109 protein-coding genes and 1 rRNA gene are annotated in these 112,006 nt (G+C 32.2%); 39 read left to right on the top strand and 71 right to left on the bottom strand.

The window, feature by feature from the left end; genetic code table 11:
• Nucleotides 1-879 precede the first annotated feature (879 nt).
• The 3 genes from perR to bcp form a co-directional block, all read right to left on the bottom strand.
• On the bottom strand, nucleotides 880-1,332 hold the full coding sequence (gene perR, locus ACSUE0_RS12190; RefSeq protein ID WP_017722825.1) for a peroxide-responsive transcriptional repressor PerR: 453 nt from the start codon (nucleotides 1,330-1,332) through the stop codon (nucleotides 880-882).
• A gap of 94 nt (nucleotides 1,333-1,426) precedes the next feature.
• The gene (locus ACSUE0_RS12185; RefSeq protein ID WP_119614320.1) at nucleotides 1,427-2,377 is read right to left on the bottom strand and encodes a phosphoglycerate dehydrogenase; all 951 of its coding nucleotides are present in this window, start codon (nucleotides 2,375-2,377) and stop codon (nucleotides 1,427-1,429) included.
• A gap of 6 nt (nucleotides 2,378-2,383) precedes the next feature.
• On the bottom strand, nucleotides 2,384-2,839 hold the full coding sequence (gene bcp / locus ACSUE0_RS12180) for a thioredoxin-dependent thiol peroxidase (protein ID WP_017722823.1): 456 nt from the start codon (nucleotides 2,837-2,839) through the stop codon (nucleotides 2,384-2,386).
• A gap of 82 nt (nucleotides 2,840-2,921) precedes the next feature.
• On the opposite strand from bcp, the gene ACSUE0_RS12175 reads away from it, so the two are divergent.
• Complete coding sequence (locus ACSUE0_RS12175; protein WP_119614319.1) at nucleotides 2,922-4,211, top strand: glutamate-1-semialdehyde 2,1-aminomutase; 1,290 nt, start codon at nucleotides 2,922-2,924, stop codon at nucleotides 4,209-4,211.
• A 64-nt stretch (nucleotides 4,212-4,275) separates the two neighbouring features.
• Complete coding sequence (locus ACSUE0_RS12170; protein WP_119614318.1) at nucleotides 4,276-5,370, top strand: FUSC family protein; 1,095 nt, start codon at nucleotides 4,276-4,278, stop codon at nucleotides 5,368-5,370.
• 82 nt (nucleotides 5,371-5,452) lie between these two features.
• Here ACSUE0_RS12170 and ACSUE0_RS12165 read toward each other — a convergent pair whose 3' ends face one another.
• From ACSUE0_RS12165 to mutY, 3 genes are all read right to left on the bottom strand, one after another.
• Nucleotides 5,453-7,189: an ABC transporter ATP-binding protein gene (locus ACSUE0_RS12165; protein WP_119614317.1), complete on the bottom strand. Its 1,737-nt coding sequence runs from the start codon at nucleotides 7,187-7,189 to the stop codon at nucleotides 5,453-5,455.
• Between the two features lie 207 nt (nucleotides 7,190-7,396).
• Nucleotides 7,397-7,939 (bottom strand): nucleoside tri-diphosphate phosphatase, encoded by a 543-nt coding sequence (gene ntdP / locus ACSUE0_RS12160; RefSeq protein ID WP_017722819.1) that lies wholly within the window; start codon nucleotides 7,937-7,939, stop codon nucleotides 7,397-7,399.
• 67 nt (nucleotides 7,940-8,006) lie between these two features.
• Nucleotides 8,007-9,053: an A/G-specific adenine glycosylase gene (gene mutY, locus ACSUE0_RS12155; RefSeq protein WP_436957553.1), complete on the bottom strand. Its 1,047-nt coding sequence runs from the start codon at nucleotides 9,051-9,053 to the stop codon at nucleotides 8,007-8,009.
• 122 nt (nucleotides 9,054-9,175) lie between these two features.
• Here mutY and ACSUE0_RS12150 point away from each other — a divergent pair, with 122 nt between their 5' ends.
• Nucleotides 9,176-10,153, top strand: coding sequence for a metal-dependent hydrolase (locus ACSUE0_RS12150; protein ID WP_119614315.1), 978 nt, complete (start codon nucleotides 9,176-9,178; stop codon nucleotides 10,151-10,153).
• Nucleotides 10,154-10,317: 164 nt separating this feature from the next.
• Here the strand turns inward: ACSUE0_RS12150 and ACSUE0_RS12145 are convergent, their stop codons facing one another.
• The 7 genes from ACSUE0_RS12145 to ACSUE0_RS12115 form a co-directional block, all read right to left on the bottom strand.
• Nucleotides 10,318-11,157 carry a sugar ABC transporter permease gene (locus ACSUE0_RS12145; RefSeq protein WP_119614314.1) on the bottom strand — a complete coding sequence of 280 codons (840 nt, stop codon included), beginning with the start codon at nucleotides 11,155-11,157 and terminating at the stop codon, nucleotides 10,318-10,320.
• Nucleotides 11,158-11,166: 9 nt separating this feature from the next.
• Nucleotides 11,167-12,699, bottom strand: coding sequence for an ATP-binding cassette domain-containing protein (locus ACSUE0_RS12140; RefSeq protein WP_436957551.1), 1,533 nt, complete (start codon nucleotides 12,697-12,699; stop codon nucleotides 11,167-11,169).
• Between the two features lie 15 nt (nucleotides 12,700-12,714).
• The gene (locus ACSUE0_RS12135) at nucleotides 12,715-13,029 is read right to left on the bottom strand and encodes a YfhH family protein (RefSeq protein WP_119614312.1); all 315 of its coding nucleotides are present in this window, start codon (nucleotides 13,027-13,029) and stop codon (nucleotides 12,715-12,717) included.
• Nucleotides 13,007-13,825 (bottom strand): recombination regulator RecX, encoded by an 819-nt coding sequence (recX, locus tag ACSUE0_RS12130; protein ID WP_119614311.1) that lies wholly within the window; start codon nucleotides 13,823-13,825, stop codon nucleotides 13,007-13,009. The genes ACSUE0_RS12135 and recX overlap by 23 nt, the downstream gene beginning before the upstream one ends.
• A gap of 267 nt (nucleotides 13,826-14,092) precedes the next feature.
• Nucleotides 14,093-14,902 (bottom strand): monofunctional peptidoglycan glycosyltransferase SgtB, encoded by an 810-nt coding sequence (sgtB, locus tag ACSUE0_RS12125; RefSeq protein WP_119614310.1) that lies wholly within the window; start codon nucleotides 14,900-14,902, stop codon nucleotides 14,093-14,095.
• Between the two features lie 300 nt (nucleotides 14,903-15,202).
• A complete protein-coding gene (locus ACSUE0_RS12120; RefSeq protein ID WP_017722811.1) occupies nucleotides 15,203-15,721 on the bottom strand; it encodes a type 1 glutamine amidotransferase domain-containing protein in 519 nt (172 codons plus the stop codon).
• An 86-nt stretch (nucleotides 15,722-15,807) separates the two neighbouring features.
• On the bottom strand, nucleotides 15,808-15,990 hold the full coding sequence (locus ACSUE0_RS12115) for an SE1561 family protein (protein WP_119614309.1): 183 nt from the start codon (nucleotides 15,988-15,990) through the stop codon (nucleotides 15,808-15,810).
• A 259-nt stretch (nucleotides 15,991-16,249) separates the two neighbouring features.
• On the opposite strand from ACSUE0_RS12115, the gene yfkAB reads away from it, so the two are divergent.
• Nucleotides 16,250-17,404: a radical SAM/CxCxxxxC motif protein YfkAB gene (gene yfkAB / locus ACSUE0_RS12110; RefSeq protein WP_436957547.1), complete on the top strand. Its 1,155-nt coding sequence runs from the start codon at nucleotides 16,250-16,252 to the stop codon at nucleotides 17,402-17,404.
• Between the two features lie 147 nt (nucleotides 17,405-17,551).
• Here yfkAB and ACSUE0_RS12105 read toward each other — a convergent pair whose 3' ends face one another.
• The 3 genes from ACSUE0_RS12105 to ACSUE0_RS12095 form a co-directional block, all read right to left on the bottom strand.
• Nucleotides 17,552-18,073, bottom strand: coding sequence for an acyl-CoA thioesterase (locus tag ACSUE0_RS12105; protein ID WP_017723500.1), 522 nt, complete (start codon nucleotides 18,071-18,073; stop codon nucleotides 17,552-17,554).
• A gap of 92 nt (nucleotides 18,074-18,165) precedes the next feature.
• Nucleotides 18,166-19,404, bottom strand: a complete 1,239-nt coding sequence (locus ACSUE0_RS12100) for an aminopeptidase (RefSeq protein WP_119614307.1) — start codon at nucleotides 19,402-19,404, stop codon at nucleotides 18,166-18,168.
• Nucleotides 19,405-19,421: 17 nt separating this feature from the next.
• Nucleotides 19,422-19,625 carry a DUF1128 family protein gene (locus ACSUE0_RS12095; RefSeq protein ID WP_017723498.1) on the bottom strand — a complete coding sequence of 68 codons (204 nt, stop codon included), beginning with the start codon at nucleotides 19,623-19,625 and terminating at the stop codon, nucleotides 19,422-19,424.
• Between the two features lie 134 nt (nucleotides 19,626-19,759).
• On the opposite strand from ACSUE0_RS12095, the gene ACSUE0_RS12090 reads away from it, so the two are divergent.
• The 3 genes from ACSUE0_RS12090 to ACSUE0_RS12080 all read left to right on the top strand — a co-directional run bounded on the left by ACSUE0_RS12090 (nucleotide 19,760) and on the right by ACSUE0_RS12080 (nucleotide 22,002).
• Complete coding sequence (locus ACSUE0_RS12090; protein ID WP_119614306.1) at nucleotides 19,760-20,224, top strand: low molecular weight protein-tyrosine-phosphatase; 465 nt, start codon at nucleotides 19,760-19,762, stop codon at nucleotides 20,222-20,224.
• Between the two features lie 6 nt (nucleotides 20,225-20,230).
• Nucleotides 20,231-20,515, top strand: a complete 285-nt coding sequence (locus ACSUE0_RS12085; RefSeq protein WP_017723496.1) for a hypothetical protein — start codon at nucleotides 20,231-20,233, stop codon at nucleotides 20,513-20,515.
• 344 nt (nucleotides 20,516-20,859) lie between these two features.
• Nucleotides 20,860-22,002 carry a YihY/virulence factor BrkB family protein gene (locus tag ACSUE0_RS12080; RefSeq protein WP_119613952.1) on the top strand — a complete coding sequence of 381 codons (1,143 nt, stop codon included), beginning with the start codon at nucleotides 20,860-20,862 and terminating at the stop codon, nucleotides 22,000-22,002.
• 271 nt (nucleotides 22,003-22,273) lie between these two features.
• On the opposite strand, the gene vraR is transcribed toward ACSUE0_RS12080, so the two are convergent.
• The 5 genes from vraR to map all read right to left on the bottom strand — a co-directional run bounded on the left by vraR (nucleotide 22,274) and on the right by map (nucleotide 25,894).
• Nucleotides 22,274-22,903, bottom strand: coding sequence for a response regulator transcription factor VraR (vraR, locus tag ACSUE0_RS12075; protein WP_119613953.1), 630 nt, complete (start codon nucleotides 22,901-22,903; stop codon nucleotides 22,274-22,276).
• The gene (vraS, locus tag ACSUE0_RS12070) at nucleotides 22,893-23,936 is read right to left on the bottom strand and encodes a sensor histidine kinase VraS (protein WP_017723493.1); all 1,044 of its coding nucleotides are present in this window, start codon (nucleotides 23,934-23,936) and stop codon (nucleotides 22,893-22,895) included. Before vraS ends, vraR begins: the two co-directional genes overlap by 11 nt.
• Entirely contained in the window at nucleotides 23,933-24,634 is a 702-nt protein-coding gene (gene vraT, locus ACSUE0_RS12065; RefSeq protein WP_017723492.1) for a cell wall-active antibiotics response protein VraT, read from the bottom strand. Before vraT ends, vraS begins: the two co-directional genes overlap by 4 nt.
• Before the next feature lie 16 nt (nucleotides 24,635-24,650).
• On the bottom strand, nucleotides 24,651-25,037 hold the full coding sequence (locus tag ACSUE0_RS12060) for a hypothetical protein (RefSeq protein ID WP_119613955.1): 387 nt from the start codon (nucleotides 25,035-25,037) through the stop codon (nucleotides 24,651-24,653).
• A gap of 104 nt (nucleotides 25,038-25,141) precedes the next feature.
• Nucleotides 25,142-25,894: a type I methionyl aminopeptidase gene (gene map, locus ACSUE0_RS12055; protein WP_039069016.1), complete on the bottom strand. Its 753-nt coding sequence runs from the start codon at nucleotides 25,892-25,894 to the stop codon at nucleotides 25,142-25,144.
• A 176-nt stretch (nucleotides 25,895-26,070) separates the two neighbouring features.
• Between map and ACSUE0_RS12050 the strand changes: the two genes are divergently transcribed.
• Complete coding sequence (locus tag ACSUE0_RS12050) at nucleotides 26,071-27,057, top strand: FUSC family protein (RefSeq protein WP_436957542.1); 987 nt, start codon at nucleotides 26,071-26,073, stop codon at nucleotides 27,055-27,057.
• A 196-nt stretch (nucleotides 27,058-27,253) separates the two neighbouring features.
• Here the strand turns inward: ACSUE0_RS12050 and ACSUE0_RS12045 are convergent, their stop codons facing one another.
• Entirely contained in the window at nucleotides 27,254-27,976 is a 723-nt protein-coding gene (locus ACSUE0_RS12045) for a type 1 glutamine amidotransferase (protein ID WP_436957540.1), read from the bottom strand.
• Complete coding sequence (locus ACSUE0_RS12040; protein WP_119613958.1) at nucleotides 27,973-29,292, bottom strand: Mur ligase family protein; 1,320 nt, start codon at nucleotides 29,290-29,292, stop codon at nucleotides 27,973-27,975. The genes ACSUE0_RS12045 and ACSUE0_RS12040 overlap by 4 nt, the downstream gene beginning before the upstream one ends.
• Before the next feature lie 168 nt (nucleotides 29,293-29,460).
• On the opposite strand from ACSUE0_RS12040, the gene ACSUE0_RS12035 reads away from it, so the two are divergent.
• The gene (locus ACSUE0_RS12035; RefSeq protein ID WP_119613959.1) at nucleotides 29,461-29,964 is read left to right on the top strand and encodes a ferritin; all 504 of its coding nucleotides are present in this window, start codon (nucleotides 29,461-29,463) and stop codon (nucleotides 29,962-29,964) included.
• A gap of 302 nt (nucleotides 29,965-30,266) precedes the next feature.
• Entirely contained in the window at nucleotides 30,267-30,821 is a 555-nt protein-coding gene (locus tag ACSUE0_RS12030) for a 3'-5' exonuclease (protein WP_017723485.1), read from the top strand.
• A gap of 48 nt (nucleotides 30,822-30,869) precedes the next feature.
• Here the strand turns inward: ACSUE0_RS12030 and dinB are convergent, their stop codons facing one another.
• From dinB to gatC, 7 genes are all read right to left on the bottom strand, one after another.
• Nucleotides 30,870-31,940: a DNA polymerase IV gene (gene dinB, locus ACSUE0_RS12025; protein ID WP_119613960.1), complete on the bottom strand. Its 1,071-nt coding sequence runs from the start codon at nucleotides 31,938-31,940 to the stop codon at nucleotides 30,870-30,872.
• Nucleotides 31,941-32,142: 202 nt separating this feature from the next.
• A complete protein-coding gene (locus ACSUE0_RS12020; protein WP_017723483.1) occupies nucleotides 32,143-32,694 on the bottom strand; it encodes a DUF3267 domain-containing protein in 552 nt (183 codons plus the stop codon).
• Between the two features lie 212 nt (nucleotides 32,695-32,906).
• Complete coding sequence (gene rlmD, locus ACSUE0_RS12015) at nucleotides 32,907-34,268, bottom strand: 23S rRNA (uracil(1939)-C(5))-methyltransferase RlmD (protein ID WP_436957536.1); 1,362 nt, start codon at nucleotides 34,266-34,268, stop codon at nucleotides 32,907-32,909.
• Between the two features lie 72 nt (nucleotides 34,269-34,340).
• Nucleotides 34,341-35,258, bottom strand: a complete 918-nt coding sequence (locus ACSUE0_RS12010; RefSeq protein ID WP_119613962.1) for a diacylglycerol kinase — start codon at nucleotides 35,256-35,258, stop codon at nucleotides 34,341-34,343.
• Nucleotides 35,259-35,649: 391 nt separating this feature from the next.
• Complete coding sequence (gatB, locus tag ACSUE0_RS12005) at nucleotides 35,650-37,077, bottom strand: Asp-tRNA(Asn)/Glu-tRNA(Gln) amidotransferase subunit GatB (RefSeq protein ID WP_017723480.1); 1,428 nt, start codon at nucleotides 37,075-37,077, stop codon at nucleotides 35,650-35,652.
• A gap of 12 nt (nucleotides 37,078-37,089) precedes the next feature.
• Complete coding sequence (gene gatA, locus ACSUE0_RS12000; RefSeq protein WP_436957533.1) at nucleotides 37,090-38,547, bottom strand: Asp-tRNA(Asn)/Glu-tRNA(Gln) amidotransferase subunit GatA; 1,458 nt, start codon at nucleotides 38,545-38,547, stop codon at nucleotides 37,090-37,092.
• A gap of 1 nt (nucleotide 38,548) precedes the next feature.
• Complete coding sequence (gene gatC / locus ACSUE0_RS11995; RefSeq protein WP_029378965.1) at nucleotides 38,549-38,851, bottom strand: Asp-tRNA(Asn)/Glu-tRNA(Gln) amidotransferase subunit GatC; 303 nt, start codon at nucleotides 38,849-38,851, stop codon at nucleotides 38,549-38,551.
• A 369-nt stretch (nucleotides 38,852-39,220) separates the two neighbouring features.
• Here gatC and putP point away from each other — a divergent pair, with 369 nt between their 5' ends.
• On the top strand, nucleotides 39,221-40,756 hold the full coding sequence (putP, locus tag ACSUE0_RS11990; protein ID WP_119613964.1) for a sodium/proline symporter PutP: 1,536 nt from the start codon (nucleotides 39,221-39,223) through the stop codon (nucleotides 40,754-40,756).
• 94 nt (nucleotides 40,757-40,850) lie between these two features.
• Here putP and ACSUE0_RS11985 read toward each other — a convergent pair whose 3' ends face one another.
• The 11 genes from ACSUE0_RS11985 to ACSUE0_RS11935 form a co-directional block, all read right to left on the bottom strand.
• The gene (locus ACSUE0_RS11985; RefSeq protein ID WP_119613965.1) at nucleotides 40,851-42,059 is read right to left on the bottom strand and encodes a CamS family sex pheromone protein; all 1,209 of its coding nucleotides are present in this window, start codon (nucleotides 42,057-42,059) and stop codon (nucleotides 40,851-40,853) included.
• Nucleotides 42,060-42,071: 12 nt separating this feature from the next.
• Complete coding sequence (gene ligA, locus ACSUE0_RS11980) at nucleotides 42,072-44,075, bottom strand: NAD-dependent DNA ligase LigA (RefSeq protein WP_119613966.1); 2,004 nt, start codon at nucleotides 44,073-44,075, stop codon at nucleotides 42,072-42,074.
• Nucleotides 44,076-44,078: 3 nt separating this feature from the next.
• A complete protein-coding gene (gene pcrA / locus ACSUE0_RS11975; protein WP_119613967.1) occupies nucleotides 44,079-46,289 on the bottom strand; it encodes a DNA helicase PcrA in 2,211 nt (736 codons plus the stop codon).
• Nucleotides 46,286-46,978 carry a heptaprenylglyceryl phosphate synthase gene (locus tag ACSUE0_RS11970; RefSeq protein ID WP_436957531.1) on the bottom strand — a complete coding sequence of 231 codons (693 nt, stop codon included), beginning with the start codon at nucleotides 46,976-46,978 and terminating at the stop codon, nucleotides 46,286-46,288. Before ACSUE0_RS11970 ends, pcrA begins: the two co-directional genes overlap by 4 nt.
• Nucleotides 46,979-47,094: 116 nt before the next feature.
• Nucleotides 47,095-47,772 carry a M15 family metallopeptidase gene (locus ACSUE0_RS11965; protein WP_436957529.1) on the bottom strand — a complete coding sequence of 226 codons (678 nt, stop codon included), beginning with the start codon at nucleotides 47,770-47,772 and terminating at the stop codon, nucleotides 47,095-47,097.
• A 257-nt stretch (nucleotides 47,773-48,029) separates the two neighbouring features.
• A complete protein-coding gene (locus ACSUE0_RS11960) occupies nucleotides 48,030-48,332 on the bottom strand; it encodes a YerC/YecD family TrpR-related protein (RefSeq protein WP_017723471.1) in 303 nt (100 codons plus the stop codon).
• 86 nt (nucleotides 48,333-48,418) lie between these two features.
• Nucleotides 48,419-49,714 (bottom strand): adenylosuccinate lyase, encoded by a 1,296-nt coding sequence (purB, locus tag ACSUE0_RS11955; RefSeq protein ID WP_436957527.1) that lies wholly within the window; start codon nucleotides 49,712-49,714, stop codon nucleotides 48,419-48,421.
• Nucleotides 49,715-49,936: 222 nt separating this feature from the next.
• On the bottom strand, nucleotides 49,937-50,122 hold the full coding sequence (locus tag ACSUE0_RS11950) for an NETI motif-containing protein (RefSeq protein WP_119613971.1): 186 nt from the start codon (nucleotides 50,120-50,122) through the stop codon (nucleotides 49,937-49,939).
• Nucleotides 50,119-50,697, bottom strand: coding sequence for a DUF2179 domain-containing protein (locus ACSUE0_RS11945; RefSeq protein ID WP_119613972.1), 579 nt, complete (start codon nucleotides 50,695-50,697; stop codon nucleotides 50,119-50,121). Before ACSUE0_RS11945 ends, ACSUE0_RS11950 begins: the two co-directional genes overlap by 4 nt.
• A gap of 82 nt (nucleotides 50,698-50,779) precedes the next feature.
• Complete coding sequence (gene nadE / locus ACSUE0_RS11940; RefSeq protein ID WP_436957525.1) at nucleotides 50,780-51,601, bottom strand: ammonia-dependent NAD(+) synthetase; 822 nt, start codon at nucleotides 51,599-51,601, stop codon at nucleotides 50,780-50,782.
• Nucleotides 51,594-53,063 (bottom strand): nicotinate phosphoribosyltransferase, encoded by a 1,470-nt coding sequence (locus ACSUE0_RS11935; RefSeq protein WP_119613974.1) that lies wholly within the window; start codon nucleotides 53,061-53,063, stop codon nucleotides 51,594-51,596. The genes nadE and ACSUE0_RS11935 overlap by 8 nt, the downstream gene beginning before the upstream one ends.
• 241 nt (nucleotides 53,064-53,304) lie before the next feature.
• Between ACSUE0_RS11935 and ACSUE0_RS11930 the strand changes: the two genes are divergently transcribed.
• Together ACSUE0_RS11930 and ACSUE0_RS11925 are read left to right on the top strand one after the other, a co-directional pair.
• Complete coding sequence (locus tag ACSUE0_RS11930; protein ID WP_119614886.1) at nucleotides 53,305-54,369, top strand: nitric oxide synthase oxygenase; 1,065 nt, start codon at nucleotides 53,305-53,307, stop codon at nucleotides 54,367-54,369.
• 39 nt (nucleotides 54,370-54,408) lie between these two features.
• Nucleotides 54,409-55,212, top strand: a complete 804-nt coding sequence (locus ACSUE0_RS11925) for a prephenate dehydratase (RefSeq protein ID WP_119614885.1) — start codon at nucleotides 54,409-54,411, stop codon at nucleotides 55,210-55,212.
• Nucleotides 55,213-55,523: 311 nt separating this feature from the next.
• Here the strand turns inward: ACSUE0_RS11925 and ACSUE0_RS11920 are convergent, their stop codons facing one another.
• Together ACSUE0_RS11920 and ACSUE0_RS11915 are read right to left on the bottom strand one after the other, a co-directional pair.
• Nucleotides 55,524-57,083 carry an SLC13 family permease gene (locus tag ACSUE0_RS11920; RefSeq protein WP_119614884.1) on the bottom strand — a complete coding sequence of 520 codons (1,560 nt, stop codon included), beginning with the start codon at nucleotides 57,081-57,083 and terminating at the stop codon, nucleotides 55,524-55,526.
• A 136-nt stretch (nucleotides 57,084-57,219) separates the two neighbouring features.
• Complete coding sequence (locus ACSUE0_RS11915) at nucleotides 57,220-58,308, bottom strand: glycosyl hydrolase family 28-related protein (protein WP_119614883.1); 1,089 nt, start codon at nucleotides 58,306-58,308, stop codon at nucleotides 57,220-57,222.
• Nucleotides 58,309-58,445: 137 nt separating this feature from the next.
• On the opposite strand from ACSUE0_RS11915, the gene ACSUE0_RS11910 reads away from it, so the two are divergent.
• The 3 genes from ACSUE0_RS11910 (at nucleotide 58,446) to ACSUE0_RS11900 (ending at nucleotide 61,508) form a co-directional block, all read left to right on the top strand.
• Nucleotides 58,446-58,997: a cysteine hydrolase family protein gene (locus tag ACSUE0_RS11910; RefSeq protein WP_119614882.1), complete on the top strand. Its 552-nt coding sequence runs from the start codon at nucleotides 58,446-58,448 to the stop codon at nucleotides 58,995-58,997.
• A gap of 55 nt (nucleotides 58,998-59,052) precedes the next feature.
• Nucleotides 59,053-59,979, top strand: coding sequence for a manganese-dependent inorganic pyrophosphatase (locus ACSUE0_RS11905; protein WP_017723460.1), 927 nt, complete (start codon nucleotides 59,053-59,055; stop codon nucleotides 59,977-59,979).
• A 149-nt stretch (nucleotides 59,980-60,128) separates the two neighbouring features.
• A complete protein-coding gene (locus ACSUE0_RS11900; protein WP_119614881.1) occupies nucleotides 60,129-61,508 on the top strand; it encodes an aldehyde dehydrogenase in 1,380 nt (459 codons plus the stop codon).
• A 112-nt stretch (nucleotides 61,509-61,620) separates the two neighbouring features.
• Here ACSUE0_RS11900 and pglS read toward each other — a convergent pair whose 3' ends face one another.
• The gene (gene pglS, locus ACSUE0_RS11895; protein ID WP_119614880.1) at nucleotides 61,621-62,664 is read right to left on the bottom strand and encodes a 6-phosphogluconolactonase; all 1,044 of its coding nucleotides are present in this window, start codon (nucleotides 62,662-62,664) and stop codon (nucleotides 61,621-61,623) included.
• Nucleotides 62,665-62,783: 119 nt separating this feature from the next.
• On the opposite strand from pglS, the gene ACSUE0_RS11890 reads away from it, so the two are divergent.
• Nucleotides 62,784-63,194 (top strand): YolD-like family protein, encoded by a 411-nt coding sequence (locus ACSUE0_RS11890; protein ID WP_119614879.1) that lies wholly within the window; start codon nucleotides 62,784-62,786, stop codon nucleotides 63,192-63,194.
• 173 nt (nucleotides 63,195-63,367) lie between these two features.
• On the opposite strand, the gene ACSUE0_RS11885 is transcribed toward ACSUE0_RS11890, so the two are convergent.
• On the bottom strand, nucleotides 63,368-63,538 hold the full coding sequence (locus tag ACSUE0_RS11885) for a hypothetical protein (RefSeq protein ID WP_017723456.1): 171 nt from the start codon (nucleotides 63,536-63,538) through the stop codon (nucleotides 63,368-63,370).
• Between the two features lie 623 nt (nucleotides 63,539-64,161).
• Between ACSUE0_RS11885 and ACSUE0_RS11880 the strand changes: the two genes are divergently transcribed.
• On the top strand, nucleotides 64,162-65,202 hold the full coding sequence (locus tag ACSUE0_RS11880) for a C45 family autoproteolytic acyltransferase/hydolase (protein WP_119614700.1): 1,041 nt from the start codon (nucleotides 64,162-64,164) through the stop codon (nucleotides 65,200-65,202).
• Between the two features lie 92 nt (nucleotides 65,203-65,294).
• Here ACSUE0_RS11880 and ACSUE0_RS11875 read toward each other — a convergent pair whose 3' ends face one another.
• The 3 genes from ACSUE0_RS11875 to ACSUE0_RS11865 all read right to left on the bottom strand — a co-directional run bounded on the left by ACSUE0_RS11875 (nucleotide 65,295) and on the right by ACSUE0_RS11865 (nucleotide 67,300).
• Entirely contained in the window at nucleotides 65,295-66,146 is an 852-nt protein-coding gene (locus ACSUE0_RS11875; RefSeq protein WP_119614699.1) for a DUF4097 family beta strand repeat-containing protein, read from the bottom strand.
• Nucleotides 66,143-66,703 carry an HAAS signaling domain-containing protein gene (locus ACSUE0_RS11870; protein ID WP_119614698.1) on the bottom strand — a complete coding sequence of 187 codons (561 nt, stop codon included), beginning with the start codon at nucleotides 66,701-66,703 and terminating at the stop codon, nucleotides 66,143-66,145. Before ACSUE0_RS11870 ends, ACSUE0_RS11875 begins: the two co-directional genes overlap by 4 nt.
• Nucleotides 66,704-66,808: 105 nt before the next feature.
• Nucleotides 66,809-67,300: a hypothetical protein gene (locus ACSUE0_RS11865; RefSeq protein WP_119614697.1), complete on the bottom strand. Its 492-nt coding sequence runs from the start codon at nucleotides 67,298-67,300 to the stop codon at nucleotides 66,809-66,811.
• 159 nt (nucleotides 67,301-67,459) lie between these two features.
• On the opposite strand from ACSUE0_RS11865, the gene ACSUE0_RS11860 reads away from it, so the two are divergent.
• Nucleotides 67,460-68,020, top strand: a complete 561-nt coding sequence (locus ACSUE0_RS11860; protein WP_107531860.1) for a thioredoxin family protein — start codon at nucleotides 67,460-67,462, stop codon at nucleotides 68,018-68,020.
• Between the two features lie 75 nt (nucleotides 68,021-68,095).
• On the opposite strand, the gene pmtD is transcribed toward ACSUE0_RS11860, so the two are convergent.
• The 7 genes from pmtD to ACSUE0_RS11825 all read right to left on the bottom strand — a co-directional run bounded on the left by pmtD (nucleotide 68,096) and on the right by ACSUE0_RS11825 (nucleotide 72,391).
• A complete protein-coding gene (gene pmtD / locus ACSUE0_RS11855) occupies nucleotides 68,096-68,824 on the bottom strand; it encodes a phenol-soluble modulin export ABC transporter permease subunit PmtD (RefSeq protein WP_107551526.1) in 729 nt (242 codons plus the stop codon).
• Nucleotides 68,824-69,696, bottom strand: a complete 873-nt coding sequence (pmtC, locus tag ACSUE0_RS11850; RefSeq protein WP_436957519.1) for a phenol-soluble modulin export ABC transporter ATP-binding protein PmtC — start codon at nucleotides 69,694-69,696, stop codon at nucleotides 68,824-68,826. Before pmtC ends, pmtD begins: the two co-directional genes overlap by 1 nt.
• A gap of 20 nt (nucleotides 69,697-69,716) precedes the next feature.
• Entirely contained in the window at nucleotides 69,717-70,379 is a 663-nt protein-coding gene (pmtB, locus tag ACSUE0_RS11845; protein WP_436957517.1) for a phenol-soluble modulin export ABC transporter permease subunit PmtB, read from the bottom strand.
• Between the two features lie 16 nt (nucleotides 70,380-70,395).
• Complete coding sequence (pmtA, locus tag ACSUE0_RS11840) at nucleotides 70,396-71,283, bottom strand: phenol-soluble modulin export ABC transporter ATP-binding protein PmtA (RefSeq protein WP_436957515.1); 888 nt, start codon at nucleotides 71,281-71,283, stop codon at nucleotides 70,396-70,398.
• Nucleotides 71,280-71,660 carry a PSM export ABC transporter transcriptional regulator PmtR gene (pmtR, locus tag ACSUE0_RS11835; protein ID WP_119614693.1) on the bottom strand — a complete coding sequence of 127 codons (381 nt, stop codon included), beginning with the start codon at nucleotides 71,658-71,660 and terminating at the stop codon, nucleotides 71,280-71,282. The genes pmtA and pmtR overlap by 4 nt, the downstream gene beginning before the upstream one ends.
• A gap of 219 nt (nucleotides 71,661-71,879) precedes the next feature.
• On the bottom strand, nucleotides 71,880-72,059 hold the full coding sequence (locus tag ACSUE0_RS11830) for an SE1626 family protein (protein WP_119614692.1): 180 nt from the start codon (nucleotides 72,057-72,059) through the stop codon (nucleotides 71,880-71,882).
• A gap of 236 nt (nucleotides 72,060-72,295) precedes the next feature.
• Nucleotides 72,296-72,391 (bottom strand): Trp-rich small protein, encoded by a 96-nt coding sequence (locus ACSUE0_RS11825; protein ID WP_230454283.1) that lies wholly within the window; start codon nucleotides 72,389-72,391, stop codon nucleotides 72,296-72,298.
• A 201-nt stretch (nucleotides 72,392-72,592) separates the two neighbouring features.
• Here ACSUE0_RS11825 and ACSUE0_RS11820 point away from each other — a divergent pair, with 201 nt between their 5' ends.
• On the top strand, nucleotides 72,593-73,882 hold the full coding sequence (locus tag ACSUE0_RS11820) for an aminotransferase class I/II-fold pyridoxal phosphate-dependent enzyme (protein ID WP_119614691.1): 1,290 nt from the start codon (nucleotides 72,593-72,595) through the stop codon (nucleotides 73,880-73,882).
• A gap of 270 nt (nucleotides 73,883-74,152) precedes the next feature.
• On the opposite strand, the gene ACSUE0_RS11815 is transcribed toward ACSUE0_RS11820, so the two are convergent.
• The 3 genes from ACSUE0_RS11815 to groES all read right to left on the bottom strand — a co-directional run bounded on the left by ACSUE0_RS11815 (nucleotide 74,153) and on the right by groES (nucleotide 76,926).
• Nucleotides 74,153-74,620: a DinB family protein gene (locus tag ACSUE0_RS11815; protein WP_017723442.1), complete on the bottom strand. Its 468-nt coding sequence runs from the start codon at nucleotides 74,618-74,620 to the stop codon at nucleotides 74,153-74,155.
• A gap of 330 nt (nucleotides 74,621-74,950) precedes the next feature.
• Nucleotides 74,951-76,573, bottom strand: coding sequence for a chaperonin GroEL (gene groL, locus ACSUE0_RS11810; protein ID WP_017723441.1), 1,623 nt, complete (start codon nucleotides 76,571-76,573; stop codon nucleotides 74,951-74,953).
• Between the two features lie 65 nt (nucleotides 76,574-76,638).
• Entirely contained in the window at nucleotides 76,639-76,926 is a 288-nt protein-coding gene (gene groES, locus ACSUE0_RS11805; RefSeq protein ID WP_436957512.1) for a co-chaperone GroES, read from the bottom strand.
• A gap of 178 nt (nucleotides 76,927-77,104) precedes the next feature.
• On the opposite strand from groES, the gene mroQ reads away from it, so the two are divergent.
• Entirely contained in the window at nucleotides 77,105-77,848 is a 744-nt protein-coding gene (gene mroQ / locus ACSUE0_RS11800; protein ID WP_436957510.1) for an intramembrane glutamic endopeptidase MroQ, read from the top strand.
• 79 nt (nucleotides 77,849-77,927) lie between these two features.
• On the opposite strand, the gene ACSUE0_RS11795 is transcribed toward mroQ, so the two are convergent.
• A complete protein-coding gene (locus tag ACSUE0_RS11795) occupies nucleotides 77,928-80,372 on the bottom strand; it encodes an SdrH family protein (RefSeq protein ID WP_436957508.1) in 2,445 nt (814 codons plus the stop codon).
• A 194-nt stretch (nucleotides 80,373-80,566) separates the two neighbouring features.
• On the opposite strand from ACSUE0_RS11795, the gene ACSUE0_RS11790 reads away from it, so the two are divergent.
• The 6 genes from ACSUE0_RS11790 (at nucleotide 80,567) to agrA (ending at nucleotide 85,872) form a co-directional block, all read left to right on the top strand.
• On the top strand, nucleotides 80,567-81,196 hold the full coding sequence (locus ACSUE0_RS11790) for a nitroreductase family protein (RefSeq protein ID WP_119615177.1): 630 nt from the start codon (nucleotides 80,567-80,569) through the stop codon (nucleotides 81,194-81,196).
• 364 nt (nucleotides 81,197-81,560) lie between these two features.
• Complete coding sequence (locus ACSUE0_RS11785; protein ID WP_436957506.1) at nucleotides 81,561-82,346, top strand: carbon-nitrogen family hydrolase; 786 nt, start codon at nucleotides 81,561-81,563, stop codon at nucleotides 82,344-82,346.
• 766 nt (nucleotides 82,347-83,112) lie between these two features.
• Nucleotides 83,113-83,682 carry an accessory gene regulator AgrB gene (locus ACSUE0_RS11780; protein ID WP_119615180.1) on the top strand — a complete coding sequence of 190 codons (570 nt, stop codon included), beginning with the start codon at nucleotides 83,113-83,115 and terminating at the stop codon, nucleotides 83,680-83,682.
• Nucleotides 83,682-83,822 (top strand): cyclic lactone autoinducer peptide AgrD, encoded by a 141-nt coding sequence (gene agrD, locus ACSUE0_RS11775; protein ID WP_430459430.1) that lies wholly within the window; start codon nucleotides 83,682-83,684, stop codon nucleotides 83,820-83,822. Before ACSUE0_RS11780 ends, agrD begins: the two co-directional genes overlap by 1 nt.
• 25 nt (nucleotides 83,823-83,847) lie before the next feature.
• On the top strand, nucleotides 83,848-85,143 hold the full coding sequence (gene agrC, locus ACSUE0_RS11770) for a quorum-sensing sensor histidine kinase AgrC (protein ID WP_436957504.1): 1,296 nt from the start codon (nucleotides 83,848-83,850) through the stop codon (nucleotides 85,141-85,143).
• 12 nt (nucleotides 85,144-85,155) lie between these two features.
• Nucleotides 85,156-85,872, top strand: coding sequence for a quorum-sensing response regulator AgrA (gene agrA, locus ACSUE0_RS11765; protein ID WP_017723432.1), 717 nt, complete (start codon nucleotides 85,156-85,158; stop codon nucleotides 85,870-85,872).
• Nucleotides 85,873-85,907: 35 nt separating this feature from the next.
• Here the strand turns inward: agrA and ACSUE0_RS11760 are convergent, their stop codons facing one another.
• From ACSUE0_RS11760 to ACSUE0_RS11750, 3 genes are all read right to left on the bottom strand, one after another.
• On the bottom strand, nucleotides 85,908-86,873 hold the full coding sequence (locus ACSUE0_RS11760; RefSeq protein WP_119615058.1) for a carbohydrate kinase family protein: 966 nt from the start codon (nucleotides 86,871-86,873) through the stop codon (nucleotides 85,908-85,910).
• The gene (locus tag ACSUE0_RS11755; RefSeq protein ID WP_119615057.1) at nucleotides 86,870-88,354 is read right to left on the bottom strand and encodes a sucrose-6-phosphate hydrolase; all 1,485 of its coding nucleotides are present in this window, start codon (nucleotides 88,352-88,354) and stop codon (nucleotides 86,870-86,872) included. The genes ACSUE0_RS11760 and ACSUE0_RS11755 overlap by 4 nt, the downstream gene beginning before the upstream one ends.
• Nucleotides 88,355-88,438: 84 nt before the next feature.
• Nucleotides 88,439-89,401 (bottom strand): LacI family DNA-binding transcriptional regulator, encoded by a 963-nt coding sequence (locus ACSUE0_RS11750; protein WP_119615056.1) that lies wholly within the window; start codon nucleotides 89,399-89,401, stop codon nucleotides 88,439-88,441.
• 195 nt (nucleotides 89,402-89,596) lie between these two features.
• On the opposite strand from ACSUE0_RS11750, the gene ACSUE0_RS11745 reads away from it, so the two are divergent.
• Nucleotides 89,597-89,782: a hypothetical protein gene (locus tag ACSUE0_RS11745; protein WP_119615055.1), complete on the top strand. Its 186-nt coding sequence runs from the start codon at nucleotides 89,597-89,599 to the stop codon at nucleotides 89,780-89,782.
• 378 nt (nucleotides 89,783-90,160) lie between these two features.
• On the opposite strand, the gene ACSUE0_RS11740 is transcribed toward ACSUE0_RS11745, so the two are convergent.
• From ACSUE0_RS11740 to ACSUE0_RS11730, 3 genes are all read right to left on the bottom strand, one after another.
• Nucleotides 90,161-90,385, bottom strand: a complete 225-nt coding sequence (locus tag ACSUE0_RS11740) for a sulfurtransferase TusA family protein (protein WP_017723427.1) — start codon at nucleotides 90,383-90,385, stop codon at nucleotides 90,161-90,163.
• Between the two features lie 21 nt (nucleotides 90,386-90,406).
• Nucleotides 90,407-91,495: a YeeE/YedE family protein gene (locus ACSUE0_RS11735; protein WP_436957500.1), complete on the bottom strand. Its 1,089-nt coding sequence runs from the start codon at nucleotides 91,493-91,495 to the stop codon at nucleotides 90,407-90,409.
• Between the two features lie 216 nt (nucleotides 91,496-91,711).
• Nucleotides 91,712-92,359 carry a redox-sensing transcriptional repressor Rex gene (locus tag ACSUE0_RS11730; protein WP_153671981.1) on the bottom strand — a complete coding sequence of 216 codons (648 nt, stop codon included), beginning with the start codon at nucleotides 92,357-92,359 and terminating at the stop codon, nucleotides 91,712-91,714.
• A gap of 145 nt (nucleotides 92,360-92,504) precedes the next feature.
• Between ACSUE0_RS11730 and ACSUE0_RS11725 the strand changes: the two genes are divergently transcribed.
• Together ACSUE0_RS11725 and ACSUE0_RS11720 are read left to right on the top strand one after the other, a co-directional pair.
• Nucleotides 92,505-94,433, top strand: a complete 1,929-nt coding sequence (locus ACSUE0_RS11725; protein WP_436957557.1) for an ABC-F family ATP-binding cassette domain-containing protein — start codon at nucleotides 92,505-92,507, stop codon at nucleotides 94,431-94,433.
• Nucleotides 94,434-94,799: 366 nt separating this feature from the next.
• Complete coding sequence (locus ACSUE0_RS11720; RefSeq protein ID WP_436957497.1) at nucleotides 94,800-96,401, top strand: MutS-related protein; 1,602 nt, start codon at nucleotides 94,800-94,802, stop codon at nucleotides 96,399-96,401.
• Between the two features lie 132 nt (nucleotides 96,402-96,533).
• On the opposite strand, the gene ACSUE0_RS11715 is transcribed toward ACSUE0_RS11720, so the two are convergent.
• From ACSUE0_RS11715 to tsaE, 5 genes are all read right to left on the bottom strand, one after another.
• Complete coding sequence (locus tag ACSUE0_RS11715) at nucleotides 96,534-96,956, bottom strand: VOC family protein (RefSeq protein WP_436957495.1); 423 nt, start codon at nucleotides 96,954-96,956, stop codon at nucleotides 96,534-96,536.
• A 273-nt stretch (nucleotides 96,957-97,229) separates the two neighbouring features.
• Nucleotides 97,230-98,255 carry a tRNA (adenosine(37)-N6)-threonylcarbamoyltransferase complex transferase subunit TsaD gene (gene tsaD, locus ACSUE0_RS11710; RefSeq protein ID WP_436957493.1) on the bottom strand — a complete coding sequence of 342 codons (1,026 nt, stop codon included), beginning with the start codon at nucleotides 98,253-98,255 and terminating at the stop codon, nucleotides 97,230-97,232.
• Nucleotides 98,248-98,712: a ribosomal protein S18-alanine N-acetyltransferase gene (gene rimI, locus ACSUE0_RS11705; RefSeq protein ID WP_017723420.1), complete on the bottom strand. Its 465-nt coding sequence runs from the start codon at nucleotides 98,710-98,712 to the stop codon at nucleotides 98,248-98,250. The genes tsaD and rimI overlap by 8 nt, the downstream gene beginning before the upstream one ends.
• Nucleotides 98,685-99,347: a tRNA (adenosine(37)-N6)-threonylcarbamoyltransferase complex dimerization subunit type 1 TsaB gene (gene tsaB, locus ACSUE0_RS11700; protein WP_119614223.1), complete on the bottom strand. Its 663-nt coding sequence runs from the start codon at nucleotides 99,345-99,347 to the stop codon at nucleotides 98,685-98,687. Before tsaB ends, rimI begins: the two co-directional genes overlap by 28 nt.
• Nucleotides 99,328-99,789 carry a tRNA (adenosine(37)-N6)-threonylcarbamoyltransferase complex ATPase subunit type 1 TsaE gene (gene tsaE, locus ACSUE0_RS11695; RefSeq protein ID WP_436957490.1) on the bottom strand — a complete coding sequence of 154 codons (462 nt, stop codon included), beginning with the start codon at nucleotides 99,787-99,789 and terminating at the stop codon, nucleotides 99,328-99,330. The genes tsaB and tsaE overlap by 20 nt, the downstream gene beginning before the upstream one ends.
• An 810-nt stretch (nucleotides 99,790-100,599) precedes the next feature.
• Here tsaE and ilvD point away from each other — a divergent pair.
• The 9 genes from ilvD to ilvA all read left to right on the top strand — a co-directional run bounded on the left by ilvD (nucleotide 100,600) and on the right by ilvA (nucleotide 111,599).
• Nucleotides 100,600-102,288, top strand: coding sequence for a dihydroxy-acid dehydratase (gene ilvD, locus ACSUE0_RS11690; protein WP_119614221.1), 1,689 nt, complete (start codon nucleotides 100,600-100,602; stop codon nucleotides 102,286-102,288).
• A 12-nt stretch (nucleotides 102,289-102,300) separates the two neighbouring features.
• Nucleotides 102,301-104,091: a biosynthetic-type acetolactate synthase large subunit gene (ilvB, locus tag ACSUE0_RS11685; protein ID WP_436957488.1), complete on the top strand. Its 1,791-nt coding sequence runs from the start codon at nucleotides 102,301-102,303 to the stop codon at nucleotides 104,089-104,091.
• Nucleotides 104,088-104,561 (top strand): acetolactate synthase small subunit, encoded by a 474-nt coding sequence (gene ilvN, locus ACSUE0_RS11680; RefSeq protein ID WP_119614219.1) that lies wholly within the window; start codon nucleotides 104,088-104,090, stop codon nucleotides 104,559-104,561. The genes ilvB and ilvN overlap by 4 nt, the downstream gene beginning before the upstream one ends.
• Nucleotides 104,562-104,609: 48 nt before the next feature.
• Nucleotides 104,610-105,614 carry a ketol-acid reductoisomerase gene (ilvC, locus tag ACSUE0_RS11675; RefSeq protein ID WP_119614218.1) on the top strand — a complete coding sequence of 335 codons (1,005 nt, stop codon included), beginning with the start codon at nucleotides 104,610-104,612 and terminating at the stop codon, nucleotides 105,612-105,614.
• A 140-nt stretch (nucleotides 105,615-105,754) separates the two neighbouring features.
• A complete protein-coding gene (locus ACSUE0_RS11670; protein ID WP_436957485.1) occupies nucleotides 105,755-107,290 on the top strand; it encodes a 2-isopropylmalate synthase in 1,536 nt (511 codons plus the stop codon).
• The gene (gene leuB, locus ACSUE0_RS11665; RefSeq protein WP_436957483.1) at nucleotides 107,287-108,327 is read left to right on the top strand and encodes a 3-isopropylmalate dehydrogenase; all 1,041 of its coding nucleotides are present in this window, start codon (nucleotides 107,287-107,289) and stop codon (nucleotides 108,325-108,327) included. The genes ACSUE0_RS11670 and leuB overlap by 4 nt, the downstream gene beginning before the upstream one ends.
• An 18-nt stretch (nucleotides 108,328-108,345) precedes the next feature.
• Nucleotides 108,346-109,716, top strand: coding sequence for a 3-isopropylmalate dehydratase large subunit (gene leuC / locus ACSUE0_RS11660; protein ID WP_107541734.1), 1,371 nt, complete (start codon nucleotides 108,346-108,348; stop codon nucleotides 109,714-109,716).
• 1 nt (nucleotide 109,717) lies between these two features.
• Nucleotides 109,718-110,293 carry a 3-isopropylmalate dehydratase small subunit gene (gene leuD, locus ACSUE0_RS11655; RefSeq protein WP_017723410.1) on the top strand — a complete coding sequence of 192 codons (576 nt, stop codon included), beginning with the start codon at nucleotides 109,718-109,720 and terminating at the stop codon, nucleotides 110,291-110,293.
• Between the two features lie 37 nt (nucleotides 110,294-110,330).
• On the top strand, nucleotides 110,331-111,599 hold the full coding sequence (ilvA, locus tag ACSUE0_RS11650) for a threonine ammonia-lyase IlvA (protein ID WP_017723409.1): 1,269 nt from the start codon (nucleotides 110,331-110,333) through the stop codon (nucleotides 111,597-111,599).
• Nucleotides 111,600-111,916: 317 nt separating this feature from the next.
• Here ilvA and rrf read toward each other — a convergent pair.
• Nucleotides 111,917-112,006: ribosomal RNA gene (gene rrf, locus ACSUE0_RS11645) — 5S ribosomal RNA — on the bottom strand; the annotation flags it as partial.

Below are 112,006 nucleotides of genomic sequence, written 5' to 3'. Positions count from 1 at the left end.
ATCAAACTCTCCATAAATGAATTATGATGTTTGATTAGCTCATAAAATACTAATTTGTGTTATCTCTAACACTTGTTTTGAACCAACAATTTAATGTTGTGTTCGGAATTAACGTTGACATATTGCAATTCAGTTTTCAATGTTCATTAATGTGTTACAAGAAATTATTTTATCATTAAGTTTTTGTTAAGTCAATGATAATTTTTTTATTTTTTATTAAGTTTGTTTCGTTTTTCTCAACTCAACATTTACTATTATATAACTTACAAATGAGATTCACAAGCGTTAATTTTACACTTTTTAAAATTCATTTTGTTTCAATTGATGTTGCAATGCGTCTTGTTTTGACGACTTTTATATAGTATCAAGATTATTCCATATCGTCAATAATTATTGAGAATCTTTTTAGTTGAATTTTACCTTTATATTCACTATTTAGTAAATAGATGTACATGTTTTTAAAATGGTGTAATAACATTGTATAACTAATTACTCATTTTACTATAATTTCTCATTTTCGCTGGTCAGTAAATGTATTTTCTATATACAATCTATCTCCTATATTTTAAATAATCATATATTTTTAATAATACCTGTTTCTACTTATAGAAAGAATTGAAAACAAAAAGAAACCGAGATATCTAATATCTCGGTTTCTAACTTTGTACAAGACAACAACTAACTGGTACAAGTTGAACTTATTTAACAGTCCATTTAATTGATAATCAATTATAAGCTTAAAGATGCTAAATATCCATTTCAAACATAATTGGTTTTTCTGTGCATAAAAAGTAAATTATTTCCATAATATGTTTACTCACTTTCAATTTAGTTCCTTCATAGCTATTAAATTAATCATTACTTCAACTATGGTTACGATTATTCTTTTTTATCTTGGCAATCTTTGCATAAACCATAAATTTCCATACGATGATGCGTTACATTAAAGTCTGTTACGTGTTGAGCTAATTGTTCTACCTCATCTAGTTGTGGATAATGAAAGTCTACGATTTTACCACAATCTTCACATATAACATGGTAATGATTGTGTGTACTGAAATCAAAACGACTTGATGAATCTCCATACGGTAATTCTTTAACTATCCCTATTTCTTTGAAGACACGTAAATTATTATATATAGTAGCAACACTTATATTTGGAAAATCAGGTGAAAGTGCTTGATAAATTTCATCGGCTGTAGGATGTGACTCTGAAGCAATTAAGAATTTAAGAATTGCTTGTCTTTGTGGGGTTATTCTCACGCCATTATTTCTTAAAGATGCAATTGAATCTTCTAGTTGATGTTCAACTGTTTCCATCTCTGCACTCATTTCCCTCACCATCTTTCTATTTAAGAATTATTATTACTTAATATTAATATAACTGTTAAATTAGGGAAATGTCAATATTCTTAGTTTAAACTCGTTAATATCCACTCTTTGGATCAACTAAATTCTCAATTAGCTTATTATTATTGAGAATAGATGTTAGGTTTTCAATAAAAATCTCTGTTACTTCTGCTTTGTTTTCTGAGTTATTACCAGTAATATGAGCTGTAATCGTAACATTCTCTAATTCATATAGTGGGTTTTCTGAAGTTAATGGTTCATTTTCAAATACATCTAAATATGCATGTCTAATCAATTTTTCATTTAAAACTTCAACTAAAACTTCTTCTTTTACAATAGTTCCCCTACCTACATTAATAAATAATGCTTCGTTTTTCATCAATTCAAAATGATTTTTTGTGAGTAGATGTATTGTTTCATTTGTTTCGGGGAGTGTGTTAACAATAATATCCGCTTCAGATATAACTTTCTTTAAATCTTTAATAGCGTATGTTTTACTAAAGCCATCTACATCATGAGCACTTGTATTTATTCCAAGTACTTCCATATTCATAGTATTAGCTATTTTAGCGGTATTTTGTGCGATACTGCCTGTACCTAGAAATAATAAACGTTGGCCACTTAATCTTTTACCACTCATTTTTGAATCATAATGCTTATTAATTTGATTTAAATAGGAAGTTCTCATTTTTTTATAATCATCTAAGATATATGCAAAGATAAACTCTGACATCTGTTTTGCATGTACACCTTTACCATTTGTAAGTTTTATATTATTTTCGTCAATAAATTTTAACGGAAGTTTATTGACTCCTGTAGAGTACCAGGCTATCCATTTTAAATTTGGACAATCACTTAAAAATGCAGCATCTAAGTCACTATCGTAACCAAACAATATATCTAAAGTTTGTTTATCTTCAGTATTGATACTAGAAACACCCGTTGTAAATACAAAGTCGACATTGGGAAAGCGTTCAATTAAATCAGTTTCTAGATCATCCATCCTCATTAAACTTACAGCTTTCATTTTAAATCACCCCAATATATCTTTTAGTTCTTCTATTTGAGTTTTCACTTTAACTTTATTAATTACATCTATAATAATTCCATTTTCATCTAAAACAAAAGTAGTTCTTACAATACCCATAGACTCTTTACCAAAAGATTTTTTCAATTGGTATACACCAACTTCTTCAGAAAGTTTATAATCTTCGTCTACCAATAAATCAAAATTCAACTCTAACTTATTGCTAAAATTTTGGTGTTTCTTTTTACTATCTCCACTAATTCCATAAACATTTACATTTAATTCATTGAACATTTCAAGGTTGTCTCTAAAATCACAAGCTTCTGTTGTACATGTCGGTGTATTATCCCTCGGGTAAAAATAAAGCACAGCCTTTTTGCCTTTAATACTTTCATTTGATATTAACTCACCATTCTGATTTTCTAATTCAAATTTTGGAAACTGACTTCCTTTTTTTAACATTTCATTCACCCTATTTCTTTTTATTCTTTAATTTATGATACGATAATAGTCGCAAATATTAAATAAAAAGAGGTTGATAACTATGAAATTTACTGAAAGTGAAAATCTTCAGAAATTATCTGATGAATATATTTTAGGTGGTGTTAATTCACCTTCACGTTCATATAAAGCAGTTGGTGGTGGCGCACCAGTAATGATGCGTTCTGGACAAGGCGCATATCTTTATGATGTAGATGGAAACAAATATATTGATTACTTACAAGCATATGGTCCTATTATCACTGGGCATGCTCACCCACATATTACTAAAGCGATTCAAGAACAAGCAGCATTAGGCGTGTTATATGGGACGCCTACTGAATTAGAAATTGAATTTGCCAAGAAATTACGTGGAGCAATTCCTTCATTAGAGAAAATTAGGTTTGTTAACTCTGGTACCGAAGCTGTAATGACTACTATACGTGTTGCACGTGCTTATACAAATCGAACAAAAATCATCAAGTTTGCCGGACAATATCACGGACACTCAGATTTAGTATTAGTAGCTGCTGGTAGCGGCCCATCACAATTAGGCTCTCCTGATTCTGCTGGTGTACCTTTAAGTGTTGCTCAAGAGGTTATTACTGTGCCTTACAATGATATTGACGCTTACAAAGAAGCTATAGATTATTGGGGCGACGAAATTGCTGCAGTTCTTGTTGAACCGATTGTCGGAAATTTTGGTATGGTGAAACCACAACCCAACTTCTTAGAACAAGTGAATGAAATATCACATAACAATGGTAGTTTAGTAATATATGATGAGGTGATAACTGCATTTAGATTCCATTTTGGTGGAGCTCAAGATTTGTATAATGTTTATCCTGATTTAACTGCATTTGGCAAAATTATCGGAGGCGGTCTACCAATTGGTGGATACGGCGGTAAACAAGACATCATGGAACAAGTTGCCCCATTAGGACCTGCATATCAAGCTGGTACGATGGCTGGAAATCCTTTATCTATGAAAGCAGGTATTGCGTTATTAGAAGTACTAGAACAAGAAGGTGTTTATGAAAAATTAGATAACTTAGGTAAACGTTTAGAAGATGGTCTACTTTCATTAATAGAAAAGCATAATATCACAGCGACAGTTAATAGAGTATATGGTGCTTTGACACTCTATTTTACAGAAGAAACTGTAGTCCACTATGATCAGGCGGAAAATTCTGACGGAGAGGCATTCGCTAAATTCTTTAAATTGATGCTAAATCAAGGTATAAACCTAGCACCTTCTAAATTCGAAGCTTGGTTCTTAACAACGGAACATACTGAAGAAGAAATAGATGTAACATTAAAAGCAGCTGATTACGCTTTTAGTCAAATGAAATAAACTTGAATTTTAGCTCCAATCATTGTATAACAAGTATAAATACATTTATTAAGGAGCGGTACATTTGAAATTAGGAGCCCGTATTCTCAAGACAGGTATAGCCATTATACTTGCTTTGTTTATCGCTTCTCTATTACCTGATGAAGCTGGTTTAAAAGCAATCGCTGGAGTCAGTGCAGTCGTTGCTATGCAACCAAGCGTTTTTCGATCTATAAAAACTGTTTCTGACCAAGCGCTTGGTAATGTCGTTGGAGCATTACTTGCTGTAGCAATGGTTACGGTATTTGGAGATAACGTCATAATTATGGGTGTTACTGTCATACTTTTAATTGCTATACTTTTCCGTTTCAATTTAGCACATGTTGCTACATTAGCGAGTGTTACAGCGTTAATTATTATGGGACAGCACTCAGGAGATTTTTATGTTTCTGCATTTTATAGATTTGTACTAGTTATGATTGGTGTAATTAGTTCTTCAACAGTTAATCTATTATTCTTACCACCAAAATTTGAGTCGAAAATTTATTACAACTCCTTGAATATATGTTCTGATATTTTTGTATGGTTTAAACTCGTATTGAACGATACATCAGAATATCACCATATTAAGGAAGATAGAGGTGTAATAAGCGGTCGTATTAAGAGACTTGAACAAACATTTAGTTATTATGAAGAAGAACGACCATTTACTAAAAAACAAGTATATGCGCAAAATCGTAAAAAGATTCTTTTTAAAGAAGTCGTCCGCAGTACTCGTCATGCATATGAGGTACTAAAAAAAATGAATCGCTATCAAAACGATTTACACAATTTAAATCATGAGTTATTACTACAAATTAAATTAGAACTAGATACACTAATTGCATATCATGAACAAATATTTATAAGTCTATCTAAAAAAGCTAAATATGATGTCAGTCAATTTGATAGTCAAATAGAGAATCCACAGAAAAAAGAACTTATGAATGCTTTCCAAAAAGAAATAATTAAAAACCCATATCAAACGGTATACTCCTATGCTAATATTATGCAAATTATATCTGCTATAGAAGAATATCGCTATACACTAGAACACTTAGACAGATTACGCATCAGTTTCTTCTCATATCATAATAACGATAATGAAATTGATATTTTAGATGAAGATTTCGACTTATAAAAAAAGCCCGAGGTTGTGTCATTACAACAGCCTCGGGCTTTTTTATATCATTTATTTAAATCAGCAGCAGAAAAGTAGCATTTTATAGATTTTGTATACTATAAAGATGTTCATAAACACCTTTTTTAGCTAATAACGCTTCATGTGTACCTGTTTCGACAATCTCTCCGTTTTCAACTACCACAATTTTATCAGCATGTGTAATAGTTGAAAGTCTATGTGCAACTATCAATGTCGTACGATTTTCACTTAAAATATTTAATGCATCCTGTATAATAGATTCACTCTCTAAATCTAATGCACTTGTAGCTTCATCTAAAATAATAATAGGTGGGTTGTTTAAGAAAATACGAGCAATAGATACGCGTTGCTTCTGTCCGCCGGAAAGTTTTACGCCTCTTTCTCCAACTTCTGTATCATAGCCTTCAGATAATTCCATGATAAAGTCATGAGCGTTTGCCATTTTGGCAGCTTTTATTACTTCTTCATCTGTGGCATCAGGACGACCTAATAAGATATTCTCTTTTATTGTATCTGAAAACAAGATGTTATCTTGTTGGACTAAACCTATTTGATTTCTTAAACTTCCAGTTAAATATGATTTGATGTTAGTACCATCAATTTTTATTTCACCATCTGTTACATCGTAGAACCTTGGAATCAAATTGATTAAAGTAGATTTTCCTCCACCACTCATACCAACAAATGCCACAGTTTCACCTTGGTTAATTTCTAAATTTATATTATTTAAAATTGTTGATTCTTCTGAGTTATATTTAAAACTTACATCATTTAACTCAATATGCCCTTTATTAATTTCAAGTGGTAATGCACCTTTTTTATTTTTAATGTCATAACCTTCATCCATTAATTGGAAAACACGGTCCATTGAAGCAAAACTTTGTGTCAACGTCGTAAATGAAGATACAAGTCGACGTAACGGACCAAATAATTGCTCTAAATAGCCGACAAATGCAGCCAAAGTCCCAACAGTTATTGAGCCATTGATAGCTAAAAATGCACCTGATCCAATAACAATTAATGGTCCTATATCAGTTACTGTATTAATCGCTGAGAAGGAATAAGCATTCCAACGTGTGTGATTAAATGCTCTTTGCAAGAAATTACGGTTATGTTTATCAAAATTTTGGGCTTCATTATCTTCAATGGCAAAACTTTTAATAACGGACATACCTTGTACACGTTCATGTAAAAAACCTTGAACTTCCGCTAATGCTTGTGATCTCTTTCTAGTTAAACTTCTTAGACGACCGAAGAAAAAGTAAACAGTTAGTATATACACTGGGAAAATCACAAGTGCTGCTAGTGTTAATTTAACATCTAAGAAAAACATAATGGAAAGTGCAATCACAATTGTGATACAGTCCAGCCAGATATTCATCAACCCTGTTAAAATAAAATCTTTTGTTTGCTCGACATCATTGATAACTCTAGATATAACCTGTCCTGCTTGGTTGTTTGCATAAAATCTGGAACTTAATGCTTGTAAATGGTTATAAAGTCTTCTACGTATATCATATAAAATCTTATTGCTTGTCCACTGTGCTAAATATTGTCTTAAAAATTCAATTGGTGGTCGTACAATTACAAAAATAAATACTGCAATTCCCAAAGCAATAGCTAATCTTGTAAATTTCTCTTCTACCGAAATTGAATTATTATTAATAATATCGTCAATAACATATTTTATTAATAATGGAATCAACATCGGAATCCCAAATTTTAAAATACCAACAAGTATCGTAGCAATGATTCGCCATTTATATGGTTTTACAAATTGTAAATATCTACGAATCATATATTTCATTCCTCCCCCAAACTATATAGCAAATGAAACAGCCTACGTTGAGCTATCAACGAGGCTGTAGTAAACGCGTTATCTTAGTTTGCTTATCATTTCATTTGCGCGCATACGATTATTTATATTAAACATGTTTTGCCATGCCTAATTAGCTCATACGCATATCACTATAAATGATAATGTAATTAAAAACATTAAAAGTGCTTAATAATTTCTAATTTTTTTATATCGTTCACGCCAAACTTTTATAAAATCGGGAGCAAACGGACCTTTCTTCTGTTCAATCCATTGTTGTAAAATATCAACATTACGTCTTAAAATCACATCGATATCTGAAGAATAATTCATTTGTCTCATATGCTGTTCATACTCATCTTCATCTAATAAATGATACTTACCGTTTGGATAAACTTTAATATCTAAATCATAGTCAATGTATTTTAACGCCTCTTCATCACAAACAAACGGTGATGACAAGTTACAATAATAATACACACCATCTTCTCTAAACATACATATAACATTAAACCAATATTCAGAATGGAAATAAACAATTGCTGGTTCTCTAGTTATCCATGTGCGACTATCACTTTCAGTAACAAGCGTATGATCATTTCCACCAATTACAACATGTTCCGTACCTTTTAATATAGTAGTTTCAGACCAAACACGATGTATATTACCATCATGTTTATAACTTTGAATCTTAATTGTCTGACCTTCTTTAGGTATGGATTCTTTTACCATGCTCCACACCACCTTTTCTTAATTTCACAATATAAATTATAACATAAGTATGGATTCAACAACGAGTCTAACCATGTGTTGAAATGAATTTAAATATTTTCGACATACTCACAGGAAAATTAAACATTTCTTTCTCATTAACGTGCATCCATGTCATATTTTCAGGTAAATCAACATCCATTTTATTAATTACTTTATTCGCTAAGTATACTTCAATATCCCATGTAATATGAGTAAATTGATGTTTCAATTTATAAATAGGTGCTTGGGAAAATTGAAGTTTTGTATTTAGTTTCGTATTAATATTTTCCGCTTCATCCGCTTCATACATTGGAAATTCCCACATATTATTTAACAATTTCTGCATTCTTTTTTCTATTAGTAATTGATTATCTTCATTTCTAACAATGTATACATGTTGCTTTACATGTTTCTTTTTAATTTTTGTTGTTTTTACAGGTAAGTCCTCGACAGTCCCTTTTTCAAATGCTTCACAATTCTCTTGTACAGGACAAAATAAACACAGTGGATTTTTAGGTGTACAAACTAAAGCTCCTAATTCCATCATAGCCTGATTAAATGTACCAGAATCTTGTTCAACATATGGTTGTAATTCTTTTTCATATGCTTTTCTTGTTGATTGCAATTTAATATCTTTAGTATCATTATTTAACCTTGACCATACTCTAAAGACATTACCGTCTACAGTTGCTAAAGGTAAATTAAATGCAATACTCATCACTGCAGCTTGTGTATACGGTCCCACACCCTTCAATTCACCAAATACTTCTGGTGAATTAGGCACTTGTCCACGATAGTTTGCGTGGACATCTTTAATTGCAGTATGAAAATTTCTCGCTCTACTATAATAACCTAAACCTTCCCAATACTTTAGCACTTCATCTTCTTCTGCATTACTTAAATCTTCAATTGTAGGAAAACGATTAATAAATCTATGATAATAATCTATAACTGTTTTTACTTGTGTTTGTTGCAACATGACTTCACTTAACCAGATATAATAAGGATTTGAAGTTTCTCTCCATGGCATTTCACGTTGATTGATTTCAAACCATGTTACAAGATTGTTTTTAAATTTCTGTTCATTAAACATTTTCCACATCTCTTTCTTTAGTTTAGTAAAAGTTTTTTATGATTAACATAGTATGTTATTTTTAAAATTATGCATATTCGATTATAATGAATATAATATTGACATGAAAAGAGTGAATACTTATGGATACAGGAACACATATAGTCATGGGTATCGGACTCACTGCATTAGCTACCCAAGACCCAGCTATGGCTGGTTCTTTTGCAGCAACAGCTACAACGTTAGTAGTTGGTTCATTAATACCTGATGGTGACACGGTTTTTAAATTAAAAGATAATGCTACTTATATATCCAATCATAGAGGGATAACACATTCAATACCTTTTACAATTCTATGGCCTTTATTAATCACACTTTTCATTTTCACATTTTTTAAAAATGTAGATACTACACATGTTTGGTTATGGGCTCAACTTGCTGTATTTCTTCATGTATTTGTAGATATCTTCAATTCTTATGGTACACAAGCCCTTAGACCCATTACTAATAAATGGATTCAGTTAAGCGTAATCAATACTTTTGATCCTATTATTTTCATATTATGGTGCGTAGGAATATTATTTTGGTTAATTGGTATTCATCCATATGTCGCTTTCTTCCCTATCATCGCTATTCTTGTAGTATATTATATGATACGTTTTAGAATGCAAGCGATAATTAAACAACAAGCATTGAAACAAATTAAGCAAGAACATAACCCTGTAAAAGTTTTTGTAGCACCAACTATTCGTTTTATGCAATGGCGTGTTGCTATTCAAACTGAAAAACACGATTATGTAGGAAGAAGTTACGGACGTAATATAGTCTTCAGTGATAAAGGTAAACGGCAGTCATTTACTAATGATGATTTAATGCAATATGTAAAAAATGATAAAAACATAAGAACTTTCCTTAATTTTTCTTCTATTTATCGTTGGCAAGCCAAAAAATTAGAGGATGGTACTACTGAAATAAGGCTAGTTGATTTACGCTATTTAAAAAATGGTCACTATTCTTTTGTTGCTATTGCTCACTTAGATAAAAATATGCAGATAGACCATTCATACATTGGTTGGGTATTTAGCGAAGATAAATTACAACGTAAATTATTTGCAAAGTAAAAATCAATATTTCATTAATAAAACTGGAGGCACACGTTATTTTTTAACGGTTGCCTCCAGTTTTCTGTTTCATTTACAAATATTATTTTTAAAACAACGAAAATAATACTTTAAATTAGAAGTCATCTATAATTTGAATTTTCCATACTATTAAGGTTATACATTTAATATTCTGGTGTATGTTGTTCTTCTTCATTTTGTTGATTTTCTTGTGTTGTCTCTTCCTTATTTGAAAGTGATTCCGCATAAACATATTTTTTATGTGCTATTATTCTATACAATGCATAGATAAATACACACATAATTGCTAAAAACAAAACAAAATATAAATGATATGGAATATTATTCAAACTCAATGCACCTAACACTACAGATTGTGAAATACCTTCAACCAAATAGAACAAAGGATTCAACATTAAAATATGCAACCATATGGAGGTGTCACTGTTAGGAATAAAAATAATTGGTACAGTAAAGAACATAATGAATGTAACAACATAGAATATGATATCAACTTTACTTTGTATGATTGAAATTAAACCTAAAAGAGTAGATATAACTACTATAAACAGCATAGTCATAACAACATAAAATAATGCAGAATAAATAGAACTTTCAATATTAACAGGCGTTGCTAAGATAATAATTATGAGTGTAATAAACATAGTTATACTTGTAACAATCGCAATAAGAATATTTTGGTAAATAGGGTTTAAATTAAATAATTTCACTATAAAATAATCGGTTTTAAATGTGTTATAGCTTTGGTATATCGCAATCCAAATAAACACAAAACAGACTAATGAAGATAATCTAAAATAACCACGTGCTTGCTTAATTTCTTCAGTACCACTTAAGTGAAATATCAACATCATTATAAGTAACATAGCAATGCTTACCACAAACGGTATTACTAACCACATCCACTTTGACTTCAAATGATGATATGCATGTTTCATTAAATATGGCGTATTTTTAAAATAGCTAATCATACTATCAATCATCTTTTACACCTACAATTCAATATAAATCCATTTATTATTCTTTAAATCTGCCATGAAAAAACCATCGCCTGATTTAGTAATCCAGAAGTTATTTTCAATATCAAATTTGTCTTTCAATTCTTTTTTATCTTTAATAGGGAAAGTGAAACCAGTTAATTTATTTTGATCGTCAAAAATCATAGCAATTGGTTGTTGTACAATTGGTACATTAAAGCGATTATCTTTCCCGTTTTCAGGTACAAGTGAGTCTGTTACTTTATTATGCTTTTTATGCAAATGACTGTTAAAAAACTCATTGTAATTACTATAATTTGTATGCATATATGGTGATAATGATTTCAAACTATGCTCTTCAAATAATCCCGCTGGATCAAAATAGCGTAATTTATTTTTGGCAATTTTATAATTGGTATTATCTACAACAACACGGTAGTTTTTAGAATTTTCACCAGTGATAGTTACGAATGAATATTGATCTGCATTCATTTTCTTACCATTTTTCATGTTCTCTAAATTAACAGCATCATTTAATACAATACCATACGCCAATTTCTCTTCATATGGATTTTTCTGTTGATTTTGAATAGAAGCCTGGTCTTGATTTTCACCAATCTCAAGTTTACCTAAATCATTAAACATCAATAATGCCATAAATAACAGACCCATAAAGAAAACCGTAAACAAAGTCCAAAAACGAACCAACGCAACAGGTGGCTTTGCATGTTTATAACGTTCAATTCTTCTAAAATTGTAAGTCAATTCTGGAATTCTTGTTCTACTTTTTTTCCAGTCCACATCAAAATTGTCTTTCTCTTCTTCACTCTTTAATGATTGTCTATCCTTTTCATGTTCTTTAAACATAGGCAATACTTGTTTGATTGAACCTTCCATTCTTAATTGTCCGTGGGAAATCCATGCTAAATAATTACTAGCTCTTGAAATACGATTTATATCATCATCTATCATAACTATTGTTAAGTTATTATTTATGTATTCATCTGTTAATTCAATTGCTTTTTCAAAATAACTTTCATCCAAATTATGTAAGATTTGATTCATGATAATAATGCTAGCTTTAGACGTTCTAGCTAACGTAAATTGCAATTGAGCATACTGTTGATCGGTTAAAGAATTAATTGGTGCATTTGTTACATCATGAAGATGTGAAAACTTTATTATTTGTTCTACTTTATGTTCAGAAGTGTTGTATTGGAATAATGTAATTGCATTTTTTACATAATCATTTACAGATAAAGATAACAACGATTTATCTTCGATATCCGCGAAAAACATATCTGTCTTTCTCACAACTTTACCCTTATCTGGTTTGATTTCACCGCTCAACAAACGACCTATCAATGATTTAGAGGAATCGATTTCACCAATTATACCTAAGGCTTCACCTTGATAGATATGTAGGTTAATATTATTCAATTCTATATCTTCTGCATCATAACCAAAGGGTTGATACCATTTTTTGGATTTTCTATTTCTATAATAATGCGTTACATTCAGTAACTTTAATATAATTGAACTACCCATCCTATCTTCATCCTTCTATAATTTTAATAATGCAATAGGTAAACCTTCTTCAGGTTCTGCACTTTTAATTCTAAAGCCCCATGCAAATACACCTTTTAGTCTTTCAACTTTAAAATAGCTTCCTGTACCATCATTTAATTTGTATATTTTTCCTAGTTCAATTTTTGTTCTATCAACTAAGTAGCTTTCTGCAATTATAACTTTACTTTGATAGACATCATATTCATTTAAAATACCATTCATTTCTGCTTTTCTCATTTTTTCTTTGTAACCTTGGATTTCGTGACGTAATTCTATTTCACTCATTTCACTCAATTTCTTCTGTTCCATCGACAATACCACTCTCTTCTAATTTACCTTTAATTTTATCATATTTATAGCCTTTTCTCATGAGACCTTCAATCGTTTTATTAATCAATTTTCTGCCCGAATATTTTCTAGACTGTTTGTTATATACTTTCTCTAATTCTTGTTGTAATAAACCATCTAATTCTTCTTCTGGCTGAGAAAAATCTAATTCATCTATAACTTCTTTAATCTTTTCAAATGAGTATCCTTTTTGCATTAATGACTGAGTTAATTTTTCTTTTCTCTTTACTACTGGACCCTTTTTTTGTTTTAAAATCTTATTCGCTACTTTAACAACCGCTTCTAATGGTTGTTCTGCTTCATATTTGTCTACATAATCATCTATGATAATTTGCTCGACACCAGCTTCACGTAATTTTTCTTTGAATATACCCGGACCTTTGTCAGTAGTTAAAATCATAGTGTTTTTTAAGCTATTAGCGTAATCATTATGGTCAATCAAACGTTGATCATGACAGTATTCTATTACCTTTGCTATTACAGATTCTGAAATTTCTTTTTTTTGTAAATGTTGTATAACTTCATGATCTGTTCTTTTCCGATAAGATATATATTGAATCGCTGTATTTACAGCTTGTCTATATTGATCATAATTTTGAATTTTTTCCATATCTTGCGCTTCGACAATTTGGCCTTTTTTTAAATTGAAATGAATATACGTGTCCATATCTATACCCATTTCAAATTCACCATCTAAATATAAATTAAAGCGTTCTTTATTCTTTTTCTGAACTTCTATTTTAGTAATTTTAGGCATAATCCTCACTCCACTTATTAGGATAACTTATATTGTTTATTAATGGAATTATAGTGTCTAGCATATTTAAAATTAATCTTAATTCATAATATGTATTACTAAATTATAGCATTAATAGCGTAAAAAATTTTATGAATATATCATAAATCCAAACGAATAATTAGTACGAATAACATAAAACAGTTTTCATATACTTTCTCCAAAATAAAGAAAAGCAGCAATATGATATCCATTTAGTACTAGATATCATATTGCTGCTTTATTTAGTTAAACACCTAATTCTTGTATAGCATTTTCATATTGTTCATTTGTAATATAATCTTGTTGTTTCATTTTTTCCAAATCTGTTTTAACTCGATTAATAAAATTCCCTGACATATCATTTATGTCATACACACTTGGTGCATTAATTTTACTTGCTAAGATCGCGCTTTGTAAAACTGATATTTGTGGTAAATTAGGGTTGTTCTTATCTGTTGTTACCCCAAAATAATGATTCGCTGCAGATTCTACAGTATACTGATCGCTACCAAAATATATATTATTCATATAAAAACTTAATACTTCATTTTTATCATAATTTTTTTCTACTCTATGCGCGACAAATAATTCTTTGACTTTCCTAGTAAAAGACTGTTCATTATCGTAGTAATAATTTTTCACTACTTGTTGGGTGATGGTACTTCCACCCTGAACACTTTTATCGCTTATTGTTGAAAAAAGTGCCCTTGAAGTTCCTTTGAAATCAAATCCATGATGCTTATAAAATCGTTCATCTTCCATAGCGATAAATGCACCTTTTGTATAATTAGGCATATTTGAAGCAGAAACAAAGCTTTCTTTGTCTTCAATTGTTTTTAATTCATCAACATCTGCTCGTAAAGACAGAGCATACATTGCACCTATAAAAACCCCTATTATGAGAATGATTGGCATTAATAGTTTAAATAACAACCCGATGCCTTTTTTCTTTTTCTTTGGCTTACTAACAGGTTGTGAGTAAGTATTGTGGTGCGGTATGTTCGACCCTTTTGCTTTATATTGTTTATTTTCTTTATATCGATCGCTTCTTTTCATGCGGTAGCTCCTTTATGTTGCTCTCATATCATTATAAGTGAGTTTATCAATAGTTAAAACGTTTATCTAGAGCTAATTGTAAAAATCAGTCCAAGGGTGTATGCCATACTCAACATGAAGTTTTACATTATGAACAAACCACATAAAATAACTTACATTTCCATAAAAAAACTGGAAAAACAGAGACACTTACATATTATTTCATGATAAATTTAAAAATATCACTTATCAATATGCGTTATCATAAGTTTTTCCAGTTATGGAAAAGTAAACCACTATTTTATTTAATTAATGTTACTCTTAGTCGTTAAGTTGATTTACAATCTCTCTATTAAAATCATCTAAATCATCTGGTGTACGACTCGTAACGATATTTTTATCTACCACTACAGATTCGTCGACAACTTGTGCACCGGCATTAGCCAAATCTTTACGGACGTTTAATACTGCAGTTAGTGTACGACCATTTAGGTCATCAGTATCTATTAGAATTTGTGGTCCGTGGCAAATTGCAAAGGTTGGAACATCATTTTTAGTAAAGTATTTCGCAAATGTACCATATCTACCTTCAGAATCTCCACGCAAATGATCAGGTGAAAATCCACCAGGAATTAATAATCCATCGTAATCTTCAGGATTAGCATCTGCAATACTTAAATCTACTGTAACTTTTTCACCGTGTTTACCGACTACTTCACTATTTGCTTCATCGCCAATTACAACTGTTTCATGTCCTGCTTCTTCAATTGCTTCTTTAGGACTTGTTAATTCGCTATCTTCAAATTCATTCGTTACTATGATTGCTACTTTTTTCGCCATGTATAATCACCTTTCTCTATTTAAGCTCTACATACTATATAGACTAAATAACTAGGATTTAAACATAGTTTCTTATTTTCATTTACTTATTTGTTGTTTGAGTCAGAAGTGCTTGAAACAGTTTTAACTTTTTCTTCTAGTTGATCGAGTAAGCCAATCCACTCATCAATATCTTCCACTTTGACTTCATCTGGATTAACATGGTCAATGTCATCGATAAATTTTTCTAATCTAGCCTTTATTTGATCAATCGTTTGATTTTCATCCATTTTTAAAAATGACTCCTTTTTTTATGATAGTTATATCCTAACATGGATTTGACAAATTTTGGTATAGTCTTAATAATATTAAATTGAATGTCTGATTTGTTTTATGTTTCCATTCCTCAAAAAATCATACATACGTTATTTTATAAATCACATCACTACTTACTAAATTAATTTATTTATTATGCTATGCTGCGATTACTAAAATTCATTTATTTTCAATTATCCTAAGTACAAAGTTAATAAAAAGGAAGTTTAATTTATGCTAAATCTACACACTACTAATTCAAAGAAACCAATTTCACTAAACAATGACCCTTGGGAAGCTTACAATGACATGCAAGAACACAATCGTTTAACGTTGAGCAATATAGAGTTTACTACGACCAATTTATGTAATATGCGTTGTAGTCACTGTGCTGTTGGTTATACATTGCAAACAGCCGATCCTGATCCACTGCCTATGGACTTAATTTATCGTCGTCTGGATGAAATACCAGATCTTAAAACGATGTCAATTACCGGTGGAGAACCTATGTTTTCTAAGAAATCTATTAAAAATGTCGTTAAACCATTATTAAAATATGCTTATGACCGTGGTGTATACACACAAATGAATTCAAATCTTACATTACCACTAGATCGCTATTTAGATATCGCTGAATATATAGACGTTATGCACATTTCCCACAATTGGGGTACCATCGATGAATTTACAGACGTTGGTTTCGGAGCCATGGATAAGCAACCGCCTTTAAAAGCAAAACTTAAATTATATGATCAGATGCTTACAAATTCTAGCACTCTTTCTGATCAAGGTATGTTTGTTTCAGCTGAAACTATGTTAAATCAAAGTACTGTACCATATCTTGAAAAGATTCATAAAGAAATCGTTAATGATATGAAATGTCAACGACATGAAATTCACCCGATGTATCCTGCAGATTTTGCAAGTCAATTGGATGTATTATCACTTAAAGACATGAAAGCAGCGATACACCAACTTTTAGATTTACGTGATCCAGACTTATGGATGCTATTTGGTACGCTACCAATTTATCCATGTATTAATGACGAAAATGACCAAGCGTTACTTCAACGTTTGCGTGATACGCCAAATGTCACAATGCGCAATGACCCGGATGGTAGAAACAGATTAAACGTTAATGTGTTTACAGGTAATGTGATTGTCACAGATTTTGGAGACGAAAACGGTACTATTTCAAATATTAAAAATGATAAATTACCCGATGTATTTAACCATTGGTTAAACTCTTCGCTCGCACAATCCCTCAATTGTCATTGTTCATCATTTAGTTGTCTTGGTCCTAATGTTCTTGTAAAAAACATGTATTATCCAAACACTGATTTTAAAGAAAAAGAAAAAGATATGCACTCATTACATACAATGCTTTAAATACTAATCAAATGTATCGCATTGTTTTAATTCAATTATAAAAATAGGACGAACTCGAGTTATACTAATATGATAAAAAAACGGCTAGGATCATTAATGCTCCTAGCCGCTTTTTTATTATTATATTAGATTTCGTTGTTGCAATCCCTATTTCATATTTTGAGCATTTGCTAAAAAAGCTATGGTTTCTTTACTTTCATTTCTACGTTCTTTTCTACGTTTCACTCGTGCAAGCGCCGTGTCATGAAACCACATTTCAGTTTGTGTCTCTGGATAAACTTGAGGTACTTCTTGTGGTTTACCATCCGCATCTAGTGCAACAAAAGTTAAGAAACTTAACGCTGCTAAATGACGCTCATTTCTTATAATATCTTCTATAATGATTTGTACACAAACCTCCATAGATGATTGTCCTGCATATGACACCATAGCTTCATAGGACACAATATCACCGGTCTTAATCGGTTTTAAAAAATCGACAGAATCTGTTGAAGCTGTTACTACTTGAGAATTACTATGTTTCGTTGCTGTTATTGCAGAAATTTCGTCCACATTTGCCATCAACATACCTCCAAACATTGTATGCAAATGGTTTGTATCTTGCGGAAATACTTGTCGTTCCTTAATACTTCTTGATTCAGACATTGACTTACGCTTTACATTTCCCATAATATAATCCATTCCTTTGCTTTGAACTAATAAAAATCAGTGTTCTGAAATGACATCAAAACACTGTAAATTTATTTATTAATCGTTATATCTTATTTTGCCCAATTTCCCTGTTCAAACACTAGTTCTTTTTCACCATTTTGTGTAATACCATAAATAGTTAAATCACGACTACCAATCATAAAATCGACATGCACCAATGAGTCATTAAGTCCGTGTTCTATTTTTTCATCTGTTGTCATTTCTGTACCGCCTTCAATATTGAAAGCATATGCCGCACCTAAAGCAATATGACATGAAGCATTTTCATCAAATAATGTATTATAATAAATCGTGTTTCTGTTTGAAATCGGTGAATCATCAGGTACAAGCGCTACTTCTCCTAAACGTTTTGCGCCCTCATCAGTATTTAATAAGTCGCGTAATACTGCCTCGCCTTTTTCAGCTTTAAAGTCAACTACAGCACCATCTTTAAATGTTAACGTGAAATTATCAATAATATTGCCATTATGACTTAAAGGCAATTTATTCGTAACATAGCCATTAACTTTCAATCGATGTGGTGCAGTGAAAACTTCTTCTGTAGGTATGTTAGCTACAAAAGCTTGTCCTTCACTTGTATAACTCGTAGCGTCTTCCCAAATATGCCCTTCAGGTAAACCAATCTCTAAATCTGTACCTTCTGACACATAATGAAAAGCTTTATAGTTTTTAAGTTGCAACCTTTTAGCATGTTGGCTTAAATTGCCCACGTGTTTTTGCCAATTCGTAACTGGATCGTTACCATCTATACGCACAATATCTAGCACTTCATCAATAAATTTACAGTATGCGTCTGTTTCAGATAGTTCTGGATAGACACGTTTTGCCCATGCTTTAGATGGAAATGCTGCTACACACCAAGGAAATTGATTTTTTTGGCTCGCTTCCATATATCCTTTATATGCCATTGAATACTCTCGTTGAAATGCGGATAATTTATCTCCATCTATACCACTTAATAAATCAGGATCTTTAGTAATTAACGCAAGATTCGCTGCACCTCTTTTAACATAATCCATGCGTTGTTCAACTTCGTATGATTTAACTTCATTTTTCTCAAAATGTTCTACTGTCTCATACTCAAATTTCAAGCGCGACAATCTGTCATCACTATATTCGACTTTAACGTCAGAGGCACCACGTTGATAAGCAGCTTCTACTATGTAATGTGTTAACTCAAGCGCATCAACGCTCGAACGAATAAATACTGGTTGATTTTTTTGAACATTCATACCTACACCTACTAAAAGTTCGGCATATTGTTTAAGTTTATCTTGTAATTGAGTCATATGTACTCACTCCATTCCTATTGACGAATCTGACCAAGTGCCTCTGCAATAGCTGATGCTTCACTTGGCGTAAATGACGCCTTTGATGTAACATAATCGTAAATTTCACGAATTTCTTGCTCATTCGCTGTTTTAAACTTTTCTGGATCAATCACGCTTTGATTCACAAGATTTAAGCGTCCTCTTATTTCATCTATCATTTGCTCATTATTATTTGCCAAATTATTCACCTCTTTTTTTCTCATTTTATCAAATTTAATTACCTTGTAAAACTTTTATCATAATTCCCCCTTTAGAAATGATTAAAAAAGCTTTAAAATGGGAATGAGGATTATATAAATTTGGAGGTACTCATATGACAACTGTAGCATTCGTGTGTCTAGGTAACATATGTCGCTCACCTATGGCAGAAGCCATTATGCGACAAAAATTACTAGATAGAAACATTAAAGATATCAATGTATCCTCTAAAGGTACAGGGAAATGGAATTTAGGAGAACCTCCTCATGAAGGGACTCAAGCAATTCTAAACTCGCATAACATACCATTCAATGGTATGATTAGCGAATTGTTTCAACCTAATGATGACTTTGACTATATCATTGCAATGGATCAAAGTAACGTAGATAATATTAAACAAATCAATCCTAACATTAAAGGTCAATTATATAAATTGTTAGACTTTAGTGATATGGACGAAACTGATGTGCCAGACCCTTATTATACAAATAATTTCGAAGGTGTTTATAAAATGGTACAATCATCTTGTGATAATTTAATTAATTTTATAATTAAAGATGCAAACTTAAGAGAGGGGTAAAATATAATGCAAAACAAATTAATTCCAGGAATATTAATAGGTGCCATCATCGGAGGTGCAGCAACATTAGCAGACAAATCAACAAGACAGTCTTTAAAGCAGTCTATTAAAGATAGAAAAGAAGGCAACCGTCCTCAAAAACCATCTGCACTTAATAATATAAAAGATGAAGTATTTTATTGGAAAGATGTTGTTGAAGAAATCAGACGCAATAATCCTGAATTAGAACGCTCAATAAAAGAAGCTAAAAACACATTTGTCGAACGTAAAAACAATCGTTTAAACAGCTAATGCAGTTTCTGAAATAAACATGAGGTATTACATTGTATGTTGTTTATTATCATTAACAAACTAAAATTCCAAGTTTGTAATTCTATACACAGTAATAATTGATATTTAAATACTAAGTATTAGTCATTTTAATTTTTTAGATATCAATAACTCTAACTCGGGGCGAAACATGAAATCAGATTAAAATTTTGATTTCTGTCTCGCTCCTTTTTATATTATTTTATAATTTACAATATTATCTAGAATTATTCTTTTCATTTTTACAGCAAGAATATTGCAACACATATTTACCTTATTATCATTTTAAAGTATATTAAAAATATAAATACATAAGGAGTTTTGATATGTCTAAAAAAGAAAAAACTAATTCTAACTTTTTAAATTCTGCTAAAGAGATGGAAAATAAGAACTCAAACGAAAATAGTGGTGAACAGATTAAACGTGATCGTACATATATTACACCTGACGAATTCAAATCAAAATCACCCAAAAAGGACAGTCAAGCGTTCTTTGTATCACGTATTAACAAACCAGCAAAATATACCAAAGATTCTAATTTTTTCTCTTATTTGGTATATAGAATAGGAAAAGATGACGCATCTGGTTTATCAGCCCAACTGTCTTATTACTTCATGTTATCCCTATTCCCAATGCTATTATTTTTATTATCAATAGTTCCTGTAGTTGGTGTAAAACAATCTACTATTAGAGATATGATTAAAGATCATGTGCCACCTACTTATGCTTCACAGGTAGCTGATATCATTGGCGATATCATGAGTAATGCTAGTGGTAGTATTTTATCTGTAGGTTTAATCTTAGCATTGTGGTCAGCATCAAATGGAATGACTGCATTAATGAATTCATTTAACGTTGCCTACGATGTTGAAGATAGTAGAAATTTTATTGTTTCAAAATTATTTAGTGTTTTATTTACATTAGCTATGATAATTGTTATGCCAGTAGCACTGGTATTACCGACATTCGGTCAACAAATTGGCGATTTTTTATTCGGGCCACTCGGTCTAGGCGAACAAGTGAAATGGATATTTGACACGATTCGTTATGTACTTCCAGTAATTGTAGTCTTGATTGCATTCATGGTCTTATATAGCTTAGCACCAAATGTTAAAATTAAGTTAATGTCTGTCATACCTGGCGCTATCTTTGCAACTATCGTTTTCTTAGCTGGTTCATACTTATTTGGTATATATATATCTAATTTTTCCAATTATTCTAAAACGTACGGTAGTATCGCTGGTATTATTATATTGATGCTTTGGTTATATATCACTGGTTTTATTATCATTATAGGTGCTGAAATCAATGCAATTTTTCATCAAAGAAAAGTTGTTGGTAAGACACCTGAAGAACAAACTTTTGCTGAAATCAAGCAAAATCATACTCCTTCTGAACAACAAGAATCTAATTCAGAAGATGTAAATTTAGCTACTGATTCTAATGATAGCAAAGAAAATAATCAATAAATTTTAACAACAATATAATACCTTTAGTTACGGTAGTGGGATGAAAATCCAATTTATTTAAAAAAATTTCGTCGCTCTTATCCGCAAAAAATGACTAGCTTAATAGATATAAAGTGATTACTTGAGCTGTAGTTCAGGCACAAGTCCTACTAACTCAATATACTGATTATGACTGACTTGGCTCATCTTTATATAAAAATAAAGGCTAAAACACAACGTATTAAATGATTACGTTTCTGTTTTAGCCTTTATTTATTAAATACTTTGTAATTTATTGAATTAAGTTGTGTTGAAAAGCGTAAATAACAGCTTGCGTTCTATCTTGTACTTCTAATTTACTCAAAATATTACTTACATGTGTTTTAACGGTTTTAATTGTAATATGTGAGGCGCTTGCTATTTCTTGGTTTGAGTAGCCTTTTGCAATTAATAATAAGATTTCCATCTCACGCTCTGTTAACATTTCATATAATTCTGCACGTTGTTTCATCCTATTTCTCATCTTAACTAAAACTTCTGCTTCAAAAACTGATTCATTATTATGGGTTTTTCTTATTGCTTCTGCAATATCACTAGCGCTCGTTGTTTTTAAAATGTAACTATCTACACCAGAATCAAGCGCACGGTATACTTCATTATCTTCTATATAACTCGTAAGCATGACTACCTTCATATGAGGTAAATCTTTTTTTACTTGTTCAGTTGCTTCAACACCGTCCATATCATCCATTAGTAAATCCATTAATATTAAATCCGGATTCAATTGGTGTGCCTTTTCAATTGCTTCCTTTCCGGATTTCCCTTCTCCTACAACATCAATATCTGGTTGTGTTGATAAATAGCTAGATATTCCAATTCGGACCATTTCATGGTCATCCACAAATAAAACTTTAATCGGCATATGAATCCTCCTTATTTAATGGGGCTTTAACTTCAATTCTGGTACCTGCGTCAGGTAGTGACACAATATGAAACGTTGCGCCAATCTCAAGTGCACGTTCACGCATATTTTTTAAGCCATAACTTTGTTCTACTTTATCATCTACATTAAAGCCTTTACCATTATCTTGTATTCTCAATAATAAATAATCATCTCTATTGAATAACTCTATAGTCACTTTAGTTCCTTTCGAATGCCTTAATGTATTCGATATAGCTTCTTGTGTGATTCTAAACAAATGATCTTCGATACCTTTAGGTACTTTAAATTCTTCTATATCATGTATAACTTTCATCGGTACTTTTTTCTGTAAATCTACAACCAAATCTTTAATACCTTCACCAAGTGATTTATCTTTCAAGCCTAAAGGTCTTAAATGTAATAATAAAGCTCTCATTTCTAGCTGAGAATCTTGTATCATTTTTTCTAGTACTGGAATTTGTTGATCTAATGGTGCTTCTAATTTTGTTTCTTTTATCGCTGATAACATCATGCTAGCTGCGAACAACTGTTGACTCACCGAATCATGTAGTTCGCGTGCTAACCTTTGTCGTTCATCTTCAATAATTTTTTTCACTTTTACATCATTAATATTATATGATTCATTTGTTAAATTTTGCGTTTTCATCCTTAATTTATGTACTTCTTGATTTAAAGGGACTAACGTTTGATATAACTCAATGGTTTCGTTATACAATTCTATATTTTGATCATTTATACCTACAGTTTGCCCTTCTATTGACCTTTCTATTTGGTCTTTTAACCAATGGTTTTGCTGGTTTATTTTATAAGCTAATACAGAACCTACAATAATACAGAGCAAAATAACCATTAGATTTAAAAATAATAAGACGGGTATACCAAATATTTGCGTATAAAACATACCTTGAAAATACATGATGTTAACAAATACTTTATCAATAAAAAATATGGCAAAAAATGTACTATAAACTAATATCAACATTGAACCTATTGCTCTAATATAGTGATTCATTTATAAATCACCTCAACATCACCTAAGAAGGACGAAACATAAATGTTTACAGCATAGTTATCCTCTTTAGTTTCCTCAATAATTTTGATATTATTGTTCTCGACTTTATAAGATGTCTCATTTACATAGGCATTGCCATATAGTGTCGTGAAATGCAAGATTATATTGTAGTTCAATGGGACGATAATTTGTACTTTCCCAATAATATGACGGATAACTAGAGTATTATTCTCTTTAATATTTGCTGCTTTCGACATATCGATATGGATGTCTCCAATACCATGTTGTACCTGTATGTCTTCCCATTTATATACATATACAGGCGTACGTTGTTCACCAAACCATTTTTGCTTTATAAAGTCTGGCGTATCGACCTCTTCTTCAGTAGCGGTTATTTTTAAAGGTCTAAATCTATATATAATGTATCTCACAATAAGTACTATTAAAAATACAAACAAGATTATAATCGTGTATTTATTAGACAGCAACGTAAATGCAATCAACAATACCCCTATCCAAAACGAGAGTAACCCACGTACTTTATGAAAATAAATATAACCTACATAAACTAAAATACAACCAAGTAATAAAACAAGTAAAAAGCCAATTTTTTCAAAGAAAATATAGTAAAAATTGGCAATAATCATCAATGCTGTAAAAACAATAAGCATCTCTGTCGATATATATTTATGAGTCATGTTTCGCCACCTTTCTTCAAGCGACTAAACTAATGCGTTCGATTAAATCACACTCAGTTTCGATATTTGCTCTTTCAACTGCTTGTTGTGATAGATCGGATTCGATTCGAGCGTAGTCTGCTTCCATTTCATTTAAGTCATTTTTTATTCTATCTATTTCGATATCCTCAATCTCTTGAGCACAATAAATGTAATCTTCATCTATCATATCAATATACTTATTTTCTAATGATAAGGTTAAATTATCAATTAATTTCTCTACATAAACTTTTCTTTCTAGTAAGTAATTTATGTACATTTCAATACTTCTTAATTTTTTATCTAAATACTGTCTATATTCTACTAAACTAGTATAGAAAGTGTTTTTTGTCATTTTTTCTAAGTAAGTCTTAATATAATTCATAGAATCACCTCATGATTGATTAGCTTCTATTATAAAAAATATCCGGAACCTTTAATATAGGCTCCGGAACCATCTTATATTAGGACTTTAGACCGAAGCACTATCTAATCTATTTTAGTAGTTAATACTGGTCCATCTTTTGTCACAATGACAGTATGTTCAATTTGAGCCACAAAACTTTTATCTTTTGTTTCAAACGCCCATTCATTCTTCCCTTCAGTAACGTATGTTGCTTTTGTAGAAATAAATGGTTCTACTGCTATGACTGTACCTTCTTTCAGTAAAGTTTTATCTTTTGGTTCGTAATAGTTCATCACGTGGTTTGGTGCTTCATGTAATGATTGTCCAACACCATGACCAGTTAAGTTTTTAATTACAGTAAGATTATTTTTACGTGCAGTCGCATGCACTGCTTTACCGATTTGGCTAAGCTTTGCACCGGGTTTAATTCTTGTCATTGCTGCTTCAAAAGCCTCTAGTGCTACGTCACAAACTTTTTGTTTCAATGGATTATCAGCTTCACCAACAACAAATGAAATTCCTGTATCCGCATAATAACCATTTTTTAAGGCTGACACATCAATGTTTACCAAATCACCTTCGTTTATTTTGCGCTTCCCAGGAATACCGTGAGCAACTTCTTCGTTTACACTGATACATGTTTGACCTGGAAAGTTTTCATCGTGAATAGGTGCTGAGATTGCACCATGTTCTTCAAATAATACTTTTGCTATATCATCTAACTCTTTAGTAGTTACGCCTGGTTTAGTGGCAGCTTGCATTTTATCTCTTATTAAAGCACATATGTAACCAATATCTTTTAAAGCTGTTAATTCTTCTTCTGTTTTTACGATCATATTATCCCGTTCCTTTATATATATTATATTCTCCCTTATTATAGCAGAATTTTTTTGATATAATAAATTAGAAAATTTTAACATGTATAGTTTAACATTTTATGGAACTAATGACATGACTACTTTTAATATTTCATGTTGGTTTGACTACTATACATACCATTAGGAGTTTTTCTATGAATGACATTTGGTATAAAAAGATTATTGGTGCACGAACAATCAAAACAGGATTAGCTACATTTTTAACAGCATTTTTCTGCTTGGCTTTAGACTTAAACCCTATTTTTGCAATTTTAACAGCAATTGTTACGATTGAACCGACTGCTAAAGCTTCTCTGAAAAAAGGCTATCGAAGACTGCCAGCAACAATTATTGGCGCTTTATTTGCCGTAGTATTTACATTTATCTTCGGTGACCAATCACCTTTTGCCTATGCTTTTAGTGCAACATTTACAATTATTTTGTGTACAAAATTAAATTTACACGTAGGTACAACAGTTGCAACGCTGACAGCAATGGCTATGATTCCAGGCATTCACGATGCTTATTTCTTTAACTTCTTTTCCAGACTTTTAACGGCTATCATCGGCCTTGTAACTGCTGGCCTTGTAAACTTTATAATTTTACCGCCAAAGTATTATGAACAATTAGAATCTTCAATTAATACTTCAGAACGTAAAATGTATGCTCTGTTTAATTTAAGGATGCGTCAACTCTTACTTGGTAAATTTACCAAAAACGCACCTTATCGCCAGTTAAATGCTTTAATTGACATTAATCAAAAAGTGGAAATGTTACTAGCTTACCAAAAAGATGAACTTAGTTACCATAAGCATAATGACTCCGATTGGTTACGATTAAAATCATTAACTACTCGATCACACACAAATAGATTATTTATAACTCATTTATCAAATTTAGTCTACTTACCAAAAGATACTAATGTAACATTTACGCATGAGGAAAAACTGGCTATCCTTTATATTGCACAGAGTATAAATAACATCTATGCTACTGGACATTTTGAACGCCAACCACGCCACGCTTCATTGCTAAAGACATCAGTCAAAGGTTTAGATGAATTTGACGAAAACCAAATTAAGAGTCACATCATTTATGAAATTCTATTAATTTATCGCATATTAGATCATCGTTTCGCTTAATAACATTATAATTAAAATCTCTATATGCTTTCGTTTTTCCAACTAATTATACATATAAAAAAGAGTGGTACAGAAATTATTTTAGCCAAAAATAATTTCTGTACCACTCTTTTTTATCAACAGTAAATCACGCTATCGTATTAACATAAATTTTTAATACACTTTATTCAAAACATTTATCGTAAAGTCTTTAAATTTAATTATTTTTTTGTACACGCTCAACAATTACTCTTTTAGCAGCTTCTTCTTCTGTATTATCCACTTGCTTCGGCTCAAATTCTATACCTTTACGCTCACACGCTTTCTCTAATAAGTAATCTGTAATTTCATGGTTTTTTGGTAAAATTGGGCCATGTAAATACGTACCTAATAGATTTTTATAATGGATTCCTTCTGCTGCTTCATCATCGTTATTACCATAACCATGTGTTACTTTGCCTAATGTACCATATGGATGATATGTGCGACCGCCGTGATTTTCAAAGCCAACAATTGTGCCGAAAGTCTCGCTTTGTATAACGATATCACCAGCAAGACGTTCTTTTTGTGATTCTGTATAAAAATCCAATATACCTAAGCCCGCAAGTTCTGTACCATCAGGAGTAATATATTTACTACCCAAAAATTGGTATCCTCCACAAATTGTTAGACCTGGCATTCCATCTTCTATTGCTTCTTTTAAAATTTCTTTAATTTTACTCAACTCTTTTGTTGCAAGGGCTTGTTCTCTATCACTTCCACCACCAATAAAGAATATATCACACCCATCTAATGTAACACCTTCTGTTTCGTTAACATCTACAACATTCAATTTAATATTTCTTAATTTGGCACGTTGTTTTAGTGCTATAATGTTACCTATGTCACTATATAAATTTAATTTGTCTGGCATAAAATGATAAATAGTTAATTCATTCATTTCACTTTGACCTCCTCAAATGAGTGGTTTAATTGTTCTAGCATTGGTGCAAGTGAAGTGTAATTTGGAATGGCCACGGTGAAACTTCCATTATAATCCATTGTTTTAGCCGTTGCTTTATATATATCCTTTTCCAAAATAATCGGCACGTTAACACCAGCAAGTTTCAATCGTAATTGCAATTCCTCAGCACGTGTACCTGTAACAATAATTGCTTCAATTTGCTGTCTAGTTAACTTTTCAAAGTCTGCATCATATATCCATGATGTATCCCTACCATCTGCTGCATTATCATTTAAACTCAACACATAAATTTTACTACCAGTTAATTGTTCTCCCACAGATAAACTTGCATTCATTCCAGAAGGGTTTTTCGCAAGATTTATCATTGCTTCTTTACTACCTTTTTTAAAATACTGCATACGTCCATTGTCCGAAGTATAAGTTTCAAAACCTTGTCGTATACCTTCATCATCTAAGCCTAATTCTCTTAAAACTGTGTATGCTGCTATCGCATTATACGCATTAAAATCACCAGCTATTTTCATATTAAATGTAGTTGTTCCTACATCTAAATTAATAAATGGTGTAAGCGTAAATTGAGATACTTCGTATTTTGCATCTTCACGTTTAAATCCACATTCGCAATGGTAGTGCCCGATTTGGTTATATTGTACATAATCATAATGTAATAATCGACCACAGTTTGGACAATAACGACTTTCATTCATTGTACTTTGCTCAAATTCATGTGCATGTGCTTTCATCCCATAATAAACAACTGTATCACTAGCTATTTTTAATCTACTAACAAATGGATCATCCGCATTCAATAGCAACTTAATTCCCTTATTATTGATTGCATTTGCTATGTTATTAACCATAATATCGATTTCACCAAAACGATCCATTTGATCTCGGAAGAAATTCGTAACAACCATCATTGTCGGTGTTACTTCATTAAGTACTCTTGGAATTGACCCTTCATCTATCTCAATAACTGCAATTTTTGTATCTTTGTTATTTTGCAAAATAAAGGCTGATGTTATACCTGCAGCCATATTTGCACCTTCATTATTATGTATGATTTCTATATCATTAGCTCTTAATGTATGACCGATTAAGTTCGAAGTTGTAGTCTTCCCATTTGTACCACTAATAAAGACAATCTCATCAACTTTAGAAGCTAATTTTCGTAATATATTTTTATCTATTCTTCTAGCAACTTGACCTGGTAAATCTGTACCTTTTTTACCGGCAGCTCTACTCGCTTGCCTAGCCATTTTTGCTAATCGGGTTGCAGTCCAATGTCTCATATACTTCCTCCTCTACTATTCACTAGAATATTATAACATGATTATGTTGTATTCCAAACAATTCTAAATCTAAATTACCGTCACATTTTTACTAATGTTATTGTGTATAATTTACTACTATGAATAGTTTTGATATACTTAAAAAAAAGCATTGGAGGTTTATTAATTATGTTAAATGAAGACTTATTGTATGCGTTAAATGAACAAATGAATCATGAATTTTATGCAGCTCATGCATATATGGCTATGGCTGCTTTTTGTGATGATAATTCTTATGAAGGGTTTGCTAACTTCTATATTCAACAAGCTAAAGAAGAACGTTTCCATGGTAAAAAAATATACGACTACATTAACGACCGTGGCGGCCATGCACTATTTAGTTCAATCCCTGCACCAAAAACAGAATTTTCAAGTATTTTAGAAACATTTAAAGATGGTTTAGCACAAGAACAAGATGTTACACGTAGATTCTATAACTTATCTGATTTAGCCAATAAAGCTAAAGACTACGCAACAATTTCATTCTTAAATTGGTTCTTAGATGAACAAGTTGAAGAAGAAGCTATGTTTGAAACACATATCGATTATTTAAATCGTATTGGTGATGATAGTAATACACTCTATCTTTATGAAAAAGAATTAGCTGCACGTTCTTTCGACGAGGAAGTTTAAAGTTTAAGTCTCATCTTACATTTAACCTACTTATAAGATATTTATGCTGTTAAAATACCATAGCATAAATATCTTTTTTTACACTCAATGCCCTAATTTGGTAAATCATAAAAGGCGCAGATTAGAAATCAAATTTTTGTTAAATTGATTTTTACTCCACTCCCTCTTTTTATATTTTTTCACAATATAATATTCTTTAAACTAATTACAAAAACGACTTTGAATAGTTCTGTAAACTTGACTAGTTTGCTATATTTATATAAAGTCATTACATATTAATATTAAGAAAGGGACCATGTAACATGAATTCAGAGGCCTTTATTGCACTAGATTTTGAAACCGCAAATGGAAAACGTACGAGTATTTGTTCAGTTGGGATGGTTAAAGTTATTAATCATCAAATAACGGAAACATTTTATACGCTCATTAATCCTAATGACTTCTTTTCAAAACAAAATATTGCGGTTCATGGTATTCATCCCGAGGAAGTTGCAGATGCTCCTACTTTTAAAACTGTGTACCCATACATGTTAAAATTTATAGGTGATTTACCCGTAGTAGCTCATAATGCAGCTTTTGATATGACTGTATTACATGAAAGTATTAAATCATTAGGGATTGAAACACCGTGCATGACTTATTTTTGTTCACTTCAATTATCACGAAGAACAATTCATCATCACCGTTATGGCTTAAACTATATGATGCAATATTATAATTTAGATTTCCATGGACATCACGATGCTCTAAACGACGCTAAAGCTTGTGCTATGATTACATTTAGACTTTTAAAACATTATGACAATTTACCCAGTATGCTTAGGGTATACGGTAAAGATCTTAGAGATAAAGACTAAACACTATTAAGACATATAAATTGTTAAAGCTATATAAATTAAACTCATTTAAATATAGTCATAAATTGTCATATTTTCGAATGTCGCCTTTTCTAGGTTCCCTACGGTTACACCTATAAGTCTAATAGGTGTATCGGAATCTTTTAGCTCAGTGTATAAACTATATGCAACATTATAAATATCGGTTTCGTTCCGTACGGGATCACGTAAGCTGCGTTGCTTTGATAATGTTTCAAATTTAAATGTCTTTATTTTAACGGTTACTGTTTTACCCGATTTATGCAATTTAGCTAACCTTTCTGCTGTTTTATTACTTAATTCCCAAACTTTTTGTAATATTTCATCATCATCGTTCATATCTGTAGCAAATGTTCGCTCTGTGCCGACAGATTTTCTAATCCTCGTTGATTTAACCGGATTATTGTCTATCCCTCTCGCCTTATTATATAAACCGTGCCCCCTTTTACCAAACAGCCTAATAAGCTCTCGCTCGCTTTGATTATATAAATCTTGCCCCGTATATATATGATGCTCATGCATTTTTTCTTTCGAAGCTTTACCTACCCCCGGAAAATCACCAATATCTAACTCCATCAATATTTTGTGTACATTATGATAATCAATTACAGTTAAGCCGTTTGGTTTGTTCATCCCACTAGCTAACTTTGCCAGAAACTTATTATAAGAGACGCCTGCAGATGAAGTGAGTTGTGTCGCTTCAAAAATATCTCTTCGTATATATTGTGCAATATGAGAAGCAGGTAAATCCGGTCTGACAAGATGTGTAATATCTAGATAGGCCTCATCCAATGAAAGTGGCTCAACTATATCAGTATAACTTTTAAATATATTCATGATCTGTTCTGACGCTTCCCTATAAGCTTCAAACCGAGGTCTCACATAATAACCATTTGGACAAAGTTTATGAGCCTGAGCGGTGGGCATTGCAGAATGGACACCATATTTCCTTGCTTCATAAGACGCTGTAGAAACAACGCCTCTACCACTTGCTTTACCACCTACAATAACTGGTTTCCCCTTTAAATTGGGATTATCTCTCATTTCAACCTGCGCAAAAAAATAATCCATATCAATATGAATGATTCTTCTCTCTGACAATGACCTCACCTCCTCTTTTTACTATTTTTCAAATTTCACATTACTTATATTTTACAATTTACTATATTCTAATTCTTCAAATTTGCTCATTAAAAAAGAGTTAGTTCTAGCTATTAAAATACATACTGAACGTATCGTCAATATGTATTTTAATAGCAGAAGCCTAACTCTCTAATTAAAAACAATTTATGTTAAATATATGCTATTTTGCTTCTGTTTGTAAGTCTTGAAGTGAAGCTTTAGTGTAAAATATAATACCGTCTTCTGTGTCTTCAATCAATTGCACATTTTTATTAAAAGCACCTGATAGAAAGTACAAATCCAACACACAGTATCCTATGTGGAAACATGCTATAAATATAAGCGATGAATATGCAAAGAAAGAAAATAATATGAATAGCGCACTTGTAATGATGACTAATGGAGCTAACATGATGCTGATGTACTGCCATTTTTTGAAATAAACATTTGGCATATGTGTTGTCATTAAACCTAAACGAATACGATACGTAGGTTTATTACCCTTTGCAAACATTCGAAACATAATGTTGTGAATAAATTCATGTAAAAAGTATACAACTGCAAAACCTATTATGCCAAGCAACAAATTTAAAACAATATTCTGTTCAATAATATGTGTCATAGAATAAGCTAATTTATAAGATACTAAAATGCTAATCATCACAATTGTAAATTGAAATAAGATAAAGCCTTCAAGCGCCTTTTTGCTCGAAAATAAATCAATTTTGAACATCAGTCAACCCTCCATGTCATTCGTTATTACCTAGAGTATACAACGATTATCTCCACTAATAAAGGGCTTTTCAAGAAAGTTAGTTGCTTGTAATTAAATTTTAACAAACTTACTCGATTTGCAATAATCTGCAATACTCAGTAAACAACTAATTAATTAATTTCACAATTACTATATATAATAAAACATCCCATTCACTTAATGATTTAAATCTAAAGTCTCTCAAATTGTGCAACAGTCTCAACATGTGTTGTATGTGGAAACATATCTACGGGTGTTATTTGCGTTAATTTATAATGACGTGCTAGTAATTGAGCATCACGTTGCTGTGTCGATGGATTGCAGGAAATGTAGACGATCTTTTTGGGTTTTAATTCCAATAATGTTTCCAAAAATGTTTCGTCACACCCTTTGCGAGGTGGATCAACCATTACTATATCTGGTTTAATTCCTTCTAATTCCCATTTTAAGATAACATCTTCGGCCTTGCCACAGACAAAAGTAGTATTTTCAAATTGGTTTATAGTCGCATTTAACTGCGCATCCTTAATCGCTTCAGGAACAACTTCAACTCCATAAACATGTTTCGCTTTTGGAGCCATGTATAATCCTATAGTACCAATACCGCAATACGTATCAAGCACAACTTCTTCACCTTGTAGTTCAGCATATTCTATAGCACGCTGATATAACTTTTCAGTTTGAATGGAGTTAATTTGATAAAATGATTGGTCATTTATTTTGAATGTAACATCAGATAATGTATCTTCAATCTCATCTTTTCCATATAAAGTATATGAATTGTCTCCCATAATTACATTAGAATGTGTTGTATTTATATTTTGTTTAATACTGACAATTTCTGGAAAGTCAGCCACTAATCTATCTGTTATGATGTCACTTTGTTTAAATTTTTTGCCATTTGTGACAAAGATAACCATTAATTCTCTCGAATGGTGTCCAGTTCTAATAACTACATGACGCATTAATCCTTGCTTCTGACGTTCATTATAAATACTCACATTAAGTTCATTAAACCATACTTTAACTTTATTTATTACGTCTTGATGTAAACTATCTTGTATTAAACATTCATCCATGTCGATTATGTCATGACTACGTTGACGATAAAATCCAGTTATTACTTCATGCTCATTATTTTTACCTACTGGAATTTGTGATTTATTTCTGTAATACCAAGGATTATCCATTCCAATTGTATCGTGTATAACTACGTCTTTAAATCCTGCTTTTCTTTGAAATAAATTTATCACTTGTTCTTTTTTCATATCTAATTGTGATTGATAAGTCATATGCTGTAACTGGCAACCACCACATTTATAATAATAGACACAAGGTGGTTCTACACGCGACTCACTTTGCTCTTTAATAGTCATTAATTTACCTATTGCAAAATTTTTCTTCACTTTAATCACTTTAAATTCAATAATTTCATCAATTAATGCATTAGGAACAAAAACAGGATAACGATCGAATTTCACAACACCATGACCTTCGTGCGTTAAATCTATAACTTTACCCTCTACGACTTCATTTTTTTGAATTGTGTTCATTATTTAACCCCACATTAAAAGAGGTTAGGGAATATTTATAGACTGACCTAACCTCGTAGTTTATTCTATATTTTATTGTTCAACTATTTCTTCATTTTGTATATCACTTGGTGTAAACACTTCAATATGTTGCTTCAAATTCAAGAAATTACCTGGTAGTTTACCACCATATTCGCCATCTACATTAAGTTGCATATCAGTAAATGAGGAAATACTTATAGATTTCGCCTTTTTATAATGTACCTTTGGATGTTTCGTATGCTCACCTCTTGAAGCTAAAGTCATTATATGACCTAGTTCTGCAAGATTCGCCTTTTCAACGATAATCAAAGTAAAACAACCATCATCTAATTTTGCATCAGGTACTAATTTCTCAAAACCTGCCATTGAATTTGTCAAACCAAGTAAAAATAAAAGTGCTTCGCCTTGAAATAATTCGTCATCATATTCAATGCGGATATCTACTGCTTTCATCTGCGGTAACATTTCAAACCCTTTTATATAATATGCAAACGGTCCAACAATTGATTTTAATTTACTCGGTGTTTCATACGATACTTGAGTTAATTGTCCTCCTGCGGCTAAATTAATAAAATAGCGACTATTCATTTTCCCTATATCTACACGCGTAATGTGACCTTCAATGATAACATCAATCGCACTCATTATATCAGTAGGTAAATGTAACGCACGACCAAAATCATTAACAGTGCCCATTGGAATGATACCTAAACTCGGTCTATTGCCTTTTTCTGCTATACCATTGATAACTTCGTTTAAAGTGCCATCACCACCAGCGGCTATGAGTACATCGTAATTTTGTTCTAAACAACGTGTTGCTTCTGTTGTAGCATCTCCGGCTTTTTCAGTTGCGTAAGCACTTGTTTCAAAACCTGCTTTTTCTAATTTAATTAAAACATCTGGTAAGGTGCGTTTAAAAAGTTCTTTTCCAGATGTTGGGTTATAAATGATTCTAGCTCGTTTTCTCATAATTTATCCCTCAACTTCGTATACTCATTACCTATATTAAATGATTTACATAGATGATAAAAGCATTTTAGGTTAAATTTTAAAAGAAAATATATAACCATCCCTGACAATGACTAGTATTGTTTGGACTATGAGGTTCACCTGAGCTTGCGCTCATGCATAAGCCCTACTAACTCTTAAAAACGGAACACCTGAGTTTGTTCTCATATGTAAGAACCACTAACTTAACAAATTAAGAAGTGGCTCTTTAGAGAAGTGCGACTTTAGCTGTTTCAAATATAATGATTAAGGCTGAGACAATTAAATTGTCCCAGCCCACTAGTATTAGTAATAAAAGATTCAGCACATATGATAATAATTTTGCAATTAATAAATATCTATGCGTGAACTATTATCTTTTATCTAATTCTTGTTTCAATAATTGATTGACTAGTTGTGGATTTGCTTGACCTTTCGAAGCTTTCATAATTTGACCAACTAAGAAGCCCATCGCTTTACCCTTACCATTTTTATAGTCTTCAATTGATTGTTCATTATTATCTAATGCTTCATTTACAAACTTCAGAAGCGTTGCCTCATCCGAGATTTGAACTAAGCCTTTATCTTCCATAATTTGCTTGGCATCCCCACCATTTTCGGCAAGTTCTGGGAATACTTTTTTAGCAATTTTACTACTCATTGTGCCGTCTTCGATTAATTTAATCATTCCAGCTAAGTTTTCAGGTGTAAGTTTAGTATCTAATAATTCAATTTGGTTTTTATTTAAATACTCGTTCACCCCGCCCATTAACCAGTTAGATGTTAATTTGACGTCAGCACCTTGTGCTACAGCACCTTCGAAGAAATCTGACATTTCTTTAGTAAGCGTAAGTACATGTGCATCATAAGCTGGTAAACCAAATTGGTTAACATATTTTTCTTTTCTTTCATCTGGTAATTCTGGAATTGTTTGGCGAACACGCTCTTTCCACTCATCATCAACGTATAAAGGAACAATATCTGGTTCCGGGAAGTAACGATAGTCATCAGAACCTTCTTTAACACGCATTAATAATGTTTTACCATTAGATTCATCAAATCTACGTGTTTCTTGAAGAATTTCCCCACCATTTAACAACTCTTCTTCCTGGCGTTTTTCTTCATATTCTAGACCTTTACGAACATACGTAAATGAATTTAGGTTTTTAAGTTCTGCTTTTGTACCAAACTCTTCTTGACCATATGGACGTAAAGAAATATTAGCATCACAACGTAGTGAACCTTCTTCCATTTTACAATCAGAAACGCCTGTGTATTGAATAATAGAACGTAATTTTTCTAAGTACGCGTACGCTTCTTGTGGAGAACGAATGTCTGGTTCAGATACGATTTCAATTAATGGTGTACCTTGTCTATTTAAATCAACTAAAGAATAACCATCTTTATGTGTTGATTTACCAGCATCTTCCTCCATGTGTAAACGTGTGATACCAATACGTTTTGTCTCTCCATCAACCTCGATATCAATATAGCCATTTTCACCAATTGGTTGGTCGAACTGTGATATTTGATATGCTTTTGGATTATCTGGATAGAAATAGTTTTTACGGTCAAATTTTGATTCCGTAGCAATTTCCATATTTAATGCCATTGATGCTCTCATAGCCCAATCAACTGCACGTTTATTTACTACTGGCAAGACACCAGGATATGCAAGGTCAATTACATTTGTATTTGAGTTTGGTTTCGCTCCAAAATGCGCTGGTGATGATGAGAACATTTTAGAATCTGTTTTCAACTCAACATGGACTTCTAGCCCAATAACTGTTTCAAAATGCATGATTTCCACTCCTTATAATTTTTCGTATTCATTATGAAAATTGAATTGTGTTTCGTATTGGTAAGCGACACGGTACAATGTTTTTTCATCAAAAGGTTTACCGATAAATTGTAAGCCAATTGGTCGACCATTTGAGTGCCCACACGGTACAGATATACCTGGTAACCCTGCTAAGTTTACAGGCGTTGTTAGTAAATCGTTCGCATACATTGTAAGTGGATCATCAATCTCTTCACCTAAATTAAATGCAGTAGTTGGTGTAGTAGGTCCTACTACAACATCATAATTTTCAAAAATACGATCAAAGTCATTTTTAATTAAAGTTCTAACTTTTTGTGATTTTTTGTAGAAAGCATCATAATACCCTGAGCTTAATGCAAATGTACCTAAGAAGATACGACGTTTAACTTCTTCACCAAAACCTTCACTTCTGGACATTTTATATAATTCCTCTAATGAATTGGCTTCAGGTGAATGATAGCCATATCTTATACCATCAAAACGAGATAAGTTAGATGATGCTTCTGAAGATGCAATAACATAATAAGATGGAATACCATACTTCGTATTAGGTAATGAAACTTCTTCAACTGTTGCACCTAATGATTTCAGTGTTTCGACTGCTTCTTTAACTGAATTTTTAACCTCATCAGAAATACCTTCGCCTAAATATTCACTTGGTAAAGCTACTTTAAGACCTTTGATGTCTTTTCCTATGTCAGCTGTATAATCAGCTTCTTCAACAGGAGCACTTGTTGAATCATTTTCGTCAACACCTGTAATCGCCTCTAGCACTAGTGCATTATCTTTAACCGTACGTGTCAATGGACCAATTTGATCTAATGATGATGCAAATGCAACAAGACCAAAACGAGATACACGTCCATATGTTGGTTTTAGACCTACGATACCACAGTATGCAGCTGGTTGACGGATTGAGCCACCAGTATCTGAACCTAAACTAAACGGTACTAAGCCTGCTGCTACAGCTGCTGCTGAACCACCAGATGAGCCACCTGGAACCGCGGTATGATCGAATGGATTCACTGTTTTTTTGTAATAAGATGTTTCTGTTGAACCACCCATTGCAAATTCATCCATATTCAATTTACCGATAAGTACCGCATTTTCATTATGTAACTTGTTCATTACAGTTGATTCATAAATCGGTACAAATCCTTCTAACATTTTACTAGCACAAGTTGTTTCCACACCTTCGGTAATAATGTTATCTTTAATTCCCATAGGGATACCGAATAACTTACCTTCCATTTGATCCTTAGCTTGTAATTCATCAAGCTCTTGTGCTTTCTTAATTGCATTTTCTTTATCTAACGCAAGAAATGATTTAATAGTTGGATCCGTTTCTTCAATTGCATCGTAAATGTCATTAACAATTTGTGATGGTTTTATTTCTTTGTTTTTGATTAAGCTGATTAAATTCTCCACAGATTCATAACGGATCGTCATCTTAAGCGTCCTCCTCATTCATGATAGATGGCACTTTAAATTGTCCATCTTCCGTCTCTTTAGCATTTTTTAATGCAAGTTCTTGGGGAATGCCCTCGACTGCTTTATCTTCACGTAATACATTTTGTAAATCTAATACATGATATGTTGGTTCAATATTACTTGTATCCGCTGTATCTATTTGGTTAGCAAAGTTTAAAATACTTTCTAAAGTGTTTTGCATTTCTGCAGTTTCATCTTCAGTAATTTGAAGTCTTGCTAAATTAGCGATGTGTTCAACTTCTTCTCGTGTAACTTTAGCCATAAAATAAAAGCCTCCTTTTTACTCATTCATTACAAAATTGTACCAAAATTCCGGTCAAAAATCTAAGTTTTTCAATAATATACGCAAATTAAACCGTTTTAATTTACTAAAATGTACCATTTACTTTTTTAATTATAATGGATTCATTAGCTTTATCTATAGGTTAGTCGTTTTAAATTGCATATTAAATCACAAAATTTTATAACGAGTGTATCATTACAACAAAATTATGTAAGCGCTTAATGGTGTGTTGAGAAAAGCAATATATCTTTTAAAAATAAAAATAGCACTACTCTATTTATGAATTTCATTGTATAATCATTCATGTACAACAATTTAATAGATAAAGACAAAGGGAGATGATGAACCATGCTGATTTTGGGCACTTCATTAGCTAATCAGGTTCATGCGAGTTGGCAAACTTATATTATGATTATAATATATTTCATTATACTACTCGTTATTGGTTATTATGGGTATAAACAGTCTACAAGTAATTTAAGTGAATTTATGCTTGGAGGCAGAAGTATTGGTCCTTATGTCACCGCTCTTTCAGCTGGTGCATCAGATATGAGTGGTTGGATGATTATGGGATTACCTGGTTCTGTATATAGTACAGGGCTTTCAGCAATGTGGATAACAATCGGTCTCTCATTAGGCGCATATGTGAACTACTTTGTCGTAGCGCCTAGGTTGAGAGTTTATACTGAACTTGCAGGCGATGCGATTACATTACCAGATTTTTTCAAAAATAGACTGAATGATCAAAATAATTATATAAAAATTATTTCTGGTTTAATTATCGTAGTTTTCTTCACGCTGTATACACACTCTGGTTTTGTTTCAGGGGGCAAATTATTCGAAAGTGCTTTTGGTTTGAACTATCACTGGGGGCTTATTATAGTAGCTGCTATTGTCATTTTTTATACTTTTTTTGGAGGTTACTTAGCTGTTTCTATTACAGATTTCTTCCAAGGAGTTATCATGTTAATTGCCATGGTCATGGTACCCATTGTTGCTCTCATAGAGCTCAGTGGTTTGGATACATTTAGACAAGTAGCTGAAATGAAACCAACAAATATGAACTTATTTAAAGGTACAACAGTACTAGGGATTATTTCATTATTTGCTTGGGGCTTAGGCTATTTTGGTCAGCCACATATCATTGTTAGGTTTATGTCTATTAAAACACATAAATTGTTACCTAAAGCAAGGCGACTTGGCATTAGTTGGATGGTTATAGGTTTGTTAGGTGCTGTAGCAGTTGGGCTTACTGGTATTGCCTTTATTTCTGAACGCAATATTCAATTAGAAGATCCTGAAACCCTGTTTATTGTCATGAGCCAAATTTTATTCCACCCTCTTGTAGGTGGTTTCTTATTAGCAGCGATATTGGCTGCAATTATGAGCACAATATCATCTCAGTTACTTGTAACCTCTAGTTCATTAACTGAAGATTTTTATAAATTAATTCGTGGAGAAGATAAAGCCCGAGAACACGAAAAAGAATTCGTCTTAGTTGGTAGGTTATCTGTATTGTTAGTTGCCATTGTTGCTATTTGGATTGCTTGGTCACCAAATGATACTATTTTAAATTTAGTCGGAAATGCATGGGCAGGATTTGGCGCTGCTTTCAGTCCTTTAGTCATCTTCTCACTATACTGGAAAGGTTTATCACATGCAGGGGCTTTATCTGGAATGATTACAGGTGCATTAGTTGTTATTATTTGGATTGCTTGGATAAAACCTTTAGCTAATATCAATGAAATATTTGGTATGTATGAAATCATACCTGGTTTCTTGGCAAGTGTGATTGTAACTTACCTTGTTAGTAAATATACTAAAAAACCTGGAGATTTTGTCGAAAAAGATCTCAATAAGGTTAAACAAATTATTAAAGAATAAACATTTTCTAATTATTTATATAATGTAAAGACGCCCTTCAAGATTGATATAAAGTTACCATCTTGAAGGGCGTTAATTTAATATATTCTATTTACTAATTATTATTTTTATAAATATGAACTTGCGGTTCTTTATCATCTTTTGATTTACTGATTAAGGCTTTTGGATTATTACCATCCTTAATATGAATTTCATATTCATCAATACCATCAAAATATTTTTCTGCTTGTTCTGTCACATACTGGGTGATGCCAATTGTTTCTGCTTTACCATAGTAATCAATTGGTACATCTACAGACAATTGTTTTGCTTCTTTTTTATCAAATTTCACCGTTCCAACTGCTTGAGTAAAGTTATTAAAATAAGTTTGCAAGTCATCATTAAACTGTTTAAAATCATTATTTAAGTTTTCATCTAAATCAGCCGCTTCTTGTGAAGGTAATAAGACTGTCTTTTGATTAATATCTTTCCAGTCATTGATACGAGTTTTACTTTCTTCAACAGTTGTACCTGCAATAAACTCTCCAGGTACAATAGAATTTTCACCAGTTTGTCTGTAGATTGCAAAATGGATTGGTATTTCTTTTAATTCTTTATGCTCACGAATTCTAGATAGAATTTCTCCTGCCATTTGCTTGCCTTGCTTTTTAATTTCTTTATCATCTAAATCTTCACTATAAGTTTCGCCATCTTTTTCTTTTTGATAATAGTATGTACTATTCATTGCTAAACCTATTGTCATACCTTTGATTTTTTTACCTTTAGTATCACCGCTACCATAAAAATCCTGTTCTAAAATGTTAGATAAATAGGCTGGTGAATTTTTAGCGATTTTTTCAGGGTCTGTCTCACCATTATGAGAAGGATTAAGCCCTAAATTCTCATTTGCTTTTTTCTCTTTACGCTCATCTTCATCCATCTTATCTACTTCAGATTTCGTATACTTTGGACTTAAAAATGCATTAATTGTGGATTTATCTAAGTATTGGCCATCTTGATATAAATATTCGTCAGTTGGAAATACACTTTTACTTAAATCTAAAAGCCCATTTTCAAAGTCTTCTCCATTATAACTATTAGCCATATTATCTTGTAATAATCCTCGAGCCTGACTTTCTTTAAAAGGTAAAATTGTTCTGTAGTTATCACCTTGTACATTTTTATCAGTTGCGATTTCTTTTACAGAACCTGATTCTTGTTGCTGTTCATTATCCTTTGATTTTTCTTTTGGTTTCTCTTCGTTTTGACCACATGCTGATAATACAAAAATTGCTGAAATGATTAATATTATCGTTCTTTTCATGCATTATCTCCTCTATCCCTCAATTTCTTTTTGTTTCTGAACAAAGTCTTCTTCAGACCAAATGTCGGTACCGAATTTTTCTGCTTTAGTTAGCTTAGATCCAGCATCCTCACCTGCAATGACCAAATCTGTACTTTTAGTAACACTATTTGTTACTTTTGCACCTTGTAACGCTAACCATTTTGATGCTTCATTTCGTGTCATTTGATACAGCTTACCAGTAAGGACAATTGTTTTATCTTTAAATTCAGGATGTCCTTCAAGTTCACTTGTCTTAACACCTTTATAAGTCATATTAACATTTTTAGCTTTTAATTTTTCAATAAGTGCACGAATATCTTCATTTTCTAAATAAGTCACTACTGATTGTGCTAATTTATGTCCAATATCGTGGATTGCTATCAAATCTTCTTCTGTAACATCAAACAACTTATCCATGGTACTATATTTTTCTGCAATGACTTGGCTTGCTTTCACACCTAGATGTCTTATACCTAATCCAAATAATAATTGTTCAAGAGAATTAGATTTTGCTAACTCGATAGCTTTAAGCAGGTTATCGATTTTTTTCTCACCCATGCGATCAAGTGGTTCTAGGTCCGATTTCGTAAGGTAGAAAATATCAGCTACATCTTTTATCAGTTCATTTTCATATAATTGTTGAATAATTTTTGTGCCTAGACCGTCAATGTTCATAGCTTGTCTAGAAACAAAATGTATTAAACCTTCTACTAATTGCGCTTGGCATTTCGGATTGATACAGCGTAATGCAACCTCGCCTTCAATCCTTACTAACTCATGATCACAACTAGGACAATGTGTAGGCATATTATATTGTTCTGCATTTTCAGGACGTCTATCTAACACACTCTTGATAACTTCAGGGATAATATCTCCAGCTTTTTTAATGACAACACTGTCACCAATTCTAATATCTTTCTCATGTATCAAATCTTCATTATGTAACGAAGCGCGAGAAACAGTTGTTCCTGCAACTTTTACCGGTTCCAGTATTGCAGTTGGTGTCACAACACCCGTTCTACCAATACTTAACTCAATATCTAACAACTCTGTTATTACTTCTTCTGCAGGGAATTTATATGCAATAGCCCAACGCGGTGATTTTTGGGTAAATCCAAGTTCTTCTTGTTGTTCTAAAGCATTCACTTTAATAACAATACCATCAATATCATATGGCAAATCTTCTCGTTGCTCTGTCCATTTTTCGATATATGCCAACACTTCGTCTATCGTTTGAACACGTTGGCGTGCTTGATTTGTTTTAAATCCTAATTGGTCTAACTCATCTAACGCTTCGCTTTGAGTATCTGCATTAAATTGCGTAAAATCATTCACACTATATAGAAAGACGCTTAATTTACGTTTAGCTGCAAGTTTAGAATCTAATTGTCTTAGCGAACCTGCAGCTGCGTTTCTTGGATTTGCAAAAGGCTGTTCATCATTTTCTGCCTTAGCTTCATTCAAATTAAAAAATGATTTTCTAGGCATATACGCCTCACCACGAACTTCAAATGTTCTAGGTTCATTAATTTTTAAAGGAATAGCGTGAATGGTTTTTAAGTTTTCTGTTATATCTTCACCTGTTGTACCATCGCCACGTGTTAACCCTTGGACAAATCTTCCATTTTCATATTTTAATGACACAGCTAAACCATCTATCTTTAATTCACACATATACTCCACATCACCAATGTTGTCACGTATACGTTGATCAAACTTCCTTAAATCTTCCTCGTTAAATGCATTACCTAAACTAAGCATAGGGGTATCGTGTTGCACTTTCTCAAATGTCGATTGCGCACTACCACCTACTCTCACTGTAGGTGAATCCTCTGTTCGATATTCAGGATGAGTTGTTTCAATATCTATTAATTCGTGTAACAACTTATCGTACTCGCTATCTGGCACGGATGGATTATCTTGAACATAATATTCATAACTATATTGATTTAATAATTCATGTAAGTCATTTACACGCGATTGCAAATCAGCCACTTGTTACTCCCCCTTCTTCTCAATTGGTGCGAATTGTGCTAGTAAACGTTTTGGTCCTTCTGATTTAAAGATAATATCTAATTCTACCGAACCATTTTTTTCTTTCACATTACTAACCATACCCTCACCCCAAGATTTATGCATCACTTTATCACCAACATTCCAATTAGTTGTTGCTTGAGCTTTTCTTGAAGCACTAGTTTTTTGGCTATGTGCTCTTTTAGCGGGTTGTTTCGTAGCTGATTGGAAACGATTTCCTTGACTTTGAGATGTAGATTTACGCTTAGACTCATTTTCTAATAAATCTTCAGGAATTTCTCTTAAGAATCTAGATGCCATATTAGACTGCGGTCTACCAAATAACATTCTAGATGTAGCATGTGTTAAGTATAATGTTTCTTCTGCACGTGTAATAGCCACATAACAAATACGTCTTTCTTCTTGCATTTCATGTTCATCATCGCTTTTAATCGCTCTAATATGTGGGAATAGCGATTCTTCCATCCCCATTATAAAAACAATCGGGAATTCTAAACCTTTAGCCGAATGCATTGTCATCAACGTTATACCATTTTCAATTTGTGCTTCATCTATATCAGCAACTAATGATAAGTCAGTAAGGAAATTTATCAAAGATTGTTCTTCTAACGGAGTATTTTCTTCATAATCTTTTGGTACAGACATGAACTCATCAATATTTTCTAATCTACTTCTAGATTCTAATGTTTGTTCACGCTCTAACATTTCACGATAACCTGATTTCTCTAATATTTCATTAACAATCTCTGTAATTTCTAAAAACTCTTGCTGTTTGATGATGTTTTGCATCGTATCATAAAAAGTTATGCATTCTTGTGTTACTTTTTTAGATAAACCTATAAAATCAACTTCTGCTAATGCATCAAACATGCTCAAATCATTTTGTACGGCATAAGCTTGAATTTTATCTACTGAAGATGGACCAATACCACGTTTTGGAATATTGATAACACGACGTAAGCTAATATCGTCATTACTGTTTGCAATTATTCTTAAGTAACTTAATAAATCTTTAATTTCTTTTCTATCATAGAACTTTTGCCCCCCGACCATAGTATAAGGGATATTAGATTTCATAAAGGTTTCTTCCAAAACACGTGATTGTGCATTGGTACGATATAGTATTGCCATATCTTGATATTTCTTACCATTTCGTTGATGCTTCATGATTTCACGTACAACATATTCTGCTTCATCGCGTTCAGTTGTTGCTTCGTAGTAATGAATTTTATCTCCATCTGTATTGCCTGTCCATAATCCCTTAGGTTTACGCTCTGAATTATTTTTAATAACTTCATTCGCTGCATTTAATATATTTTTAGTAGAACGATAATTTTGTTCTAAGAAAATTGTTTTTGCCTCAGGATAATCTTCTTCAAATGACAAGATGTTTTGGATATCTGCCCCACGCCAACCGTAAATTGATTGATCGGAATCTCCCACTACACATAAATTTTTGAATTTTGATGCTAATAATTTCACTAATGTGTATTGCGCTTTATTCGTATCTTGATACTCATCCACATGGATGTATTGGAATTTGTTTTGATAATAATCTAATACTTCTGGAACACGTTCAAATAATCGAATTGTCACCATAATTAAATCATCAAAGTCTAGCGCTTCATTTCTTGAAAGTTGACGTTGATAACCTTTATATACAGTCGCAACCATTTGCGTATGATAGTCATTTGCTTCTTTTTGCGCATCCTCAGGTGTCTTTAATTCATTTTTCAAATTACTAATTGCGCCTATAAACATTCTAGGTTCAAATTTTTTACTATCTATATTTTCATTTTTTAAAACATCTTTAATAACTGATTTTTGGTCAGTTGGATCAATAATTGTAAAGTTTCTTTCAATACCAATACGATCCGCGTCTCTTCTAAGAATTCTCACACACATTGAGTGGAACGTTGACATCCAAATAACTTCAGCTTGTTCACCAACTAAAGTTTGGACACGTTCTTTCATTTCCTTAGCTGCTTTATTTGTAAAAGTAATCGCTAAAACATTATACGGAGACACTCCTTTTTCATCCAACAAGTAAGCAATACGGTGTGTTAAGACACGTGTTTTACCTGAACCCGCGCCCGCCATTATAAGTAATGGGCCCTCTGTTGTACGTACTGCCTGGCTTTGTTCGTCATTCATTTTATTAACTAATGCATTCATTTATGTGTCTCCTTTATCTTAACTGTTTTTAGTGCTTTGCTTATATCTTCATAAATTATGTTGCCAACGATGATTGTATCAGCCACGGAAGCCATTGCTTCTGCTTCTTTATAATCACTAATACCACCACCATAAAATAATTGTGTATTCGATAATGAATCAGCTGCTGCTTTTACCATATCAACCTCTCCATAAAGTCCACTATATTCGATATACATAACCGGTAATTTATAAATATCATTAATCATTTGTGCATAAGCTTCAATATCTTCTGTTGTTATTTGTGTGTTAGCTTGTGTTAATTTTGCTGTCTTACAATCGGGATTTAGGACAACATAACCTTCGAACACTATTTCTTCAAAATCGATTAAATACCCATAATTTTTCAGTGCTTCTAAGAGCATACCATTATGAAATTTCACATCCATGCTATTTAACACTGTAGGTATAAAATATAAATCAAACCCTGGCACGATACTCTCTAAATTTGAAAATTCAAATACTAACGGTACGGAATGAGTATTAATTTTTTTCATTAAGTGTGAAACGTTATCTTCGGTAACATTATCTGTACCACCTATCATAATAGCATCGGTTCCAGACCTACAAATTAACTCTAAATCCTCGTCACTAATTGACTTTGCAGGATCTAATTTAAAAATATGTTTCCACTTTTTAATCTCATTCATAACATGTTACTCCTTCTTTTAGCATACATTTGATTATATCATTTTTATGCTATGAGTTCTAAAATGATGTAGAAAAAATCACCCCGAATTTTCGAAGTGATTTGTTTGTTTTAATTTCATTTTTCATTTAAACGATAGTAACTTTCTAAATTAGTATCTTGTTCATCAATAATTTTGGCAAGCGGTTTACCAACATAACGAAGATGCCATGCCTCATATGCATAACCTGTTTCATGTGATTGACCCTTTGGGTATCTAATAATAAAGCCATAGTCTGATGCATTTTGTTCTATCCAATGACCTTCTTTAGTTTTATCAAAATCTTTATGAAAGTCATCTAACGGTTTATTGGTGCCAACATCAAATGCAAGACCTGTTTGATGTTCTGAGTGCCCAGGTTTTGCAGTATATTGATGTGCAACTTTTTCACCATCTTTTTCCTCATATTCTTTCACTACTTTTTGTTGTTCACTATAACTTCGATAACCGCTAGAAAATTTTAAATCTAATTGATCTGTTTCACCTTTAGCTAATAATTTATTTAAATTTTGTTTCGCTATTTTATCTTCACCTGGTTGGTATTGTGGAGGGAGTTTATATTTTTTATTTACAATTACATGACCATTAACACGTGTAACTCCTTGTGTTTTATTAATAATTGGCAAGGCATTGGGAGGTTTTACAATACTCGATTTAGTTGGTGTGTATGAATTCGAAAATACTGCCAAAACAATTCCAAATATAAGGCCTAATAATATTATTATTATCAAACCAAATAACAATTTTTTGAACATAAAGTTACTTCCTTTCACTCAATTACACAAGTCAATTCATTGACTATTATATTTATTCGTTGTTACCTATCAATTACCTCACTTTATTTTTATAAACATTTAAATAAAGTTTCATAATATGAATACATTTGAAAAAGGCTTTTTAATAGTTTCAATGATATTTCTTAATAAAACAAAAAAGCTAACGCCAAAGATGTTAAACATCTTATCGTTAGCTCAAGTAAGCCTAATCTTTTATTTTCTAATTTGCGAAATCGTTAATCGGCCGTTTCTATATTCATGCGCTCTAGAATCATCGTATAAGCATCATTACCCCATTGCAATGATCTTTTCACACGTGAAATAGTTGCAGTTGATGCACCAGACTCTTGTTCAATGGTTGCATACGTATAGCCTTGTTTAATCATTTTTGCTACTTGTAACCGCTGTGATAATGACTGAATTTCATTAACAGTACATAAATCATCAAAGAACTGATAACATTCTTCTCTATTTTCTAGTGTTAAAATAGCATCAAACAATTCATCTAATGCTTTCCCTTTTAGTTTTTCTATTTGCATTTAAAACAACCCCTGTATTTTTCAATTTAATCTCAGTTTAACGTACTAATACATTAAAGTGTAACGATTTCACTTGAAAAATTCAATTATTCTAAACCGGCTCTTTGGAAAATTGTATCTACTTGGTTTAAATGGTGTTTAGGATTGAAGCATTCATCTAAATCTTCTTTAGTCAATAACTCTGTAATTGACTCATCTTGTTCAATTAAAGTTCTAAACGGTGTCTTTGTTTCCCAAGATTCCATAGCCTTTGGTTGTACTTTATCATATGCAACTTCACGAGCCAAACCTTTATTTATTAAAGCAAGTAATACTCGTTGTGAATAAATTAAACCAAATGTTTTATCGATATTATCAAGCATATTATCTTCAAATACTGTTAATCTTTCTACAATATTAGTGAAACGATTCAATCCATAATCTAATGCAATTGTAACATCTGGCAACATGATTCGTTCAGCAGATGAATGTGAGATATCACGTTCATGCCACAATGGCACGTTCTCATATGCAGTTGTTACGTAACCTCTAATTACACGTGCGATACCAGTAATGTTTTCTGAACCAATTGGATTACGTTTATGTGGCATTGCAGAAGAGCCTTTTTGACCTTTCGCAAATGCTTCTTCAACTTCACGAGTTTCAGTTTTTTGTAAGTTACGTATTTCTACAGCGAATTTTTCCATTGATGTACTAATTAAAGCAAGTGTCGCAATATAATAAGCATGTCGATCACGTTGTAATGTTTGTGTTGAAACTGGGGCTGCGTCTAGTCCTAAATGTTCACAAACATATGCTTCTATTTCAGGTGGAATATTTGCAAAAGTACCTACTGCACCACTCATTTTACCGACTTCTATTTCTTCTCTTACACGTTTAAAACGTTCTAAATTACGTTTCATTTCTGTGTACCATAGTGCCATCTTAACACCAAATGTTGTTGGTTCAGCATGTACACCATGTGTACGTCCCATCATTAATGTATATTTATAGTCTTTTGCTTTTTTCGCCAATACTTCAATAAAACGTTCTAAATCTTTTTCAATAATATCGTTTGCTTGTTTAATAACATAACTTAACGCAGTGTCTACAACATCTGTTGATGTCAAACCATAGTGTACCCATTTACGTTCTTCGCCAAGCGTTTCTGATACTTGTCTTGTAAATGCAACAACATCATGACGTGTTTCTTGTTCGATTTCTTGTGCACGCGCCACATCAACCTTAGCATTTTGACGTATTTTTTTAACATCTTCTGCAGGTATATCTCCTAATTTACTCCATGCTTCACACGCAAGGATTTCTACCTCTAACCACGCCTCATAGCGATTTTGATCAGTCCAAATATTAGACATTTCTTCTCTAGAATAACGTTCAATCATTGAAATAAGCTCCTATCATACATAATTTTTGTTAATATTACGCCTTAAAACATGTACATTAAAACATAATTTTAAATAAAAGTTCGTGTTTATCCTTTTCATTATTAGTTTAACAGAATTCTTATGAAAAGTATAAACCTTTTCAACTATCTACATAAAAAATTTAAGTGCCGATAAAAACAACCGTTATGGACATGTAATTCCATAACGGTTTACCAATCATTATTGTAAAATTTTACCAACGAATTCTATTTCTTGCTTATACACTTTAAAAGTTCCATCTTCATTCTCTTTATAAAGTGGTTTTTCAAAGCGCTTCACAGGTGTGTACCCTGCATCACGCATGCGTTGCAAACAATCTTGAATTGTTTCATTTTCTTCGACTTTAAATTTTTGCTGTTTTTTCATATGCTTTCAACTTCATCCGTATCATATTGTTTAAGTTTTTTACTTCTAACACCTTTCGCCCAGAAACCACCGTGAATTGTACGAGGTTCATACGCTACAATAAATGCTTTTTCATCTATTTGTTTAATGGTCTCTATTAACTTAAATTCAAAACGTCGTGGCGTTAAAATTTGTAAAATTAATCGATTTCCATCACGACCATATGCTGTATAGTGCGTTACACCGTAACCTAAATCTCTTAATTGTCGTGGTAAATCTAACTCATATTCAGATGAGGTAACGTTAACGACAGTATAACCTAGCGCTAATTTCTCTTCTATTTTCATACCTACAATAATCCCAATTGAAAACCCAAATGCATATGCAAATATATTTTGAATTTGATCTAAACTAGACATTACCATGCCTAATCCAACGACGTATACAAGAACTTCTAAAAAGCTGACAATTGCAGCTACATAGCGATAACCTTTAAGTGTTAATATTGTTCTCATTGTAAGACACGTTACATAGGCAACGTTTATAATAAAAATCGCTAAAACCATTAACCATGGGTTAGATGTTATCACTGACATGACCATTTTCCTTTCTGATATCAAATTCAAGTTATTTTACCAACATCTTTTTATTTTGTCACTAAAAATATTTGGAACTTAATCAATTTTTTGGCCAAGTATATCTTGTATATGCTAACTCTCTTTTATGTGCAGTTTTAATATAATGATTTTCTATTATAGTCTTTGCATCACTAGGTACTGATTTACCTTCTAAATAATCATCGATATCATTATAACTTACACCTAGCGCTTCTTCATCAGGTAACTGGGGTTTATCTTCTTCTAAATCAGCAGTTGGCACTTTTTCATAAAGATGTTTGGGCGCACCTAAAAATTTTAATAATTGCTTACCTTGTCTTTTATTTAAACCAAATAAAGGTGCAATATCTGCAGCGCCATCTCCATATTTAGTGTAAAAACCTGTTATATTCTCGGCAGAATGATCCGTACCTACAACGATGCCTTTTTTGTTAGATGCAATTGAAAATTGAACTTTCATACGCTCTCTAGCTTTCTCATTGCCTTTTTGAAAATCTGTCAAAATAATTCCAGCATCTTTAAGTGATTGTACACTTTGATCCACTGCAGGTTTAATATTTATAGTTTTGATTTCATCTGGCTGAATATAAGTTAATGCGTCTTCAACCTCTGAAGCATCTTTTTGCTCCCCATAAGGTAACTTGACCGCTATAAATTCACATGAATTACCTTCTTCTCTTAACTCTTCGACTGCCATTTGACACAATTTTCCTACTAATGTTGAATCTTGACCGCCTGAAATTCCTAATACTAATGCTTGTACAAAGGAATGGGATTGTACATAACTTTTTATAAAGTGAATAATCTGTTTTGTTTCAACTTTACTTTCTATCTCAGGTTTCACTTTCATTTCTCTAACAACAATATCTTGTAGGTTACTCATTTTCTTCCTCCATCTCTTTAACGTGTTCAGCAACTTCAAAAATACGTTTGTGTTTATTTTCCCAACATGCTGTACTTAAATCTACTGGGTACTCTTGTGGATTTAAATGACGTTTATTTTCATCCCATAAGTAATCAAGACTATTTCTTAAATACGTTTGTGCCTCACTCTCACTTGGCATTTCGTAAACTAGTTGACCATTTTTAAAAATATCGTGATGTAAATCTTTTGCGATAAATGTTTTTATAAATTTCATTTTATAGGTATGAACTGGATGGAACAGTTTTAATGGCGATTCTTCATATGGATCCTCATGATCAAGCGTAATGTAATCACCTTCAGCTTTATTCGTTTTTTTATTGATAATACGGTAAACATTTTTCTTACCTGGTGTTGTAACTTTTTCAGCATTATTAGAAAGCTTAATACGATCCACATACTCACCATTATTATCTTCTACTGCAACCAATTTATAAACTGCGCCTAATGCAGGTTGATCAAAACCAGTTATGAGTTTTGTTCCGACACCCCATGAATCGACTTTTGCGCCTTGTGATTTCAAACTAGTAATTGTCTGCTCGTCTAAATCATTCGAAGCGATAATTTTAGCGTTAGGGAAACCAGCTTCATCTAGCATACGACGTGCTTCTTTCGATAAATATGCTATGTCTCCGGAGTCCAAACGAATGCCCACGAAATTAATTTTATTGCCTAATTCTTTAGCAACTTTAATTGCTGTCGGCACACCAGATTTTAATGTATGGAACGTATCAACTAAGAACACACAATCTTTATGACGCTCAGCATATTTTTTAAACGCAATATATTCATCACCATATGTTTGTACCATGGCATGCGCATGTGTTCCTGAAACAGGGATACCAAATAGTTTTCCTGCTCGTACATTACTTGTAGAGTTAAATCCACCAATGTAAGCAGCTCGAGCTCCCCATAATGCTGCATCTGCTTCTTGTGCACGACGCGTACCAAATTCCATTAACATATCTTCATGTGCTACTTGTCTAATTCTACTCGCCTTTGTTGTTATTAATGTATGGAAATTAACGATATTTAATAGCATCGTTTCTATTAATTGTGCTTGTATTAAGGGCGCCTCGACTCTTAATAACGGTTCATTACCAAAGCAAAGTTCCCCTTCTTGCATTGAACGAATATTGCCAGTAAATTTTAAAGTTTTTAAATAACTTAGAAAATCTTGTTGGTAACCAATAGATTTTAAATAATCGATATCTGATTCTGAGAAGTGAAAACCGTTAATGTAATCAATGACACGTTTCAATCCGTTAAAAACAGCATACCCACTATCAAAAGGCATATTTCTAAAATATAAATCAAATACTGCCATACGTTCATGAATCCCATCATTCCAATAACTTTCTGCCATATTTATTTGATATAAATCGTTATGCAATACTAACGTATCGTCTTCAAATTGGTACACAACCATCTCTCCAATCGGCTTTTCCATTAGTTTAGCATAAATGAAAGCTTGATAGCACATGAAAGAGGACTTAAATATACTGGAAAATTCAACATAAGATTATATTTTTTTCATATACAATTTAATCTATGATTTAAATTTGTTTAAAATGTGACATGACTAACGACAATGTCGTGACATTTATATGATATAAGATTATAAAAACTCAAAAATGGTTTATAATATTTATTGAGGTGTTTATATGTTAAAAGAAGCAAAATCCTTCATCGACACGATGTATAAAGAATTAAATTATGATAACCAAAGTATTTCAAAAAGAATTAAAGAAGTTGAGTATGCCATTGAAGAAACCGGAACTTATGAACATACTGCAGAAGAATTAACTTATGGAACGAAAATGGCCTGGCGTAATTCCAATCGCTGTATTGGACGTTTTTTTTGGGATTCATTAACTGTTGTTGATGCAAGACACATACAATCTGAAAATGAGTTTATTAATGCAATCGAAAACCATATTGCAACAGCGACAAATAACGGAAAAATAAAACCCTATATCACAATATTCTCGAAGGATAATCCTCCTCAAATATTTAATAATCAATTAATCAGATATGCAGGTTATGAAGATATAGGCGACCCCGCAGAAAAAAGCATTACCCAACTTGCTGAACATCTTGGCTGGCATGGTTCACATACTGACTTCGATATTTTACCTTTAATTTATAAAATGCCTAATGATGCAATGAAATATCATGAATATCAACCACACTTAATCAAAGAAGTTATAATTGAACATGATCATTTTCCAAAATTACAGCAACTTGGATTAAAATGGTACGCGGTACCAATCATATCTAGCATGGATCTAAAGATTGGCGGTATTACATATCCAACTGCACCATTTAATGGTTGGTATATGGTAAATGAAATAGCTGTACGTAATTTTACAGATTCTTATCGTTATAATTTATTAGAAAGTGTTGCAGAAGCGTTTGAATTTGATACACTAAAGAATAATTCTTTCAATAAAGATCGCACACTTGTCGAATTGAATTATGCAGTTTATCACTCTTTTAAAAAATCTGGGGTATCTATTGTTGATCATCTCACTGCATCGAAGCAATTTGAAAGATTCGAATTAAATGAAACAAGAAATGGTAGAGAAGTTACTGGTAAATGGTCATGGCTAGCTCCTTCCCTGTCACCCACATTAGTATCCAATTATCATCACGGATATAAAAATGTTATGAAAGAGCCTAATTTCTTTTATAAAAAAACAGAAGCTAATGGTTGTCCATTTCATTAACGACCCTACCACACACATATAAACAAGGGGTAACGTCAAATGAAACTTTATTATTTAGGACCAAAAGGAACTTTTTCGTACTTAGCTGCAACACAATACCAATCAGAAACAGACATAGATTATGTATCAAAGTCTAATTTATATGAGGTAGTTGCGGCTGTATCTGAAGACAACGATAGCATAGCTGTTGTGCCAATTGAAAATTCAATAGAAGGTACTATCAATATCGTTGCAGATGCATTAACACAACAAAATATTTATGCACAAGGCGAACTGCATTTAGATATTCAATTTGCACTATATGGTGTTGATGGCGCTTCTGTGAACGATATTTCAAAAGTTTATTCTATTGGACCTGCCATTAGTCAAACTAGTAAATATATCCAATCATATGGTTTCGAGATTGATTACGTAGATAGCACAATTAAAAGCTTAGATATGATTAAGAATGGCGTCGGTGCTATTGCACCACTTGGCAGTGGAGAAACGTATGGTTATTCACCTATAGAGCAAAATATAGAAGATTATCCACATAACGTTACTCGCTTTTTAGTCGTTAGTAACCAACCACGTCATATAGAAAATGCTAGCGATACTATGTTACTTATAACTCCTCAGTTCGATAAACCAGGGTTATTAGCTAGTATATTAAATACGTTTGTATTGTTTAATATTAACTTATCTTGGATAGAGTCTAGACCATTAAAAACTCAACTAGGCATGTATCACTTTTTTGTCCAGGCAGACACACCAATAACAGAAGATTTATCTAAAGTAATTAAAATTCTCAATACTTTAGACTTCCAAGTTACTATAATAGGTTCATTTGAAAAATTGAATTAGCACAAGCTAATTAGCAACAGGATATTTCATAATTCAATATTTAATATAAATTAAAAAACGCTATTAAACTAGGTTGTTTATCGTCAAAAAAGACTATTCAATGGTAAATATCATAATACCGACATCGTCTCCTTTGACTTTGTCGGTATTTTTTGTCTATTTCATATTCGCTATGTTCTGAACAGCTGTTTATTTACAAACTAAATTGAATTAACTTATTACATTATTAAAAAAGCACACCGTATCACAGAGTTACGTTGAGTAACTTTGATACGATATGCTTTCTATATAATATAAATGATTCTTATTTTTTATTTCAATGGTAATGGTTTTGTAACATCAATACCTAACACTGGTGGTACTAAGAAATACACAACCAGGACAATTACAACTATACTTAATAAATTGACCCAAAAACCTACAGATGCCATCTTCTTGATGCTTATTCTACCCGTACCAAATACAATAGCATTTGGTGGTGTTCCAACTGGTAACATATATGCGCAATTGGCAGCCATGGCTGCTGGTACCATAAGTAACAACGGATGCACATTTACTGCAACAGAAAGTGTTGCCAAAATAGGTAAAATCATTGTAGCTGTTGCTGTATTTGATGTAATTTCAGTTAAGAATAAAACAAATATTGTGATTACAAGAACAATAATCAATGGACTTACACCTTCGATTAATTTCAATTGTTCACCAAGCCAATTTGCCAATCCGCTTTCTGAAATACCTTTTGCTAAAGCTAAACCCCCACCAAACAGTATTAAAACACCCCAAGGCAATTCTTTAGCAACTTCCCAATCTATAATCCTCTTATGTTTTTCTTTGTTATTAGCAGGAATAAGAAATAACAAAACAGATATAAACATTGCAATTGTGCCATCAGCAACTTCAGAAGTAACTGACCAATTTTTTAATAAAAATTCTCTACTGATCCACAGGAAACTGGCAAGTAAGAATACAACTGAAACGATTTTTTCTTCATACTTCATTTTACCTAATTCATTTAATTTTTCTTTAATCAATTTTTGTCCGCCAGGTAATTCTTTCATATCATGCTTAAATGCAACATAACGAATATATATCCAAACTAAGAAGAGTAATACAATTACTGTTGGCACACCAATAATCATCCATTTAGCAAAACTAATTTCTTCACCAAATGCTGATTGATATTGCCCTTTTAAAATTATCAAAGGCGGTGTGCCAATCAGTGTACCAAGTCCTCCAATTGTTCCTGCGTAACCAATTGCAAGCACAAGAGATTGTTCAAATTTAGATATACTTTCCGGTTTAGTATTTTGACTTTTTAATTCATTTGCTTCTTTTATAATCGCAAGACCAATAGGTATCATTATCATCACGGCCGCTGTATTAGAAACAAACATTGATAAAAATCCAGTAGCAATCATAAAGCCTAATAAAATCTTCCCAGTGCTTGTACCAAGTGTATTAATAATAGATAAAGCAACACGAGTATGTAAATTCCATCTTTCCATCGCTATAGCTAAAATAAAACCACCTAAGAATAAGAAAATAATATCATTACCGTATTGAGCTGAAACTTCTTCTGGATTCAACACATGTCCAATTGGTAATAAAATCAATGGCAACAAACTAGTTGCAGCAATGGGTATCGCTTCAGTAATCCACCAAGTCGCTATCCAAAGTGTGATTGCTAAAACATAAACACCCTTACCCGATAAATCATCCGGATGAAATAGTAATAACGTTAACGCAAATAACAATGGTCCCAATATTAAACCTGTTAATTGGCCGGCATTATATGACTTCTTTTCCTTTTTGTTTGAAAAAAACTTCAAATAATGTGATTGTCTCATATCCCCTTTATTCAAATCATTCATAATGTCTTCCCCCTTTTAATTATTATCTGAATATTCATAATAATTTATTAGAGTATAACATAATATATTTTAAATAGGGTTAGCATTTTTAATCGCTTACATAAAGAATATTTATGATTTTATTTCAAAAATATTATCATTCCACACGAACTTTTTTTATTTTAATATCACTATCTTTATTATTAAATAGTAGTAATGCTTCTATATCTTGTAAATGCATACTTTGTGATGAATGATCAAAAATATTATCAGCTATAAGTACAGCTTGATGTTTAACCTCGTTATAACTTTGAATGCGTATTGATTCTTCACCCATTTCTCCAATAAAACTATTTTGATAAATATTTAAATTACTGCCAGCTTGCGTCCCGCGCTCTATACCTTTTAAGTCTTTAGCATTTTTACCGTCTTTAACTGCTAAAAATCTTATACCACCAGCACAATTTTTAAATATATTGTGATGAATATAAGTATTTTTTGATTTCAGTGGTGTAAGTGCGTATTGATTCAATCCATCAAATGTATTATAGCGGATATGAATATTTTGATAATATTGATCATAGCGGCTGGCATGTGAGCCAATTGCACGATTCCAACTTTGCATTGTTGGTGTATCTGAATCACCAAAATAACAGCGCTCTATAATTACATTTTTAGTAATTGTTCCATCAGTAGCACCAAATTTAGGAAAAGCGCCCGGAACCTGTATATCTATCTGAACTGCTTCAGAGAAAAAACGAGTTCCATCTAGATCTCTAAAACCTAAAAACTTACAATTATTAATATATAATCCATTGATACCACATGCATCTAAGCAATGTCCTCCTACAACATCTTTAAAAGTTACATTTTGTATCTGAATATCTTCTGCGTGTCCCATGCACATCGTTGTATTATTATATGGATATTTGAAACCATTCATATCAAATGTCCCACCAGATATGTGAATATGACTGTTACCTTTATATCCATAATACAATTTAAATCTGCGTCCATTTTTCAACAATGTATCTTTTCCACATCTTTTAAGTACTGCCGCTTCATCTAGTAACAGCGTTGTTGAATCATATATAACCAGTGGTTTACGTATGTGATACTCACCTTCTGGTACGTATATAGTCGTTGGTTTATGCTTCTTAGCATAATTTAGCGCTTTTTGCATCGCTCTTGTATCTGCGTATTTACTTTTCCCTTTTAAACCAAATTGTTTTGCATTAATTATCATATGCTAATTCCTTTCTGAGCTATTACTTTATAATAAACAAAAATGATATCTTTCAAACGCATTTACGCTCCCTTTATTGATTGAGCGACTTAGTATATAATTACTTTTATATTGTTTATTGGGAGTGTTTTTATCTTATGAAAAAAAGCGCATTAATCGTAGTTGACTACTCGAATGACTTTGTAGCCGACAACGGAAAATTAACTTGTGGCCTTCCAGGTCAGCAAATTGAAAACTATATTGTTGAACGAATTGAAGTGTACAATAAAAAGCAACACGATATCTTTTTCATGATGGATTTACATTATGAAGAAAATAAATATCACCCAGAAAGTAATTTATTCCCTCCACATAATATTATTGGTACTGTTGGTAGAGAACTCTATGGCAAAGTGAATGATATCTATCAAAATATTTTGTTTAATGATCACATACATTACCTAGATAAAACACGTTATGATGCTTTCTGTGGGACCTCTTTAGATTTAATGCTAAGAGAGAGAAATATTACACAGTTGGAATTTGTCGGAGTATGTACAGATATTTGCGTGCTTCATTCAGCAATTAGCGCTTATAATCTAGGGTACGCAATAACCATTTCACATCGTGGGGTTGCTTCCTTTAATCCTTCGGGTCACGCATGGGCTTTAGATCATTTTAAAAATTCACTAGGTGCTGTAGTAGAATAAGTATGCAAAATCGTGCTAGAATAATAATAACTATATAAATAAGGAGAATTTAGATATGGCAAAAACTTATATTTTCGGACATAAAAATCCAGACACAGACGCAATTTCATCTGCTATTATCATGGCAGATTTCGAACAACAAACAGGTAACACTGAAGCTACAGCATACCGTTTAGGCGAAGTAGGACCTGAAACACAATATGCTTTAGATCATTTTAATGTAACTGCACCAGCGTTACTTAATGATGATTTATCCGATCAAAAAGTAATATTAGTAGACCATAATGAATTCCAACAAAGTGCTGATTCAATTAATGATGCTACAATTCACCACGTGGTCGATCATCACAGAATTTCTAACTTTGAAACGGCAGCACCATTATACTACCGTTCTGAACCAGTTGGTTGTACAGCTACAATTTTATACAAAATGTATCAAGAACGTGGTTTTGAAATCAAACCAGAAATTGCTGGATTAATGGTATCAGCAATTATCTCAGATAGCCTATTGTTCAAATCACCTACTTGTACAGAAGAAGATGTAAAAGCGGCTGAAGCATTAAAATCAATTGCTGGTGTTGACTTAGAAACTTATGGTTTAGAAATGTTAAAAGCTGGCGCTTCTACTAAAGAAAAATCAGCAACAGACATTTTAACTATGGATGCGAAGTCATTCAACATGGGTGACTATGTAACTCGTATCGCACAAGTTAATACTGTTGATATTGATGAAGTATTTGCACGTCAAGAAGAATTGGAAAAAGAAATGTTAGAAGTAAGCGCTAATGAAAAATATGATTTATTTGTATTAGTTGTTACAGACATTATTAATAGCGACTCTAAAATCTTAGTAGTTGGTGCTGAAAAAGATAAAGTTGGCATTGCTTTCAATGTAGAGCTTGATAATAATACTGCATTTTTACCTGGTGTTGTATCACGTAAAAAACAAGTAGTTCCACAAATCACAGAGGCTTTAAACTAGTAAAACGCCTTTAAGTTAGTACAGTTTTAAGGTGATTTTAATTAAATATCTAGATTTAAAAATTCATTATACTGGAGCATAGTTCATATGTTCCAGTTTTTTATCACTTATACCTACGAAACGCATCTATCATACTAGGAGGAATATATTTGAATTCAATAGAGCAAACTTTCCACAATAGTACTCAATATTTTAAAACACACGTTACTAAAGATTTAAAATTCAGAAGAAAACAACTTAAGCTTTTAGGTAAAAGTATCAAAAATCATGAAGATACCTTATTAGAGGCTTTTCAAAAAGATTTAGGTAAGAATAAAGTTGAAGCTTATGCTACAGAAATCGGCTTCACTTTAAAAAATATTAAAAATGCTCGTAAAGAACTAAAAAATTGGGCTAAAAGGAAACAAGTCAATACGCCTATTTATATGTTTCCAACTAAAAGCTATATCCTAAAAGAGCCTTATGGCACAGTTTTAATAATTGGACCTTTTAATTATCCCTTCCAATTATTAATTGAGCCACTTATTGGCGCTATAGCAGCTGGAAATACTGCCATACTCAAACCTTCTGAATTCACGCCAAACATCTCAGAAGTTATTAAACATATAATCGAAGATGTATTCGATCCTGAATATATTAGTATTTGTGAAGGTGATGCTGAAACTACGCAATCATTAATCCAATTACCATTTGACTATATCTTTTTCACAGGTAGCGAACAAGTTGGTAAAATTGTGTATCAGGCAGCAAGTAAAAATTTAACTCCTGTAACGTTAGAACTTGGCGGTAAATCTCCAGTAATTGTTGATGAAACAGCAAATATTAAAGTCGCAAGTGAACGTATCAGTTTTGGAAAATTTACAAATGCTGGACAAACTTGTGTTGCTCCTGACTATGTACTTGTGAATCGTAAAGTGAAGGATGAATTAATCGCTGCGCTAAAAAAAACCATTACCGAATTTTACGGTAACGACATTCAGGAAAGCCCTGATTTTGGACGTATTGTTAACCATAAACACTTTAGTCGTTTAGATAATTTATTAAAGATTCATCATGCTGAGATTGCCTTTGGTGGTAAGTCAAACGAAGATGAAAGGTACATTGCTCCTACACTATTAGATGGTATTACTTTTAATGCTAAAATAATGGAAGACGAAATTTTCGGTCCTATTTTACCAATCATTACGTATGATGATTTTGATGAAGCTATTGATTTTATACGTTCCAAACCTAAACCGCTAAGCTTATATTTGTTTAGCGAAGATGAAAATGCAACAGAACGTGTATTAAATGAAATATCATTTGGTGGTGGCGCAATTAACGATACCTTGATGCAATTGGCAAATTCAAACTTACCATTTGGTGGTGTTGGCGCATCTGGTATTGGTCAATACCATGGTAAATACAGTTTCGATACATTTAGTCATGATAAATCATATATTTTTAAATCAACTCGACTTGAATCTAGTTTATTGTTTCCACCATACAAAGGTAAATTTAAATATATTAAGACCTTCTTTAATAAGTAACTCTGTTTATGAAAGTTCTATAACATAAAAATGCGCCTTCCCATTACATTTGGGAAAGGCGCATTTTTATGTTATTAAGTTAGTAATTGAGTCATTTAACAAACTTCCAAGTTTATATTTCTTTTAAAAACTGTACACAAACACCTTCAGGCGCAGTGTGTTTATCGTCTACTTTCTCTAGTTCACCTGTTACTTTATCACGTCTAAATACAGTAAGCGCATAATCACCTTCTTGGTGTGCACATACTAAATAATCATCTGAATCAGTAATGTTAAAATCACGTGGAAACTCACCGCCACTTGATACAATATCCACTAATGAAATCATGTCGCCTTCATCAGCTACTTTGAAAATAGCAATACTATCGTGACCTCGATTACTAATATATAAGAATTTTTGATCTTTTGATAATCTTACTGCTGCTAATTTTGTATCGCCTTCAAAGTTTTCTGGAATCGTCAAATGACGTTCTATTTCTGTAAATTTACCATCTTCATATTTTACTGTACTTACAATATTTGATATTTCATGAACTACATAGGCATATTCCCCATTTTCATGGAAGGTAATATGTCTAGGTCCATCACCTGGTTCAAAATCAAACACAGCATATTCACTGTATCCTTCATCGCCAAACTCATATGTCACTAATTTGTCCGTACCTAAGTCCATCGCCACTACATATTTTTTATCTGGTGTAATATCCATAAAATGAATATGTGCATGATCTTGTCGCTCTGACGGACCAGTTGGGAAATCATGTGCTAATTCCTGTATAAGTCGAACAATTTCTCCCGTATGTGGATTTGCTTCATATATACGTGCTAATCCTGCACCATAAACAGTTTCAAAAATATATTTACCATCTGGTGATACTGCAACATAACAACCAGTACCAGCTGTAGACGCTAAACATTTATTAATGAGACTTAAATTGCCATCTTCCTCTATTTTAAGACTAGCGATACCACAATTGTCGCCCTCTCTATTTATTGCATATAAAAATGAATTATGTTGATTTAAATAAGTTGAGGCTTCTAGTTCATAACCAGTTTCAACCTCAATTATTTTCCCTGTTTGTTCATCAAGTTGGAAACGGTAGATCCCTTTACCTTCTTTTTTTGTATAAGTACCGATATAACCTATCGTCATTATGAAAACCCCTCCATATTATGATAGTTTCATTTTAATAGAGATTTATTACAAATACAATATAATGAATTATCACTTCACTAAATCGAACATATGTTCTATAATGATATTGAGGTGATAAAATGATTTCGAAAGAATTTAAGAACGAAACTGATTATAGAAATATCCCTAGAGAATATTTAAATCCAAATATACCCAAAGGTCGTGGCATGGTTAAATGGCAACCCTTCGCTACCTTACCAGAACAATTCGAAACTATACAGCAATATTTGATTGATCAAAATAAAATTGATCGCCCAACACTATCGGACGATCAATTGAATGAACTTAACTTACAACTTCATCAAGCACTACATACAGAACAACATATTACAATTGAATATTACCAATCCGGATGGCTAGAACACATAACATTAAAAATTAAGAATATAGACATGGTTCATATGTATTTAGAAGGCTATTCGCTAAACAACTCAGAAATTATTAAATTATCACTTTTTGATATCACTCGCATTAATCCATATAATCCATAACTCCTACGTTCTTATACTACAAAATCTCATACTTAGACTTATTTCACTAATATAACTTTGGGGAGTTCAACTAAGCTCATGTTTATTACGAAAGAACAACTAATTGTCTCATCAAATAATCACTACCGATATTCATAAAAAAATAGAACACTCTAAAGTGTTCTATTAATAATTTAATTATTAGATTCGATATCTGAAACAATCTCTTTTGTTTTGCTTTCGATATCTTCAAAGTCTTTTTTGAAAATATAAGCGAACACAACTGCACCAATTCCTGCTGCTAATGATACAGTTAGGATTGTACCGAATACAAATTTAAATAAACCTTTAATAAAATTCCACATTCTGTTTCACCTCAATAAATTATTAACATATCCGTTATTAATGATAGCATACTTGAAAGCATCAATAAATATATACCCGCTTTTCACTACTTTAATTTACATATTATTATAGTAATAATATGATATTATTGTAGTAATGCTTTAAGTTATAATTAAAGACTGTATATTAATTACTACCTTTAATACTTTAATAATAACAGAACTCTTAGAAATATTACATTTATTAGTCATATGGAAAAATAGTGGGAAAGAAATCTAATTTATTTAAAACTATTTCGCAGTTCCATCCCAGCAAAATTCACTAGAATTAATATGGATAAATAGTTAATCTGAGCTGGCGCTCATGCAAATGTTCCACTAACTCTATATAATAATTAAGGCTGAGACAATTAATTTGTCCCAGCCACTTAGTCAATTACTTACCCCACCAAGTACTCATTGCATCTCTAACAGCATCATAATAATTTGCCATTGCAATCACCTCATTTTAATTTGAAAATAAATAACCAGTCGTCGTTGTTATACTTATAATAACGACAAGCATCGCATAATACAATTAACATGGGGTTACAATAAAGTTACAAATTTGTAAGATTACACAACTAAAATGGGAGTTTTACATTATGCAAAAAGTAAAAACAGATATATTAACTCACCGCGGGTCACATTTTGATTTAGGTGTACAAACTGCTCAATGGATGCAACAAACACCATTATTAAAAAATAGAGAAAAAGAATGGAAAAAACGTATGCCTCGCTTCGATATCCACATAAAGGAAACATATGATATCTTCCAAACCTACGCACCTCAAATTTGGGAAGAAATCAGAGGTATGCAAGAAGTCCTTAATCTACCAACAAACCAAATGATATTAAACTTTGCACACTATCGTTTTACACCACTAAAAAATAGTGGCTGTACGGTGTATTTAGGACAAGACTACATGGTAAGAAATTATGACTATCACCCTGCAACTTATGATGGTCGTTATCAGCTTTTCCAACCAAATGATGGAGGTCTAGCACAAATTGGCCCAACATCTCGCGTGACTGGTAGAATGGATGGTATGAATGAAGCTGGACTATCTATGGGATATAACTTTATGCATAGAAAACATCCAGGCGATGGCTTCGTATGCTATATGATTGGTAGACTCATTTTACAATATTGTAAAGACGTGTCAGAGGCAATTCAATTATTGAAAGAAATTCCACACAGAAGCTCATTTAGCTATATTGTCATGGATAAGCACTTAAATCACGCCATAATCGAAGTTTCTCCTAGATCACTTGATGTAAGGTATGATCATACATGTACGAACCATTTCAAATTGCTAACTCATGAAAATAGAAACTATACAAAAGAGTCTAAAGAACGTTTAGATAGACTTTTAAAACAAACACCGAATGGTCTGGATAAAATGCACGCATTTGAATTATTTAATAATCCAGAATTTGAAATATATAGTAAATTATTTAAAAGTTGGTCTGGTACAATTCATACAACTATGTATGAACCACAGTCGCTTAAAGCATACATGACTTTAGGTGAAAATAATACACCTGCAGTAATTGATTTTCAACAATGGCTAAACGGACATTCACTAGATATTCATTCCCTTTATGGACATATAGACACTGATTTGACCTTTGCCAGTTATTAAATATATGTCAAACATGATAATAAGTTAGAAAAATAGCTATGAAGTCATCTATCAATATAGATTTCTCCATAGCTATTATAATATACAGTCTATTAATTAATATGAATATCACCGTGTACAGTATAGAATTCTAAAATATTATCACCTTCTCCAACTCTATCGTTATCAAAACTCTTATTATTGACTTTTTCTACGCCATCATCAGGATTTAATTTCAATAACGTATTATCTGGTTTTTTATTGTAAGACATAATAATATCACCATTTTGACTAGAAGCTTTAAATGCAGAATCAATGTCCATACGATCTAATTGGATATGACCACTTTGGGCAAGCAACACAGAGTTTTTAATTAATGCATTTTCAGCATATATACTCGCTTCTTTTGTTTTAATATTAGCATTAACAATTTTACTATCACTAATATGTATAGGTGATTTCAAACCTCTATACAACAATTGTTCAATTTCTGAATTTTGCACATAAACACGACTACCAGTTCTATCGTTCATATTAAAGTCGACTTTATCAGCTTCGATATTTTGAAGTTTAATATTACGTGCCTTGCTCGAAACTTTCAATTCCTTTAATTTCTCATTTGGTATGGTGATTTTCATTTCAGCCTTAATTTGTCTAAATGGGTTATAATTCAAGCCATAATTATCAACTCGATTACTGGTTTCTTTCAACTTTAATGATTGCTTATCTTTATCTATATCTACTTTCTGTTGGCCTTTATAATGAATTGCAAACTTATTTCCCTTTGTAATCGTTACATTACTAGAGCGGCTGTCAATATCTAAATGCTTTACTTCCACATCATTATACGTTTTATCAATAACATTAAGTTTATTGTTTTGCTTTTCAAAACCAAACCAAGTAATACAGCCTAAGGTAAAACACACGATAAATAATGCTAAACCACTAAAAAATAATTTCCTCATTCATTTGCACTTCCTTTAATCGTTTTGATATTCCAACGTAAGTATTTTAGTATCAAACGATAAACGAATTGAGCTAATTTCGCAATGGTCACAAATAATACAATACCTAAACCAGTAAATGAAAACGCAAAAAGATAATTACTAATTGCTAAACTGAACATATTATATAATGAGCCATGAATAATTAATAAAATCGGGCTAATTGCTAAAAACAATGCAACTAAAAGTAACACGAACATAAAACTGCCAATAAATATCATTGGTATCAAGATAATGATTAAAGACAAAATTCCCATACCTAGTGAGGCCATAATAGCTCTAAGAATTGATTTAGCATTTGGCCTATACTCTGCAGAAACAATTGCATTCTTTGCTTTAATTTCTTTTCCAATTTTTTTAGGTGATTCTAATGCACCTATAATTTGATATTCATTTTTCCCCTCTCTTTCTTGATCAAAGAAGTATTGCTCATACTCATACATGACGCTATCTCGTTCTGCGCTTGGTATGCTATTTAATTCTTGTTCAAGTTCATTCAAGAAAGTGATTTTATCCAAGTTATCTACCGCCATTCTAATTCTAGATTCGAATCAAAATATTTTATGTAATATCTAAGAATAACGTATTGCATAAGATTGTCATTCATTAGATTTTTAAATCCTTCATTTTTTGTAGAATTCAATTTTCTTTATTTTATCATGTTTACACACAATAGATAACTTTATTTGATTAACTTTGTCTCTATAAATAATAACTTTATATGATTTATGTAACTGCTTATTCTTATAATGTTCACCTAATTTATTAATTACGCTTTGTATATCACCATCTATACTTGCATTAAAATTAGTCTCAATTGTCGTATCTTTAAGGAGCGTGATACCTTTCATGTAACCGTCTTTTTTATTGACTTTAAATGTTAAATGAGGTTCGTGCCCTTTTATATAAAAACTATAATTTTTCATTACGATATGATTATATGCTGTATATTTTTGGTCATCTATTTGTGTGTCTAATTTCATATTATCGATAGTTAACTGAGATAAATTCGTAGATTGCGTATTATTAATGTAATTCACAATTAAGATAGTCCCTGTCCCCATTGCCATAAAGAGAGTAAATATTAATAATTTAAATGGTCTATGTAAATTCAATATTGTTGTCACACTCCATATATTTAATAAAAGACAAATTTGATATTTTTAATTATCAGGTTAACTTGAAATCAAATTTATTTTTTCTAAGTATTTAAAATTTTCTTTCATATTAAAAATTGATATAATAATAACTAATACGCTAAAGGGGGAAATATTATGACAAGTTTAGAAACTTATTTCAAAAACAGTCAACCGCTTGATCAATATATCGAAGCTATGACTGAAAACAAAGAGAATTTGTTAACGATTTACAATTCTTTCTCTTTACCAGAAGAGGATAATCGAATTGAAAAAATTAAATCATTAAACTATTCCAAAGTCTTAGTCATCACAGAAGATTGGTGTGGGGATGCCATGATGAATGTCCCAATTTTAAAACATATTAGTGAAACTTTAAATTTAGAAGTTCGAGTATTCCACCGCGATGAGAACACTGATTTAATAGATCAGTATTTAACAAATGGAACCGCTCGTTCAATACCTATTTTCGTTTTCTTAAATGATGCTTATGAACAACAAACTGTTTGGGGGCCCCGTGCAAGACAAGTGCAGCATTTTGTAGATGAAGCACGTTCAAACGTCCCAGCAAAGGATGATCCAACTTTTGAAGACAAGTCTGCTGAAGCACATACAATTATGATGAATCGTTACAAAACTGATTCTCAATTATGGAAATATGTTTATGATTCCATATTGGATAAGTTAATCATAAAATAAAAAGACGTATGAATGATGCTGTTTAACTGCACATTCATACGTCTTTCTTTTAACTCTTTTATTAGTTATCCATTGTTAAATATCTTTCTTAGATGAATAGAATAAATTAACAATAAACAAGATAACGATTGACGCTGAAGTTATAAACCATTGCCAATTCGTAAATGTGTAATCACCTGAAGTTGTTTTTGAAGTTAAATAGCTAAATGGAATATATTTTAATGAATCTTGTATATTGTCTCCAATTTTAGGAATCATAGGCAAGAATGGTTCCGCAAATGGAACAATTAACACTAAGAATACACCAAGCGTAAATATAAGTGCTGTTTTAGGTACGATAAGTGAAAATAAATATAAAAGTAATCCAAAGAATAAATGGAACATTAAAAAGAACCATAATAGTTCAAAAATCTTTTTAGTTTTAATATTGTCCCCATCAACGAAACCTTGAACAATAAGTACAAACGCAACTAATACAGCTGTAATCAATACTGCAATTAAAATAATCGAAATCACTTTTGCAATAATATAACCAATACGGTTAGAAGTTTTATTCATGTAAAGTTGAATTGTACCTTGTGAAATATCACGTGTAATTGTTTTGATTACAAATAGCAAGCCCATAATTGAAAAGAACCAACTACCTATTGTAAGTAATGTATTGCCATTCATTTCATCTGCCTGTTGTAAAAATAAAATTATGAAGCCAACCATTGGTAACAATGTTAGAAGCAACGCTAAATACGTTAATGGACTTTTAAAAATGCTGAACATATCATATTTTACGAGTTGTAAACTATTCATTATTGACCACCTTTCTGATTAATATTGAAGTAAGTATCACGCAATGAACTTTTACGTGTTTCAATAAATTTCGGATAAACGTCTTTGTTCGCTAAACCTTTAAGAACATTTTTATAACTATTTTGAGCTTTTATAATAATTTCTCCGCTCGCTTGTTGTGTTTGAATTACATCAAACTCTTCATTTAAGAATGTTGCAGCAGTATCGAAATCATTATCTTCAAACAGTAGTACTGTAGAGTCAGAAGGTGTTCCTTCTTTCATATCTACATCTTGAACAAATTTACCGTCTCGTAAGAATACTGCTCTATCGCAAATTAATTCTATATCCTCCAACTTATGACTAGAAATTAAAATTTTCATTTCTAATTCTTTCACAAGTGATTGAATTGTTTTTAAAACATCAATTGAACCATCTGGATCCATACCATTTGTAGGTTCATCAAGAATTAAATACTTCGGCTTATTCATTAATGAAACAGCGATTGCCAACTTTTGTTTCATACCCATAGAGTATTTTTTAACTTTTTTCTTAACATAAGGTCTCATACCAAATGCATCGATAATTTGGTCTGCATATTTTTTGTCGAATCCTTTACCTAAAACATTCGCAAAAAGTTTTAAATTATATAATCCTGATTTATTATCATACAATTTGGGATGTTCAATTAGGTAACCGATATTTTCTTTATTACCTGTTTTTACATCCCCTTCATAATTGATAATATTTCCATTCATAACTTTCATAAGTGTTGTTTTACCGACACCATTTTTACCTATCAAGCCAACAATTTGGCTCTGACCAAAATCAAAATCAATATGGTCTAAAACATTGTTACTACCATACGTTTTAGTAATATTCTTTAATTCCATAAATGCGCCTCCCTTTGAGATTAATTTATTTTTTTATATTGAATGAAATAATTAGTAATAAAAAACAGAATACTCATTACTAAAAATCCATAGTTAAACATCGGTTCTAAATAATCCAATTCTCTTAAATTAAAGTTAAATACTGCGATAAGACCAACAGCAACCAGTATGACAAAAACCGGTATAATAATAAACATCGTTAGTAAATATATCAAATAAGAAATATACTCAGATTTTTGTTCAGTATACCTTTTAAATGCTATAGGTATAGCAAAGAAGTTAATTGTTATGTAAGAGTAAGGCACCATAACATTCAAATTTAATTGGTCCGCAGAAACGTTAGAATCCGGTATATTGTATAGAGATAATATAGCTGCTCCTATTAATGTAAACATAATTATCGTTACATAGTTTGCATTAAGTAGAGCGTTTTTTGAAACTGGTAAACTCGCAAAAAAATCGTATGACATTTTGTGTCCTAATTTACTATTGAATCTAAACGCATGTCCAGAATCAACGATAGATATGAACAATAATATCATCGCAACTGCTGAATAAATTGATTTAGTAAGTAAAGTATCATTTCCAATCACTAATTGTAATGGTGAAAATAACAATAACATCGAATAAATAATTATAGTCCATTTACGTAATTTTATATTTCTAATAAGTAAATTTTTCATCTAATGGCCCTCCTCACTATGAAATGCCATCATTTTCAAATTCAATTTTGTGTAGCCCTTTTTCGAGGAAAACCATTAATTCTTCAATTTTCGGTCTTGTTATTGCTACCTCATTACCAAATATTTCTTTAAATACATTTGCATGTGTTGTAAGCGCCGTATAGCCGGTTTTATTATATTCTATATAATATGCTAAGGACACCAACTCGTCGTCTATCTGATTTGAATCACCTTTTACAATTTGAAACTTATTCAGAATATCATCTAAAAAATCATTAAACACAATTTCACCATCTTTTAAATACACTAAGTAATCAGCAATTTTCTCTAAATCTGAAATAATGTGCGTGGAAATAAATACAGTTTTATTTTCATCGATGAGTTCTTGTTGAATGATATCTAAAACTTCATTTCGAACAATCGGGTCTAAACCAGAAGTAGGTTCGTCTAAAATAAATAATTCTGCATGATGGCTAAAAGCAATCGCAATAGATAATTTCATTTTCATACCTGTTGAGAAAGTTTTAAGCTTTTTATCCCGAACTAAATTAAATTTTTCAAGAAAATAATTGAAACGCGTATTATCCCACTTTTTGTAAAAAGGAGCGATATATTTTTCAATTTTGTTAACTGTCCACTTGTCATTTAAATACAGCTCTGAATAAATAAAACCTATTCTATTTTTGATTTCCTCAGCGTTGTCTTTCATCTGTTTATTAAAAACTAAGATTTCTCCTTGTTCTGGTTCAATTAAATCCATAATTAATCTAATGAGTGTCGTTTTGCCAACACCGTTTGCGCCAATAAATCCTGTGACAAACCCTTGAGGAACTTCAAAAGAAATATCATTCAACTTGAATTCTTTATGCTGATAATTAACAGCATCTAATTCTATAGCGTTCATTCCTCGTCCTCCTCAAAGATCATCTCCAGAATTTCTTGTAGCTCAGGCAATGACATGCCGATTGTCTTAGCTTCTTTACTCATTGATTTAGCTAATGACTCAATCACGATGAATTGTTTTTCTTTCAGAATGGAACTATCTTGTTCTTTTACAAATGTACCTTTACCTCTGATTGTAAAGACAAAGCCATCTTTTTCTAAGTCTTCGTATGCACGCTTAGTGGTTATCACGCTAACCCTTAAATCTTGCGCTAACTCACGCATAGAAGGTAAATGTTCACCTGGAACTACGTAGCCTTTTAAAATATTTTCTTTAATTTGTTGCTTGATTTGTTCATAAATAGGGCTTTCACTACTATTTTTCAAAAGTATTTTCACGGACGTCCTCCCTTGCAACTGTATATACACAATATATACAATATATACACACTTGTAAAGAGAAAATTAGAAATTAATTGCATACTTTTTAATTTTGTAAATTTGAAACACTAAATATTATTTTTGAGATTCATATACAAAATTAAAAGACTATATATGAAAGAAAACAAATTTTTGTCGTTTTCATAAATATAGTCTTTATAATAACTTTTACTTCTGTTAGTCATTTTTCTTTTTTCGTCTATTATTATTACGATTAATAAACGCGCAAACCATAAACATTATGGCTGCGATTAATAATTTTATGCCAGAACTTTCATGTCCTGTAGCTTGCAAGTAATACCCCACCACAAACAAGGCAATAGCAATAATTACAAATATCTTTGTTAAATGTTTCATCCATTTCACCTCAAAACAATTTTCATTATACCAAATTATGTTAAATATTTCTAAATCACTATTGTTTCATTTAATTTTATTGATTTTTATTTTCCCGCTATCATATTTCAAGCAATAAAATATATTGTTTGCAGTCATTAAAATATGATGATAAACTTATTAATGTATCCACGGATTATATTACACAACCCCAAGTCTGATGACGCAGACTTGGGGTTTTTTGTGTGTAAGGCCACCTATTTGTCTTTCCATTTATTTTCTAACCAAACACGGAATACAACAAGTAAGCTACCTGTTAACAAAGTTGTTATGATTTCTTGCCACCACGTGATCATACTACACCTCCCACAGAAAAAAGTACCATGTAGGATTTCGATGGCCTAACCATATTCTAACATAAAACAGAACATATGTTCGTATAAAACTGTAGTTTTTTTATTTTTCCGTCAAATCTTTGCGCTATGCTTTAATTTCAAGCTGTTTCGCGATAATATAATAGTATCCTGAAATAGTAAAGAGAGGTTGACCAACATATGAATCCTTTAGCTTTAGATTTGAATGAAAAACTATCTAAATCAAACCCAGAAATAGCAGATATGCTATCAGACCTTGGAAAATTAATGTATTATCCAAAAGGTATTTTATCTCAGTCTGCGGAAGCAAAATCTACAAAGTATAATGCAACAATTGGTATGGCTACTTACAAAGACAGTAAAATGTATGCTAATACATTAAATGATGTTTTTACAGAGCTTACTCCTGATGAAATCTTTCCATACGCTCCTCCTCAAGGTATTGAATCACTCCGTGATTTATGGCAACAAAAAATGTTAAAAGAAAACCCAGATTTAGATCCGAGTGACATAACTAGACCAATCCTTACTAATGCTTTAACACATGGTTTATCATTAGTAGCCGACATGTTTGTTGATAGTGGTGATACATTACTATTACCAGCTCATAATTGGGGAAATTATAAACTTGTATATAGCGCTAGACATAACGCTGATATCGAAACATATGATATCTTTGATGAAGATGGCCATTTTACAACTGATAACTTTGTTGATACTTTGGATAACTACCAAAAAGATAAAGTAGTTTTAATTTTAAACTATCCTAATAATCCAACAGGCTACACACCTACTAAAGAAGAAGTTAGTACAATAGTTGCTGCTATCAAAACATTAGCAGAACGTGGTACAAATGTTATTGCCTTGGTAGATGATGCTTATTATGGTTTATTTTATGAAGACGTATATACACAATCACTATTTACTGCTTTAACAAATTTACATTTAGATAATGTATTGCCAATCCGTTTAGATGGTGCTACAAAAGAATTCTTTGCTTGGGGGCTTCGAGTTGGATTCATTAGCTTTGGCGTCTCAAATGAAACGACTAAACACGTTCTTGAAGAAAAAGTAAAAGGATTAATTAGAAGTAACATCTCAAGTGGACCAATGCCTTCTCAAAGTGCTGTTAAATATGTTTTAGAACACCCTGAAACTTTCGAAAATGAAATACAACATAATATTGATATACTACAAGCGAGATATGAAATTACTAAGTCAGTAGTTTATGACGAGCAATATGCTCCTTATTGGCAAGTGTATGACTTTAATTCTGGATATTTCATGGCGTTAAAAGTTCATGGTGTAGATCCTGAACAATTGCGTTTACATTTAATAGAAACGTATTCAATTGGTATAATCGCATTAAATGGTACTGATATACGTATCGCGTTCAGTTGTGTCGAAAAAGACGACATCCCACATGTATTTGACACAATTGCAAAAGCAATCTCAGAATTACAAAAATAATTTATTAATTTAATATAAAATCAAAGAGGACAGCGAAAGTTTATTAATAAGCTTTCATTGTCCTCTTTTGTTTAAATTGCATACTCCTAGGGTCTTTGCAAATATAAGTTAACATTACTTACTAGTATCCGCCCCGTCGCGAGAGTGCCACAGTACCAACTTTTATTTAAAAGATTTTTGTGGTTCTAATCCAACATAAACAAGAATAACTATACATTAAAACAGCCCCAAACACCTATTTATGTTCGGAGCCGATTAAATTTATTATATCTATTGATGTTGTTTAAGTATACGTGACATTTCTTCAATTTTACCAGCATGTAGTGGAATATGAATTGCATTGAGTACTAATAATTCATTTAGTGTACTGCAACCAGCAATAGTTTCTGTCAATTCTTGTTCTAACTGTTCATCAGTTAAGCTTCTCGCACGGTCAGGTAATGTTTTTAAATGTTCAAATATTTCATCAACGGTAGGAATATCTTCATCTCCCCACTTTTCTGGTGAAGAACCATATCCAAATAAACTTGTATATTTAGCAATATCTACTTCGTTTTGTTCACATAGTGATAATGCACTTTCAAATATCGTAAGTACATGTCCATATTGCCAATGAATTGTATTTGGAAAGGCAGCAATCTTATCATCTAACACCTGTTCGTTACTCCAATTATCGTATCCTGATATTAAATAGTTAATACCTAAATCGATAACTTCATAAACTGTTGGTTTTGTCATAATTAAACTTCCTTTCGTCTTTCAAAAATTTAAGTACACTTAAAATCATGTATAAGAACCGCTTCTAATTATACTTACATACTTTACCCTAAACTATAATTAAATATTCACATAATAAAATGCTTTATAAAATCAAAATGATTTTTTCAAAATTTTTGTACTTAAAAATAAAAATCCTATCACTTCATTATAGGAAGTTAATACCAGTACAAAGATTAAAGCTGAGACAATTAAAAATTTGTCCCAGCCTCTATAGCTTTTACTATATATAATTTATTAATGTTATCAAAAGAAGTCCCATGCAATTTAATTAAATATCTATATTGAACTTTACATCATACCTGGCATTCCACCCATACCTGCTTGAGCGTCGTTACTACTTTCTTCTGGAATATTAGCAACCACTGCTTCTGTAGTAAGGAACATTGCAGCAACACTTGCAGCATGTTGTAGTGATGAGCGTGTTACTTTAGTAGGGTCAACAATACCAGCTTCTAACATGTTTACCCATTCATTCGTAGCCGCATTGAAACCAACGCCTACGTCTGCATTTTTAAGTCTTTCAACTATAATCGAACCTTCTAAACCAGCATTTTCAGCAATTTGGCGTACCGGTGCTTCTAAAGCTTTCAATACAATATTAATACCAGTTGCTATATCGCCTTCAGCTTCAATTTTAGAAACTTTATCGTAAATATTCATGAAGGCAGTTCCTCCACCAGCTACGATACCTTCTTCAACAGCAGCTCTTGTAGAGTTTAACGCATCTTCAATACGTAATTTACGTTCTTTCAATTCTGTTTCGCTTGCTGCACCAACTTTAATTACAGCTACTCCACCTGCTAATTTAGCTAAACGCTCTTGTAGTTTTTCTTTATCGAACTCAGAATCTGTTTCTTCAATTTGAGCTTTAATTTGGCTTACACGTGCATCGATATTATTTTGATCTCCATCACCATCAACAATAGTTGTATTATCTTTTGTAATTTCAGCTTTATTTGATGTACCTAACATATCAATTGTAGCGTCTTTAATATCTAATCCTAAATCATCTGTAATTACTTGTGCGCCTGTTAAAATCGCTAAGTCTTCTAACATTGCTTTACGACGATCACCGAAACCAGGAGCTTTAACAGCAACAGCAGTAAATGTACCACGCATACGGTTTAATACTATATTTGTTAATGCGTCACCTTCCACATCGTCAGCTACGATTAAGATTGGACGGTTTGATTGAACAACCTGTTCTAATAGCGGTAAAATGTCTTGGAATGATGAAATCTTTTTATCAGTTATTAAAATATAAGGTTTTTCAAGTTCTGCAACCATTTTATCTGAATCTGTTACCATGTACGGTGATTGATAACCTCGATCAAATTGCATACCTTCTACAACTTCTAATTCTGTGTTAAAACCACTGGATTCTTCAATGGTAATAACGCCGTCGTTACCAACTTTTTCCATAGCTTCAGAAATATATTTACCGATTTCTTCATCAGCAGCAGAAATTGAACCAACTTGAGCAATTTCATTTTTATTATCTACATTTTGAGAAATATCATGTAATGCATCAATAGCTACTTCTACAGCTTTATCAATACCTTGACGTAAACCTACTGGATTTGCACCACTAGTAACATTCTTCAATCCTTCTTGTATCATAGCTTGTGCTAAAACAGTCGCAGTTGTTGTCCCGTCACCAGCAATTTCATTTGTTTTGTTAGCTACTTCTTGAACTAATTTTGCACCCATGTTTTCATAAGGATCTTCTAACTCAATTTCTTTAGCAATTGTCACACCATCATTTGTGATAAGCGGTGATGTATATTCTTTATCCAATACTACATTACGCCCTTTTGGTCCAATTGTAACTTTAACGGCATTAGCTAATTTATCTACACCTCTTAACATAGATTGACGTGCGTCTTCAGAGAATTTTAAATCTTTCGCCATATTACTTATACCTCCATGATGTTTTATTGATTTATTTGAAATTATTAGAATTTATTTATGATTTTTTATGCTTCAATAATAGCTAAAATATCTTCTTCATTTACGATTAAATAAGTTTCGTCTCCACGTTTTACTTCTGTTCCAGCGAATTGTTGGAATACTACATTATCGCCTTCATTTACTTCAGGAGCAACTCGAGTACTATCTTCTAAAATACGCCCTGCACCTACTGCAATTACCGTACCTTCGTTGGATTTCTCTTTCGCGCTATCAGTTAATACAATACCGCTCTTTGTTGTTTGCTCTTGTTCTGATTTTTGAATAATTACTCGGTTACCTAATGGCTTTAACATTGCTTGTTCCTCCTCAAAAAGAATGAAATTTTTTAGCACTTAAAGTGAATGAGTGCTAATGTACTTCTATAATAATCAAAGTTGGTCAATAATTCAAGTTAAAACTATTCATCTAAATTTTGTATAAAACACTATTTTACGATAAAATAAGGTATCATTTAATTTTTGGAGGTTCATTATGTCTCGTTTATGGGTGTCCATATTGACATTGGTTATATATGGCCTAGCACAATTTGGTGTAATCATTTTACAATTGTCTGGTCTATTTAATAACTATAGCGGCAAAGAACTTGTCTTTGCGCAAATTTATACACAAGTTATATTATTTATTATTGCATCTTTCATAATTATTATAATTAATCATTTTATCGCTAACCCTACTTCTTTAGAACAGCAACCCAAAGAAAAGAAAAGATACGCTATTGGATGGGCGCTTGTTGGTTATTTTGTAGTAATGATTTATCAAATTATTGCTAATATGATTAATATCTATTTATTAGGCGCACCTCAATCTAGTCCAAACACAGAGAGACTGATGAAAGTAGCTCAAGAAATTCCTATATTCATTATATTAATTTCAGTAGTTGGTCCTATTTTAGAAGAATTTGTTTTTAGAAAAGTGATTTTCGGTGAAATTTATAATATGATTCAAGCAAATAAAACTATTAGATTTTTAATTGCAGGGATTGTGAGTTCAATTATTTTTAGTGCTGCCCATTCAGACCCTTCCTTTTTTATCATTTACTTTGGTATGGGTATGATTTTCTCAGCATTATATGTTTATACTAAACGAATTTGGGTTCCTATTTTAGTACATATTATGCAAAATGGTTTTGTAGTTATAATTCAAGTATTAGTAGGACCAGAAAAAATAAAAGAAATACAGGAATCTGCTTCATTTATTTTCAACTTTTTGTTTTAACCATTACCAAACATTTAAGGGAAGAAGCTGTGACATCATTTTATGTCATAACTTCTTCCCTTTTTTTATGTTTTGATTGTTATTTGCTATCTTTTTTATTTCTTCTATTGACGAAATATCCTAAGACCATACCAATAAAGATAATTATCATTGCTGTGATTAAAGCAAATAGTGTACGTTCAAATTTAACATCAATTTCATTTTTAGATTGTCCATTTGTAGTATGTGTCAATTCATCCTCACTACTTGAATGATATTCGTATTTACCCGATGATTGTTGTCTTTTAGGATTTTTTAAATCTGGCATTGAGCCAATTTCACCTGTAATCAATGCTAATACTTGGTTATCTAAATTTTTATAATAATCACTAGATTTTAAAACATTAAAATATTGGAATTTAAAATAATTTGTGCCTTTTTGTAATTCATTTAAAAATGCATTATCTGCAAAGGTTTGGCGTCTTAAAATCGACGAAATCTCTCTATCAGTTACTGTTTTAGCACTAGAACTCAGCTGCTTAACCTGATTAACTACAAAAGGATTATATTTAAACGAACCAGTAGACATTTGATCAAATCTATTTATTAATTGTTTTTCGTTCGATTGAGGTTTTTCGCTTTTGGCTAAATCACCATAACTCACTGAAGCTCCACCACTTGCAATCTTATGGTGACTAGAACTTCCATATTGATGCTCATTTTTATTATCATTATTGTGATTAATCGCATTGTTAGTTGTATTTGAATCATTATTATCGGTGTTAGGGCCTGAACTTAGAGTTCCATTTGAACCTCCTTGACCATTGGGTTTAGAAGGTCTTGTATTATCTACTTCAGGATTATTTGGAATGTTTGAACCACCATGACTACCGTCATTGGGGTTATTTGTATTACCTTCGTCATGAGGCGTGTCTGGGTCTTCTGAACCTCCACTACTTGGATTGTTTGGTTCATCTCCACTATTTGGCTTATCCGGATTTGGTTGATCATCTCCACCGTTTCCATTATCTGGCTTATCTGGATTTGGCTGATTGTCTCCTCCGTCTCCATTATCTGGCTTATCTGGATTTGGCTGATTGTCTCCTCCGTCTCCATTATCTGGCTTATCTGGATTTGGGTTATTATCTCCACCGTTTCCATTATCTGGCTTATCTGGATTTGGCTGATTGTCTCCTCCGTCTCCATTATCTGGCTTATCTGGATTTGGGTTATTATCTCCTCCATCACCATTATCTGGCTTATCCGGATTTGGTTGATTATCTCCACCGTTTCCATTATCTGGCTTATCTGGATTTGGGTTATTATCTCCTCCATCACCATTATCTGGCTTATCTGGATTTGGCTGATTGTCTCCTCCATCACCATTATCTGGCTTATCCGGATTTGGCTGATTGTCTCCTCCGTCTCCATTATCTGGCTTATCCGGATTTGGGTTATTATCTCCTCCATCACCATTATCTGGCTTATCTGGATTTGGTTGATTGTCTCCATCGTTTCCATTATCTGGCTTATCTGGATTTGGGTTATTATCTCCTCCATCACCATTATCTGGCTTATCTGGATTTGGTTGATTGTCTCCATCGTCCCCATTATCTGGCTTATCCGGATTTGGCTGATTGTCTCCATCGTCTCCATTATCTGGCTTATCCGGATTTGGCTGATTGTCTCCTCCGTCTCCATTATCTGGCTTATCCGGATTTGGTTGATTGTCTCCATCGTCCCCATTATCTGGCTTATCCGGATTTGGTTGATTGTCTCCATCGTCCCCATTATCTGGCTTATCTGGATTTGGTTGATTGTCTCCAGTGTCTGGCTTATCTGGATTTGGCTGATTGTCTCCATCGTCCCCATTATCTGGCTTATCTGGATTTGGCTGATTATCTCCTCCATCACCATTATCTGGCTTATCTGGATTTGGTTGATTGTCTCCATCGTCCCCATTATCTGGCTTATCCGGATTTGGCTGATTGTCTCCTCCGTCTCCATTATCTGGGCTGTCAGGGATCGGAGTATTATCTCCATTATTCGGTTCAGCTGAGGTTTGTTGATTGTCTGCGTTGTCTTCAGTACTTTGCTTATCTGTATTCGATTGATTTTGTTCAGTTAAATTACTATTATCTTCTAGTCTTTCAGCATTACTTAATGCATTATTGTTAGGATTTTGATTATCAGAAGTATTTTGTATTTCTTCATTATCTTGAACTGTTTCAGTTGAAACAATGTCACTACTTTGATTTGATTGAGCCTGATTAAGTTCTTCAGATTGCGGCATTTCACCTAAGCCGTTATCTAAGTCTAGATTAGTTGTATCATCGCTTTGTACTGTATTCCCTGCTCTTGAACTGTCTGTATGATTTTTAGGATCAGAATGAATTGGCTTTTTATTTGATTGGTTTGGATTTTCGTTTGTTAGTTTTTCATTAAGTTGTTGTTCAGAAGCATGAGTTTGGCTAGAAATTAATGTTGTGCTTAAAGCTATAGCAAAGCTGGACATCACAAGTTTATGCGAAAAATACCATTTCATAGATTCACCTCCAAAATTCATATTTTTTACATTTATATATAGTATATAAGAAAAAGACCTATTTTTCATCAAAACCAATTTATTGAAAACAAATATTAATCCTTTTGAAAATTTATGTAAACCCCTATTTACAAACTCTGATATAATTATTATACTTACTATATAAAATAAATTGATATAAAGGAGCATTCACAATGGGATTATTTAGTAAAAAAGACTCAACTTTAGAAACTTTTCAAAATGCAATAGAAACGAGACGTACTATTTATAGTTTAGATCAAGAGATTTCAATCTCTGATAGCGAAGTAGAAGATATTATCGAGCATGCTATTAAACATGTTCCATCATCATTTAACTCACAATCCACACGTATTGTATTACTTTTAAATGATAACCATAACAAATTCTGGGATATCACTAAACAAGAACTTAAAAACGCTATGGGCGAAGACCGTGATTTCCAAGCAACTTCTGACAAAGTAGATAACTTCAAACATTCTCATGGTACAATACTTTACTTTGAAGACCAAGATGTTATCGAAGGGTTACAAAATCAAATGCCTAACTATGCAGAAAATTTTGCCATCTGGTCTAGCCAAACAAATGCAATGCACCAATTTGCAATTTGGACAGCTTTAAGTACTGTAGGCGTTGGTGCTTCATTACAGCATTACAATCCACTTGTTGATGTTGCCGTTTCTGAAGCTTTTGAAATACCTAAAACATGGAAGCTTGTAGCGCAAATGCCTTTCGGTAATGTTCGTGATGAGGCTGGAGAGAAAGAATTCCATGATATAAGCAAACGTTTTTTAGTTAGAAAATAATCACTTTTACCTAGTTCATTAGTATTTAATTGAGAAATAAGAGGTCGAGCATATAAATGCTTCGACCTCTTTTAATATCAAATGATTTAACTCAATAAATTTAAGGAAATGAAATTTATATCTTATTTCTACCAAAACTAATAAGTTCAATTTTACACACATAAATAACATGCTTATAAACTTCATTTCATTCTCCAACTTAATTCTAAATAAAAAACAACAAATATTTTCACTAGTTACTACAACTATTTACCATAGAAGTTTATTCCTTTCTAAAGTTATTAATCTAAAACAGCTACTAATTTTGAATTATCAGAATATTTTTAGTATATTGATGCTAACAATAATTTAAGGGGCGATAAAAATGAATATAGAAATTTTTCAATTTAAAATCGAACCGGCAAATGTTTCATTAAATGAAGAAAACATCGTTAATTGGTTTTCTAAATTTGTAACCCCAGAAACTGATGTCGTGGTATTACCAGAAATGTGGAATAATGGATATGCTTTACCTCAGCTAAAAGAACTAGCTGACAATCAACTATCACGTAGTTTTGAGTTTATATCAAAGCTTGCGATTCAATATGATGTTGATATAATTGCAGGCTCTGTTTCAAATGCTATGAAAGATGATGTGTATAATACTGCATTTGCAATTTCAAAAAATGGCTATTTAATCAATAGTTATGACAAAGTTCATTTAGTTCCTATGTTAAACGAGCCTACATTCTTAACTGCTGGTAACGCTGTACCTGAAGCATTTAATTTAACTAATGGCATTAAAGCCACGCAAATTATTTGCTATGATTTACGTTTCCCTGAATTATTACGCTACCCTGCTCGAAAAGATGCAGAAATAGCTTTTTATGTAGCACAATGGCCTCAAGCAAGGGTGAGTCATTGGATAGCACTTTTAAAAGCACGTGCTATTGAAAATGATATGTTTGTAATAGGATGTAACGCATGCGGAGACGATGGACAAACAGAATATGCTGGTCATTCTATCGTAATTAATCCAAATGGCGAAATAGTTGCGCAATTAGAAAGTAAGCCGGACCACATTTCATGTAATATCGACTTAGATGAAGTTACTACTCAAAGAGAAAATATTCCAGTTTTCAAAAATCTTCGCCCTCACTTATATAAATAAATACCAAAATAAAAACCGTGAGCTTGGGAGGGACTCACGGTTTTTGTAACTTATTATTAAGGGAATGTTTTTTACAGTTATTTCTCTATCTATTTTTGGGGATGTTATTAATTATGAAAAAATTTAGTGAATTTACCGATTAAAATGATAAATTGAATGATGTTTACGATAGCTTACATGTTAATACTTTAAATCGCCTCTGTTGTAGGCAATGTTAAAAATGATATTTGAATTGAGACTGGGAATGTTCTACGAATTCAAATTCGGGATTGCTTAATAAAATTAAGCGCGTTGTGTACCTGAAAGTATTATTTTACGAAATCACTAATCATTGCTGAGAAATGGTTTGTCACTACATCAGCCTCCTCTTGCTTGTAATCAATTAATTGAAAAACGAGAACTTAACTTGTAACTATAACAACTATACGAAGAAAGTACAGTTACAATATCAGTGTGTTAATCAGACTCCTGCTCAAAAGTCTAATCAACGTTATCATTCAAACAAAAATTCAAACAAAATTTTGATTAAATGATTTGTAAAATGTAATCACTTCTTTGTGATACAAGTACATTTAACCATGATTTTTTAAATTAATGTTAAAAATTCCCTAACTAGTTAGTTTTTATTCCTAAATGTAAGCATAAATATGATAAAATTAGTCAGATAAATATTTTAAACAGTTAGGAATTAAAAATATACAGTTAAGCAATAAGACGCATAAAATTTAATTAAAATTGTATAATACGAGTAAGGAGAGAAAAGCCAATGAGTAAATTTATTGATACTAAAATAGACAACTTTGCTAAAAGTCTTCAATTACGCAACAATTTAGATAATATAGAATATTTAAAGATGCGTTTAGGCATGCAAGTTGTAGTAAGTAACCTTTTTAAAACAATTGTTATTTATGGTGTTTCACTCCTTTGTAATATGTTTTTATACACACTAACTGTACATTTATCGTTTTTTATTATTAGGTATTTTGCACATGGTGCGCATGCAAAAAATTCTTTAGCTTGTTACTTAGAAAGTCTAGTTTATTTTGTGTTACTACCTTGGATAGTCGGGTATATACAAGTGTCATCGCTAATAATGTATCCATTAGCTTTAATTGGATTAATCATAATTAGTTTATATGCACCTTCTGCTACTAAAAAGCAGCCTATCCCACAACGACTAAGGAAAGGTAAGAAAATTAAGGCAATATGTGTAACAATATGTTTATTGTTGATTTCACTATTTTTAACTGAACCTTATCAACAATTAATTTTATTAGGTATTATTATTATAGCTATTTTACAGTTTCCAATATTTTTCCCTAAGGAGGATAATTAATTATGAATATTTTCACATCAATTTTAACTATTTTCGTTAAATTCTTTTCATTTATCGGGACAATCTCAAGTGTAAGACCATGTGGTGGGTTTGTAGATGAGCCTGAGGTTCCTAAAGAACTAACAAAACTATACGAATAACAGTTAAGTAGAAAGTGTGTATAAAATGTCAGTCTTAAATTCAGTAATTTTATCAGCATTACAAGCAATCATTTTATTCTATAATATGAAATTTTTTAATGATATAACTTATACTAAAAGGGATTATATTTCAATTATTGGGATAATAGTCCCTTCTGTTGTTTTATTTTTATTTGTAGATTCACCATCGATTGTATTGCTTTTTATTTGTAGCTTAGTGTTCATGTATTTTAAAAAGAAATTTATAGGTATAGTTTCTGTATTAATTTGCTTTTTCATATTATATATGGCTAACTTTACAAGTTTATGGTTAAGTACTTTACTTGTAGATTTGATATCAATAAATAATACTTTCACTATATTTTTTATAATCATTTTTACAATTGCATCTATCATTTATGCATATATTGCAAAATTTTTTATAAAGCGTTTATCTTTTTCGGATTTATCGCTTAATAAGTTATACTTAACATTAGTTAGTTTGTTTTTATTAACTATTTTGGGTGTAATCTATTTTTATTTACCTCAACAGAATGTATCATTTGGTGACGCTAAGTTTATTTCGATTATATATGCAGTTGTTATTATTACCACTGCTATTCTTATCATTACAATTTCTTTTAGTATTATTCGCCAAATTCAATATAAGCGAAATATGCAGGAAATCGAAAATTATTATAAATATACGTTACAGATTGAAAAAATCAATCATGAAATGCGTAAATTCAGACATGATTATGTCAATATCCTTTCTACCCTCTCTGACTTTATCAGAGAAGAAGATATGGAAGGTCTAAGAGATTACTTTCATTCTGAAATATTACCCATGCAAGATAGTATGCAAATGAATGCAATTAAAATCAATGGTATTGAAAACTTGCATGTTCGTGAAATTAAAGGTTTGTTAACTACTAAAATACTTCAAGCCCAAGAAAAAAATATTCGCATCAGCATCGAGGTCCCAGAACCAATTGAAAAAATCGATATGCCTATTATAAATTTAAGTAGAGTAATCGGTATATTACTTGATAATGCAATTGAAGCTTCTGAAAAAATCACTGAAGAACCACTTATTCGTATCGCTTTTATTAAAAATGAAGACACATCCGTGACATTTATAGTTATGAATAAGTGTGAACCAGATATGCCAAAAGTACATACTCTTTTCCAAGAAAACTTTTCTACTAAAGGAAAAAACCGTGGACTTGGATTATCCACATTAAAAGAATTGACTGATTCAACAACAAATGTTTTATTAGATACAACTATTGATAACAACTACTTTATTCAAAAAGTAGAAATCTTAAATTCTGATTCATAAGGATGTGTTACTATGAAAATATTCATTTGTGAAGATGATGAAAGACAACGTGAACATATGGTCTCAATTATAAATAACTATATTATGATTGAAGAAAAACCAATGGAAATTGAAGTCGCAACAGCTGATCCTTATGACATTTTAGAACGCTCAAAGAACATTAATGATATAGGATGTTACTTTTTAGATATTCAACTAGATGCTGACATCAATGGTATCAAGCTTGCAAGTGAAATACGCAAACATGATCCGGTAGGTAATATTATTTTTGTTACAAGTCATAGTGAACTGACATACTTAACATTTGTCTACAAGGTTGCAGCAATGGATTTCATTTTCAAAGATGATCCAGACGAATTAAAATCAAGAGTGATTGATTGTTTAGAAACATCTGAATCACGATTAAAACTACTTTCAAAAGAAAGTAGTGTCGAAACAATAGAATTAAAACGTGGTAGCAATTCTATTTATGTACAATATGACGATGTGATGTTCTTCGAATCATCTAGTAAATCCCATCGTTTAATTGCACATCTCGATAATCGTCAAATTGAATTCTATGGAAACCTAAAAGAAATTGATCAGTTAGATAAACGTTTCTTTAGATGTCATAATAGTTTCGTAGTTAATAGACACAATATCGAGTCCATCGACTCTAAATCACGCGTAGTTTATTTTAAAAACAATGAACATTGTTATGCATCTGTAAGAAATGTTAAAAAGATATAATACATAAAAAGCTGAGCATGTAATTAAATACATGCTCAGCTTTTTATTGCTTTATTCACTTCTTCTAAAGTTGGAATACTTGATATCGCTCCGTATTTAGTAGTAACCTTTGCAGCTACGTAATTACTAAATTCAAGTATCCTTTCACCTTCACTTTTCAATACTGTTAGCACGTCTGTACTATCAGAAATTAATAATTTGCTAATTAAGGCACCTATAAATGCATCACCTGCACCTGTAGTATCAATGGCTTTAACTTTAAATCCTTGTTGGGAAATTTCATTTCCGTCTTTAAAATATATGACTGCGCCATCAGCACCTTTCGTATAAATCACTGCATTTACATTTCCTTGGAACAACCACTGTATAGCTTGTTTTTCGTCTGCAATTCCAGTTACAAATTCCAATTCTTCATCAGATATTTTGACGATATGTGCTAATGGAATAAATTCATGGATTGCTGACTTACAATCCGCTTCATTTTCCCATAATGGTAATCTCACATTAGGATCAAATACAATTGTACCCCCTGCATTTGTCACTTTTGCAATCAATTTCTTATGTGCATATTTCATAGGACTTTCCACTAAATCAACTGAACAGAAATGCAACATATCATTTTCAGTTACATTGATAGTACTTACTGCATCTATACTGTACAACATGTCAGCAGATGGTTTCCTATAAAATGAAAAGTCTCTTTCACCATCTTTAGTTAAACTCACGAATGCTAAGGCGGTATTGGCTTCATCGGTGCGACTCACATAATGAGTACCTACACCTATATTCTCTAACGTTTCTACAATTAAATCACCAAATGCATCTTGTCCTAATTGTGTGACCATTTCAGCATTGCCACCCAATTTTGTTGCTGTACAAGCCACATTACATGGTGCTCCCCCGACTTGTCGAGTAAACTTTTCTACATCTTTTAATTTAGAATCTGTAGTATTCGGTATAAAATCAATTAAAGCCTCTCCAATTGCTAGTAGACGTTTCATATAGTGTCACCTTTCAAATCATATTTTGTAAATTTTAGATAGGCTTGGCCTGATTCAGTAGATGTTTTAATGCCTGTTGCGTTTTCATCTGTAAATATTCTTGTCGTCATCACACGTTCACCGTCATTACAGAAAATTTCAACACTAGAAGTATCTACAAATAATTGTAGTTTTGATAACGGAGTATCTAAATAAGTACTCCTCGTCGTTCCTTCAACAGGTTCTGGTAATGGACCACTTTCACTACGGTCTAATGTTAATTTTTGTTCTCTCTTATTGTACGTAATTAGTGTAGATTCAGTCTTAGATGTTCGTACTTCAAAGTAAACTTCTGTCGCCTCATTTTCCAAAATATCAATGATTAATTCAAACTGTTTACCTTCATATGGATGTAATTGTCTAGTGAATTTATTAGCATAACCTAGTGCCGTTTCTTCATTTGTGCGAAGTTTTTCAAGTGCTTTTATTGGACGCTGCTTTAAATTACCTGACTCAATTGTCAATACACGTGGGATAGTTAAACAATGCGCCCAACCATCGGCATCTGAAGGATAGTTGATTTCCGGTAAACCCATCCATCCAATTAATATGCGTTGTCCATTTTCATCTAAGAATGTCTGAGGAGCATAAAAATCAAAACCATAATCTAATTCATGAAAATCACCATGGTTCATAGTTAAATTATTAATGTCATACTGTCCCATAATATATCCAGATTGATAAATATTCTTAAAACGTTCCCCTTCTGAATCTATACCTTGAGGGCAAAATAGTAACATGTCATAGCCATTTAAATTAAAGTAATCTGGACACTCCCACATATAACCAAAATCATCTAGATTCGTTTGTATCTCTCCTTGAAACTCCCAGTTTACGATATCTGTTGAACGATATTGCAGAATTCTCCCTTGTTTTTTTATATTTTGTGCAGCTATCATTGCGTAATAAACCCCATCTTGAACATGTACCTTAGGATCTCTAAAATGTTGAGTATATCCAAAGGGCGGTTCTGATATCACCGCTTTAGGAAATTTATTTACCGATCCATCTTTAGCCATTTTTGCTATATGTTGTGTAGAAATTCTATTCCAATCACTATCACGGTGGTTTGCTGTATACATATAATATAAATGATCATGATATTCAAATGCACTGCCACTATATACACCATGACTATCATCTTTCGTATCAGGTTTAATCGTTGGACCAATAGCTTCAAAATCCACAAGATCCTTACTTTGATATGTATACCAATATTTCAGTCCATGTACAGGTCCTAAAGGAAACCATTGATGAGATACATAATAATTCCCCTTGAAATAGATAAGCCCATTAGGATCATTTAACAATCCTATCTGGGGTTGTATATGAAAAGTTTGTCTATATTCTGACTGTTTAACTTGTTCAGTTAATGATTCAATCGTTTGTTGATCAATATCTTCATATCTTTGATAACGTTGTTCTTTTGTCCACTCCGTCATGGTGCGTATCCTCCTATTTAAAAAATAACCTTATTTAAATGGTACCGGTTCCATAATATACTTTTTCATCATACCATTTTTCTTTTAATTTTTAAATGATTCTTCAACATCAATAATAATGCGCTGTTCAATTTCTTGATGTTGTATCATCTGATTTAGTTTGTCCATAGCTACACTACCTGCAAATTCAAAATTGTAATTTATGGTATGGATAGAGGGAGACACAATATCAGTTACTGGATCTCCACCAAATCCAACAATATACTTTTCATGCTTATGTGGCGTGTGTTCTGAATTATATTTATGTATGGCTAAGGCAATTGAATCCGTAGCCCCAACAATTGCGTCATAATGAGGGCATGCTTGCAACGCTTCTACAACATCGATCATCGCCTCTTGATAATTAAATGATGTTAGTGAAATATAAGGTTGTATGTCGTGTAATTCTAAACCCGCAATCAGACCTTTTTTACGTTGAACACCTACAGCAATATCACTTTCTGTCACACCAAAGAATTTAATATCTTTATAACCTTTTTGACCTAACATATCACCAACCAAATATCCAGCTTGATAATCATTATGAATGATGCAATGTAAATCATTATGTGCTTGACCAACGATAATCACAGGAACATTTATTTTATTAATAACTTCTAAATGTTTGTCTGTGATTTCTGTCGCCATAAAGACAATACCATCTACCTTACTTCTATTAAACGTTTCAAGGGCATCAATTTCTAATTGAGTATTAAGATTTGTATAATTTAGAAGCAAACTATAATTCAATTGATCACAAATCGTTTTGACTCCTTTAATTGTTTCATCAACAGCAAAAGAGTTCATTCTAGGTATAATCGCCCCTATCATATTAGTTCTACGCGCACGTAAACTTTGTGCAAATTGATTAGGCTGATAGTCATTTTCGCGAATAATTTTATCTAATCTTTGTTTTGTTTTTAAACTTACCGAACCATTATTTAAGTATCTCGACACTGTGCTTTTTGAAACGCCAGCAATCTTAGCTATATCAGCAATGTTCTTCATATTTTCTCACTCTCATTAATTAGCTATTATAAACAATACTTATTTTATCATAATGCAACCGCTTTAAATACTATTTAAATCTACATTTATAGAAAGGTTAAAACTTACTAGTAGTATCTCTATATAAGTGATATATAAATTGAGATTTTAATATGATATAGTTGTGGAAATAACAACTTTAAGGAGCGATATACCATGGATAAAGGTAAATTGTACACCTTTATAATATTAAGTATTTGTATAATAGTTATTATTGTTTCTTTGCCATTTTTACTTAAAAATGGTAGTTACTCAGCAATTATTTCAGCCTTTATCCCTATAATGATATTAATTATTTACTTTATCTTTAAAGCTAAAGGCAATAATAAAGATAAAGATTAACAATGTTTATTGGTTATATACTTATTCAGTTTAATGTAAGGAAAACATGACAAAAACTGTAAGGCTAAATCTATTAAATTTATTTTTACTCATTATTTTAATGTTTGTGTTAAATACTAATACCTTTGAATCTTTTTCTATTTATTTGGTCAATGTTCTACCGATAATAATTGGAAACTATGTATTAATTACAAATATTAAAAAACAAAATTCTGACTACAAAATATATAATAAATTTAAATAATAAAAAGGCTTAAAATAAAAATGATCGAACTCAAAGCATAGCTATGAATTCAATCATTTTTATTTTAATTATTATGTTGTCTAATTGACTAAGTGAAGTTCACTTGCAGACTCAATCTCAACTATTACTATTAATTAAGCTTTTTGAATTGTGATTGTCCATGATGCATCATCTAATTGTTCATAATTAGTAACTGGATAGCCTTGCTCAGCTGCCCAATTTGGTAAAGCTTCAGTTGCTTGAGTACAATCAAAATCTATTTTTAATTCATCACCATTATCTAACGTATTCATTTTCTTTTGTGCTTCTATTAACGGGAATGGACAAACCATTCCAACTGTACCTAACTCGTGTACCATAATTTGTGCCTCCTATATTAATTATATTGTTTGCGTTTGTGACGTTACAGTTTCATTAGAAGTTTGCTTCTGCGCTTTTTTCATAGGTCTGATAAACACAAAATAACTCATTGTCCAAGCTCCTAAGATCATTGAAGCAAGTGCAATCCAACCTTTCCATGACATCGTTGCTGTTTCTACTAGTCCATTTCCTATTGAACAACCACCTGCTACTGAAGCGCCAAATCCCATAAGCACGCCGCCAATAATACTGTTACGAATAGTTTTTGTATCTGGCAATCTCCATTTAAACTCTCTTGCCCCTTTAGCCGCAATATAAGATCCTAGGAATATTCCAAGAACTAAGAAGACACCCCAGTCTAATAATTTCAAATCACCAGTTACAAAAAACTGTACTAGATTCGCGGATGGTGTTGTAATACCTAGCCCATACATTCTTCCTGTCGACTCACTTACAGGCCATGCAATTAACGCGATGAGCCCTACTGCAATAGCAGCCACAAATGGGTGGTATTTTTTTTCAAATAAATAATGCCGCAAACCTGTGAATTTCTGTTTTAATTTAGGAACAGCAAATTTAGGTTTCGGTTTGCGTAAAGTTTTGACTACAAAAAATACTGTAATAAATGTAAGTAATGCTACCCAAATCCATGTCGGTATCCCTGTAGTTTGTGACATGCTTGTATTAACGTTTGTAGGCTTATTTAAACCATCCATTAATGGTAATAATAGACCATATTTCGTAGCTGCCGAAGTAAATGCATAGGCGATGAGTGCCATCCAACTGCCTATTAAACCTTCACCTGCTCTATACCATGTACCGGTAGCACATCCGCCAGCTAATATAATACCTAAACCAAATATAAATGAACCTATTACTGTTCCAATAATAGGATAAGTTGACTCAGGTATTTGTACTAAACCAGTAGAAGTCAAAATGAGCAATCCTATACTTTGAACTGTAATTGCTATAAGTAATGCATAAAACATTTTGTTACTCTTTTGAATATACATATCTCTAAATCCACCAGCCAGACAAAACCGTGTTCTTTGCATAACAAAGCCTAAAAGACTTCCCACAATAATGCCACTGATTATTAACCAAGTCATATTAATAACCTCTTTCCCGATAAAATCAATAAGATTAATAATATTAGAAATCGTATAAAATTTCAACCTTGCAACTCATAAATTTTTAATTTTCTACTAACTTATATAGTAACAGTATTTCCAAATTCAAATTAAACATCCATAAAAAAATAGTTTTTTATAAACACAGCACACTGAGTGTATTACTGTATCTATAAAAAACTAACTAATCATTTTTTATTTATTGCTATAATTTTTCATAAAAAATAATAGCGATTGTAATTCAATACCTAAATCAATATGATGAACTTGAACGTCTGATGGAGTTAGTACACGACTTGGTGTAAAGTTAAGTATCCCTTTAACACCTGAATCTACTAATACATCAGCTACGTTTTGAGCTGCTTCTTCAGGAGTAGTCAATATCACTACATCTATATCTTCTTGTGTTAATATTTCCTTTATTTTATCAAATGGACTTACTGTCACTTTACCTATTTGTGTCCCAATAACCTCTTCACGAATATCGAATGCTTCAGTTATAGTCATTTCATCATGTATTGAAAAGTTATATGTTAATAATGCTTTACCTAAGTTCCCTACACCTACAATTGCAATTTTAATCTCGTCATTTTCGCTTATTTCATTTTTAAAAAAATGTAATAAGCTATCAATATTATAGCCATAGCCTTTCTTGCCTAACTCGCCAAAATAAGAAAAATCTCTTCGAATCGTTGCAGAATCAATATTTAAGCCTTCGCTGATGGCTTTAGAATTAACTCTATCAATGCCTTTAGATTTTAATGTATTGACGAATCTATAATATAACGGTAAACGTTTCAATGTGGCACGAGGAATCTTTTCGCTTTGATTAGCCAAGATCATTTCCCCCTATTTCATTATCTGTTATTCATTAATCTTATAATCACTACAACATTATACATGACTGAATAATAAAAATAAACAATGATAGTTTTAACAACACGCTGAATACTGTAGAATGATAATGAATAGAGAGGTGCAAAATCAGATGATATTATTACAACTCAATGATTTAACTAAATCATTCGACGGCGAAGATATTTTTAATAATGTGGATTTTGAAGTTAAAACTGGTGAACGCATTGGTATTGTAGGTCGTAATGGCGCCGGAAAATCTACATTAATGAAAATAATTGCTGGTGTTGAAGATTATGATAGCGGTCATATTTCTAAGAGTAAAAATTTAAAACTTGGTTATTTAACACAGCAAATGACATTAAATACAGATCAAACTGTATTTGAAGAAATGTCTAAGCCGTTTGAGGCAATGAAAAATTTAGAACAAGAAATGAAATTGGAAACAGATTGGTTAGCACAACATGCAAATGAGTATGATACTGAGACATATAAATCTCATATCGATCGCTATGAAGCATTATCCAATCAATTTGAACAACAAGATGGCTATCAATATGAAAGCAAAATTAAAACAGTCTTACACGGATTGAATTTTAGTGAAGCGGATTTCGACCGACCTATCAACGACTTTAGCGGTGGTCAAAAAACAAGATTATCTTTGGCACAAATGTTATTAAGTGAACCTGATTTATTACTTTTAGACGAACCCACCAACCATTTAGATATGGAAACGACCCAATGGTTAGAAAGTTATTTAAATTACTTTAAAGGTGCCATCGTAATTATTAGTCATGATAGATATTTCTTAGATAAAATTGTGACTCAAATTTATGACGTTGCACTCGGTGATGTTCAACATTATGTAGGCAATTATGCTCAGTTTATTGATCAAAGAGATAAATATTATGAAAAACGTATGCAAGAATATGAGAATCAACAAGCTGAAATTAAACGATTAGAGACTTTTGTCGATAAAAATATTGCCCGCGCTTCAACTACAGGTATGGCTAAGAGCCGTAGGAAAATGTTGGAAAAGATTGAACGCATAAATAAACCTATGATTGATGCTAAAAGTGCCAACATTCAATTTGAATTTGATCGTAATACTGGTAATGATGTCTTCCATATAAAAAATTTAGAAATTGGCTATGAGTCTCCGATTACTAAAGGAATCACTTTTGAAGTAACAAAAGGAGATCATATTGCAATTATCGGACCTAATGGCATTGGGAAATCAACTTTAATAAAAACCATTGCCAATATACAAAATGCATTAAATGGGACAATCACTACCGGCGCCAACTTAAAAATTGGTTATTATGATCAAAAGCAAGCTGAATTTAAATCAAATAAAACAATACTTGATTACTTATGGGACCAATACCCTACTATGAATGAAAAAGACATTCGTGCTGTTTTAGGTCGTTTTCTATTTGTACAAGAAGACGTTAAAAAAATAATTAACGATCTATCGGGTGGCGAGAAGGCACGTTTACAGCTTGCCTTATTAATGCTTGAGCGAAACAATGTACTCATTTTAGATGAACCTACAAACCATTTAGATATAGATTCAAAAGAAATGTTAGAACAAGCTTTAGCAAACTTTAAAGGCACAATCCTATTTGTATCTCATGACCGTTATTTTATTAATGAATTAGCCAATAAAGTTTACGATTTAGATCCTGATGGTGGCACAATGTATCTAGGGAATTATCAATATTACATTGAAAAAACTGAGGAAAAAGCAGCATTAAAAGCAAAAGAAGAATTAGAAAATCCAACAGTAGATGATACGGTTATCAAACAAAATGACTCATATATTGATCAAAAGCAACAAAAACGTGAACAACGTCAAATCGAACGTCAAATTGAAACATGTGAATTAAATATAGAAACCTATGAAGAAGAAATAAATGATATTAATCATCAACTTACCTTGCCAGACGTATACTCTGATCCTGAAAAAGCAAACTCCTTAGCAATTTCAAAATCAGAAATCGAACAAAAACTAGAACAAGTCATGGCCGAATGGGCAGAATTACAAGAAAAGTTAATATAAATCCTAATTCAAAACAAAAGTTAAAGTAGAATTTTCTACTTTAACTTTTTTTCTTAGCATGAACTACACAATAACTATTCACATTATTCACCCTATAACAAAGGCTATCCACAAAGTTATCCTAGTTATCCACAAGTAAAAAGTAATCTTTTTTTCGTATAAAATTCAGATAATAGCTTATATCCACATATTTTACCCAAACTTATCCACAACTTGTGCACTATTTGTTGATAAGTACGCATGTTCTCTATTGACATTAGATTATTTTTTTCTTATGTAATATATTATCTCAGTTTGTTAAATTTTAGCGATAATGTCATAATTATCTCATAGCTATTTACATATTAATAAAGGGAGTAATACAACATGCCAACAATTTTTTGGTTCTTCATAGCTTTTCTTTTATTGGGTACTGCATTGATGATTATCTCGCCCATTATCGCCAACAAAAAACTTATGCACGATATCAAACCTTTATGGGCAAATAAACGTCCTTTAGAAAACTTTATTAGACCGAATCATACTTATCGTTATCAATTTGATACATATAAACACAAATTTAACAGTGCAACATTGACAGATGAAAAAACGTGGTCAGATTTAAATCTTGATAGCGTATTTCATAATATGAATTTTAACTTTACAGCTATTGGTGAAATGAGACTTTTTGCAACTTTAAAAAATATGTTTCAAGTAACAGACGCTAAACTTCTTTATAATTTTACAACTAACATAGATTTCAGAAATGAAATATCACTGTATTTAGCGCAAATCGGAAAAGCAATCTACCCTACTTTTCCAGATCAAATCTCATCGATTAAACGCAATAACTTTTTTATGCTTTGTACTTACTTACCATTAATTTTTATAATTCTATCCATTTTCACACCTAGTATTGGCATAACTTTAACTATTTTTTCCGCAATTTTTAATATGATGTTAAGTGGCTTCTTAAAAAAGACCTATGAACAAGATTTAAATTCAATGTTCTACACGTCAACGGTTATTAAAAAAACGTATGTCATCCAACAACACGAACTTGCACCTAATATAGATGTTGACTTTAAACATTTTATTACTGCACGCAAATTTAGTGGTTTGTTAGGTCGTGTGAACTCAAACGACGAAACATCTGTGTTTTCGTTATTATTCAAATTAATCTTTATGATGGATTACCATCTATTTCATTTAATTCAAAACAGTTTTAAAAAGTATGAAGATGAAGTAATGGCGTGTTATGAATACATCGCTAATATTGATAATCACTACGCCGTTGCTTTGTGGAGAGAAACTCTAGATTATTATACAGTTCCTCAGGTTATAGAAAAAGATGTTATTCATTTTGAACAATTAACACATCCATTGATTAATGATGCAGTTCCAAACAATTTAGTAATAGACAATCATATCTTACTAACTGGTTCAAACGCATCGGGTAAGTCCACATTTATGAAAGCTGTTGCACTAAATATCGTATTATCACAAACAGTTAACACTGCTACAGCTGAAGAATTTAGGTATAAGCCCGGTATGGTTTATACTTCAATGGTAAACCAAGATGATATCTTAACAGGTGATAGTTATTTCATGACTGAAATCAAATCTATTAAACGTCTATTTGATATCACTACAACTGAAAAAGTTTATTGTTTTATTGATGAAATTTTTAAAGGTACAAATACAACTGAACGTATTGCTGCATCAGAGTCTGTCCTAAGTTATCTTGATCAACTTAAAGGCTATACTGTCATTGCCGCTACGCATGACATTGAACTCTCTTCTTTATTAGACAATATATATTCAAACTATCATTTTAACGAGTCTATAACTGAGGATAATATTTCCTTTGACTTTAAGATTAAGCAAGGTAAAGCTGATACCCGAAATGCGATAGAATTACTTAGGATTATGTCATTTCCAAAGAAAATTTATAATCGAGCAAAGTCAACAGCAAACCGTAATACTTAATTTAAAATTGGTTTTTCGTTTCATTTGATATTGCTTATAACTACAAATAGAGAGGATGGATACATAATCCGCCCTCTCTATTTGTATAAATTAAACATACTTATTATAAAGATTCGATTTTAAATTCATGATTTATTCCGCGTTAACCATCCACGTAACACCAAATGGGTCATTAAACATACCATAGAAATCTGACCATTCTGTTTTACCTAACGGCATCGTCACTTCACATCCTGCTGCTACCGCTTTATCAAAGAAGGCTTTTGCTGTTTCTTTTTCCGCTTCATTCGAACCATCAAATGTAAATGTAACAATCGCACCACTATTATCTATTTTCTTGTTCTTCCACGTGTCACTACAATAGAATGTTTCGCCAAGTATATTAAATGAGGCGTTCATTGTAAAATCTGAGTCTACTTGATATTCCTCAGGCATATTTGCGAACATTTCATGGTCTCCACCTACACGTTGTATATCCGTTGCACCAAAATGTTCTTCATAAAAATTTAACGCGGCCAAACTATTTTGAAAATTAAAATATTGAACTGCTTTCATTATTAACTTCCTCCTTGTGGTGTTAAACATCAACACATATTAAATTAATTATTTGAATCTCTATAAACTACCTATACCCATATTCTGTTGTTATAAAGTTTAGAATTTTAAATTTTTGTACTACAACCTTAAATAGTTAAAAACTTAAAGATCAACAATTAATTTATCTAACATCCATGAGTCTGATAAACACAAAAAAGTCCAAGACATTTATTGATATCCAGGACCTTTTTGAAAGTAACTACCTAATATTAAGTTGATAATTTTCACTAATTATTTAACTGTAAATGATTCAATATCTAAACTATTAACACCATTCAATGTCATATCTGCTGTAACACCAGCACTATATAAATAGTGAGCCGCTGCACCAATCATAGCAGCATTATCTGTACATAATTTAGGGCTTGGTATTGAGAGTGTGATATTATGACTTTCACAAGCTTCAGATAATGCAGATCTTAAACCTTTATTACTCGCTACACCACCCGCAACTATAAGTTGGTTTACATTATAAGCTTCACATGCTGATATAGATTTGCCAACTAATACTTCAACCACACTATTTTGGAAACTTGTGGCAACATCCGCTTCGTTAATTTCTTCACCTTTTTGTCGAACGTTATGAAGTTTGTTTATTACTGCACTTTTTAATCCACTAAAACTAAAATCATAACTATCTTTGTCTAACCATACCCTTGGAAAATCATAACTATCTTGTCCCTGAGCTGCTAATTTATCAACTTGTGGCCCCCCTGGATAACTAAGCCCGATGGTTCTAGCTACTTTGTCATATGCTTCACCTACGGCATCATCTCTAGTTTCACCAATAACCTCAAAGTTCAAATGATCTTTCATATAAATTAATTCTGTATGTCCACCCGAAACGATTAAAGACATGACCGGAAACTGGAGTGGCTTTTCTAAATGATTCGCGTATATATGACCTGCTATATGATGAACTGGAATTAATGGTTTGTCATATGCAAATGCTAATGCTTTCGCAGCATTTATACCGACTAGCAACGCCCCTATTAATCCAGGACCTTGCGTGACTGCTACTGCATCAACCTGCAGCATTGTTACATCAGCAGTGTTCAACGCTTCATCAATAGTAGTTGTGATACCTTCAACATGGTGCCTACTCGCTACTTCTGGTACGACACCCCCAAATCTTTTATGGCTTTCAATCTGACTTAGGACGATATTACTCAGTATATCTGTTCCATTTTTAATAACACTGACACTTGTTTCATCACAACTGGATTCAATTGCTAATATTATTGTTGTCTCATTCATTTAAATTCACCCACATAACTATTGCATCCTCACCTTCACCATAATAATTTTTTCGCTTACCACCATATTGAAAGCCTAAGTTTGTATAAACATGTTGTGCAATTTCATTATCCACACGCACTTCTAAACTCATTACTTCACATTTAGTTTGTACATAACTCATTGCATATTTGAGTAGTAATTGTCCAAGCCCATAACCTCTATATGATTCATCAATAGCAACCGTAGTTATTTGTGCTTGATCTATAACAATCCAAACACCTATATAGCCAATTATTTTTTCGTTAAATTCTATAATGAAGTAATGTGCAAATTCATTTTTTTCCACTTCATGATAAAATGCATCAATTGACCAACTGCTATCATTAAAACTATTTCTTTCTATATCAAATACTTGAGGGACATCTCCCAAATTCATTAACCTAATATTTAACTCTTGTTCTGTTGGTTTAACCAATTTCTTTCAGCCTCGGACACTTTAATATAGTTTGGTTTAAATTGATGTACATCAGTTGGTTGATCTATGAGTGCTTGCATATACTTGGCTTGTGGTAAATTTGGAATACAAGTACTATCTAATAGAGCTTCTAACTTTTCGCTATCTATTCCAATAAATTTATATGGTTCAGCTAGTTCGTGTAATATATCTAACAGGCTCTTAATTGTAATATATTGGTCTTTTATAATTTGTTTTAGTTTTCCATTTTCGTTTTTATAAACTCCTGTATAAACAGCTTCACGTCGCGCATCAAATATAGGTACAATTAAACCAGCTTCTTCAGGTGCTGTTGCAGCAAGTGCTTTCAGTGAAGATATACCATATAGTTCAGCATTTAAAGCATAGGCTAACGTTTTCGCTACAGTAACTCCAATTCTCAGACCAGTATACGAACCTGGCCCTTCTGCTACAATAATGGCATCTATGTCTTCCTTTGCTATTTGACTGCCAGTAATCACTTTGGAAATAGCTGGCATCAACTGCACCGAATGATTTGTTTTCTCGTTAGTATTTATCTCGTTTAACACTTTATCACCTTGTGTTATGGCAACGGATAAAGGTTGATTGGACGTATCAATTAGCAGATAGTTCACGTTCAACATCCTCCTTAATTTTAAGATAATGCTCCCCTTGAGCATCTATAGTTATCGTGCGTTCAGTAGTATTCCCCATTTGAATGTTAATAGATAAATAATAATCAGGTAAAAATTCTGCTATAAATTGACTCCATTCAATCAAAATTACGGCGTCATCTTCAAAATATTCTTCAAATCCTAAATCTTCTTCTGAATCTTCTAATCTATAACAATCCATATGATGTAATTTTAAATCTGTACCTTGATATGACTTTATTATATTAAACGTTGGAGAATTAATGTTTCGCTTTACACCTAAAGCTTTTCCGATATATTGGCTTAAAGTTGTTTTTCCAGCACCTAGGTCTCCATTTAGTAAAATTAAGTCACCGGCAGACAGATAATTTGTTAACACCTCACCAAAATGTGACATGTCATTGATATTATTAATTTTTATCATTGTCCTCTCCCTTTTTTAGCGACACTTCCAAATTCATTTGGATTAGTGTCGCTTATGCATTGGCTTTAAGCTAAGGCGGTCCTTTTTACACTTCCAAATTCATTTGGATTAGTGTCGCTTATGCATTGGCTTTAAGCTAAGGCGGTCCTTTTTACACTTCCAAATTTATTTGGATTAGTGTCGCTTATGCATTGGCTTTAAGCTAAGGCGGTCCTTTTTACACTTCCAAATTCATTTGGATTAGTGGCACTTTTGCTTTGGCTTTAAGCTAAGGCGGTCCTCTTACTCTTCCAAACTTATTTGGATTTGTATCGCTTATGCATTAGTAGTCACTGTTGTACAATAAACTTTGCAAAGCTTAAACAAAAGTTTTGCGTCTATACATTCTTATAATTTTTTATATACATAAAATTAACTATTATAGTTTAACAAATTTTTTCCAATATTACTTCAAAGTGAAACAAGTTCTTACTAAATTAGAATAGTTTGAATTGATAGAAAATTACAAAAAGTTGTTGACATCGCCAATATGATGTAGTAAATTTAATTTATCAAATTTTTAGACATTTCAAACAAATCAAAAAATAAACCATTCTATCGAGAGGAGTATAATAAAATGACCAAACATACAATGCAATATCAACCGACAACTTCAAATATTTTAGTCATTTTATTATGCTCATAGGACTGGAACTTTAGTAAAGAAACTACTAAACGTTTAAGTCCTTATTCTAGTTGAATGGGACTTAAAAGCGTCCCAATTATTTATTGGGACGCTTTTTTATTTTCAATTTTATGGGGGAATTAGATATGAGAAGCGATATGATCAAAAAAGGAGATCAGCAAGCTCCAGCAAGAAGTCTTTTGCACGCTACTGGTGCATTAGAAAAACCAACAGATATGAACAAGCCCTTCGTGGCAATTTGTAATTCGTATATCGATATTGTCCCAGGACATGTACATCTGAGAGAATTAGCAGATATTGCCAAAGAAGCAATTCGTGAAGCAGGCGCAATTCCCTTTGAATTTGACACAATCGGCGTAGATGATGGTATCGCAATGGGCCATATTGGAATGAGATATTCCTTACCCTCTAGAGAAATCATCGCAGACGCAGCAGAAACTGTAATTAATGCACACTGGTTTGATGGCGTATTTTACATTCCAAACTGCGACAAAATAACACCTGGCATGTTATTAGCTGCAGTAAGAACAAATGTCCCAGCAATCTTTTGCTCAGGAGGCCCTATGAAAGCAGGATTATCTTCTGAAGGAAAAGCCTTAACATTATCATCAATGTTTGAAGCAGTAGGCGCTTTTAAAGATGGTTCAATTTCAAAAGAAGAATTCTTAGATATGGAACAAAATGCATGCCCTACCTGTGGTTCATGTTCTGGAATGTTCACAGCCAATTCAATGAACTGTTTAATGGAAGTATTAGGTCTTTCCCTTCCGTACAATGGTACAGCATTAGCAGTTAGTGAACAACGCAGAGAAATGATTAGAGAAGCAGCATTTAAATTAGTAAATAACATTAAAAACGATTTAAAACCAAAAGATATCGTAACACGTGAAGCAATTGATGACGCATTCGCATTAGACATGGCAATGGGTGGTTCAACAAATACTGTATTACACACACTTGCAATCGCTAATGAAGCCGGTATTGATTATGATTTAACACGAATCAATGAAATTGCCAAGAAGACACCTTATCTTTCAAAAATTGCACCTAGCTCTTCATATTCAATGCATGATGTACACGAAGCTGGTGGCGTTCCTGCAATCATCAATGAATTGTTCAAAAAAGAAGGCACACTTCATCCAGACAGAATAACAGCTACAGGCAAAACATTACGAGAAAATAATGAAGATAAGGCGATTTTAAACAGTGATGTTATTAGGCATCTTGATAACCCTTATGATAAACAAGGTGGCTTATCCATTTTATACGGTAACATAGCGCCAAAAGGTGCAGTTATAAAAGTTGGTGGAGTTGACCCATCTATTAAAGTATTTAAAGGTAAAGCAATTTGTTTTGATTCACACGATGAAGCAGTTGAAGCAATTGATAATCATATTGTTCGTGAGGGTCATGTAGTCGTTATTAGATACGAAGGTCCTAAAGGTGGTCCTGGAATGCCAGAAATGTTAGCTCCTACCTCCTCAATTGTAGGTAGAGGATTAGGTAAAGATGTAGCTTTAATAACAGATGGCCGTTTCTCAGGTGCAACACGTGGTATCGCAGTAGGTCATGTATCTCCAGAAGCAGCTTCAGGTGGCCCAATTGGACTCATCAAAGATGGTGATGAAATTACAATTGATTTAACAAATAGAACCTTAGACGTTGAAGTGTCAACTGAAACATTAGAAGCTAGAAAACAAGATTTAAAACCATTTAAAGCAAAAGTAAAAACAGGTTATCTTGCACGTTACACTGCTTTAGTAACAAGCGCTAATACAGGTGGAATCATGCAAGTACCAGAAAATCTAATTTAAGGAGTGAGCACTATGTCTAAACAAACTGAAACGCTTGAACAAGAAATGTCAGAAAATTTCGATTATTTAGAAGCCGCTGAAACTGTTGAACCTGAAGTTGAATTAGAACAAGAAACAATAGATGAAATGAAATCTGGTTCAGAATTGCTCGTTGAATCTCTTGCAAATGAAAAAGTAGATTTTATATTTGGATATCCTGGTGGTGCGGTCCTTCCGCTTTATGACACTTTTTATGAAGGTAAAATCAAGCATATTCTAGCAAGACATGAACAAGGTGCTACTCATGCAGCAGAAGGTTATGCACGTGTATCAGGCAATACTGGTGTAGTTGTTGTAACAAGTGGTCCAGGGGCAACAAACGCTATCACTGGTATCGCTGATGCTTATAGTGACTCGTTACCTTTGGTAGTAATCACTGGACAAGTAGCAACACCAGGCATAGGTAAAGATGCCTTCCAAGAAGCAGATTTACTTTCTATGACAACACCAATAACAAAACATAACTACCAAGTAAAAAATGTTAATGATATTCCTAAAATAATCCATGAAGCTTTCTATATCGCTAATAGTGGTAGAAAAGGCCCTGTCGTTATCGATTTCCCTAAAGATATGGGTATTTTATCAACTAACGCTCAAACCACAAACGAAATAGAATTACCAGGTTATACAGTACCAAATCAACCAGCAAAGGAAGACATACAAAAACTTCGTGATTATTTAAAAAGCTCTAAAAAACCCGTTGTTCTTTCTGGTGCAGGCATTAACCATGCAAAAGCAAATGATGTATTTACTGAATTTATAAATAGACATCAATTACCAGTAGTTAGTACATTACTTGGTCTTGGTGCAATACCATATGAAAACCCCTATTTCTTGGGTATGGGCGGTATGCATGGATCATACGCCAGTAATATGGCATTAACTGAATGTGATTTACTCATCAACTTTGGTAGCCGCTTTGATGACCGTTTAGCTAGTAATCCAGATGAATTTGCGCCAAATGCTAAAATCGTTCACATAGACATCGATCCATCAGAAATTAATAAAATAATCAAAGTAGATTTAGGCATTGTTGCAGATTGTAAAGCTACATTAGAGGCACTATTAGATTTTGATAGCTATTCAATTAAACATGAATCATGGTTAGAAACTTGTAATGAAAACAAAGTAAATCAACCTTTTGCCTATCAAGAAGATGAGCAAGGTGTTTTCTCCAAACCACAACGGACAATTGAGTATATAGGTGAAGTCACAAATGGAGATGCAATCGTAACAACTGATGTGGGTCAACATCAAATGTGGGTTGCTCAGTACTACCCATTCAAAGACCACGGTCAACTTGTAACAAGTGGTGGTTTAGGAACAATGGGATTTGGTATCCCTGCTGCTATTGGAGCAAAACTTGCAGAACCTGATAAAACAGTTATTTGCTTTGTAGGCGATGGTGGTTTCCAAATGACCAACCAAGAAATGGCAATTTTAGAAGAATACAATCTTGATATAAAAATTGTAATTGTTAATAACGGTACTCTAGGTATGGTTAAACAATGGCAAGATAAGTTTTTCAATAAACGTTTCTCACATTCAGTATTTAATGGTCAACCGGACTTTTTAAAAATCGCTGAAGCATATAATGTCAAAGGGTATATCGTTGATGATCCTGCACAATTAGAACAACAAATTGATGTGGCTTTCCAACATGATGGACCAGCACTAATCGACGTTCGTATTTCACCAATCGAACCAGTAACTCCTATGGTACCAAGTGGTAAAGCCAACCATGAGATGGAGGGACTATTATGAGAAGGACATTTAGAACTAAGGTAAGAGATAAAGCTGGTACATTAAATAGATTAACGAGTATTTTTGTTCGTAGACAATTTAACATCGTTACACTCTCTGCTACACCTACATTAGAGGAAGGTATATCTGATATAACTTTTGTAGCAGAAGTACCAGATACAGATGTATTACGTAATTTATTACAACAACTTGAAAAGCAAATTAACATCATAGATGTTGAAGATATTACCGAAACCAATACTTACAATAGAGAATTGGTATTGGTGAAATTACAAAAACCAATAAATCATCAAGACTTACAAAAAGTAATCAAACCTTATGATGCGCTAGTCTCTATATTGAAAAATGAAGATGAGTATACTTATCTTCAAGCTTCAGGTCCACAATATACGATGGATAATTTATTAGATGATCTATCATCATATAAAATTGAACAAGTTTCAAGAACTGGTTCAGCAGCTTTAGTATAGTTTTGAAACAACAATAACTAAATTTTTAAAAACATGGAGGATTTTATTATGACAACAGTTTATTATGACCAATCAGTAACGAAAGACGCTTTACAAGGTAAAAAAATAGCAGTCTTAGGCTATGGATCTCAAGGACATGCCCACGCTCAAAATTTAAAAGACAACGGTTATGACGTAATTATCGGTATAAGACATGGACGTTCTTTTGATAAAGCAAAAGATGACGGCTTCGAAGTGTACCCTGTAAATGAAGCAGCAAAACAAGCTGATGTTATCATGGTACTTTTACCAGATGAAATCCAAGGACAAGTATATAAAGAAGAAATTGCACCTAATTTAGAACCTAATAATGCATTAGTATTCGCTCATGGATTTAATATTCATTTCGGTGTTATCCAACCACCAGAAGACGTTGATGTATTCTTAGTTGCACCAAAAGGACCAGGACATTTAGTGCGTCGTACATTCGCTGAAGGTAGCGCAGTCCCTGCCCTATTCGCCGTTGAACAAGATGCTAGTGGTGAAGCTACTGATTTAGCATTAAGCTATGCAAAAGGTATCGGTGCTACACGTGCTGGTGTATTAGAAACTTCATTTAAAGAAGAAACTGAAACTGATTTATTTGGTGAACAAGCCGTTTTATGTGGTGGTACTACTAAATTAATTCAATCTGGTTTTGAAACATTAGTTGAAGCGGGTTATCAACCTGAAATTGCTTACTTCGAAGTGTTACATGAAATGAAACTTATCGTTGATTTAATGTATGAAGGCGGAATGGAAAACATGCGCTATTCAATTTCTAATACAGCAGAATTTGGCGATTATGTTTCTGGACCACGTGTTATCACTCCAGATGTAAAAGACAATATGAAAGCTGTACTAGAAGATATTCAAAAAGGAAACTTCAGTGATCGCTTTATTAAAGATAATGAAAATAACTTTGAAGAATTCCATAAATTACGTGAAGAGCAACATGGACATCAGATCGAAGCAGTTGGTAGAGATCTTCGTGAAATGATGCCTTTCATTAAATCTAAAAGTATTGAAAAATAAATAGACACTAAATTTATTAACTCGTGGTAAGAAGAATCTCATTAGGCATAATCACACTATAGTTTTTCCCCTCTTTGAGATTCTTTAATACTTACGACTTAATAATCGTGTCTAAAATTTAGTAATAGGAGATGTTGAAAATGAGTAGCCATATTCAAATTTTTGATACAACACTTAGAGACGGTGAGCAAACACCTGGAGTAAACTTTTCATTCGATGAAAGATTAAAGATAGCAAAACAATTGGAAAAATGGGGCGTCGATATCATAGAAGCTGGTTTTCCTGCATCAAGTACTGGTAGTTTCAAATCTGTTGAAGCAATATCTAGAGCATTAACTACAACTGCAGTTTGTGGATTAGCACGTTGTGTAAAGAAAGATATAGATGCTGTATATGAAGCTACAAAAGAAGCTGCAAAACCGAGAATTCATGTTTTTATAGCGACTAGTCCAATACACCGAGATTCAAAATTAATGATGTCTAAAGAAGAAGTATTAGCTTCAATCAAAGAACATGTATCTTATGCGAAACAATACTTTGATGTCGTTCAATTTTCACCTGAAGATGCTACAAGAACAGAACCATCATTTTTAATCGAATGTGTTCAAACAGCTGTAGACGCCGGAGCCAGTGTAATCAACATACCTGATACTGTAGGATTCAGTTATCCTAAAGAATATGGCCAAATTTTCAAAACACTGCAAGAATCAATAACAACGAATCATGAAGTAATTTATAGTGCGCATTGTCATGATGATCTTGGACTTGCTGTAGCCAATAGTATGGCAGCAATTGAAAATGGTGCAAAACGCATCGAAGGTACATTAAATGGTATTGGGGAACGTGCAGGTAATACAGCTCTCGAGGAAGTTGCTCTCGGCCTTTACGTTCGACAAGATCATTACAATAATCAGACAAAAATCATCCTAGAAGAAACCAAACAAACTTCAGATTTAATTGCAAGATTTGCGGGTATTCGAGTCCCTAGAAATAAAGCCATTGTCGGGCAAAATGCATTCAGTCATGAATCTGGGATTCATCAAGATGGCGTTCTGAAAAATCCAGAAACATATGAAATTATGACGCCACAACTAGTTGGTGTAAAAACAACTGAACTACCTCTTGGTAAACTATCAGGTAAACATGCCTTTGCAGAAAAACTGACAGCTTTAGGATACGATGTAGAGCCTGAAGATCAAAAAGCCTTATTTAAACAGTTTAAAACAATTGCAGATAAGAAAAAATCAGTCACAGACCGTGATATTCATGCATTAATTCAAGGCACAGAGCATGAACAAAATGCTATATATAAAGTAGAAACATTACAGTTACAATTTGTATCTAATGGACTACAAAGTGCCGTTGTCGTCATTAAAGATAAAGATGGTAATACTTATCAAGATTCAAGTATTGGTACAGGATCAATTGTTTCAGTATACAACGCTGTTGATCGTATCTTTGATCGCAAGACAGAACTTATTGAATATCGCATAGATTCGGTAACTGAAGGTACTGATGCCCAAGCAGAAGTACATGTACAAATTAAGATAGATGATCAAATTGTTACTGGTGTAGGTATTGACCATGATATCTTATTAGCTTCTTGTAAATCATATGTTGAAGCACATGCCAAATATGTTGCAAATACTCATGAGGAAGAAGGTATTCACTCATGAGCCATAAGATTGTAGCCCTTCCAGGAGATGGAATTGGACCTGAAATATTGAATGGTTCATTAGAAGTATTACAACAACTAAGTAAATCCTTTAATTTTTATTATGATATAGAAACACATGATTTTGGTGGCATTGCCATTGATAACCACGGTGAACCACTTCCAGAATCAACATTAAATGCTTGCAAAAATGCAGACGCAATTCTATTAGGCGCTGTGGGGGGGCCTAATTGGACAGATCCTAATAATAGACCAGAACAAGGTTTATTAGGTATTCGTAAAGCATTAGGTCTGTTTGCAAATATACGCCCTACTACAGTTACAAATGGCACTAGTCATTTATCCCCTATTAAAGAAGAACGTGTTGCAGGTACAGATTTCATTTTAGTAAGAGAGTTAACTGGCGGTATCTACTTCGGTGAACCAAAACAATTAAATGATAACGATGCGCTCGATTCATTAACCTATACCAGAGCTGAAATAGAAAGAATTGCTAGAGTTGGTTTTGATTTAGCTCAAAAACGCCATAAAAAATTAACTTCAGTAGATAAAGAAAATGTTTTATCCTCTAGTAAATTGTGGCGTCAAGTGATTAACGACGTTGCGGTTGAGTATCCTGAAGTTGAAGTGAATCATTTACTTGTTGATGCTTGTGCTATGCACTTAATAACTAACCCATCACAATTCGACGTCATTGTTACAGAAAATCTATTCGGTGATATTTTAAGTGATGAAGCATCTGTTATTCCAGGTTCTCTAGGACTATCACCTTCTGCAAGTTTCAGTGAACATGGACCTAGACTTTATGAACCTATACATGGCTCAGCACCTGATATTGCTAATCAAGATATTGCTAATCCATTTGGTATGCTACTATCTGTTGTAATGTGCCTTAGAGAAAGTTTAAACCAAAACAAGGCAGCTGATAAATTAGAAACAGTTATTTATCAATTAATTAAAGAAGGTAAAACAACACGCGATCTCAATGGTGATTATAATACATCTGATATTTTTAATTACGTTAAGAAAAATCTTTAAAAAAGGAGGAGATGTCATATGGGTAAAACACTATTTGACAAAGTTTGGAACAAACATGTCTTAACTGGTAAAGAAGGTGACCCACAGTTATTATATATAGATTTACATCTAATACATGAAGTCACATCTCCTCAAGCTTTTGAGGGATTAAGAATTAATAATAGACAACTACGCAGACCAGATTTAACTTATGCGACACTTGACCATAATGTGCCAACTGTAGATATTTTTAATATTAAAGATGAAATTGCAAATAAACAAATTACGACTTTGCAAAATAATGCTAAGGCTTTTGGTGTTCATATCTTTGATATGGGTTCAGATGAACAAGGTATTGTCCACATGGTTGGACCTGAAACAGGTTTAACACAACCAGGAAAAACTATAGTATGCGGAGATTCACACACTGCAACACATGGTGCATTTGGTGCAATTGCTTTCGGCATTGGTACTAGTGAAGTAGAACATGTTTTTGCTACACAATCACTTTGGCAAACCAAACCTAAGAATCTAAAAATTGAAGTCACTGGACAATTACCTACTGGTGTTTATGCAAAAGACATTATTCTATATCTAATTAACCAATATGGTGTTGATTTTGGTACGGGATACGCATTAGAATTTTCTGGTGAAACAATTCAAAACTTATCTATGGAAGCGCGAATGACTATTTGTAACATGGCTATTGAAGCAGGTGCAAAATACGGTATGATGGCTCCTGACGAAACTACATTTGATTATGTTAAAGGACGTCCATATTCTACTAATTTTGAATATGATGTTGATTCTTGGCGCGAACTCTATACAGATGAAGACGCTGAATTTGATAGAGTCATTGAAATGGATGTATCTGATTTAGAACCTCAAGTAACATGGGGAACAAGCCCAGAAATGGGCGTTGGTTTCCATACACCTTTCCCTGAAATAAAGAATGTTAACGATGAACGTGCTTATAATTATATGGGTCTTGAACCTGGTCAAAAAGCTGAAGATATTAATCTAGGTTATGTATTCTTAGGTTCATGTACAAATGCTCGTCTTTCTGACTTGGTTGAAGCTAGTCATATCGTAAAAGGAAATAAAGTGCATCCAAATATTACAGCTATTGTCGTTCCAGGATCACGTACTGTAAAAATCGAAGCAGAAAAATTGGGGCTTGATAAAATTTTCAAAGAAGCAGGATTTGATTGGCGTGAACCTGGTTGTTCAATGTGTCTAGGTATGAACCCTGACCAAGTACCTGACGGCGTACATTGTGCTTCAACTAGTAACCGAAACTTTGAAGGTCGTCAAGGTAAAGGTGCACGAACACACCTAGTTTCCCCTGCTATGGCAGCAGCTGCAGCAATTAACGGGAAATTTGTAGATGTAAGAAAGGTGGTTGTCTGATATGGAAATTAAACCTATTACTACTTATACAGGTAAAGTAGTTCCATTATTCCATGATAATATTGATACCGATCAAATTATACCTAAAGCACATTTGAAACGCATATCAAAATCAGGTTTCGGTCCTTTTGCATTTGATGAGTGGCGCTACCTAGATGATGGATCAGATAATCCAGACTTTAATCCAAATAAGCCTGAATATAAAGGGGCTTCAATCTTAATTACTGGGGAAAACTTTGGTTGTGGTTCAAGTCGTGAACACGCCGCTTGGGCCCTCAAAGATTATGGTTTTGATATTATTATCGCTGGTAGTTATAGTGATATATTTTATATGAATTGCACTAAAAATGCTATGTTACCAATAGTTTTAGATGAAAATACAAGAAAATATCTTGCACAAGCAAGTAAAATTACTGTAGATTTACCAAATCAAACAGTTTCTACATTAGACAAATCTTTTGATTTTGAAATCGATGAAACTTGGAAGAATAAACTCGTTAATGGACTTGATGATATTGCATTAACTTTACAATACGAAGATGCAATTAAAGCCTATGAAACAGCAAAAACGTATTAAATAATTACTAAATTAATAAGTAAAGGTGTGAAATCATATGACTGTAAAAACTACTGTGTCTTCTAAAGATATCGATGAAGCTTATTTACAATTAAAAGATATTGCTAAAGAGACACCATTACAAAAAGATCATTATTTATCTCATAAATATGATTGTAATGTTTATCTTAAGCGTGAGGATTTACAATGGGTAAGATCATTTAAACTTAGAGGTGCATATAATGCAATTATAGCGCTAAATGAAATTGATCGCCAAAACGGCATTACATGTGCTAGTGCTGGTAATCACGCTCAGGGTGTAGCATATACTGCTAGTAAGTTGAATTTAAATGCAGTGATTTTTATGCCAGTAACTACCCCATTACAAAAAATTAATCAAGTGAAATTCTTTGGTGGCAGTAATACTGAAGTAGTTTTAACTGGAGATACATTTGATGATTGCTTAAAAGAAGCTCTTGTTTACACAGAAGAAAATAACATGAACTTTATTGATCCTTTCAATAATATTTTTACAATTGCTGGACAAGGGACACTAGCAAAAGAAATACTTGAACAATCAAAAGAAGACGATATTCAATTTGATTATTTATTCGCTGCAATCGGTGGTGGCGGTTTAATTTCAGGCGTAGGTACTTACTTTAAAGAACATGCTCCTGAGACTTCAATTATTGGTGTAGAACCTGCTGGTGCAAGTAGTATGTATGCTTCAGTAGTTTTAGAAAAACAAATTGTCACATTGCCTGATATAGATAAATTTGTTGATGGTGCATCTGTAGCACGTGTTGGTCAAATCACATTTGATATTTGTAGAAATGTAGTTGATGACTATGTTCAAGTACATGAAGGTGCTGTTTGTTCCACTATTTTAGATATGTACTCAAAACAAGCCATTGTTGCAGAACCTGCTGGTGCGTTAAGCGTCGCAGCGCTTGATCAATATCAAGCAGAAATCAAAGGTAAGACAGTTGTATGTGTAGTTAGCGGCGGTAATAATGATATTAATCGAATGAAAGAAATTGAAGAACGTTCCTTATTATTCGAAGAAATGAAACATTATTTTATTTTAAATTTCCCACAACGTCCTGGTGCATTAAGAGAATTTGTTAATGAAGTCCTTGGACCTAAAGATGATATAACTAAATTTGAGTATCTAAAAAAATCTTCTCAAAATACAGGCACAGTAATCATAGGTATTCAATTAAATAATCACAAAGACTTAGATAACTTAAAAGCAAATGTAGACGAGTTTGATAATTCTAATATTTATATTAATGAAAATAAAATGCTTTATTCCTTACTAATTTAGTTATGCATACTAAAGGAATTTCATTGTTTATATGAAAAATAAACTTTTCTATACCTTCTTATACAATGATTATATGTATATTATGGCCGAGGCATATTAAATATATGTTTCGGCTTTTTTATCAAGTCCTATTTTAAATTCTAACTTTATATTTATTAAGGTAAACTTGTGACTCTCTCATCAGATTATATTTCATTATATTAGTGGAACTTATGCATGAGCTTTTGCTCATGTATTCCTCAAAAACCGACAATTATTTTCGGTTGAAGTATAAAGCTCTTAGCGCATAAAAAAAAGACCCATTAGGGTCTTTAATTGCCTGGCAACGTCCTACTCTTGCGGAACGTAAGTCCGACTACCATCGGCGCTAAAGAGCTTAACTTCTGTGTTCGGCATGGGAACAGGTG

This window comes from Staphylococcus sp. AS1337, assembly GCF_051408735.1.
In the GTDB taxonomy this organism is placed as follows: Bacteria; Bacillota; Bacilli; order Staphylococcales; family Staphylococcaceae; genus Staphylococcus; species Staphylococcus xylosus_B.
The sequence above is the reverse complement of the archived record's forward strand: the minus strand, read 5'-3'. Positions and strand labels throughout refer to the sequence as shown.

Excerpts from the sequence above, each read along its gene's own strand:
- recX (WP_119614311.1), bottom strand. The coding sequence starts at position 13,825 with ATGCCTAAAATTACTAAAATAGAAGTTCAGAAAAAGAATAAAGAACGC.
- ACSUE0_RS11830 (WP_119614692.1), bottom strand. The coding sequence starts at position 72,059 with ATGAAACATTTAACAAAGATATTTGTAATTATTGCTATTGCCTTGTTT.
- ACSUE0_RS12135 (WP_119614312.1), bottom strand. The coding sequence starts at position 13,029 with ATGGAACAGAAGAAATTGAGTGAAATGAGTGAAATAGAATTACGTCAC.
- ACSUE0_RS11745 (WP_119615055.1), top strand. The coding sequence starts at position 89,597 with ATGGATAAAGGTAAATTGTACACCTTTATAATATTAAGTATTTGTATA.
- pcrA (WP_119613967.1), bottom strand. The coding sequence starts at position 46,289 with ATGAATGCATTAGTTAATAAAATGAATGACGAACAAAGCCAGGCAGTA.
- ACSUE0_RS12010 (WP_119613962.1), bottom strand. The coding sequence starts at position 35,258 with ATGAGAAAACGAGCTAGAATCATTTATAACCCAACATCTGGAAAAGAA.
- ACSUE0_RS11780 (WP_119615180.1), top strand. The coding sequence starts at position 83,113 with ATGAGTAAATTTATTGATACTAAAATAGACAACTTTGCTAAAAGTCTT.
- purB (WP_436957527.1), bottom strand. The coding sequence starts at position 49,714 with ATGATTGAACGTTATTCTAGAGAAGAAATGTCTAATATTTGGACTGAT.
- gatA (WP_436957533.1), bottom strand. The coding sequence starts at position 38,547 with ATGACGATCCGTTATGAATCTGTGGAGAATTTAATCAGCTTAATCAAA.
- ACSUE0_RS11915 (WP_119614883.1), bottom strand. The coding sequence starts at position 58,308 with ATGATAATTAATGCAAAACAATTTGGTTTAAAAGGGAAAAGTAAATAC.
- leuB (WP_436957483.1), top strand. The coding sequence starts at position 107,287 with ATGAGCCATAAGATTGTAGCCCTTCCAGGAGATGGAATTGGACCTGAA.
- ACSUE0_RS11815 (WP_017723442.1), bottom strand. The coding sequence starts at position 74,620 with ATGACAAAACCAACAGTTTATGAAGTTATCGATTTAGGTATTAACTAT.
- ACSUE0_RS11970 (WP_436957531.1), bottom strand. The coding sequence starts at position 46,978 with ATGAATGAGATTAAAAAGTGGAAACATATTTTTAAATTAGATCCTGCA.
- groL (WP_017723441.1), bottom strand. The coding sequence starts at position 76,573 with ATGGCGAAAGATTTAAAATTCTCTGAAGACGCACGTCAATCTATGTTA.
- ilvD (WP_119614221.1), top strand. The coding sequence starts at position 100,600 with ATGAGAAGCGATATGATCAAAAAAGGAGATCAGCAAGCTCCAGCAAGA.
- ACSUE0_RS12035 (WP_119613959.1), top strand. The coding sequence starts at position 29,461 with ATGTTAAATGAAGACTTATTGTATGCGTTAAATGAACAAATGAATCAT.
- putP (WP_119613964.1), top strand. The coding sequence starts at position 39,221 with ATGCTGATTTTGGGCACTTCATTAGCTAATCAGGTTCATGCGAGTTGG.
- ilvC (WP_119614218.1), top strand. The coding sequence starts at position 104,610 with ATGACAACAGTTTATTATGACCAATCAGTAACGAAAGACGCTTTACAA.
- ACSUE0_RS12045 (WP_436957540.1), bottom strand. The coding sequence starts at position 27,976 with ATGAATGAATTAACTATTTATCATTTTATGCCAGACAAATTAAATTTA.
- ACSUE0_RS11890 (WP_119614879.1), top strand. The coding sequence starts at position 62,784 with ATGATTTCGAAAGAATTTAAGAACGAAACTGATTATAGAAATATCCCT.
- ACSUE0_RS12105 (WP_017723500.1), bottom strand. The coding sequence starts at position 18,073 with ATGGGAAATGTAAAGCGTAAGTCAATGTCTGAATCAAGAAGTATTAAG.
- ACSUE0_RS11875 (WP_119614699.1), bottom strand. The coding sequence starts at position 66,146 with ATGAGGAAATTATTTTTTAGTGGTTTAGCATTATTTATCGTGTGTTTT.
- ACSUE0_RS12050 (WP_436957542.1), top strand. The coding sequence starts at position 26,071 with ATGAATGACATTTGGTATAAAAAGATTATTGGTGCACGAACAATCAAA.
- ACSUE0_RS11820 (WP_119614691.1), top strand. The coding sequence starts at position 72,593 with ATGAATCCTTTAGCTTTAGATTTGAATGAAAAACTATCTAAATCAAAC.
- ACSUE0_RS11715 (WP_436957495.1), bottom strand. The coding sequence starts at position 96,956 with ATGAAAGCAGTTCAATATTTTAATTTTCAAAATAGTTTGGCCGCGTTA.
- ACSUE0_RS11910 (WP_119614882.1), top strand. The coding sequence starts at position 58,446 with ATGAAAAAAAGCGCATTAATCGTAGTTGACTACTCGAATGACTTTGTA.
- ACSUE0_RS11920 (WP_119614884.1), bottom strand. The coding sequence starts at position 57,083 with ATGAATGATTTGAATAAAGGGGATATGAGACAATCACATTATTTGAAG.
- ACSUE0_RS11960 (WP_017723471.1), bottom strand. The coding sequence starts at position 48,332 with ATGCAAATAGAAAAACTAAAAGGGAAAGCATTAGATGAATTGTTTGAT.
- ACSUE0_RS12030 (WP_017723485.1), top strand. The coding sequence starts at position 30,267 with ATGAATTCAGAGGCCTTTATTGCACTAGATTTTGAAACCGCAAATGGA.
- ilvA (WP_017723409.1), top strand. The coding sequence starts at position 110,331 with ATGACTGTAAAAACTACTGTGTCTTCTAAAGATATCGATGAAGCTTAT.
- ACSUE0_RS11930 (WP_119614886.1), top strand. The coding sequence starts at position 53,305 with ATGTTAAAAGAAGCAAAATCCTTCATCGACACGATGTATAAAGAATTA.
- ACSUE0_RS11790 (WP_119615177.1), top strand. The coding sequence starts at position 80,567 with ATGGGATTATTTAGTAAAAAAGACTCAACTTTAGAAACTTTTCAAAAT.
- groES (WP_436957512.1), bottom strand. The coding sequence starts at position 76,926 with ATGTTAAAGCCATTAGGTAACCGAGTAATTATTCAAAAATCAGAACAA.
- ACSUE0_RS12080 (WP_119613952.1), top strand. The coding sequence starts at position 20,860 with ATGTCTAAAAAAGAAAAAACTAATTCTAACTTTTTAAATTCTGCTAAA.
- ACSUE0_RS11730 (WP_153671981.1), bottom strand. The coding sequence starts at position 92,359 with ATGATCTTGGCTAATCAAAGCGAAAAGATTCCTCGTGCCACATTGAAA.
- ACSUE0_RS11785 (WP_436957506.1), top strand. The coding sequence starts at position 81,561 with ATGAATATAGAAATTTTTCAATTTAAAATCGAACCGGCAAATGTTTCA.
- pmtD (WP_107551526.1), bottom strand. The coding sequence starts at position 68,824 with ATGAATAGTTTACAACTCGTAAAATATGATATGTTCAGCATTTTTAAA.
- pmtB (WP_436957517.1), bottom strand. The coding sequence starts at position 70,379 with ATGAAAAATTTACTTATTAGAAATATAAAATTACGTAAATGGACTATA.
- ACSUE0_RS11860 (WP_107531860.1), top strand. The coding sequence starts at position 67,460 with ATGACAAGTTTAGAAACTTATTTCAAAAACAGTCAACCGCTTGATCAA.
- ACSUE0_RS12060 (WP_119613955.1), bottom strand. The coding sequence starts at position 25,037 with ATGAATTATATTAAGACTTACTTAGAAAAAATGACAAAAAACACTTTC.
- vraS (WP_017723493.1), bottom strand. The coding sequence starts at position 23,936 with ATGAATCACTATATTAGAGCAATAGGTTCAATGTTGATATTAGTTTAT.
- ACSUE0_RS11720 (WP_436957497.1), top strand. The coding sequence starts at position 94,800 with ATGCCAACAATTTTTTGGTTCTTCATAGCTTTTCTTTTATTGGGTACT.
- ACSUE0_RS11950 (WP_119613971.1), bottom strand. The coding sequence starts at position 50,122 with ATGAAAAAACAGCAAAAATTTAAAGTCGAAGAAAATGAAACAATTCAA.
- agrC (WP_436957504.1), top strand. The coding sequence starts at position 83,848 with ATGTCAGTCTTAAATTCAGTAATTTTATCAGCATTACAAGCAATCATT.
- ACSUE0_RS11755 (WP_119615057.1), bottom strand. The coding sequence starts at position 88,354 with ATGACGGAGTGGACAAAAGAACAACGTTATCAAAGATATGAAGATATT.
- ntdP (WP_017722819.1), bottom strand. The coding sequence starts at position 7,939 with ATGGTAAAAGAATCCATACCTAAAGAAGGTCAGACAATTAAGATTCAA.
- ACSUE0_RS11740 (WP_017723427.1), bottom strand. The coding sequence starts at position 90,385 with ATGGTACACGAGTTAGGTACAGTTGGAATGGTTTGTCCATTCCCGTTA.
- mutY (WP_436957553.1), bottom strand. The coding sequence starts at position 9,053 with ATGTTTAATGAACAGAAATTTAAAAACAATCTTGTAACATGGTTTGAA.
- ACSUE0_RS12185 (WP_119614320.1), bottom strand. The coding sequence starts at position 2,377 with ATGAAAGCTGTAAGTTTAATGAGGATGGATGATCTAGAAACTGATTTA.
- ACSUE0_RS12085 (WP_017723496.1), top strand. The coding sequence starts at position 20,231 with ATGCAAAACAAATTAATTCCAGGAATATTAATAGGTGCCATCATCGGA.
- ACSUE0_RS11760 (WP_119615058.1), bottom strand. The coding sequence starts at position 86,873 with ATGAAACGTCTACTAGCAATTGGAGAGGCTTTAATTGATTTTATACCG.
- leuD (WP_017723410.1), top strand. The coding sequence starts at position 109,718 with ATGGAAATTAAACCTATTACTACTTATACAGGTAAAGTAGTTCCATTA.
- ilvN (WP_119614219.1), top strand. The coding sequence starts at position 104,088 with ATGAGAAGGACATTTAGAACTAAGGTAAGAGATAAAGCTGGTACATTA.
- ACSUE0_RS11795 (WP_436957508.1), bottom strand. The coding sequence starts at position 80,372 with ATGAAATGGTATTTTTCGCATAAACTTGTGATGTCCAGCTTTGCTATA.
- ACSUE0_RS11945 (WP_119613972.1), bottom strand. The coding sequence starts at position 50,697 with ATGTCAGTGATAACATCTAACCCATGGTTAATGGTTTTAGCGATTTTT.
- gatC (WP_029378965.1), bottom strand. The coding sequence starts at position 38,851 with ATGGCTAAAGTTACACGAGAAGAAGTTGAACACATCGCTAATTTAGCA.
- ACSUE0_RS12120 (WP_017722811.1), bottom strand. The coding sequence starts at position 15,721 with ATGGCGAAAAAAGTAGCAATCATAGTAACGAATGAATTTGAAGATAGC.
- ACSUE0_RS12175 (WP_119614319.1), top strand. The coding sequence starts at position 2,922 with ATGAAATTTACTGAAAGTGAAAATCTTCAGAAATTATCTGATGAATAT.
- nadE (WP_436957525.1), bottom strand. The coding sequence starts at position 51,601 with ATGAGTAACCTACAAGATATTGTTGTTAGAGAAATGAAAGTGAAACCT.
- map (WP_039069016.1), bottom strand. The coding sequence starts at position 25,894 with ATGATCGTAAAAACAGAAGAAGAATTAACAGCTTTAAAAGATATTGGT.
- rlmD (WP_436957536.1), bottom strand. The coding sequence starts at position 34,268 with ATGAACACAATTCAAAAAAATGAAGTCGTAGAGGGTAAAGTTATAGAT.
- ACSUE0_RS11985 (WP_119613965.1), bottom strand. The coding sequence starts at position 42,059 with ATGAAAAGAACGATAATATTAATCATTTCAGCAATTTTTGTATTATCA.
- ACSUE0_RS11885 (WP_017723456.1), bottom strand. The coding sequence starts at position 63,538 with ATGTGGAATTTTATTAAAGGTTTATTTAAATTTGTATTCGGTACAATC.
- sgtB (WP_119614310.1), bottom strand. The coding sequence starts at position 14,902 with ATGAAAAGAAGCGATCGATATAAAGAAAATAAACAATATAAAGCAAAA.
- leuC (WP_107541734.1), top strand. The coding sequence starts at position 108,346 with ATGGGTAAAACACTATTTGACAAAGTTTGGAACAAACATGTCTTAACT.
- vraT (WP_017723492.1), bottom strand. The coding sequence starts at position 24,634 with ATGACTCATAAATATATATCGACAGAGATGCTTATTGTTTTTACAGCA.
- ACSUE0_RS12115 (WP_119614309.1), bottom strand. The coding sequence starts at position 15,990 with ATGGATGAAAATCAAACGATTGATCAAATAAAGGCTAGATTAGAAAAA.
- ACSUE0_RS12020 (WP_017723483.1), bottom strand. The coding sequence starts at position 32,694 with ATGTTCAAAATTGATTTATTTTCGAGCAAAAAGGCGCTTGAAGGCTTT.
- ACSUE0_RS12165 (WP_119614317.1), bottom strand. The coding sequence starts at position 7,189 with ATGATTCGTAGATATTTACAATTTGTAAAACCATATAAATGGCGAATC.
- ACSUE0_RS11725 (WP_436957557.1), top strand. The coding sequence starts at position 92,505 with ATGATATTATTACAACTCAATGATTTAACTAAATCATTCGACGGCGAA.
- gatB (WP_017723480.1), bottom strand. The coding sequence starts at position 37,077 with ATGCATTTTGAAACAGTTATTGGGCTAGAAGTCCATGTTGAGTTGAAA.
- ACSUE0_RS12150 (WP_119614315.1), top strand. The coding sequence starts at position 9,176 with ATGGATACAGGAACACATATAGTCATGGGTATCGGACTCACTGCATTA.
- pmtA (WP_436957515.1), bottom strand. The coding sequence starts at position 71,283 with ATGAACGCTATAGAATTAGATGCTGTTAATTATCAGCATAAAGAATTC.
- yfkAB (WP_436957547.1), top strand. The coding sequence starts at position 16,250 with ATGCTAAATCTACACACTACTAATTCAAAGAAACCAATTTCACTAAAC.
- ACSUE0_RS11965 (WP_436957529.1), bottom strand. The coding sequence starts at position 47,772 with ATGTTCAAAAAATTGTTATTTGGTTTGATAATAATAATATTATTAGGC.
- perR (WP_017722825.1), bottom strand. The coding sequence starts at position 1,332 with ATGAGTGCAGAGATGGAAACAGTTGAACATCAACTAGAAGATTCAATT.
- ACSUE0_RS11750 (WP_119615056.1), bottom strand. The coding sequence starts at position 89,401 with ATGAAGAACATTGCTGATATAGCTAAGATTGCTGGCGTTTCAAAAAGC.
- mroQ (WP_436957510.1), top strand. The coding sequence starts at position 77,105 with ATGTCTCGTTTATGGGTGTCCATATTGACATTGGTTATATATGGCCTA.
- ACSUE0_RS11880 (WP_119614700.1), top strand. The coding sequence starts at position 64,162 with ATGCAAAAAGTAAAAACAGATATATTAACTCACCGCGGGTCACATTTT.
- ACSUE0_RS12140 (WP_436957551.1), bottom strand. The coding sequence starts at position 12,699 with ATGGGTAGTTCAATTATATTAAAGTTACTGAATGTAACGCATTATTAT.
- pmtC (WP_436957519.1), bottom strand. The coding sequence starts at position 69,696 with ATGGAATTAAAGAATATTACTAAAACGTATGGTAGTAACAATGTTTTA.
- vraR (WP_119613953.1), bottom strand. The coding sequence starts at position 22,903 with ATGCCGATTAAAGTTTTATTTGTGGATGACCATGAAATGGTCCGAATT.
- ACSUE0_RS12100 (WP_119614307.1), bottom strand. The coding sequence starts at position 19,404 with ATGACTCAATTACAAGATAAACTTAAACAATATGCCGAACTTTTAGTA.
- tsaE (WP_436957490.1), bottom strand. The coding sequence starts at position 99,789 with ATGATAAAAATTAATAATATCAATGACATGTCACATTTTGGTGAGGTG.
- ilvB (WP_436957488.1), top strand. The coding sequence starts at position 102,301 with ATGTCTAAACAAACTGAAACGCTTGAACAAGAAATGTCAGAAAATTTC.
- ACSUE0_RS11925 (WP_119614885.1), top strand. The coding sequence starts at position 54,409 with ATGAAACTTTATTATTTAGGACCAAAAGGAACTTTTTCGTACTTAGCT.
- agrA (WP_017723432.1), top strand. The coding sequence starts at position 85,156 with ATGAAAATATTCATTTGTGAAGATGATGAAAGACAACGTGAACATATG.
- ACSUE0_RS11905 (WP_017723460.1), top strand. The coding sequence starts at position 59,053 with ATGGCAAAAACTTATATTTTCGGACATAAAAATCCAGACACAGACGCA.
- ACSUE0_RS12145 (WP_119614314.1), bottom strand. The coding sequence starts at position 11,157 with ATGATTGATAGTATGATTAGCTATTTTAAAAATACGCCATATTTAATG.
- ACSUE0_RS11735 (WP_436957500.1), bottom strand. The coding sequence starts at position 91,495 with ATGACTTGGTTAATAATCAGTGGCATTATTGTGGGAAGTCTTTTAGGC.
- ACSUE0_RS12090 (WP_119614306.1), top strand. The coding sequence starts at position 19,760 with ATGACAACTGTAGCATTCGTGTGTCTAGGTAACATATGTCGCTCACCT.
- tsaD (WP_436957493.1), bottom strand. The coding sequence starts at position 98,255 with ATGAATGAGACAACAATAATATTAGCAATTGAATCCAGTTGTGATGAA.
- bcp (WP_017722823.1), bottom strand. The coding sequence starts at position 2,839 with ATGTTAAAAAAAGGAAGTCAGTTTCCAAAATTTGAATTAGAAAATCAG.
- ACSUE0_RS12040 (WP_119613958.1), bottom strand. The coding sequence starts at position 29,292 with ATGAGACATTGGACTGCAACCCGATTAGCAAAAATGGCTAGGCAAGCG.
- ACSUE0_RS11670 (WP_436957485.1), top strand. The coding sequence starts at position 105,755 with ATGAGTAGCCATATTCAAATTTTTGATACAACACTTAGAGACGGTGAG.